Raw genomic sequence first — 111969 nt, 5'->3', positions numbered from 1 at the left:
GATGTGTTCATTTTGCCGTTCTTCTTATGGAAAATGAATTTGAAGGAAAACGAGGCAACGCATCGTCGCGCTTTGTTCACATTCGTCGCAGCCGTGGCCGTATTCTTGTTCAATCTGTCACTCGCTGAGACGGAACGCCCTGAGCTATTGACGCGCTCGTTTGACCGTGAGCTACTCGTAAAAAACATTGGAACATTCAACTTCCATATCTATGACGCCATGCTCCAAACGAAAACGTCTGCTCAAAAAGCGATGGCGGATGAGTCGGAACTCGCGACGATCAAACAATACACGCGTCAAAACTATGCGGCTCCGAACCCGGATTTGTTCGGGAAGTATAAGGGTAAAAACCTCATCGTTGTCTCATTTGAATCAACGCAGAACTTTACTGTGGATATGAAAGCGCCAAATGGTGAATATATCACGCCGAACTTGAATAAGTTGATTAAAGAATCGCACTACTGGCCGAATTACTACCATACGGTCGGTCAAGGGAAAACGTCAGATGCGGAGTTTGCATTAGATAATTCACTCTTCGGGTTACCGCGAGGTGCGGTATACTTCACGAATGCGGATAACGAATATCAAGCATTCCCGGAGATGATTAAAGAAGATAACTACTACTCGGCAGTCTTCCATGCGAACAACAAATCATTCTGGAACCGTGACCAAATGTATAAAAACATTGGTGTCGATCAGTTCTTCGATGAGAAGAGCTATGACCTCGGAAATCCAGAGGATATGACGGAGTGGGGATTACTTGACGACAGTTTCTTCGAGCAATCGATTCCGATGCTTGAAGAGTTGCCGGAACCATTCTATGCGAAGTTCTTAACGTTGACGAACCACTTCCCATACACGATGCCTAGCGAAGATTATGAGTTGGTACCGAAGTTTGAAACAAGCTCGACGACGTTGAATAACTTCCCTCAGGCTCTTGCCTATCAAGACTATGCATTGGGGATTTTCATCGACCAGTTAAAAGAGAATGGTATGTGGGATGATACGATCTTTGTCGTATACGGCGACCACTATGGAATTTCAACAAACCACAATGATGCGATGGCAGAGTTGCTCGGAAAAGATGAGTTGACCCCGTACGATGTGGCGAAATTGCAACAAGTGCCGTTCGCGATTCACTTGCCAGGACAAGATGCGGGTGAAGTGCATGAGACGGTCGGTAGCCATATCGATATGAAGCCGACGCTTCTCCATTTACTTGGAATCGACACGTCTGACATGATCGGGTTCGGGAACGATTTGTTCTCTGAGGACCGGAACAGCCGTGCCATCTTCCGTGACGGTACTGTCGTGACGGATGAATACGTATGGACGCAGTCGACGTGCTATAATGCAGCTTCTGGCGAAGTCGTTGACGATTCATCGCTCTGTGAACCGATTTCTGCGGAAGCGGAGAAAATTCTTCAGATGAACGATGACTTGATTTATTCTGACTTGTTACGTTTCAACGAACAGACAAAACAATAACGAAAAAGCGCTGACCCCGAGTCAGCGCTTTTTATTGTACAAAAAAAGCGGCATTTGCCGCTTTGCTGATGTAGTTGATTAGCTCGGAATTCCACCGTAAATCAACGTTGCAATGCCAAAGAATCCAAATACGAGTGCTGTAAGACCGGCAAAGGCAAGTGGAAAGAATTGGCGGCGTTTGAATGAACGGAGCATTCCCCATACGGCAACGAGTGCGATGATGAATGAGATCCATCCGAACGGTTCATACAAATGCATGACGAGTTCCCCCTTTATTTGTACGTCATGAAATTCATAAAAATTTCACTGAAATATCATTATTATTTTATCCGATATTGCACACGCTGTCGAGCAAAGGTTGACATCGATACAATTTTGCCACAATATTGTTTTGAACAAAAAGGGAGTTGATTCGGATGAATATCAAAAAAATTACGTCTGGCTTGGCACAAGAGAACGGTTATGTCCTGAAAAAAGAAGGAACGGTGCTGATCGTCGACCCTGGGACGGATGATCCGCGATTTTTTGAGACGATCGATCTTCTCGGTGAACCGGCAGCAATTCTGCTGACACATGCCCATTTCGACCATATCGGCGGAATCGATGCCATCCGTGACCGTTACGATATCCCGGTGTATGTCCATCGCTTGGAACGGGACTGGCTGGTTGATGGAGAAAAGAATGGTGCGGCGGCATTCCACTTGCCGCATCCGGAGATGAGACCGGCTGATCGGACATATGAAGGGGAGGCGCTCGAGTTGGGTGCGTTTCAGTTCCGTCTTTATCATACACCGGGTCATTCTCCGGGATCTGTGGTCCTTCATCTTCCAGACGACGGAATCGCATTTTGTGGCGATTTGATCTTCAAACAGTCCATTGGTCGGTCGGACCTTTACGGAGGCAATCAGGCTACGTTGATGGGATCGATCGATTGGATGAAACACGTTCTGCCGAAAGAAACCGTTTTGTATCCGGGGCATGGACCGAAGACGACCATGGAAGATGAAATGCACTCCAATCCGTTTTTCCGGCAATAAAAAAGATTGTCTCGCCTGAGACAATCTTTTTTACATTTGGAAGTTACTCCAGTACGTGAAGACAACGAAGAAAATTGTCAAATACGCACCGAATACGTATACATACGTTTTTTCAGTTAATTTTAAGTAGCCAAGTGCGACGAAGAAAATCGTTTGTGCTAAAAAGACGAGACCCATCACGATGAAGTCACCAGTATGTTCACTGCTGCTCTGATCTCCACCAAGCGCGCCTACGAAAGCAAGTGTCGCAATCAACCCAGTCCAGAAGCCTAGGACACGAAACATTCTTGCCATGTTAATCCCCCCATACGTGCATTATTCCATTACTCATTCACTATTTTACCAACACATTCACAAAAATGCTATGGAAACGTGAGAATTGAGCAAAATAATCGTGAAAAATATGTGAAGTGAGGTTCCAAATAAAAAATTGTACAAAATTTTATAAAAAGTTGTACAAAACATGTACAAACGGGGTATAGAGTTGTATAATCAATTTATAGAATACGTACGGGTGATAAACATGACCGAGGAGGCAAATGAAAATGGCAACAGAATTAATGTTTTATACGTATCCGAGTTGCACGTCGTGCCGGAAAACGAAAGCGTTTTTAAAAGAACAACAGTTGGACGTGAGTGAACGACACATCTTTAGAGATGCCCCAACTGTCGATGAATTGTTGCAATTGCTCGCGATCAGTGAGGACGGGGTTGATTCCTTACTGGCGACACGGAGCCAAGCCTTTAAACAACTTGATGTCGATGTAGAAGACTTGAAACTAAGTGAGTTGCTCAAACTGATGAGTGAAAATCCGAAACTATTGAAGCGACCGATTTTGACTGATGGAAAAGAAGTGATTGTCGGTTATGACAAGGCGTCCATTGAAACGTATGCTAGACGCCACGACCACGCTACCGTTCAAGTATCATAAAACAAGTCCACTTTTTCAAAAGTGGTCTTTTTTTTATGCTTGAAAGGAGGTGGGAGAGATGAAACCAATCATTGAATTGTTGTTGTCAAAGGCGACAGAGGCGGGTGCGAGTGATCTTCATTTTATTCCGAAACAGACGAACATCGATGTACAGGTCCGGTCAAACATGAAATTGGCGTCCATTCAAACGATGTCGTGGGAACAATATGAACGTCTGACCAGCTATATGCGTTATTGGTGCGCGCTGACAGAAGTCGATCAACGGGCGCCGCAATCCGGTATTTTTGAAACGGATGCGTTCGCCATCCGGGTAACGTTTCTTCCTTCCTTTCAACACGTATCGATGTCTTGGCGATTACCGACGCATACCTTTCAGTTGAACCGACTTCTGAAAAGAGAGGACGTCCAACGGCTGCAAGACACGATGTCCAAACAGCGAGGACTCTTCTTGATTGGCGGGGCAACGGGAGCCGGGAAGACGACGATTTTGTATGCGTTACTGGAGAGTCTGAAAGAGAAACGAATCATTACCATCGAGAACCCGCCTGAACAGGAGCTTGAAGGCGTCATTCAATTGGAAGTCAACAACCGGGCAGACCGGGGTTATCGGAGTTTGTTAAAAGAGACGCTTCGGGCTGACCCGGATATCATCGTCATCGGGGAAGTAAGGACAGATGAGGAACTTCGTGTCGCATATGACGCGGCTCTAAGTGGGCATCTCACACTTACGACATTTCATACAGGGTCGGTAGAAGATGGAGAACGGAGGGTGAGGCAATTCCTGTCCGGTGCAGAGATAGAACGGAACTGGTGTGTATTAACCCGTAGTCAGGAGGTTACTTGTGAATGGGCGACAATCAGATGAATGCTTCTCTACAGATCATGCATCGCTTTTTACGACTGCAATCTCGTGGCGTCTCAATCAAGAAAACATTTGAGACGCTTGAACTGCACGAGCGCGGCAAATCAAAGGTGACGGTACAAGCGATGAGGCGGCGCTTGGAGTCCGGAGATTCGTTAGCCTCCGTCTTCTCTTTGCTAATCTCGAACCCCCAGATGTTAGAGTTACTGGAGACCGCGGAGCGGGGAAATCGGTTCATGGATGGGATGGAGCAAGTGTTACAGCTTTCGACGATGCGTTCAAAGTTGGCTGTTGAATTGAAACGGATGGTGCGCTATCCATTGATTATCCTGTTCATTCTGTTACTTCTCGGGGCCATTTATGCCCTCTACATCTTTCCGAAACTGCTGGCGATGGTCGATGTCGAAGCTGCTAGCGGGGTGTCTGCGCTCTTGTTATCCAGATGGTTTTTCCCACTGCTCTTTTTATTCTTTGTGATGACGTTGATCGGTGGGATGGTTGCAGGGAGGAGAGGGGTTCGCCTGCCGATTCGCCTGATCGAACGCGGGAGGAGGTTGTACGTGACCTATCTGTTTGTGAGCGAATTGTCGCTCTTGCAGGAAACCGAAACGACGGTGAGACATGTCATCAGTCGATTGGCACTTGAGACCGGGGAAGTAGCGATGATCGCAAGACGGATTCACGAGCGGATGTCAAACGGTGTAGGGATTGATGCGGCGACGAGGGAAGAACGGTTGATCGATCATGAGGTCGTCAGTTTGTTAGGGGTCGGTTCGGTGAGTGGTGAGCTCGGGAACTTGATGGCACTTCATCGCGATCTCGTCTTTGAAGAGATGGAACGATATAGTAAACGACTTCTTGGTAAAGTGGAGCCGATGATTTACGGTGTGTTGAGTGTCATGGTCGGCACCCTTTTCTATTCCCTTTACTTACCGGTTAAGTTGATTATGGCCCAAATATAAGGAGGAAATCATGATGAAGCGATTGTTCTCAGAACAAAAAGGGTTCACCTTGGTGGAGATGGCTGCTGTATTATTGATCATCTCGGTCTTACTATTGTTGCTCGTCCCGTCATTATCTGACGGGAAATCCCGAGCAGATGAAGTGAGTTGTGACGGGAGTGTGCGAATCGTTGAATCTGAGATTAATTTATACTATGCCGAACATAAATCTTACCCTGCTACATTAGAGATGATTGAACGGGCATCGGACACCGATCCGCTCGTGTATAGCTGTCAATCATCGGCCTATACTTATTCGCCGACCGACGGTTCCCTTCAAAAACAATGAAAGGGTATACGCTCGTAGAGATGACGGCGGTCCTTGTTGTCATATCATTTTTGTTGTTACTCGTCACACCATGTCTCCGTCCGATTGATCGACTGGCGCTGTATGAGTTCACCGACACGTTAGTATCCGATATTCAAGAAGTCGGTCAATATCCGTATATCTCTGAGAGAGAAAGTTGTGTCCCGCGATTGACCTGGTATATGAAAGACCGGACGTATATCATCACATGCGGACGGACATCGATTTCGACCGTGACGGTACCGGATGGGATTATCATGTACTTGCCGACTTCAAAAGACATCACATTTTATAAGCAGTCCGCTACATATGCCGGGCAGTGGAAGTTCGTGAGCGGGACGTCATCCGTGCTGCTCAAATTCAGAATGGGGACCTATGAGCCGGAGGTGTTTATTTATGATGGGGGATGAGCAGGGATTTACCTTATGGGAGGTCTGTCTCAGTTTAATGCTATTCAGTGGATGGTTTATACTGATTAGTCCGTTCATCCTCCATGGAAATGAACGAATCGTACAGTTGGAACAGTCTTTTCAAACGTATGAACGACTGCAGGAGGAGGTGCTTCGTGAGGCGGAACAACCGACGGGGATGCTGGAAGTGTGTGAGGCAAATCTTTGCCTCCCGACATTGTGAACCTGGTTTCACCATGCTTGAGATGACATTCGTCCTCCTCATCCTTCCAATCTTTCTATTTCTTCTGGTTCAAGTTACCGCGTTAGGACAAGCGTTGTATGAACAACCAAAGTTTGCCCACCAGACGACGCCCCAACTCATCGTCCGCAGGATTATTGACAGTCGCGATTGCCGGGTTGAACAGGGACGTCTTCGTGGATCGTTTGTCAAAGAGGATGGCGCGACGTGGGATTGGACGATCAAACAAATCAATGGGAATCTTGTGATGGTCGGGGATGAAGGGGGGAACTTATTATTTTTAAGAGGAGTCGAGGCGTATCACGTCGAAACGGTTGGTATCGGTTATCGGATCACCTGGGACACCGTAAACGCTCGGAAAGAAAAGGTCGTCCTGTGCATGAGAAAGGATTCTTCGTCATCGCTACCCTCGTTGTGATGACATGGATGCTAGGAGCAGTGTTGTTTTGGTATACTGACCTTGAACGGACGACGAGACGTTTGTCCCAAGAAGTGTTGGCGATTCGGTTCGAAGCCCACTTGTTGGTGGCGAAACGAACGTGTGGGGCTGTAGGACTCACTTTGAAAAAGCCGACCGGAACGATTTATTGTCGCCCGCTATCATCGAACCGAACGGAAGTAGAGACGGTGTTAGTGACTGGAGAACGACATAGTGAGGTGATCGTATTCGATGAGTAAGCCGTTTTACATCATCGGTTTTATGGGTACAGGTAAATCAAGTTTAGCCCCTTTTCTAAAGCAAAATGGAAAAGTGGATGACCTTGACGAAATCATTGAGTCTCGAATCAAGATGGACATCGCTACATATTTTAAACAGTCCGGAGAAGAAGCTTTTCGAGACCACGAGTCAAAAGCGTTAAAAGAAACGGATGGTGACTTTATCCTAACTGGCGGCGGGGTCGTTGAACGGAGCGTGAATATGGAGTGGATGCAACGTCACGGAACAGTTGTGCACCTCTCTTTGCCATTCGAAGATTGTTGGGAGCGAATCAAAGATAGCGAACGCCCTCTCGTACGACAAGGAAAAGCGGCCGTCGAGTCACTATATCGGCGTCGCCTGTCGCTCTATGAGCAAGCGGATGTGCGTGTCGACGCCAGCCGGCCGCCACGGGAGGTCGCTCAGTACATTATCCAGTTGAAGGAGGAAGAGCATGGTTTGGATTAACATTGCCATCGTCGTATTGGCTATCATCGGGGTCGGTGTATACGGCTATTTGTTGTTTAAAAATAAAATGAAGCCTGACTTTTCACGGCTGAACCAGGCGAGCGAACGCTTTAAAATACGAGCGGACGTCGTCCAAACGCAAGTCGATGAGATCAAACAACATGTGGATGCGGTCAATCGTTCTGTCACGCAAATCAAGACATACGGTGTTAAGGTGAAAGATGAATCGATCGAGCTGAAAGACTCTGCCGTCGAACTGACGAAAGAAATCAAACGGACTGCTGGAATCGAACGCTCTGACGTTTCCACTGAGACCAAAATATGAAATAATGAGGATGAAAACGTTTTCGTTTTTCATCCTTTTTCTTTTTCGTTTTTTTATCTAGGCAGAACCGTCGAAAATTGATAAAGTGGAATGGAAAACGAAAGATTTCAAAAACAAAAACTTTTTATGTTCGGGATTGGGGGATATTATGGAGAAAGTTACGCTTAAACGTACGCCTTTGTTCGAATTGATTCAACCGAAAGCAAAAATGGTGGATTTTGCAGGGTTTGAAATGCCTATCCTGTTTTCTTCGATTAAAGAAGAACATCGGTCGGTGCGTGAAGATGTGGGGATGTTTGACGTATCGCATATGGGGGAGATTCGCATTGAAGGTCCCGATGCATTGGAGCAAGTGCAGCATCTGGTGACGAATGACGTGTCTAAATTACAAATCGGACAGGCACAATATAATCTATTTTGTCTTCCGGACGGAGGCGTGGTCGATGATTTGCTCGTTTATCGACTGGACGAGGATTCATTTTGGCTCGTCATCAATGCTTCGAACATTGAGAAGGACGAGGCGCATGTTCGCCGCTTCGTGACGGGAGATGTGACGGTCACGAACGAATCGGACCAATATGGTCAAATTGCCATTCAAGGACCGAACGCGGAGAAAGTACTCAGCAAATTGACGGATTTACCGCTCGAAGAGATCAAATTTTTCCGTTTTATGACCGGAGAAGTGGCCGGCGTGACAACCATCGTGTCTCGCAGCGGATATACAGGTGAAGACGGATTTGAGCTATATGCACACGCCGATGCGATTCATCGGATCTGGGAGGCGTTGGAGTCTGAAGGGGTCACACCTTGTGGTTTGGGTTCCCGCGATACACTCCGTTTTGAGGCATGTTTGCCACTTTACGGACATGAGCTCGATGAGACCGTCACGCCGTTCGAGGCGAATTTGAACTTTGCGGTCAAACTGGATACCGACTTTGTTGGAAAAGAGGCGCTCGTTAAACAAAAAGAGAACATTCCGAATCGAATGATCGGGTTGAAGCTTTTGGGCCGCGGTATCGCTCGTCAAGGTGCTACCGTCGAGGTGGACGGTGAAGTCGTCGGTGTCGTCACGACCGGAACGATGCCACCGACCGTGAATGAATCCATCGCATGGGCGCGTGTGGATGCACGTCATGTGGAGCGTGATCAATTTACGATTGATGTCCGTGGTAAAAAAATAGAAGCTGTACGCGTACCGACACCTTTTTATAAACGGAAGAAATGAAACAGGGGGATTCAGAATGAATAGAATGGAATTTCGCTATTTACCGATGACCGAACAAGATGAAAAAGACATGTTGCAGACCATCGGGGTGGAGTCGATTGAAGGGTTGTTAGAAGATATTCCGGAATCGTTGCGTGAGAAGGCGTCACTCGCGGCAATCGGGGCGCCGCTTCCTGAAGTGGACCTCGTGCGTCATATGACGAAACTTGCGGAGAAGAACATTCATACGAAGTCGTATCCGAGTTTCCTTGGAGCGGGGATGTATGACCATTTGTCTCCGAGCGTGATGAACCATATGCTCTTGCGCTCTGAATTTTATACGGCCTATACGCCATATCAGCCTGAGATTTCACAAGGTGAGTTGCAGGCGATGTTTGAATTCCAAACGATGATTTGTGAACTGACTGGAATGGATGTCGCTAACTCTTCCATGTATGACGGCATCACGGCCCTTGCGGAAGCGACGTATTTGGCGAGTGCGCATACGAAGAAGAAACGGGTCATCGTCTCGGGCGCTGTACACCCTGAAGCGAAAGATGTCATCCGTACGTACGCGGACGGACCGGGACTCTCGGTCGAATATACAGACGTGACAGACGGCTTGACGGATGTGGCTGACTTGGATTTGACGGACGCATCGTGTCTCGTCGTACAGTATCCGAACTTCTTTGGTCGAGTCGAGGACTTGGCGACTTTGGCTGAAAAGGCGCATGACGTCGGCGCGCTCTTCGTCGTCTCGAGTAACCCGCTTGCCCTCGGTGTCTTAGAGTCACCAGGTGCACTTGGTGCGGATATTACGGTCGGCGATGCCCAACCGTTCGGTATCCCTCAAAGCTTTGGGGGTCCATCTTGCGGTTATTTCGCCGTGAAAAAATCATTGATGCGTAAAATCCCGGGCCGTCTCGTCGGACAAACGGTCGATGAAGAAGGGAAACGCGGTTTTGTCTTGACGCTCCAAGCACGGGAACAGCATATTCGCCGTGATAAAGCGACGTCCAACATCTGTTCGAACCAGGCGCTCAACGCGTTGGCGGCATCGATCACGATGTCAGCTTTAGGGAAGCATGGAATCCGTGACATGGCCATTCGAAACATTCAAACGGCGCATTATATGAAAGAGGCAATGAAATCAGCGGGCTTCTCGATTGTCGATGAAGGACCGATGTTTAACGAATTCGTCGTTGATTTACAGATCGATGCCGATCAAGTCTCACGCGATTTGTTGAAGCACGGGATGATCGGGGGCCTTCCGCTTGGCACATACGAAGCGGATCGTCAGACACAGATGCTCATCTGTGCGACAGAGTTACGGACGAAAGAAGAGATTGACCGGTTTGTTGATGTGGTTGGGGGGATGAAATAATGCAACACGAACAGACGCTTATTTTTGAAGTATCACGTGAAGGACGAACAGGATATAACTTGCCGACGCCAACCGTGCCAGAAGTGGATCTCGAGAAATTATTGCCACAGTCGATGATCCGGAAAGAAGCGGCCGAATTACCGGAAGTGTCTGAATTGGACGTCGTCCGTCATTATACGGCGCTCTCGACACGAAACCACGGGGTCGACTCAGGGTTTTATCCGCTCGGATCGTGTACGATGAAGTACAATCCAAAAGTGAACGAGGATATGGCGCGCCTTCCTGGCTTTGCCCATATTCATCCGCTTCAGCCGGTTGAAACTGTCCAGGGGGCGTTGGAACTGATGGTCGACCTCCAGGAACAGCTCGCTGAAATCACTGGTATGGATGAAGTGACGCTGCAACCAGCTGCTGGTGCCCACGGGGAGTGGACGGGACTCATGCTCATCAAAGCCTTCCACGAACGGAACGGCGACCAGTCGCGGACGAAAGTACTCGTACCGGATTCGGCTCATGGTACGAACCCGGCTTCGGCAGTCGTTGCCGGATTTGAGACGGTCACGGTCAAGTCGGACGAGCGGGGACTCGTCGATCTCGATGATTTGAAATCAAAAGTCGGAGACGATACGGCAGCCCTTATGTTGACGAACCCGAACACGCTCGGTCTTTTCGAGGCAGATATCCTTGAAATCGCACAAGTGGTTCACGAGGCGGGCGGGAAGCTCTACTATGACGGAGCTAACTCGAATGCCATTCTCGGGATCGCGCGTCCGGGGGACATGGGCTTTGATGTCGTCCACTTGAACTTGCACAAAACGTTCACGGGTCCACACGGTGGTGGCGGTCCGGGTTCTGGTCCGGTCGGGGTCAAACGTGATTTGATGCCGTTCCTACCGACGCCGATTGCGACGAGAACAGAAGAAGGCTTTACGCTCGACTATGACCGTCCGCACTCGATTGGCCGAATCAAACCGTTCTACGGTAACTTCGGAATCAATGTCCGTGCATACAGCTACATCAAGACGATGGGGGCTGAAGGGTTGACGCGCGTCTCACGCGAAGCGGTGCTCAACGCCAACTACATGTTCGCACGCTTGAAAGATGCATTCGACGTGCCGTATGACACGTATTGTAAGCATGAATTCGTCTTATCCGGAAAACGTCAAAAAGCACTCGGTGTCCGGACACTCGACATCGCGAAACGTTTGCTCGATTTCGGCTACCATCCGCCGACAATCTATTTCCCTCTTAACGTGGAAGAATGTATCATGGTCGAACCGACGGAAACCGAGTCGAAAGAGACATTGGACGCGTTCTGTGACGCCATGTTGCAAATCGCTAAAGAGGCAGAGGAGAATCCTGAAATCGTTCAGACGGCACCGCATACAACGGTCGTTAAACGAATGGATGAAACACTTGCCGCGCGTAAGCCTGTGTTGAAGTATGAACGACCTGAACCGTCTTCGGTTAACTCATAAAAAAACTGGCGTCCCAAATCATGGGACGCCAGTTTTGCGTTAGGCCTTTTTAATCTTGCCTTTCCAGTTCTTAAACCCGCCATCAAGCATATAGATATCCTTATATCCATTCTTCATGAGCAGTTTCGCTGCTTGGTTTGAGCGTGAGCTTCCTTGGCAGTAGATGAGGATCGGTTGATCTTTACGGAGTTCCTTCATGCGCATCTTCATCTGACCGACCGGGATGTTCCGTGCACCAACGATGTGACCGCCCTTATATTCGTTCGGCTCCCGCACATCAATCAACTGTCCTTTACGGAGTGAGGCGCGGAATTCTTCTTGTTTCATCTTTTTCAACCCGCGAGCCGGCATGAAGCGCCAAACGACATATGCGATTAGAGCGGCCCAAAGGAGAATGACGAGGATTGTTTCGAGTCCCATGGTTGTTCTTCCTTTCTCAATCAAAGTTACCATTTCTCATTATAATGAATTTAAGGTCATGAGACAATGATTGACTCACGGAATCGTTCCTTCCGCTTTCGATTTCCTTCACATTAGGATAAAATAGAATGTGGAAACCGGAACATAAGGGGAGGTCGTGCCCATGCCGACACCGAGTATGGAAGATTATTTAGAACGTATTTATTTATTGATGTCAGAGAAAGGATATGCGCGCGTCTCTGATATCGCCGAACATTTAGGGGTGCATCCTTCCTCCGTCACGAAAATGGTTCAAAAATTGGACCGGGAAGAATACTTAATATATGAAAAATATCGTGGACTCATGCTGACGAAAAAAGGTCAAAAGGTTGGGAAACGGCTCGTGGAGCGTCATGCGATGCTCGAGTCATTTTTACGTTTGATCGGAGTCGATGAGGCGGACGTGTATGAAGACGTGGAAGGGATTGAACATCACCTCAGTTCGAACACGTTGGACTGCATGACTCAATTCGTGGAATTTTTTGAAGATAAGCCGGAACTCATGGAGCAGTTTCGACAATTTCGTGAACAAGAGCGATTACATGAGGACTGAAGACATCAAATCGTTGACCGGATAACCGGTTGACGATTTTTTTGTGCTTTCTTTTCGTAAAAACCGAACGAAATGCATGAATCATCTACATAATATATATTTTTAAGTGTCATTTGTGATATCATGAATCGTGGAATGAACAAATGGGGGGTGACGGCGAACATTCGCCGGATACATGGAAATTCAAATCAAAGGAAAACTGTTTGACGAAAAGCAGATCAAGCAGCGAGTGAAAGAGTTGGCTCAGGAAATCGAGAAAGATGCTGACGGGACGCCCATCGTATTAGTGGCAGTATTGAAAGGCTCGATGGTATTCGCGTCGGATTTGATGCGTTTTATGACGGGGAACGTCCAGTTAGACACAGTCGCCACGTCTTCTTACGGGAAGAAGACGGTCTCAAGCGGAAGCGTTCAGCTTCGAAAAGATTTGGATTTAGACGTGGAAGGGAAGTATGTAGTCATCGTCGAGGACATCATCGATACAGGACAGACGTTGAAGTTCTTATGTAAGCACATGGAACTGCACCAGCCGCAGGAATTGAAAATCTGTACGTTACTCGATAAACCGGCCCGCCGCCTCGTCACACTGGATGCGGATTATGTCGGGTTTGAGATCCCTGACGAGTTCGTGATCGGTTACGGAATCGATTATGCGGAACAATACCGGAACTTGCCGTATATCGGTTTTGTGGAGACGGAATAAAAAAAGGAGCGCCGCGGCGCTCCTTTTACATGTTTGCTTTCTTTTTCTTTTTCCCTTTTTTCCCTTCAATGACTGTCAAATGAGGGGTGTTCGCACGATTGATGTGTGAGCGCTTGGAGAGTTTCGTCACGTTCGAACCGGGTTTCCCTTTCTTCGCCTTGTTCGGAGACGATTTCATGGGAGCGCCGTTCGTGCGCTGCATCCGCTTTTTAGAAGCTTGTGCTGTTTTGCGATAGCGGACATCTTCCGCCGATATTTTTGGAGCCATGAAGACACGGTAGATCACATAAAAGACTAACCCGAAGATTCCGATGAACAACAGTTGTCTGAATAGGCGACCCGGGTCTGTCGCAAGCATATGACCGACCCCGATGAAGCCTAAGATGAACACGATTGTCGCAGCGGTCGAACCGATTCTTTGTCTAATCATGGTGCTTCCTCCTCTTATCCTTCTCTTTGGACGACCGTTTCTCCTAGTTCAGCCTGTTCCCAAGTTTCGAAAGCTTTGATGGCGACTTCAATCTGTTCATCGTTCGGCTCACGTGTTGTCAACAACTGGAGTGACAAACCGGGCTTGCCGAGGAATGAGAGCAGATGATGGTCGCGGAAACGATTTGTGAACTGGAGGACTTCAAATGAGATGCCGATGACAACTGGCAAGAGCGCGATACGGCTGACGAGACGGAGCCATAACGGATCGATTGGGACGATCATGTAGACGCCGATGCCGACGAAAACGGTGAACAAAATGAAGCTCGATCCGCAGCGGTAATGGAGCCGCGAGCTTGCTCGCACATTCTCTACCGTAATCGGTTGTCCGGACTCATAACAGTTGATGACTTTGTGCTCAGCCCCGTGATATTGGAAGACGCGTTTGATGAGAGGCGTCAACGAAATGAGATAGAGGTAGCTGAGTAGCAGTACTAATTTTATACCCCCTTCGAGGAGGTTTTGAATCACGTGTCCTGAAAATAATGGCACATCTTGAAACAGTGAGGCGAGAAGTGCCGGTGTCACGTTAAAGATTAATTTTCCGAAGAGGTAGGAGACGATCCCGACGATGGCGACAATAGCGATCATCAAAAAGCTTTGTTTCTTTTCTTCTTCCTCAGGCGCTGCATCTTCGCTTGGGTCCACGTCATAACGGTCGCTGGCGAAGTTCATGTGTGCCGACCCGTTCTTGAGCGATTCATATAAAGCGACCACGCCTCGCAGGAATGGAACTTTTTTTAATGATTGAACCCACGGGACGAGGATGCGGGGTTGTTCGAAAGTCTCGATCGAGTCGTCTTTTCGACGGATAGCCGATGCGCTCTCAGTCCGACCCTGGAACATCACGCCTTCGACGAGCGCTTGTCCTCCGACTGGGATGGTTGGTTTTGAATTCATTCGTTTTCCTCGATTCATACGTTAATATAGTTGAATTATACCGTGATTATGCAAAAAAACGAAAGTGTGGGAGGCTCGATTCACGTTCTTGAAAGAAATTTGTTACAATAGATGAGACTTGACGAAAGAGGGGGAAGTAGGTTGCGTATTTTAGTGTTGAATGGTCCGAATTTAAATTTGCTCGGTCGACGCGAACCGGAAGTGTACGGAGACGTGTCACTGAAGGGTTTGGCGGCAGAGTTGATGCTGACCGCCCCAGAGGATGTCGAGCTTACTTTCGAACAATCAAACCACGAGGGGGACTTGATTGATGCGTTGCACAACGCATACGACTTCGAAGGGGTCATTTTGAATGCGGGTGCCTATACGCATACTTCGATCGCAATCCGAGATGCCATTGCGGCCATCGACGCCCCGGTCGTTGAAGTACATATTACGAACGTGCATGCACGTGAGCCATTTCGTCATGAGTCGAAATTGGCTGGCGTCTGCTTAGGTGTCATCAGTGGGTTCGGTCTCACGAGCTACACTCTGGCATTGCATGCATTGGTCGAACATTGGAGGAATCGACATGATTGAACGCGTAAACAAATTACAAGGTCAGTTGGAAGCGAACGGGATTGACGCCATGCTCGTCACGAAACGGGAAAACATCCGCTACTTATCAGGCTTCACGGGTTCGAGCGGTGTCATTGTCGTGACGGCGAAGTCTGCCAGCTTCATCACAGATTTCCGTTATACAGAACAAGCGAACGCGCAAGTGTCTGGTTATGAAATCATCGAACTCGAGACATCACTCATCAAATCGGTAGCTGACGTGGTCGCGCGTGAATCAGTGGCGCGACTTGGGGTTGAACAAGATGCGATGACAGTCGGACAATTCCGTGCCTATGAAAAAGAAGTGGGCGCACAGCTTGTCGAGACGTCTGGTGTTGTTGAAAAACTGCGCTTGATTAAGGATGAATCAGAGATTAAGATTATGAAGGAAGCTGCAGCGATTGCTGACGAGGCGTTCACTCATATCCAAACATTCATCCGCCCGGGGCGTACAGAAAAAGAAGTCGCGAACGAATTGGAGATGTTCATGCGTTCGAAAGGGGCGGACTCTTCATCGTTCGACATGATTGTCGCTTCAGGAACGCGTTCTGCTTTACCACATGGTGTGGCGAGCGATAAGGTCATCGAGTCAGGTGAGTTGGTGACATTGGATTTCGGAGCTTACTACAAAGGGTATTGCTCGGACATCACGCGGACGCTAGCAGTCGGTCCGATCTCGGATGAATTGAAAAAAATCTATGACACGGTCCTTCGTGCCCAATTGGCGGGTGTAGAAGGAACGCGCGCTGGCATCACAGGGATCGAGGCTGATGCATTGACGCGTGACGTCATTAAAGAAGCCGGTTACGGTGAGTACTTCGGACACTCAACGGGACACGGTCTCGGTATGGAAGTACATGAGGCTCCAGGTCTCTCTTTCCGTTCTGAAACGGTACTCGAGCCGGGGATGGTCGTCACGATTGAACCGGGCATCTACATCGCGGGTGTCGGCGGTTGCCGCATCGAGGACGACGTCGTGATCACAGAGGATGGATGCGTCCGTCTCACACAGTCGCCAAAAGAATTAATTACGATTGAGGCGTAAGTCTCGTCTGAATTTAGGAGGAAATCAACATGGTATCAGTAAACGATTTAAAAACAGGATTGACGGTCAAAACGTCAGACGGTTCAATTTGGCAGGTCATCGAGTTCCAACACGTCAAACCAGGTAAAGGTGCGGCATTCGTTCGTACGAAGATGCGTAACTTGCGTAACGGCGCAATTCAAGAAACGACATTCCGTGGTGGGGAGAAAATTGAACGTGCGCATATCGAGCGTAAACGGATGCAATATCTCTATCCGATGGGTGACACGTACGTCTTCATGGACAACGAGTCATACGAGCAACTTGAATTGACGAGCGAACAAGTCAAAGCAGCCCTTCCGTACTTGCTTGAAAACATGGAAGTCAGCATCGCGGACTACGAAGGTGAGATCCTCGGAATCGAGCTCCCGACGAGCGTTGTCTTGACAATCATCGAAGCAGACCCGGGTGTTAAAGGGGATACGGCATCGAACGTGAAGAAAAACGCGACAGTGGAAACTGGACATGTCATCCAAGTGCCGCTTTTCATCGAGCCGGGCGAAAAAGTCACAGTCGATACGCGTACTGGAGAATTTATGGGCCGTTACAACGGATAAGAAATCAGGAGTGTTCATTCAACCGAATGGACGCTCTTTTTTTATCGTTGCATTCAGTGGTCTGACCAGTTATAGTAAAGTAGAGATTAGTACCAGGTATAAACAGGGGGTAAGTTTGATGCAAATCGACCATATCAAAGAGCTCATTCAATTGTTGGACCAGTCATCGGTCCATGAAATGGAGCTTGAAACATCTGATTTTAAACTATCGTTGAAAAAAGAAACACAAACTGTGGTGGGTGCACCGGTCATGCAGGCTCAGGCGATGACGCCGCAAGTCCCGGCACCACAGGAAGAAACGAAGGTTGATGATTCGACACCATCAGAAGCAACTTACCGGACCATCAACTCACCGATGGTCGGGACGTTCTATTCGCGCCCGGCACCGGATAAACCATCATTCGTGAATGCCGGTGACCGCGTCGAAGAAGGTCAGGTCGTCTGTATTCTCGAGGCGATGAAACTGTTCAATGACGTGGAGGCGGAAATTAGTGGCGAAATCGTCGAGATTCTCGTGAACGACGGAGATTTAGTCGAATACGGTCAACCGCTCTTCAGCGTGAAGTGAGGCTATTATGAAATTATTAATTGCCAACCGCGGGGAAATCGCGGTCAGAATCATACGTGCAGCAAAAGAGTTGAATATACCGACGGTCGCCGTCTATTCGCAGGCTGATCGTGAAGCGCTCCATGTCCATCTTGCGGACGAAGCGTATTGCATCGGTCCGAATCCTTCGACGGATTCCTATTTAAACATCCCGAACATCTTGTCGGTCGCCTGTGCGGTCGATGCGACGATGATCCATCCGGGATATGGTTTTTTGGCTGAAAACGCAGAGTTTGCTGAGATGTGCGAGGCGTGTGGGATTCAATTCGTCGGACCGAGCAGCTATGCCATTCGCAAGATGGGAATCAAAGATGAGGCGAAGCGTACGATGATCGCATCGGGAGTACCGGTCGTCCCGGGCTCGAGCGGGGTCGTGACAGATGGTGAAGCAATTGAGCTTGCGCGGGAGATGGGTTATCCCGTGATCATTAAAGCGACAGCTGGCGGTGGTGGCCGCGGGATTCGTGTCGCCCGTGACGAAGCGGAGTTGATCCAGGGGCTTGTTGCGACGCGCAAAGAAGCGAAGCAGGCGTTTGGGAACGGCGACGTTTATTTGGAGAAGTTCATCGAGTCATTCCGACACGTGGAAGTCCAGGTGCTCGCGGATCAGTTCGGGAACGTCATCCATTTGGGAGAACGGGATTGTACGATCCAGCGACGGATGCAAAAACTTGTCGAGGAAGCACCGTCTCCTGCCATCGATGAAGCGACACGTCAGGCGATGGGGGATGCGGCGGTCAAAGCGGCGAAGGCCATTCAATACTCGGGTGCGGGAACGATTGAATTCATCTACGTCCCGGAATCGAACGAGTTCTATTTTATGGAGATGAACACACGGATTCAAGTCGAGCATCCCGTGACAGAGATGATCACAGGATTCGACCTCGTCCAGGCACAACTGGAAGTGGCGCTCGGTCACCCGCTCGCCATCTCACAAGAGGATATCTCATTCTCCGGACACTCGATTGAATGCCGGATCAATGCCGAGGACCCGTTCGCGGACTTCCGGCCGATGGCAGGGAAAATCGATCAATATATCGTCCCTGGCGGCATGGGCGTCCGTGTCGACAGCGGCTTATATGCCGGTGCGATGATTCCTCCATTCTATGACTCGATGGTCGCCAAACTGATCGTTCACGCACCGACGCGGGAAGAAGCCATCGCGAAGATGCTTCGCGCGCTCGATGAGTTTACGGTTTCAGGAATCAAAACGACAATTCCGTTCCATCAACAAGTGATGGCGCACGAACAATTCCGACTCGGGACGTTCGATACGAAATTTGTCGAAAAAGAAATGACGTTATCCAAATGACCAGGACCAGGAAGCCCGAACATTATTTCGGCTTCCTGGTTTTTTGTACTGAATTTATGAGTGCTTTATGCTAAACTATCACAATGAAAGCAAGTAAAAGGAGAGTAACTGAATGAAACGTCACGAAGCACGAGAGAAAGCGATTCAGACGCTTTTTCAAATCGAAGTATCAAAATTAGAGGTGGACGAGGCAATCGAGTTCGCACTTGATGGAGCCGAATCGGATCCGTTCTACGAACAACTCGTCACTGGCACGTTGGAGCATAAGGATGACATCGACGTCCTGCTCGTTGAAAACTTGAAAAACTGGCGTTTAGAGCGCCTCGGTAACGTCGAACGGACGATTTTACGAATGGCAGCTTTTGAATTGCTGTACGTCGAAACGATTCCGGAGAACGTCACAATCAATGAAGCGGTAGAACTCGCGAAATCATTCGCAGATGAAGAAGCAGCGAAGCTTGTGAACGGCGTACTCGGCAACATCATTAAAGAAGACTAAAAAAATATAGAGATAAGACACCACACCAACTACAGAAAACCTAATGATAACGGGGGATGAGAGAGATGGCAGTAGTGATCGACGGGAAGCAAGTAGCAACATCATATCGGCAGACGTTAAAAGAGCGCGTGGCGGAGCTTCGTGCAAGAGGGATTGTACCAAAATTGAAAGTCGTGTTAATCGGTGATGACCCGGCCAGCCACAGTTATGTGCGCGGGAAAGAACGGGCGGCTGAAGAAATCGGGATTGATTCTCAAGTATTGCGGTTTGATGAGACGATTACGGAAAAAGAACTCCTCGACTTGATCGACTTGATGAACACGGACGATGAGGTTCATGGGATTTTGGTCCAACTCCCGCTACCGAAGCATATCGACGAATCACGTGTCATCATGCGGATTTCGCCTGAAAAAGACGTCGACGGGTTCCACCCGGAGAATGTCGGGAAAATGATGCTCGGTCTCGATACGTTGTTACCATGTACGCCACACGGAATCCTGCACCTCGCGAAGACGCAAACGGACCTGGTTGGAAAACATGTGGTCGTTGTCGGTCGCAGCCAAATCGTCGGGAAGCCGGTCGGGATGCTCTTTTTGAATGAATCGGCAACCGTCACATACTGTCACTCGAAGACACGGGATCTTGGAGAGATGACCCGTCAAGCGGACATCCTCATTGTCGCGGTCGGGCGCGCCGGGCTCGTAACAAAAGAAATGGTCAAACCGGGCGCCGTTGTCATCGATGTCGGTGTTAACCGGGTCGAAGGTCGCCTCGTAGGAGATGTCGACTATGACGCCGTCAAAGAAGTTGCCGGTGCAATCACACCAGTGCCAGGCGGAGTCGGTCCGATGACCATCACAATGCTCATGCACAACACGGTCGAGGTTGCGTCACGTGGCTAATCCGATTCCGGTCTCCGAAGTCGTCCGTTATGTTAAACGCCACCTGGACGATGATCCGGTCCTGCAACAAGTTGCCGTCATCGGCGAGATTTCAAACTTTAAGCGCTACTCATCCGGTCATTGTTATTTTACGTTAAAGGATGATGCCTCACGGATGAAGGCCGTCATGTTTTCCCGCGATGCCAAACTGCTCCAATTCGAGCCGAAGGATGGGATGAACGTCATCGCCGTCGCCCGTGTCACCATGTACGAAGCGACCGGAGATGTCCAACTTTACGTGGAATTGATGCGACAAGACGGGATTGGTCTTCTGTTTGAACGCTATGAAGCACGAAAGCGTGAATTGGAGGCGAAAGGGTGGTTTGCCCCTGAACGGAAACGGCCGATTCCGTCCTTTCCGGAACGCGTCGGGATTGTCACCTCACCTAAGGGAGCGGCCTTGCATGACATTGCGACGACGTTACGCCGCCGCGCCCCGCACGTTGCCATCACATTCGCCCCGGTAGCCGTTCAAGGGGAGGCTGCGGCCCCGCAGGTCGCCGCTGCAATCCGTTGGATGAATGAACGGACGGACTGTGATGTGCTCATCGTTGGTCGGGGTGGCGGTTCAATCGAGGAGCTTTGGGCATTCAATGAGGATGTCGTCGTTGAAGCGATTTATGAATCTTCCATTCCAATCATCTCAGCGGTCGGGCACGAAACGGATTATACGCTGTCCGATTTTGTGGCAGACGTCCGAGCGGCGACACCGACGGCTGCTGCAGAACTGGCGACAGCCAAAATCGAGGCACAGCGTAAAGATGTCGAACGACTGGCGCTTCACCTTCATAAAGCAATCTCAAATCAGTTGGAGGAAAGGCGGTCCCGATTGATGCGGGCCGTCGACAGCTACGGGCTAAAATCGCCCCGCTACACGATCACGCAAAAGCGGGAACGTTTTGCCCAGGCAGAGATCCGACTGGAGCAGGGGATGCGAAAACAGTTGACGCACGCGACCTATCGGTTGAATCAATTGAACCAGCAACTCGATGTAAAAGATTTCGCCCAATCGATTCAAAGACGAGGAGAACGAGTGGATCAACTGTCAGAACGATTACATCGGACGAGACCACTCGAACGCTCCATGGAGCGTTTTGCCATACAAGCCGGGCGTCTCCATGCAGTCAGTCCGCTTGCGGTATTGTCTCGTGGCTATACGTTCATCGAACAGGATGGCGCTTTCGTGAAAGACGTCAATCAATTACGCGATGGGGATGTGTCGATCCGCTTCAGGGATGGTCACGCCGTCGCCGAAGTAAAGGAGAGACATGTAGGTGAAGAAACAAGAAGAACAGACATTTGAAGCCGCGCTGGAACGTTTGGAGCAGATTGTCTCAAAACTCGAAACGGGTGATGTGCCGCTTGAAGAAGCGATGACGTTGTACGAAGAAGGGGTTCGCCTGTCAGCCCTTTGTCAAACAAAACTCTCCACTGCTGAGAAGAAGATGGATGAGATTTTGGAGTTGGACGGGACACTTCGTGAAAAAGGTGGGTCTGCATGAACCGTTTGAATGATCTCGAAACCTGGAAAGAGGTCGTCGAACAGGCGATGCATGAATGCATGCAGCAAACAGACATGCCGAGTCGATTACGTGAATCGATGACCTATTCGCTTGAGGCCGGTGGCAAACGGATCCGTCCGGCATTGTTGTATGCTGTCCTCGAAACATACGGCGTCCCCCTCGATCGAGGACGGGAAGCCGCCGTTGCGTTGGAGATGGTGCACACGTATTCACTCATTCACGATGATTTACCCGCGATGGACGATGATGACGTCAGACGCGGACGACCGACGAACCATCGCCGATTTGATGAGGCGACTGCCATTTTAGCCGGGGATGCACTTTTGACGGATGCATTCCGTGTCCTGACAGAAGCCCCGCTCCCTGCAGAACGGATTGTCGAGTTGGTTCGTGCATTCAGCACGGCTGCCGGCAGTCAGGGGATGGTCGGCGGTCAGCTCGATGATATGCTTGCTGAGAATCAACCAGGAGTGACGCAACACGCCCTCCAATCAATTCACGAGCGGAAGACGGGGGCGCTGCTCGTATATGCCCTCGAAGCAGGGGCGATTTTAGCCGAGGCTCCTTTAGCGGACCGCGATTTATTGAAACGCTTTGGTCATCACCTCGGCATCGCCTTCCAAATTCAGGACGATATTCTTGACGTGGAGGGGGACGAGGCGCTCATCGGCAAACGGGTCGGCTCGGATGAAGAAAACGAAAAGACGACGTACCCGAAATTGCTGGGACTCGATGGGGCGAAAAGCGCGCTTGAAGAAGAAGTGGGTGCGGCGACCGCCGCCTTGTCACGACTCTCGGTGAAGGCACCCCGTCTGGAAGAATTGTTGTCGTTTGTTGTAAAACGGAACCATTGAACTCGGTGACACGATGAGCACATCGTGTCACCTTTGTTTTGGGGGAATGTGTGGCATATACCGTCACATTCTTGTAAAATGTAAGGTACGAATCAGTAATAAGTGAGGAGAAAGGATGGTCGTTATGGACTTGACATCCATTCAAGACCCGTCGTTTCTGAAACGGATGTCTGTATCGGAATTAGAAGCGCTCGGTTCAGACATCAGACGGTTTTTGATTGAAAAATTGGCAGTGACGGGAGGGCATTTGGCGCCAAACCTCGGGGTCGTAGAGTTGACGCTTGCCTTGCACCGTGTATTTGACAGTCCGAAAGACCAGCTCGTATGGGACGTCGGTCACCAAGCCTACGTTCATAAGATTTTGACGGGGCGGACGAATCAGTTCGATACACTTCGTCAATACAATGGGTTATGTGGTTTTCCAAAACGCTGTGAGAGTGAACATGATGTGTGGGAAACCGGACATAGTTCGACGTCACTCTCTGCTGCAATGGGGATTGCGATTGCGAATGAATTGAAAGGCCGGTCAGAGGACCGGGCGATTGCGATTATCGGTGATGGGGCTTTGACAGGCGGAATGGCGCTTGAAGCGCTTAACCACATCGGGGCCGAAAAGCAGAACGTCATCGTCATTTTAAACGATAATGAGATGTCGATTGCACCGAACGTCGGCGCCATGCATAACATGCTCGGTCGCATTCGGGCATCACGTAAGTTAAAACATGCTCGTGAAGAAATGGAGTCGATTATCAAGCATATTCCGCTCTTTGGCAGCTCGCTCGAACGAAGCGGTGAGCGCGTCAAGGATATGTTGAAATCAGCCTTGATTCCAGGGACGTTCTTTGAAGAACTCGGTTTCACTTATTTCGGACCGACAGACGGTCACGATTTAAAAGATTTACTCGAGACGCTCGAGTATGCGAAGAAGATCGATGGACCAGTCCTTGTCCACGTCATCACGAAAAAAGGAAAAGGATACCGTCCGGCCGAGCTCGACGGCATCGGCACGTGGCATGGTCTTGGACCTTATAAAATAGAGTCCGGTGAAGTCATCAAAGGGAAGCCGAAAGGCCCGAGCTACTCGAAAGTCGTCGCGGAGACGGTGACGAAAGTGGCAGAGACGGATGAGCGGGTCACGTTGATCACACCGGCGATGAGTGTCGGATCAAAGCTCGATTGTTTCTCCAAACAGTTCCCAGAACGCATGTTTGATGTCGGCATTGCCGAGCAGCATGCGGTCACGCTTGCCGGTGGACAAGCCACGCAAGGGTTGAAGCCGGTCGTGTCGATTTACTCGACCTTCTTCCAGCGGGCCTACGATCAGCTCGTTCATGACATCTGCCGTCAAAACTTGAACGTCCTTTTCACAATTGACCGTTCGGGTCTTGTCGGAGCGGACGGAGAGACGCACCAAGGGGTCTTCGATATCGCCTTCATGCGTCACGTTCCGAACATCCGCATCTTGATGGCGAAGGACGAGGAAGAGTTGCAACAGCTCGTCTATACGGCGCTCCGTTACGATGATGGTCCGATTGCCATCCGCTTCCCTCGAGGGGAAGGAATCGGAGTACCGATGAGTGATACGTTGACAGAACTGTCACTGGATGAATGGGAAGTCGAAGCGGAAGGGACGGATGTTGCCATCTTGACGTTTGGTCCTCAAGTACAAGACGCGCTTGAAGTCCGTTCACTCCTTGAAGGGAAGTTGAGCGTTCGCGTCATCAACTGCCGAACGATCAAACCGCTGGATGATGCGATGCTTGCTGCACTCTACGAGGAAGGAATCCCGCTTGTGACGCTTGAAGAAGCCGCGCTAGCAGGAGGATTCGGCAGCAGCGTGCTCGAGCATGCGAACGAGACCGGCGCGTTTCCGCGTATCCATCGCCTCGGGATTCCGGACCGTTACATTGAACACGGTAGTGTCAACCAACTCCTAGAGGAGATCGGTCTCCGACCAGCCCAAATGGCTGATACGATTGAACGTTTCGTCCAATCGACAAATCGACAGAATGTGTGAGGAATTATGGAAAAAAGAACGAAAACCAGATTAGATGTATTACTCGTTGAACGGGGCCTGGCCGAAACACGGGAAAAAGCAAAACGTGCGGTCATGGCCGGTCTCGTCTTCAGCGGGACGGAGCGTCTCGACAAGGCGGGCGATAAAGTGTTCGACGACATTCCACTCGAAGTAAAAGGGCAAGTGTTGCCATACGTCGGTCGAGGCGGTTTGAAGCTCGAGAAAGCATTACAAGTATTCCCGCTTGATGTGAACGGAATGGTCGGAATCGACATCGGTTCCTCGACCGGTGGTTTCACGGACTGCGCCCTTCAAAATGGTGCGACCCAGATGTATGCCGTCGATGTGGGATACAATCAGCTGGCGTGGAAGCTCCGGAGTGACGACCGTGTCGTCGTCATGGAACGGACGAACTTCCGTCATGCGACGAGCGAACAATTCCCGACACGTCCTGACTTCGCGACGATCGATGTCTCGTTCATCTCGCTTCGCTTGATGATTCCACCGCTCAAAGAGATTTTGAAACCGGACGGGACGGTCATGGCACTTGTGAAACCTCAATTTGAGGCAGGGAAAGCAGATGTCGGCAAAAAAGGCATCGTGCGGGACCGTGCTGTCCACGAACGGGTAGCCAGTGATATGGTCCGTTATTTCGCATCAGAAGGCTTCTATGTCGAAGGGTTGGACTATTCTCCGATCACCGGCGGCGATGGGAACATTGAGTTCTTATTGTTCGCCCGTTTCACCGGGGTCGGTGGAGTCGACCCGTCGCTCGACGTCGACCAGGTCGTCGAGGCGGCGCACGCCAAGTTAAAAGGATAATGTTAGAGCTACAGACGTTTTCGTCTGTAGTTTTTTTTGAGGAAAGCGGTCCGTTTGCTTAATGGAAATCACCTCCAGAAAGCTAGACCTTTTTTCGACAATACTTTAGAATGATAATGTGTATGTGAAACGAAAAATGAGGTGTCAGCGCATATGAACAAAGGACAGCGATTAATTAAGATTCGGGATATCGTAACGAATCAAGAAATTGAAACGCAAGACGAACTGGTAGACGAATTACGTCGATCGGGATATCCGGTGACTCAAGCGACGGTATCGCGAGATATCAAAGAGTTGCATCTCGTTAAAGTGCCGCTCAATGATGGTCGCTATAAGTATAGCCTTCCGGCCGACCAGCGCTTCAACCCATACGGCAAGATGAAACGAATCCTAGGAGACAGCTTCGTCTCGGTCGATTCCGCTCAAAACTTGGTCGTCATGAAAGTGTTACCGGGAAACGCCGATGCGATTGGCGTGTTGATTGATCATCTGTCATGGGATGAGTTGATCGGGACGGTGTGTGGAGACGATACGATTCTCATGATTGCGCGCGACGAAGAGAAGGCGAAGCAAATCATCGAGCGATTACTCGGAATGTTATGAGGTGAATGGAAGTATGTTAGCAGAACTATCAATCAAACAGTTTGCGATTATCGACGAATTGAACATTCCGTTCAACCGTGGCATGACGGTCCTGACAGGTGAAACAGGCGCCGGTAAATCGATCTTGTTGGATGCGATTGGGTTGCTTGTAGGTGGAAGAGGCTCGAGCGAGTTCGTGCGATACGGACAGGACAAAGCTGAAATCGAAGGCTTATTCATGGTCGATGCTGACCATCCCGTCATCGAGGCGGCCGACCAATACGGGATTGAGATTGAGGACGGCACGGTCATCTTGCGCAGAGACTTACATAGCAGTGGAAAAAGTGTCTGTCGCATCAACGGGAAAATGATGCCGCTCTCGACGCTCCGTGAATTCGGGCGCTTGCTCGTCGATATTCATGGACAGCATGAGCATCAACATCTGATGGACCCGGAATTCCACTTGGGGATTCTTGACCATTTCGCAGAAAAAGAGATCGAACCGTTACTGGCTACGTACCGGACGGCCTTTTCTGAGTGGAAACAAATCGCGGATGAACTGAAGCGGCTTAGTCAAAGTGAGCAGGAGCTCGCCCAACGACTGGATTTGCTCTCATTTCAAACAAAAGAGATCGAAGCGGCTGATCTGAAAGCGGGCGAGGAACAGGCATTGACAGAAGAACGCAACGAACTTGCCAACTTCGAGCGGATCCACCAACATATCCGCCTGTCATACGAGGCGGTCGCGGATGAGTCGAACGGACTCGACCAAATCGGGGTCGCAATGCGGGAAATGGAAGAGGCCGCACAGTTATCCTCTTCTCTTTCAGCGATGGCCGAGACAATCTCGAACGCATACTATTTGTTGGAAGATGCAAAGTTTCAACTGCGGGACCAGTTGGACTCCCTTGAGTTCGATCCGAACCGGTTAGACGAAATCGAGACACGTCTAGCGTTGTTCCAGCAACTGAAACGAAAATACGGAACGACCATCGAGGAAGTCATCGCTTACGGAGAACAAATTTCTGAAGAGCTGAAGTCGATGACGAACCGTGAAGAGCACGTGCAGACGTTGACCGATGAGCTTGAACGACTCGAACAGACAGTTCGGGAAGCAGGAGCCGAGCTGACGAAAGCGAGGAAGTCGGCCGCCGAGGACCTCCAACAAGCCATTCATCGTGAGTTGAAAGAGCTTTACATGGAAAAGACGGCGTTCGAGGTGCGTTTCAAGGAAGGGAACCTGAAGCCTGACGGGATGGACGAGGTCGAGTTCTACATGATGACCAATGTGGGCGAACCGTTCAAACCGCTTGCGAAAGTAGCGTCAGGAGGAGAACTCTCCCGGGTCATGTTAGCGTTAAAATCGATCTTTTCCCGCACAGTCGGTGTCGCCTCGATCATTTTTGATGAAGTCGATACGGGTGTATCCGGCCGTGTCGCTCAGGCGATGGGAGAGAAGATTTTCCGGCTTTCAGTCGGGTCCCAAGTACTCTGTATCACTCACCTGGCACAGGTGGCGGCGATGGCGGACCAACATCTATACATCACGAAGACGGAGACGGACGACCGGACGAAGACGAATGTCACGTCACTCGATCATGACAGTCGTGTCGATGAACTCGGACGCATGATTGCAGGAGCTCAAATGACGGATTTGACGAAACAACATGTGGAAGAGTTGCTTGTGATGTCACAGCAGTTAAAACAGAAGTTCATCAAAGGAGTGTCTTAATTGATTACATTATGTATCGCGGACGACAATCGGGAAATCGTCGATTTGCTGAGCCGCCAACTGGAATCCGAGCCTGACTTGCACGTCGTGGGCACCGCTTATGACGGCGAAGCATGCTTGGATGTTGTCAAGACACACCGGCCCGATGTGTTATTGCTCGACATTATTATGCCGCATCTGGACGGTATCGGGGTGTTGGAGAAGCTTCATGAAGAACTCGGGGAAGCCAAACCGGAGGTCATCATGCTCAGCGCATTCGGTAAAGATGAAGTGACAAAGCAAGCGGTTCAGCTCGGTGCGTCGTATTTCCTTGTTAAACCGTTTAACATTCAACAGCTGTTGACGAAAATTCGTGAATTATCGGAAGGGACGAACCGTGAGTTCGAGGCCATGTCTCCTGAAGAGCTTGAAATTTCGTTGCTGTTGCAGCAGTTGGGAATCTCTCCACGAATCAAAGGGTTTAAATACATCCGTCAAGCGGTCCTCTATGTTCGTGAGCGACAAGATCTTTTAGGGTTGATCACAAAAGAGTTGTACCCGATGGTGGCAAAAGAACACGATACGACCGCCTCGCGAGTCGAACGGGCGATGCGTCACGCGATCAAGACGGCCTGGGAGAACGGGATGCAGGACCACGAAATGTTTGATGGACGCCAAGAACGGGACCGGAGCCCGAAAAACTCGGAATTCATCTCTTATTTTGTGACGTATCTATCTGTAAAGAATAATTGATTCAATAAAAGCGGACCTGTTTCACGACGACGTGAGGCGGTCTGCTTTCTTTTATGTATACAAAAAACTGAAAGAATTTTGGACATGAAATCTTCAAAAAAATCTTTTACTTTATGAAAGAAAGCGCTTGCAAAATAGGGGCTCTCTGTTATAATAAAAGTGTACCAAGTTACTTGGACGAGCGTCAGATGAACGCTTTTCAAGCGTGTACCGGAACATGTTTGAAGGAAGAAATCATCTCGGATCGCTATCCGTCAATAGCTCAGAGGTGAGAACGACATCTCAAATCGTCAATGTCCCGACGTGAGGTCGCGACCATTCGCTCATTCGCGAGGCGGTTCTATGGAAGGTTCGAAGCTAGGGACCAACATAGGGAAAAACAGTATCGTTCAGTTGACCAAAAGGAGTGTTGTCAACCGTTGAACAGTTTCTGGCAAGCGTTCGACTTCACAATGGATGGTTGGACATGATCCGATAATAAAAACAGATTAGTAACTCGAATGGTTTTTCTTCCGTTCACGCAAGACGGCAGTTACTAAATTTCTTTCATACTTCTTCATTAAGAAGACGTTGGATCTCATGTCAGTGTAAGACAGGAAATAAGAAAGGAGATCATCCGTAGTGATCACAATTCAATACGAATAAAAAGGTTCCGCACTTGAAATGATGTCAAGTTAGGGAACCTTTTTTTGTGTGGTTATGAATCTATTCGTTGAACTTTTCCTGTCTTTTTGTCGCGGTTGAAGATATAACCGGCAACGAAACCGATTCCGCCCATTGCGAGCAGAAGGCCGAATGTCCCTTGCAACATCGAGGCGGCTGCAACAGAATCAATCCATGTGAAGGGCGCGCTCGTCTTCAGGAAGAAGCTGTCACGCAGGAGTTTGATTCCATAAACACCGAATAATCCAGGAACGATTAAGATTAGAAGCGCGATGACTCGCATGCGATCTCCTCCTTTACCATACATTATTTTAACAGAAATCAAACGCGACCACACTGACTATTTTTGAGCGGCTTGCGAAACATCAGGGGATTCAGTAGCATAAAATAGAGAAGAAAGAGATGGGGGATCAGAGGATGAATAAACGCTTGATGATTGTCGGGGCCGGCAAAGGGGGAACCGAGGTATTAAAGATGCTGTTAGAATCGCCGCTCGTCACCATCGTCGCGGTCGTTGACTCGGATATCTCGGCAGAAGGACTCGTCATTGCCCGGAATCAAGGTGTGGCGACAACGAGTGACTGGAAGGATTACGCTGATGCCAAACTGGACTTTGTGATCGAGACGACGGGACAACCGCAAACGTTTGAAGAGTTGAAGGAACAGTTTTCGGATGCGGTCGTGTTACCAGGGGAGTTCATCCGGATCGTCGTCGAGCGTTTGAAACAAAATCAGCAGATGCTCGAGGCAATCATCGATTGTACGAGCGAAGCCATTTCCGTTGCGGATCATCATGGGAATACGATATTGATCAATCCGTCCTATACGCGTCTGACCGGATTCAAAAAAGAGGATGTTGTCGACAAACCGGCGACTGCCGACATCGGGATGCAGGAAAGCGTCCATTTGAAAGTCCTGTCGACGGGTCAAGGCGTACGAGACATTCGGATGCAAATCGGGGCGACGCGGCGAGATATTCTAGTAAATGCCGAACCAATCATCGTCGAAGGGCAATTGAGAGGTTCGGTCGGTGTCATTCGGGACGTGTCGCAAATCCGTGCCCTGCGTGATGAATTACAGGAGGCGAAGACGCGGATCCGTAATCTCGAAGCGAAATATCAGTTCGCCGATATCATCGCGACCAGTGACGCAATGAAATTTGTAATCGAGCAGGCACGCCTTGCCGCCGTGACACCGGTCACGGTACTCATCCGGGGCGAATCAGGTACCGGAAAAGAGTTGTTCGCCCACGCCATCCATGGGGAGTCACTACGGAAATATAAAAAATTCATTCGCGTGAACTGTGCGGCGATCTCTCCGACGTTGCTCGAGAGTGAGTTGTTCGGGTACGAGGACGGGGCGTTCAGCGGGGCAAAGCGTGGCGGGAAGACCGGTTACTTCGAGGAAGCCGACGGAGGCTCGCTGTTTTTGGATGAGATCGGGGAGCTGCCGCTCGATGTCCAGGTGAAGCTGTTACGTGTGCTGCAGGAGAACGAGGTCGTCCGGGTCGGTGGAACGACAGCCATCCCGATCGACGTCCGGATCATTGCGGCGACCAACGCAGACCTAGAACAAAAAGTCGCAGAAGGTTCGTTCCGGGAAGACTTGTACTATCGGATCAACCGGATGCCGATCCACATTCCGCCTCTTCGCGACCGTTTAGGCGAATTGGATGCGCTCTGTGGAAGGATCATCCGCAAACTGAACCAGGAATACGGTCGCAGTGTCCGTGGGGTCGATGAAGATGCGATGACACTTTTAAAAAGCCAGCACTGGAAAGGGAATGTCCGTGAACTTGAGAATGTCCTCGGTCGCGCCATGATTTATATGGCGAGCGCTGAACAGTGGATTGCGCCCCATCATTTACAGTTGACGAGTCGGTCACCCTCACAAAAGGTGATGGAATCAGGAACGTTTCATGAATCTGTCGCACGCTATGAACGTGACTTGATCGAACGGGCCATCGAAGAGGCAGGAGGAAACAAGTCGGAAGCGGCCAGACGGTTAAAAATATCCATTCGCACCTTGTACAATAAATTAGAAAACACGCAATAAATTGCATGCAATATTATTCTCACCATGCATGTTTTTGCATATCAAGTACCGAAATAAAGCGCTTACAAAATAGGAAACAAACTTGCTTATGGTATAGTGTAGAGAGTAAGGGGGGACAATGATGAATTTTGAACGGATGCTGGCAAACGCCAAACAACTCGAAGGCTGCACCGTTTCGATCGCAGGGGCCGGTGATGAGGAAGTCATCCGTGCCGTAAAATTGGCGACCGATCATGGGTTATCTCGCTTCATCCTGTTCGGAGATGCACGTGAGATCCGAAGATTGTGCGAGCTTCATGCGATTGACGAATCGCACGTTGACATCCTGCATGCGAAAGGGGACACCGAGGTGGCCCGGCGTGCCGCGTTAGCCGTAAAGAATAAAGAGGCGGACGTGTTGATGAAAGGAATGGTGTCGACTTCTACATTTATGAAGGCCGTTCTCAACCGGGAAGCCGGTTTGCGAACGAATAAGACACTCAGTCATATCGCGTTGTTCCAAATCCCGAATCGGGAAAAATTGATCGGGGTCACGGACGCAGCGATTCATATTAAACCGACGCTTGAAGAGAAAGTGGATATTATCCACAATGCGGTGGAGGCGATGCATCATATCGGGTATGCATCACCGAAAGTCGCAGCGATCAGTGCCGTCGAGGTCGTCAATCCACAGATGACAGCAACGTTGGATGCGGCGTTACTCGCTCAGATGAATCGGAGGGGACAAATCAAAGGCTGTGTCGTTGATGGTCCGCTCGCTTTAGATAATGCGGTCGACATGGTGGCCGCGAAACAAAAAGGAATCGACAGCGAAGTGGCTGGACAAGCCGATCTGCTGGTCGTCCCATACATAGAGGTCGGCAACGTCCTTTATAAATCAATCATGTATTTTGCCGAGGCAAGTGTCGCGGCGATTGTTGTCGGTGCTTCCGCCCCTGTCGTGTTGACGAGCCGAGCCGATACGGCTGAGGCGAAATTATATTCACTCGCATTTGCTTTGTTGCATGCCAAAAACTAACCTGACCCACTAGGAGGAGTTATTTATGATGGAAACAAACACAGAACCACGCTTCCGTATTTTTGATGTCTTACAGTCTGAGGATTACGAACAGATTGTCTTTTGCCAAGACCAGGCTTCGGGATTGAAAGCCATAATTGCCATTCACGATACGACGCTCGGACCAGCCCTTGGTGGTCTGCGGATGTGGAACTATGAGTCTGAGCAGGAGGCACTCACTGACGTCTTGCGTCTCGCAAAAGGGATGACGTACAAAAACGCGGCAGCGGGTCTCAACCTCGGAGGCGGTAAAGCCGTCATCATCGGGAATGCGAAGACAGATAAATCAGAAGCGCTCTTCCGTGCGTTTGGTCGTTACGTCCAATCATTGAGCGGTCGATACATCACGGCAGAAGACGTGAACACGACGGTTGCAGACATGGACTTTATCCATATGGAAACAGATTACGTCACTGGGGTCAGCCCGGCATTCGGTTCAAGCGGGAACCCGTCACCTGTCACAGCATACGGCGTCTACCGCGGTATGAAAGCCGCTGCGAAATGGAAGTTCGGGACAGACTCGCTCGCAGGCAAGACGGTTGCCGTGCAAGGGGTCGGTAACGTAGCCTACAACTTATGCCGCCACCTCCACGAAGAAGGCGCACATTTGATTGTGACAGACATCAACGAAGAAGCGCTCAAACGTGCTGAAGCGGACTTCGGTGCGACGGTCGTCAAGCCGGATGAGATTTATGCGGTCGAGTGCGACATTTTTGCACCATGTGCTCTCGGCGCGGTGATCAACGATCAGACGATCCCGCAATTGAAAGCAAAAATCGTTGCCGGTGCGGCAAACAACCAATTGGCAGAAGACCGCCACGGAGACGTTCTCGACGAAAAAGGCATCTTGTATGCGCCGGACTTCGTCATCAATGCAGGTGGCGTCATCAACGTCGCGGACGAGCTCGAAGGATATAACCGTGAGCGTGCGATGAAGAAAGTCGAACTCATCTATGACAACATGATGCGTGTCTTTGAAATCGCAGAGCGTGACGGCGTCCCGACACACGTTGCCGCTGACAAGATGGCAGAAGAGCGCATCCAAATGATGTCACGTTCACGCAGCCAATTCCTAAAAGTTGAAAAAAGCCTTCTAGGGAGACGTTAAGATGACGAAACGGCTAATTCTTGCGATCAACCCGGGGTCGACCTCGACAAAAGTTGGTTTGTTTGATGGGAAAGAAGAAATCATGACACGTACGGTGCGTCATGACATCGATGTCACAGGATTGTCACTTCCTGAACAGCTTCCTCATCGTGAGCAAGAAGTACGGGCCTTATTACAAGAGACTGGCATCGCGGGCGAAGACTTGTCCGCGATCGTCGGTCGCGGTGGCCTGCTTGCCCCGATGACATCCGGGACGTATACGGTGAACGCGTTGATGCGTGAAGATTTGACGAGTGGTCGTTTCGGCATGCATGCCTCGAATCTCGGCGGTCTCATCGCCTCCAAACTAGGGGAAGGCTATGGGGTACCGAGTTTTATCGTGGACCCGGTCGTCGTCGACGAGATGCATGACCTGGCCAGAAAGACAGGAATGCCTGAAATCGATCGCCGGAGTATCTTCCATGCGTTGAACCAGAAGGCGGTCGCCAAACGTTTTGCGGCTGAAAATGGAAGCGATTACAATTCGCTGAACTTGATTGTCGCCCATCTCGGTGGCGGCATCACGGTCGGGGCACACGAGAGAGGGCGCGTCATCGACGTGAACAACGGTCTTGACGGAGATGGACCGTTGGCACCGGAACGTGCCGGCTCAATTCCTGTTGGACAGGTAGTAGAACTATGTTATAGTACCAGGTATAAAGAATCGGAGATGAAAAAGAAAATTGTCGGGCAAGGCGGACTGTTCGCCCACCTCGGAACATTCGACGCGATTGAGATCGAACAGCGCATGGAGTCAGGTGACGAAAAAGCGGCGCTCCTGTACGAGACGATGGCCTATCGTGTCGCCCAAGAGATCACGAAACACGGGGCGACTTTACACGGGAACGTGGATGCCATCCTGTTGACCGGAGGGATTGCTTATTCCGACTGGCTGACTAAAAAAATCAGAGAACGAGTCGAGTTCTTGGCGCCGGTTCATGTCTTCCCGGGTGAAGACGAATTGAAGGCACTTGCTGAAGGCGCACTCCGAGTCGTCCTAAACGAAGAAACTGCAAGAGAATATGAGGGGGATACACATGGCACGAGAATTTGAGGTTGTCGTCATCGGTGGCGGTCCGGGCGGATACGTCGCTGCCATCAAGGCTGCCCAAGCCGGAAAGACGGTCGCGATCGTCGAAGCGAACAAACTCGGTGGCACCTGCTTACATAGAGGCTGCATCCCGACGAAAGCGTTGTTGAAGGCGGCCCACGTTTATCAGACAGCGAAACACGGCGAGGCATACGGTGTCACGACGGGGGAGGTCACGTTCAACCTGGAGCGGGCGCAGACGTATAAGCGGGATCTTGTAGCCGGGCTCGAGAAAGGAATCGAACACTTGATGAAGCAAGGGAAAATCGAGGTGTTCCGTGGGAAGGCCTCAATCCTTGGACCAAGTATTTTCTCCCCACAGCCGGGCACTGTTTCAGTCGAAGACGAGGCGGGAGAGTCTGAGCTCATCTTGCCGAACCAGTTGATCATTGCGACAGGATCCGTTCCACGCGAGCTGCCGGGACTACCGTTCGATCATGAACGGATTTTGAACTCGGACGACCTGCTCAATTTCGAGGCACTCCCGGAGTCGATCGCCATCGTCGGCGGTGGGGTCATCGGTGTCGAATGGGCGTCGATGCTCATCGATTTGGACGTGAACGTGACGCTGATCGAGGTCGGAGATCGTTTGCTTCCGCTTGAGGATAAGGCGGTCTCACGTGAAGTGGAGCGCTTACTCAAAAAACGCGGGGTCCGCGTGAAAAAGAACGTGACCGTGGATGCGGAACGGACGCTCGTCAAAGAGGACGGGGTCGAGCTCGCGGTCGGTGAAGAGACCTTGAACGTGGACTGTGTCCTCGTCTCGGTCGGCCGAGTGGCCAATACCGATGATCTCGGACTTCAAAACACATCGATCGTTGTCGAGAAGGGCATCATTCAAGTTGACGCCCAATACCGAACGAAAGAGCGTCACATCTTCGCAATCGGAGACTGCATCGGAAAACTCCAACTCGCTCACGTCGCCTCGGCAGAAGGGGTCAAAGCCGTCGAAGCCATTCTCGGCCAAGAACCGACGCCACTCGACTACGCCTTGATTCCGCGTTGTGTCTACGGGGTGCCGGAAGTGGCATCGGTCGGCGTGACAGAAGAAGCGGCGAAAGAAGCCGGACATGAAGTGAAGACGGGTACGTACCGCTTCAACGGGCTTGGAAAGGCTCGGATCGAAGGGCAAGCGGACGGATTCGTGAAACTGGTATCGGACGCGGAGACGGACGATTTGTTAGGGGTCCATATCGTTGGACCGAAAGCAACGGAGCTGATTACAGAAGGCGGACTCGCCCTCGTGTTGAATGCAACAGCATGGGAAATGGGACAACTCGTTCATCCGCACCCAGCACTCAGTGAAGCCTTCCAGGAAGCCGCCCTCGCAGTTGACGGACTTCCGATTCACGCCTAAGGAGGAAACAAGATGGAACAGATGACTGTAAACTCATATGAAGAGCTTGGTTTAACAAAAGAAGATTTGCTCGCGATGTACGAGACGATGGTCCGTGCGCGTAAAATCGACGAGCGGATGTGGAAATTGAACCGTGCCGGGAAAATCCCGTTCGTCGTTTCGTGTCAAGGACAAGAAGCGGCCCAGGTCGGTGCCGCATTTGCCCTCGAGAAAGGGATCGATTATGTCCTTCCATACTACCGTGATGTTGCGGTCGTCCTACACTTCGGACAAACGTCTCGTGATTTGATGTTGTCTGCATTCGCAAAAGCAGAGGATCCGAACTCAGGCGGACGTCAGATGCCGGGTCACTTCGGTTCGAAAGAACATCGCATCGTGACCGGTTCCTCTCCGGTAACGACACAAGTCCCGCACGCGGTCGGTGTCGCGCTCGCAGCCAAAATGAAAAAAGAAGAGCTCGTCACGTTCGTTTCATTCGGAGAAGGCTCATCGAACCAAGGGGACTTCCATGAAGGGGCGAACTTCGCCGGTGTCCATAAGCTGCCGGTCATCCTGTTCTGTGAGAACAACAAGTACGCGATCTCTGTGCCACTCACGAAACAGTTGGCGTGTGAACGCGTATCTGACCGTGCGAAAGGCTACGGGATGCCAGGTGTGACCGTTGACGGGACGGACCCGATCGCTGTCTATGCGGTTGTCAAAGAGGCCCGTGAACGTGCACTTCGCGGAGAAGGTCCGACGCTCATCGAAGCAGAGGTCGAACGTCTCGTGCCGCACTCTTCGGATGATGATGACAAGGCATACCGCTCGGCAGAAGAGTTGGCAGGCTTGAAGGAGCGCGACGGGATTCAATTGTTCCGTCAACGCCTTATCGTTGACGGCATCGCGACAGCGGAGACACTTGCTGAAATCGATTCGACGATCGATACAGAAGTGAACGAGGCGACGACATATGCGGACAAGGCCGCTTATGCTTCACCTGAATCAACGTTGAACTACGTGTACGAGGAGGAAAAATGATGAAAACGTTTATCGAAGCGATCAATGAAGCGATTCATGAGGAGATGGAGCGCGACGAGAACGTCTTCGTCGTCGGTGAGGACGTCGGCGTACGTGGCGGTGTGTTCCGTGCAACACAAGGGTTGATTGAAAAATACGGAGAAGAACGTGTCATCGATGCACCGCTCGCTGAGAGTGCGATTGCCGGTGTCGGTGTCGGGGCGGCCATGTATGGGATGCGCCCGATCGCCGAGATGCAGTTCGCTGACTTCATCATGCCCGCGGTCAACCAAATCGTATCGGAAGCGGCCAAGATCCGTTACCGTTCGAACAATGACTGGACATGCCCGATGGTCATCCGTGCGCCGTTCGGAGGCGGGATTCACGGGGCGCTCTACCACTCACAGTCCGTCGAGGCGATGTTCAACTCGACGCCAGGCTTAAAAGTCGTCATCCCGTCTGATCCGGTCGACGCCAAAGGTCTTTTAAAAGCAGCGATCCGTTCGAATGACCCGGTCCTTTTCTTCGAACACAAGCGGGCCTATCGCCTCTTGAAAGCCGATCTTCCGACGGATGAATATACGGTCGAAATCGGCAAGGCGGCTGTCAAACGTGAAGGGGACGACATCACAATCATCACATACGGCCTCTGTGTGCACATGGCACAAGAAGCAGCCAAGACACTCGAGGCGGAAGGAATCAGTACACACATCCTCGACTTGCGTACCATCTATCCACTCGACCAGGAATCGATCATTGAGGCGGTCAAGAAGACAGGCAAGGTGTTGCTTGTGACAGAAGACAATAAAGAGGGGAGCATCATCGGTGAGGTCGCGGCCGTGATTGCGGAGAAAGCACTATTTGAACTCGATGCACCAATCGAACGTCTGGCAGGTCCGGATGTCCCGTCGATGCCTTACGCACCACCGATGGAAAAATACTTCATCGTATCCCCGGAAAAGATTGCCGAGCGGGCACGCCAGCTCGCAGCATTTTAAGGAGGCGTCTCTATGGAACAAACGATTAAAATGCCCCAACTCGGTGAGAGTGTCACAGAAGGAACAATCACGACATACCTTGTGAAGCCTGGTGACCGTGTAGAAGAATATGAACCGCTCGCAGAAGTCATGACAGACAAAGTGACAGCGGAGATCCCGGCGACGTCAGCCGGTGTCATCAAAGAATTCCTTGTACCGGAAGGGGAGACCGTCAGCGTCGGTACGCCTGTTCTCACGATGGAAGTCGAGAGTGCAGAAACGGCGACGGTTCCTGCAAAAGAAGAATCCAAGCAGGAAGCGGTCGCACAGACTGAAAAAGTGGAAGTGGCAGCATCCGCCCCTTCTGCCCCACGTAAACAGAGTGGAAACGGCCGATATTCACCGGCAGTGATTCGGCTCGCGAGCGAGAACGAAATCGATTTGAACGAATTGAGTGGAAGCGGTCTCGGCGGTCGAATCACACGGAAGGATGTTTTGCGCTACTTATCTGAAGGACGTCCGGCACGTGTCCAGGAACCGGCCACGCAAGCACCAGTGCAGGAAACGATGGTTCAAACGAAGCTCGACGTACCAAAAGAAGCGCCACGCCCAGCCGTGGAGCCTTCGAAGCAAATGACAGGGTCAGCCTCTTCGTCTGATCGCTATGAGTCGATTCCGACGGCTGGTGTCCGACAAGCGATCGCGAACAACATGGTCCGTTCGAAACATGAGGCACCGCACGCGTGGCTCATGATTGAAGTCGACGTGACGAACCTCGTCGAGGCACGGGCCAAGTTGAAGGATGAATTCATGAAACGGGAAGGCGTCAAATTGACGTTCATGCCATTCTTCATGAAGGCGGCCATCGAGGCGCTCAAGAAGTACCCGATGATGAATTCGGAATGGGCAGGCGATCATATTAAAGTCCATCAGGACGTCCACCTTTCCGTTGCGGTCGCGGCGAACGATGCCCTTTACGTTCCGGTCATCCGTCAAGCCGATGAGAAGAACATCAAAGGTCTCGCCGTCGCACTTCAAGACGTGGCGACACGCGCCCGCGAAAACCGTTTGAAAGCGGAAGAGATGCGTGGTGGAACCTTTACAATCAACAACACGGGTGCATTCGGATCGATCCAATCGGCCCCGATCCTGAACTATCCGCAAGCGGCCATCCTTTCGGTCGAGTCGATCGTGAAGCGTCCGGTTTGGGTCAATGGCATGTTCGCGGCTCGCGATATGGTCAACCTTTGTATGTCGGTCGACCACCGTGTCCTCGACGGTCTCGTCGCAGGTCAATTCCTGCAAGCAATCAAACAGTCACTCGAGTCGATCGACCCGAATACGTACACGCTTTACTAAGAGCGAGACGTATCCCGTTTGAAAATGAACGATTTGTACGGCAAACACCCGTTTCAAAATGAAACGGGTGTTTTTCTTATATGCAAATGACGGATTATATCGACTGCTCGATCACCGACTCGACATCCTGACGAATCCGTGACGCGGATAACTGCTTCACATCATAGCGCATCCGGTGCGTCGTCTCATCTGTCCCCGTCAAGTCTGCGAACAGGCTGCCGAGGTCATGGACGCTTCGGTCGACCTGAATCAATAACTCGATGGCTTCCGCATCCTGCAAGAGGACGACTTCCAACTCATCTAACTCCCGCCCATACTTGGATCCATTCGCGGAGTACTCGAGTTCTTGTGCGATCGGGAGGCGACCGGAACGATGACGGGCCGGAAGCATCTCTGTGTCTGCCTTCTTCAAACGGAAGCCGAGCTCATCCATCACGTCGAGAATGACTTGTTGTGCATCGTTCGGCGTAACCATGATGGCGTCCTCGTCTTTCGGGTCGACGGCTTGTGCGATGTCGAGCCCGGTCTCGATCCATGACTTGGATTGACTGACCGAGATGGGCGTGTTGTACGGGACGTTGACCGTGAACGGGATTTCTTTCACTTCGCCTGGACCAATCAGGAAAGGTGCCTCGTTCAAAAGAATCTTCTCGATCGTGAACGTCGAGTGGGTCGGTTTATCGTTCACTTCGTGCTTATATAATGTATTGAAGAACAGGTAGATGCGGTCGACCGCCTGCTCGACAGATCCCCCTTCGACATGGACGACGCCATGCAATTCACCACCCGGGACGCAACGGTTTTCCGTTAGCCGGGTATCGACGGTCGCGGCCCCGATCCCGATAGATGACAAAATCTTTTTGAACATTTGTGAGTCCTCCTTTGACGTAAAACAACGAACGTGTAATAGTATGTACGGACAGAAGAAAAATTTAGTTTCAAAATCTCTAAAAAAGGATTGAATCAAGTGGAATATACAGCGTTACAAGAACGATTGCGTGACATCATTCAATCGAATCAACTCGTATCAGCGACAATCAGTCAGCCTCGTCAAAAGTCGAGTGATATACGTCGGATCAAACTGAAGCCCGTCTTACTGAAAAACGCGTATCATATTCAGTTCGAGTACCAATATGAGCGCGTGATGAATCATAAGAATATGACGCCGGACGAAGCGGTCATGGAATTGAATGAATTGCTGGAGTCGTTCCGACAAGGTCAGTTCCAACTGAAGGAGTCGGACCTCCAGTTCCAATTATCGAAAAAGTTCAAGGTGACGTTTAAAGAACGCTCGACGGCGAAAAAAGAGGCAAGTCTCAGCCACAATCGGGAAAAACAATATGTCTTGCCGGTCGATGAGCCGGTGCCGTTCCTCATTCGTCTCGGGATCCAGTCACCGGACGGCAAAGTAAAGCGTCAGAAATATGATAAGTTCAAACAAATCAACCGCTTCCTCGAGTTCATCGAAGACTCATTGAAACATTTGCCGACAGACCGTACCGTCCGCATCTTGGATTTCGGTTCAGGGAAGTCCTATCTCACGTTCGCCCTCTATCACTTCTTACACGAGATGAAAGGATACGATGTACACATCACGGGCCTCGACTTGAAAAAAGAAGTCATTGAAGAGTGCGCGGGCATCGCAAAAGACCTCGGATACGAACGTCTTGAGTTTCTAGTCGGGGATATCAACGAATATGAAGGCGAGTCGGCCGTCGATATGGTCGTGACGTTGCATGCGTGTGATGTTGCGACGGACATGGCGCTAGCACGTGCCGTCCGCTGGGGGGCGAAAGTCATTTTAAGTGTGCCGTGCTGTCAGAAAGAGTTGAATCGTCAACTGAATGCGCCGAGCCTCGAACTCATGTTGCAGCACGGGCTGATCAAAGAGCGGTTTGCCTCGCTTGCGACCGACTCGATCCGCGCGGAATTACTCGGTCTCGTCGGCTACGACACACAATTGCTTGAGTTCATCGACCTTGAGCACACGCCGAAAAATATAATGATTCGCGCGTACTTGACGAACCGTCAAGCGACGGCGGAGGCGAAGGAGCGCTATCTGGCATTCAAACAGCTCCTTCAGGCAGACCCGTTCCTTGAACGGGAATTGAGCGATAGACTTGTCCTCGGGACACAACAAGACGTAAAATAAGAAAGAACAGACGCAAGTCGAAAGGGGAAACAACATGGATTTTCAATTGTATTTTCAAGATGTAGTCGAACAGGCGCGTAACGAGGTGCGCACTGCAGGATACACAGAACTCACGACACCGGAAGAAGTCGACGCGGCTCTCAAAAAAGAAGGCAAGACACTCGTCCTCGTCAACTCGGTATGTGGTTGTGCAGGCGGGATCGCACGTCCGGCAGCCGCTTATGTGAATAAAATGGAAGGCGTGAAACCGGATCACTTCGTGACGGTATTCGCAGGTCAAGACCGTGAGGCGACTGACCGTGCCCGTGAATATTTCGAAGGGTATGCACCGTCCTCACCATCGATCGCGTTGCTCGAAGACGGCAATATTGTGACGATGGTCGAACGCAGCACAATCGAATCTTCTACAGCAGAGGAACTCGTCGATCAGTTGCAAACACTCTTTGACATCTATTTCGCATAATCATTCAAGAGCGCAAAGGCATTGCCTTTGCGCTTTTCTAAAAAGGGGCAGAGTATATGGAACCAGTCATCAAGGTCATGACAGAGGCAGAGTATATGATTGCCCTGTCACGAGGTGAGATCAATGAACCTTCTCTTCAATCGGAAGGGTCGATTCGTTGTTGTACACCGCAGCAAATCGGAAAAATCGTCCGGATGAATTATCCGGGAGAACCGGTCGTCCTCGTGTCATTACACGTCAACCGGCTCGGACAATTGCTCCATTATGAGCTCGATGAAGACGGAGAACGCTATCCGCACGTGTATAGCGCGATCCCGATGTCATCCGTAAAACGAGTCCAACCATATGGCTCTCGGGACAACGGAACGGTCACCTATTTCGCCTATGAACGGATGTGACCGTTCTTTTTTTGAATAAAAATGCATGAATATACTTTACAAGTTATAATTATGTGTATATAGTGGTTGAAGAACAAGTCGGACAACCGATGAGTCGAAGAATAGTTGAGTCAAGTTCACATATATGTCATAATTTTGTTAAAGTTCTGATAATTATTACTCTTGACAGAAAGGAAGATGAAAATGAAAAAAGGTTTTCTAGCATTATGTTTAGCAAGTTTGGCTGCATTTTCGGTCGCGTGTGGGGCGGACGTGAACGAAGGAGGATCGTCATCTGCCGACAGTGAAGACAGCAATGTGATTGTCATGGGTACGAGTGCCGATTACTTCCCATACGAGTTCGTCGATACAGCGAACGGGGATGAAATCGTTGGATTTGATATCGATATCGCCAAACAAGTGGCTGAGAATTTAGGATATGAATTAAAAATTGAAGATATGGACTTCGGGAGCTTGCTCGGGGCCCTCAACGCAGGACGTGTCGACTTCGTCATGGCGGGGATGACACCGACTGAAGAACGTAAAGAGAATGCAGACTTCTCGGATATTTATTTCACAGCGAAAAACTTGATCCTGTCAAAAGACGGCTCGCTTCAATCGCTTGAAGATTTGAAAGGGAAGAAGATTGGCGTTCAGCTCGGTTCGATCCAGGAAGGCATCGCTCAGGATCAAATTCAAGATGCGGAGATCGTATCATTGAACAAAATTCCTGAAATCATCCAAGAAATTAAGACAGGCCGCATCGATGCGATGGTCATCGAGGATACGGTCGCGAAAAAATATCTCGCACAGGACAGCGAGTTGACGACGTTCGAAATCGTCGATGAAGAAGAAGCAGGTTCAGCTGCAGCATTCAAAAAAGACGACGAGCTTCGTGACAAGTTCAACGACGAGTTGAAGAAAATGATGGATAACGGAGATATTGAGAAGTTGGCACAACAATGGTTCGAAGAAGAAGCAGAACCAGCTGAATAATCGATTGTACGGGGCTGACTGAAGATGAATCAGTCAGCCTTTTTTAGGAGGAAACCACTATGGATTTTAGTCGGATTTATGATTCAATCCCGTATATTTTAGAAGGAATTCCAGTCATGTTCCAAGTCGTGATCGTCTCGGCATTAATTGGGATCACGCTCGGAATCGTCGTCGCTACGTTGAAAATCGTCCCGAATCGTTTGATCAACTTTATCGGTCATGCGTACACGGCGGTATTCCGTGGGACACCACTCATCCTGCAACTCGCCATCATCCACTTCGGATTGCCGCAGTTGACAGGATTTATCACGACACCTTATCAGTCTGCCGTCATCGCCTTTTCTCTCAACTCAGGGGCCTACATCTCGGAAATCATCCGGGCCGGGATCCAGGCAGTCGATAAAGGGCAATGGGAGGCTTCAGACGCGCTCGGTGTTCCATATGTGAAGCAGTTGCGCTCCATCATCCTGCCACAGGCGTTCAAAAACATCCTGCCGGCGCTCGTGAACGAAATGATCACCCTCACGAAAGAATCAGCGCTCGTTTCGACGGTCGGGGTACTCGATATCATGCGCCGTGCGCAGATTGTCGGGGGACAGAAGGCAATCTACTTCGAACCGCTTCTTTTTGCCGGTGTGATATACTTTACGATAGTGATGATCTTGACGTATCTTGGACAACGTCTAGAAAAACGGTTAAGAAAGAGTGATGGAAGATGATCGAAGTAAACGATTTATATAAACAGTTTGGTGAGCTAGAAGTATTGAAAGGCATCACGACGACGATTGAACGTGGTGAAGTTGTCGCCGTCATCGGTCCATCCGGTTCGGGAAAATCGACTTTCCTCCGTTGTCTCAACATGCTTGAAGTACCGACGAGCGGGTCGGTGAGCGTAGATGGCTATGAGTTAACGAAAAAAGGGGCGAATGTCGCCAAAGCCCGACAGCATATCGGCATGGTGTTCCAGCAGTTCAACCTGTTCCCGCACATGAGCGTCCTTGACAACTTGACGTATGCGCCAATCAACGTCTTGAAAGTGAGTAAGACGGAGGCCGTGGACCGCGCGAAAAAATTGTTGGAACGTGTCGGTCTGTCTGAAAAAATCGATGCGTATCCGAGCCAACTCTCCGGAGGACAAAAACAGCGTGTCGCGATCGCGCGCGCACTGGCGATGGAGCCGAACGTCATGCTTTTTGACGAGCCGACGTCCGCACTCGACCCGGAGATGGTCAATGAAGTACTCGATGTCATGAAAGGACTTGCGGAGACTGGGATGACGATGGTCGTTGTCACCCACGAAATGGGCTTTGCCCGTGAAGTGGCGGACCGTGTCCTCTTCCTTGACGAGGGGATTTTGATGGAGGAAGGCAAACCGGCCGACCTGTTGTTGAATCCTCAGACGGACCGAGCGAAACGGTTCTTGGAAAAAGTGCTCTAACATACAATCTCACGAAGGAAAGGATGGATAGACATGAAAATCACGTATTACGGACATGCGACGGTCGGACTCGATATTGAAGGGGTTCACGTCTTGATCGACCCGTTTCTGACGAGCAATCCACATACGGATACAGATCCCTCTACGCTTCGCCCGGATTATATTTTATTGACGCACGCCCATTTTGACCATATCGAAGATGTCGAGCTGATCGCCAAAGGGACAGGGGCGACCATCGTCGCCACGCATGAACTTGCGACATATTATGAGAAGAAGGGTTACTCCGTCCATGGGATGAACCTCGGTGGCGGACACGCATTCCCGTTCGGTCGTGTCACGATGACACAGGCATTCCATAGCTCGAGCCTCGATATGGGAGATACGCCGGTCTATATGGGGATGCCGGCCGGTTTTATCATCGAGACGAATGAATTGACGCTCTACCATGCCGGTGACACGGCATTGTTCTCGGATATGAAGATGTACGGGGAACGGTTTGAAATCGATGTGGCGTTCCTGCCGATCGGGGACAATTTCACGATGGGACCGGAGGATGCTCTCGATGCGGCGCAGTGGCTGCAGGCGAAACGCGTCGTCCCGATCCATTTTGACACGTTCCCGCCGATCAAACAGGACGCCCAGGCGTTTTGTGACCAGTTGCATCGTCGTGGGTTGTTGATCGAACCGAACACGACGATCGAAATCTGATGAGTCATGTAATCGAGGCGACGCGTCAATACGTCGCAACGCTCCATGCCGATGATCATACGGGACATGACATGTCACACGTCGAGCGGGTCGTTCGTCTCGCAGAGGTCATCGCCGAAGGAGAAACGGTCGACAACCTGGTCGTCACCCTCGCTGCGCTCCTCCATGACGTCGAAGACCATAAGCTCGGTCGTCCGTCCGGACTTGTGCGCTTTCATCTGGATACTCTTTCCGTTACGGAAAACCAGAAGCGTCATATTCTGACCGTGATCGAGGAGTCGTCCTATTCAAAAGGTGTTCTTCCTTCATCACGTGAGAGTGCGATTTTGCAGGATGCGGACCGGCTCGATGCAATCGGGGCAATCGGGATTGCGAGAACGTTTCAATTCGCCGGATCTCGCGGGACCGCCCTTCACGATGGACCAGGTAGTGCCATCGCCCACTTTGAGGACAAGCTCCTGAAGCTTGCACGTGGCATGCATACTGAAAAAGCGAGACAACTCGCCATGGAACGTCATGCGTTCATGGAGACGTTTTTACATCAGTTCGAGAAAGAATGGAATGGGATATGTAGCTGAAAAGACGACCGGGACCGGTCGTCTTTGTTGTTTAGAACGGGTATTTGTTCAGCCAGTGGCCGCCGTCGAGCGAGATGCATTCGCCGTTCAAATAACGCATCTCATCCGATGCCATCCAAAATGCGAGGTCGGCGATTTCCTCTGGCGTGCCGAATCGACCGAGCGGCACGTTTCGGAGGATGCGTTCGACTTCCTTCACGTGAGACACGAGCTTCTCGGCCCCGCCCGTCCGTTCGATCGGTCCCGGGCTGATTGCATTTACCCGAGCGCCAAATTGATAGCCCCATTCGACGGCGAGGGTGCGCGTCAAGTTGAGGACACCGGCCTTTGCCGCTGCACTCGGTGCTACCCCGGGTCCTGCCTGCCAGGCGTAGGAAGCGACCATGTTGATGATGGTCCCGCCACGGAGTTTCTCTGCCTCCCAATGTTTCCCGAGAACATGGGTACAGTTGAACGTCCCGTTCAAGACGATATCGATGACGCTCGACCAACCGTTCGGAGACAAGTCGAGTGTCGGGCATACAAAGTTGCCGGCCGCGTTGTTGACAAGGGCGTGGACCGGTCCGTACGCAGAAATGATATCGCCGAGTGCCGTGGCGCATCCTTCATAGTCCCGGACGTCGTGCTGAACGCTCATCGCTTTCCCCGCATCAATCGCGTTCAATTCGTCCATCGCTTCCTGCAACCGTTCCTCGTTCCGGCCGCTGATGGCGACATTCCATCCTTCTTGTTTGAATTTGAGCGCCATCGCTTTCCCCATACCGGACGAGCCGCCTGTGATCCAAATTGTCTTCATGCTACTTCCCCCTCTAAAAATGAATAGTCGTTCATTTTAGGTATTCGTCTTGTAGAATGGAAACTCCTGCAAAGAAAATCGAATTCAAAAGGCAAAAGCCAAAACGCAGGAAACCTGTGATACAATGAAATTAGATAATATTGGGAATTACCATAGGGGAGGCGGTGTTGTCTTGAAAAGATGGATGTTGAGAGGACTCTTATTGATCAGTTTGGTGTTAGTTGGGACGGGGATTGCACTTCATGGTTCGAGCGCGGAAGAGGATGCTACCGTGACGCAAGCAAGTTTATCGGAAGCGGAAATCGATGCGTTGATGGGAGAACCGTTGCCCGTGCCGACAGTAGAAGAACTGACACGTCATCTGAATGCTTTTCAGCAGGATGTTGCACCTCGGATTGAAGAGGAGTTCGAGCGAACGCTCGCGATGCGTCAGTTCGTCGAGGCGAAGCTTGCAGGTGACACGGTCGACGTCGATCGCCTAATCGCGAAAGCCCAAGATAGTGCCCGTTTCGAACGGGCGTGGTTAGCTCATGCCGAAACCGAATATGGGATCGTCGCTTCAGAGGAAGAAGTCGACGCATGGATTGAAGCCGGTCCTGACACTTACGTCGTTGACTCTGCTGTCAATCTCGCCGAAGCGCTCGGCGTCTCACTGAATGAGCTGAATCATGTGACATACCGCGACCAATACGTGAAGTGGGTCGTCTGGGAACAGTTGATTCCACGATTGACTGCGAAATATGAACAGGAATCGGCCGGCGTCAAACTGGATAACAATGAATTGATCCGCCGATATGAAGCCGAGGTCAGGACATATATGAACGACTAGCCTGAAACGACAAAGCAACCCATCTCAAGGCGAGGTGGGTTGCTTTTTACTGTATGGCCTTTAAATAACGTAATCCGAGTGTGCGGTCAATCCGGTACATCGTCCCGGCGACTTTCTCCCCCCAATACGGGTCGGAGGCATAAAACATATTGATGCCTTCTTGTTTGTTGCCCGGAAACGCTCCACGGGCGTAAGGACCTTTCACATACTTCGTCGCGAACAGCTCCGCGGCTGCCTGGACGCTCGCTTCGATCGAATCAAACGACGTCGCATTACCGCTCGGGTCATCGTCCGTCGCTTTAAATCCAAACAGGTTCAACTTGTCTTGTGCGATGGCCGAGCTGCCGTATCCGGACTCATGGCCGGCAACAGCGAGCAGGAACAAAGCGTTAATCCCGTACTCCTCTTCCATCTGTTTAAAGGCAGAGCCTTTCCCGGAAAGGGGAGAATCGATTTCGTTTAAAAATGAATCAAAATCCTCTGCGGAATAAGGGGACTTCGAACGGATATTCGCGAACTGGTAAGGCGAGTCAAAGACGTCTTTGACCCGTTCTGTGTAAAACCGCTTTTTTGACTGTTTCTCAGTCGGACCGACGAGGAACTTACCGGCCAGATTCCCATTCGCCTCGACCGAGTGATAGACGTCACCGTCTTTTATCTCATAGAATCCCCGCTTCTTCACGACGGCCTCGGGGAATAGCGACATGTTTTTGGCGGGCACGTAGACGTCAGCACCGGAAATCCGCACTAGCAAATGGTCCTTGCCGCGCGAAAGCAGGGTGAGACGCGTGCCGCCTGCGACGTACGATTGACGTTTCGACAACGCTTTGTCTTCATAAAGATGGGTGATCGTCGAACTTGGCGTGATGGCGATGCCGGTCCCGTTGAAGTCGATCACTTCACCTTCGGGAGAAAAGAGCGTCCGATTCGTCCCACCTTCCATATAGCGACGGGCTTCTGCGAGCGTTTCAAACGTCCGGGTCACATTCGACCCGTCTCGTACTGTCTCGACCGTATAGACTTCTTCACGGGACGTCTGGACCCACAAAAAACCGGCGACGGCGAGACAGAGTGTCCCGATGAGCGGCCAAACCTTTCGTTTCTTTTTACGTTTCAATACAATCACTTCCAAACTTTTGGATTGCCAAATGAAGAAAACTAGTCAACAATTTGATGGAGAAGGGAGGAAGCCGATATGAAAATTGGGACGCGGACCTTGAAGACCGCGGTCGCAGCAGGCATTGCCATGCTGATTTCGGAATCGATTCATCTCGAGTTTTTTGTGTTTGCAGCCATTATTGCCATTTTGAGCATCCAGGAGACGAGAAAAAAATCGATTCGAGCATCTTATGAACGCGTCATGGCCAGTCTCCTCGCTATTGGAGTGGGAGCCGGGATGTTCACGCTACTCGGATATACACCGGTAACGATTATCCTCTATTTTGTCATGTTCATTCCGCTCGTACAACAACTGAAACTGCAGGACGGCTTCATCACGAGTGTCGTCATCCTGACGCATCTGTATACGGAAGGGCAGTTCTCCGTCGAGCTGTTCATCAATGAACTGTTGCTCATCGCCATCGGTGTCGGTGTCGGGCTCCTCGTCAATATGTATATGCCGACGCTTGACCGTGAGATCGAGCGGATCAAAGACAATATCGACCGCTCACTCGCCGTACTGTTTTATGACGTGGCCGCCTGTGTCGAGACGGGTGTTTACAACAACCACTCGATGATGCTGATCAAGACCCGTGACTATTTGAAGCAAGGGAAGGACCTGGCGCTTCGCAGAATGGGTAACTCGATCGGCAAGCGGAACGAGGACATGGATTATCTCTATTTCCGCATGCGGGAGCGGCAGTACGATATTTTAAAACGTGTCGCCGACAACGCCAGGGAGATCACGATGGTCGTCAACGAGGCGAAACCGGTCGCGACGTTCCTGAGACGGGTCGGGGACCACGTCAACGAAGAGGCAGACGCGACGGTATTTCTACGTGAACTTGAAGACATGATCGAGCACTATCGAAAAAACGTACCTCTCCCCACGACGCGTGAGGAATTTGAGGTACGCTCATCCTTACTCAATATTTTATCTGACGTCAAAAGCTATTTGATCTTGAAAGAGCGCTATATCCTGCTCTTAAAAGAACATGGCCATGCTCGAGAGCACAGTGCTGAGCAAAAAGATTGAAATGATGACGACGACGCCGATCTGAATGATCCGTTGTCGTTTTTTCTGTTTCTTCTTCATGTATTTCCTCCAAAGACGTGTTTGCCATTATTGTACAGAACGGAAAAGATTCGTGCAATGCGCACGAGTTTGTTATAATAGTCGAGAAATGTTTGGATGGAGGGATGTTGTTTATGGTAAACGAGACACGCGTGCTCGACACATTTTTAGGATTGGTCGGCATCGACTCAGAAACGAAAGAAGAAGCGGTCATTTGTAAACATTTAAAAGAGGTGTTCACAGACCTCGGCTGTGACGTCTATGAGGACGACGCTTCAACGAAGACGGCCCATTCCGGTAACAACCTGATCATCACGTTGCCTGCGACGAAAGAAAACGTGGACCCGATTTACTTCACGGCCCACATGGACACGGTCACGCCAGGTAAAGGGATCAAGACGAGCATCAAAGACGGCTATGTCGTCACGGACGGCACGACGATCCTCGGTGCGGATGACAAGACAGGTCTCACGGCGATGATCGAACTCGTCCGTGTCTTGAAAGAAAAACAAATTCCACACGGTCAAATCCAGTTCGTCATCACGGTCGGTGAAGAGTCTGGTCTTGTCGGGGCGAAAGTACTCGACTTGTCAAAAATCGATGCGAAGTTCGGATTTGCACTCGACTCGGACGGTCCTGTCGGTGACATCATCGTCGCAGCGCCGACGCAGGCGAAGGTCAATGCGAGAATCTACGGGAAGACGGCCCATGCGGGTGTCGCACCTGAAAAAGGGATCTCGGCGATTCAAATCGCAGCCAAAGCGATTGCGAAAATGCCGCTCGGTCGAATCGATGAGGAGACGACGGCAAACATCGGACGTTTTGAAGGGGGACGTGCGACGAACATCGTCTGTGATTACGTTGAAGTACTCGCCGAAGCCCGCTCCCTCATCCACGAGAAGATGGAGAAGCAAGCTGAGACGATGAAACAAGCATACATCGAAGTCGCCGAGTCGTTCGGTGGACGTGCCGAAGTCGATATCGACATCATGTACCCTGGCTTTAAATTTGAAGAAGGGGACGAGGTCGTCGAGGTCGCGAAGGCAGCAGCTGCCGCAATCGGTCGTCCGACCCGGATCCTGCACTCAGGCGGTGGATCGGATGCCAACGTCATCGCCGGTGGCGGAATCCCGACAGTCAACTTGGCAGTCGGTTATGAAGAGATTCACACGACGAACGAGCGGATGCCGCTTGAAGAGTTGTACAAGCTTGTCGAATACGTCGTGACGATCGTCGAGCAAGTCGCATCATCAGAACAGTAAAAAAGAGCCGACGTTCCGTCGGCTCTTCGTATGTGTTCGTACTCGTTATGCTGCAAACTCCAAAGACTCTAAAATAAGTTCGTCTGTGCAATGAAGTTCTTTCGCTATGTCGTGAATTCGGATTGAGGTGCCTTGTTCTTGTTGGTGTTTGCGATTCATCGAAGTCGCGCGTTCCCGGATGAGCTCGTAAATCGAGTCAGGGTGCTCCGCTCTGTTCATCACAGTTCACATCCTTTTCAACGATTGCCTCTAGTATAGCACGGAACGAGCTTGAAGAAAGGACAAGTTTAGTTATGAAGTTACATTTTTTAGGGACTGGTTCGGGGATGCCATCCAAGCAGCGAAACGTCTCTGGGCTCGCCCTCGTCTTTCCGAAAAAGACGTGGCTCATCGACTGCGGGGAAGGAACCCAGCATCAGATGCTCTATACGTCCGTCAAACCTCGAAAAGTGTCCGCCGTCTGGGTGACGCACCTCCACGGTGACCACGTGTTCGGACTGCCTGGATTTTTGTCGACCCGTTCTGCCCTTGACGGGACTGACCCGCTCACCGTATACGGTCCGAAAGGGTTGAAGAAATGGTTGGAGTTGACGCTTCGTGTGACCGGCTCACACCTCGGGTACGACCTGACCGTGATCGAATATGAAGATGGGGACACATTCGAACAGGACGGACAGATCGTGACCGTGAGACAATTAGAGCATCGCTTCCCGTCTTACGGCTTTCGCATTGTCGGTCCGGAACAGCCCGGTGCGTTACGCGTCGATCGCGTGAAGGCGCTTGGAATCCCGAGCGGACCGATTTACCGTACAATCAAAGAAGAAGAACGCTTCGAGTTTGAAGGGAAATGGTATGACGCTAAAGAATATGTCACTGACCCGGTGCCGGGTCATATCGTGGCGATATTAGGGGATACGACACCTTGTGACAATGCGCGTCTGCTTGCAGAAGGCGCTGACCTGCTCGTTCATGAGGCGACGTTCATGGCGAACGAACAAAAGCTCGCGCGAAAGTACGGTCACTCGACGACACTGGAGGCGACCGAGCTTGCAAAAGCAGCGGGCGTACGTCAATTGATCGTGACCCACATCTCCGCCCGCTATGTCGGGAGAGATGAGGAATTCACGCGTGAACTCGTAGCGGACTTCCCGAATAGTCTCGTCGCGACCGACTTTTTAGAATACACAGTGGGGGATTGACGTGACCATTCAACTATATGTATGGACCGCCTTCTTAGTCGTCAGCGTACTGCTAGGGATCCGGTTGAACCAGCTGAAGGAACCGGAAAAGAACTTCTTTCCGAAATTTTTATTTTACTCGTTGCTCGGGATTGTGTCGTTCCCGATCGGCGGCTTTCATATCCCGATTGGATTTTTGCTCTCATTCTTATTCTTCCCGAAGCAGAACAGTCGTTATAAATGGTACGGTGCGTTGCTCGGGTTTTTCTTCTTCATCGTGTTGTTGTTCGTCCCGCTGTTCGACCAGTCCGGCTTTCGGGCCGAGTCACAGCAAATCGGGATTGTCTCGGTGACCGATGAATCGTTCGACGGGATGACGGCCAAGCTGTTACGTCGGATCAACAGCGACTCGATCAAACTCGACCGTGGAAAGCTGATCATCGATCGGTCCGGGCGTGTCCAGTCAGCCGAGTATTTGCTGATGGTCGAGCGAAGCGAGTCGTTTCAACAGATTCGCATCTCTTATGAATCCAATCAGCTTTCTTACGAGCAGGTCGACGAGCTCCAAAAAGAGTACGGCCAGGCTTTCTTCGAGAAGTTGGTCGATTTTGAGCACATGCTCAACACCGTGCGCGAACCGGACTGGACAGAGTACACGGACAAAGTGAAGGCCCCTTTGATTCAGCTTTCCTATGACGGGCTGTATGATATGTATACGTTCGAGAATGAGTCGATGCTCATGATCAACCGGGAACACGAGCTCGTCAAATTTTGGTTGCAGCGTGAACCGGTGCTCGCCAACAGTATCCAGCTCGTCGGATTGACGCGAGAAGGGCGCGGCTCGGGAGAACGGTATACGATTTTATATAACTATTCGATTCATCGACGAGAGGATTTGACAAAGCAATGAAACGATTATGGATATTCCTGTTGCTCATGTCGTTTCTGGCCGCATGTGGCGGTGAAAAAGAGACGGCGACCTGTGAGGTGAAGCCGACGATTTCAGTGTATAATGCCGCGGCAGAAGAGACGATTTTCCAAGAAAAGAGTGTCTGTTTGAAGGAAGGCGAGACCGTGCTCGATGCGCTCAAGGCGACCGGGCTGTCAATCGAGTCGAGCGGGAACGGTGACATGGCTTACGTGACGGCGATTGAAGGAGTTGCTGAAAAGTCGGAAGGTCAGGCATCGGCATGGGTGTATGCCTTGAACGGCACACCGGGCGATGAAGGGTCAGGCGCCAAAAAAGTAAAATCTACTGACGTCATTCAATGGCGGTTCGAAAAAGATGCGATGGCTTTCTTCGAATGAGGCAGATTGGGAGCGGCGACATCCTGTCACGCTCCTTTTCTTTCTTCTCCTTCACTTATTCATCGTGACGTATAAAGGAGACGATCTCCTTCTCGTGATCGGTCTCTTCTGTTTACTCCTCCTGGAACGACGTCTTCCGTGGATGATCGTCGGTCTCTTACTCGCATTCGGTACGGTCTCGGTGTTCCCGGTCCTCATTGGTTGGGACATCTCCACCTCGGCGATTGGGCATCAGCTGGTGAAGTTGGCCGCTTTTATGTTCGGAATGGTGTGGGTGTCACGCTATCTTCGGCTGGAACGATTATTGCCGCTGTTCACCCGCTGGCCGCGTTCTTCCAAGTTGTTATACGGGGCTTGGGCGCTCATCCCGACGATGGAGCAGGCGATTCGTGTTGCGTTAAGAAGTCATCCGAAACGTGCGTGGAGACAGGCGCTTCAAGTCGGGGTCGAGAGTCAGCAGGACGAGCCGCGGTTTGCCGTCGAGCCGATGCGTCGTTTTCAATGGGAGGATGGACTGCAGCTTTTCCTCCTCTCGGGTTGGTGGTTCGTTGCGATGAACGGACCGCTCGTTATTTGGCTGCTTTATCCATATTTGACGAAAGGGGGGATCCGGGATGCGCTGGTTGTCTTCCGCCGATGGGTCCGTTGATGCATACGTCACCCGACACGCGGCCCAAGTGATTCATCCAAATCAACCGTTTGCGGGAACGGTAGGACAGATTCTTTCTGAAAACGATGCGCTCCGCGGCGCCGAGATTGCCGCCTTGCTTCAAATCGATCACTTGTATAAGAAACAGTTCCATCAATGTTCGAGCGGCGAACAGCAGGTGGTGCGAGTCGCATATGCGGTCCTTGATCGACCGGATGCCATCGTATTGATCGAGCCGTTCCGCCATCTCGACCGATACCGTCGGGAGCATTTGGAATTGCTCCTAGAGCGGCTCACCGCGCTCGGACTCCAAATCGGTTACACCGAACGCGCGAAAGAAACGTATCGTGCGGTCCCGTTTCAGACGAACGAATCGACAGGAACTCCGCGAATCGGGCTGACGAATGTATCGTATCGGCATCCGCTTCAAGGGACGTATGCGGTCGAAGACGTGACCTTTCAAACGGAAGAGCCCGGGTTGACCGTATGTATCGGGACGAACGGGAGCGGGAAGTCGACGCTTCTTGAACTGATGGCGCGGAGCAAACGACCGCTTCACGGGAAAGTGAGGCGGGGAGAGCGGGGGTACTATGTTCCGGCTGAACCGGAATATGGTCCGTTCCCCGAGTCGGCACATCGCCGAGTCGAGCAATTACAGGCCGCGCTCGCAGATGTGTACCCTGTCGTCCTCCTTGACGAACCGACCGTCGATTTGACCGACACCGAACGACAAACGTTCGTTCAGGCGCTACAAAAGAAGGCAGAGACGGCACGGATCGTCTGTGCCACCCATGACGCGTCACTTATCGAGGTCGCAGATGACATGCTTTACATGGCGAGCGGCAAGGTGGTTTATCAGGGACCGCGGTCCACATTCCAGGAACGGAGTACGTTATGGTCACATACCTCATCGCACTCATAGTCGCCCTGTTGGTCATCATCCGATTCGAAAAATCACCGACACCGATTCGTCCGCTCGTTCAACTGCTCGCACTCGCCGTCCTTGGACGATGGGTCTTCATGACGATCCCGAACGTCCAACCGACGACGGCCATCCTCATGCTGACGGCACTGTATATCGGCTGGACGAGTGCGGCGATTTTAGCTTTGTTCGTACCGTTGTTATCGGGTCTGTTGCTCGGGATCGGACCGTTCGTCCTGTATCAGTTTCTCGGTTGGTTGCTCGTCGTCAGCTTGACGTACCTGTTGCGGCCAATGCTTCTCCGTTCGTCGATTCCTTTGCTCGCGGTCGGATTGGTCGGAGGATTTTTATACGGCTGGACGGTCAATGTTTCGTTCATGGAAGTGATCGGCGTGGATTTCATCAAATTGCTTCTTCTCAGTGCTCCGTTCGACCTGGCACACGGGCTATCCAACGTTGTCTTCCTTTTTCTCATTCGACCGCTATTTCGTAGCATACTCGGGAAACAATTAGGGTAAAAAAACAATATCAGACATAGTGAGGTGACCTGCGAATGGGTGAGTACATCAATTTCACAGAAGTCGTGTTGTTTCTACTCGTCGGTCTATTGTTTATTACGCTGAACATTGTCCTGTTGCTACTACGTTACACGAGAGCCCGATACGCGATGCTGAGCATATTGGCTGCGAGCCTTTGGCCGGCACTCATGATCGTCCTCTCCGTCGAACAAATCCATATCTTTGAACAGTTACGTGCCGACACGTTCACCCTCGATCAATTGCTCGCGTGGGCGATCGTGATCTCGACAGCACTCATGACGATGATTCCGGCAGGTGTGTTCATCAATAAAGTCGTCGAAGTGTCCAAATTCCGCCATGAGTAAAGAGCGACCCCGTTCATTCGGGGTCGCTCTTTTCGATTACATTTACGTGGTCTCAGGTGTCGCCGTCTCACCCGGCTTTTGGACCCGGCGCAAGATCTCAAGGCTGAGCGCACGTGGCATCAACTTGGCAAATCCGACGAGGAGCTGGTTGGAAAGACCGGGGACGATGACACGCTTGTTTTGCATCACGCCCTTATATCCGAAGAAGGCGACGAGATGCGACGGCATCTTCGACATCATCAGCTCACTGCCGGCCCGGTTGAAGAAATCGGTGTCAGTCGGACCCGGACAGAGGACGCTCACATGGACGCCGGTTCCTTTCACTTCGGCATGGAGTGCCTCGGTGAGGGATAAAACATACGCTTTCGTCGCATAGTAGACCGCCATATACGGTCCGGGTTGGAATGCGGCGACGGACGCGACATTCAATACATAGCCGTGGTTTCGTGCGACCATCTCCGGTAAATAGGCTTTCGTGAGCTCGGTCAACGCGTTGACGTTGAGACGTACCTCTTCTGCCTCGGTCTCGGCATCCAAATCGGCAAAGGCGCCGGCTGTACCGAAACCGGCGTTATTGATCAAGAAATCGACAGTAAGTCCCGCTTCTTCGATTGCGTGCGTCAAACGTTTGGCGGCACCGTGTTCCGAGAGGTCCATCGCAAACACATGGACCTGGATGCGATACCGTTTCTCCAACACTTTCTTCAGTTCATGTAGTCGGGGTTCATTACGCGAGATGAGGATACAATCATATCCGTCCCGGGCAGCGAGTACGGCAAGGTCTAAACCGATGCCCATCGAGGCGCCGGTGATCAAGGCTGTTTTTGACAAATCGTCCACTCCTTTGTTTGAAAAAAGTCATACATTGTTACTGATTTCTTCACGAGTTGTTAAATTCCTGCTTCGTTTTAATCGTAAAAGCTGTGCTAAAGTATAGCAAGAAAATGTGATTTGACTCACAAGGTAGGGAGAAGAAGCGATATGATGATTCAGCTAATCACTACGGCGCAAAGCGTCGAGCAAGCAGAAGCGTTAATTAAAGCCGGTTCGGACCGACTTTATGTTGGGGGCACGATGTTCGGACTTCGGCAAAAAGGAGACTGGACAATCGATGCTGTGAGGGAAGTCACACAACTTGCACATCGTTACGGGAAAGAAGTGACCGTAGCCGTCAACAACCTGATGCATAACGAGCAAATCGAGCAGTTACCCGAATATTTGCAGGAGTTGAAAAAAATCGGAGTCGATGATGTGACCGCGGGGGACCCTGGGGCGATCCGTCTGATCCGTCAGGCAGGTATCCCATACTGGTATGATGCGCAGACGCTCGTCACGTCGGCAAAACAAATCCAATTCTGGGCGAAGCGCGAGGCAATCGGAGCCGTTGTCGCACGGGAAGTGACACTTGAAGAACTCAGTCTGATCCAGCAACAGGTCGGTTTACCGGTCGAGGTCCAAGTGTACGGACCGACCTGCATCCACCATTCGAAACGTCCGCTCATCACGAACTATTTCAATGAGATCGGTCGTCCTGCGGAAGAAGCGAAGCAGACAGAATTTTATGTGAGTGAGCCGGGAGATGCGTTCAGCCGCTATCCGGTATACGAGGATGAGAACGGGACACACATCTTCTCTGAGGATTTGACGCTCATGGGGCAGTTGCCGACACTCGTCCGTCACGGTCTCCATACGTGGAAGTTAGACGGGTGGCACGCCGGCGAACGATTCGTTGACATCGTCGACCTGTTCAACCGGGCACGGGCGAATTTGTTGAACGGTCAGTTCGATCGTCAAGCCATGGAGACGCGTCTTGCGGAGCTGCAACCGGACACGTTCCGATTGGGTACCGGGTTAATGTTGAGAAAGCCAGATGAGATCAAGTGAGGGATATGCGATGATGAAACGTCCAGAACTATTAGCGCCAGCAGGCAACCTAGAAAAATTGAAAATGGCCATCCATTACGGGGCCGATGCCGTCTATATCGGCGGACAACAGTTCGGTCTCCGTTCGCGTGCCGGTAACTTCAGCTATGACGAGATGACCGAAGGGGTTCACTTCGCCCATGCACGCGGGGCAAAAGTCTACGTCGCGGCCAACATGGTCACACATGAAGGGGATATCGAAGGAGCGGGCGAATTCTTCCGGACACTCCGGGACATCGGCATCGATGCCGTGATCGTCTCCGACCCGGCGATGATCGAGACGTGCCTTGATGAGGCACCGGGCTTGCCGGTCCACCTCTCGACGCAGGCGTCGGCAACGAACTACGAGACGCTTCGCTTCTGGCAGGAGGAAGGGTTGGAGCGGATCGTCCTCGCGCGAGAAGTGTCGATGGATGAGATCTTCGAGATGAAACGTCAGACGGACGTCGAAATCGAGGCGTTCGTTCATGGGGCGATGTGTATCTCCTACTCGGGACGTTGCACACTCTCGAACCATATGACGCTCCGTGACGCCAACCGTGGCGGCTGTGCCCAGTCGTGTCGTTGGAAATACGGCTTCTTTGAAGAAGGAGAACTCCTGACACCGGAGATGGAGGCACGGGACGAGGAACCGTTCTCGATGAGCTCGGTCGACTTGTCGATGGTTCGTCACATTCCGGACCTGGTCGATGCAGGGGTCGACAGCCTGAAAGTGGAGGGACGGATGAAGTCAATCCATTACGTGGCGACCGTCTGTAACGTCTACCGTCAAGTCATCGACGCGTATTGTGAGGACCCGGAGAACTTCGAGTTCGACCCGGCGTGGGAAGAGGAGATTTGGAAAGCCGCGCAGCGTGAGCTGGCGAGCGGATTCTATTACGGTGTCCCGACCGAGAAAGAGCAGCTCTTCGGAAAACCGCGTTCGATCCCGCAATATGCGTTTGCGGCCCGTGTCATCTCATATGATGAAGCGACCGGTGTGGCGACGCTTGAACAGCGTAATCACTTCCGAGTCGGCGAAGAGGTCGAGTTCTTCGGTCCTGGTTTCGTTCGCTTCACCCAAACGGTCGAGGCCATCGAAGATGTGGATGGCCAACCGATCGAGGCGGCAAACCAGGCGATGATGACGGTTCGTGTGAAAGTGGACCAGCCCGTTTCGACCGACTTTATCATGCGGAAACGAAAAGGCAGCCGAGCGGCTGTCACGTCGAACAACTGACACATCCGGCAAGACAACATAGTCGCCCGAAACCTCCAATCCTGCTAACCTAGAAGACATAGAGATGGAGGGATGGAAGGATGAACCAAAATACGGAACAATTGCGGACCGAGCCCATCGGACGTCTCCTGTTCAAGTTGTCCTTGCCGGCAATGATCGGGATGCTCGTGACGGCGCTCTACAATATCATCGACACGATTTTTGTCGCGCGCGGGATCGGAGCATCTGCGGTCGCTGCGATCGGGATCGCCTTTCCGATCCAGATGATTTTGATGGCGGTATCGAGCGCCATCGGACTCGGTGGCGCCTCGATCAGTTCCCGAAAACTCGGAGCGGGCGACGACGCCGGGGCGGCGGTGACATTTCTAAACGTCCTCGTCCTCGTCGGGGTGTTCGCGGCGTTTGCCGTCAGTTCCGCCTTCTTCATGTTGGACGACATCTTGAAGGTGTTCGGGGCGACGTCTGAGATCATGGGACTCAGCCGCCAGTACTTATCCGTGACGCTGATCAGTTCGCCATTCTTCATGTTCACCCTCGCCTCGAGTGCGATGGTGCGCGCAGAAGGCCAGGCGCCGTATCAAATGAAGGTCATGCTGACGACGGTCCTCGTCAACTTGGTGACGACCCCGCTGTTCATCTTCACGTTTGGATGGGGCATCTACGGGGCGGCGACTTCGACCGCGCTCTCTCAAGTCGTCGGATCGATCCTCATGCTCCGCTTCTTCTTCGCCCGAAAACCAAAAACGGAACTTCGCTTTAAATGGCGTCAGTTCCGGATTCGTTTCGGTGAGATCAAAGAAATCATGGCGATTGGTTCGTCCTCGTTCATCATGATGGTGTCGCAGTCGATTTTATTCGTCGGGGTCAACAACATGCTTGGGACGTATGGGGGGACCGAAGAGCTGGCGATTTTCGCCATCATCAACAAGTTCATGGCTCTCGTCGGGATGCCGATCATGGGCATCGTCCAAGGGATGCAGCCGATCGTCGGCTACAACTACGGCGCACAGCTGTTTGACCGGATGCGCGAGACGATTTGGACGGCGATGCGTGCCGGCGTCGTAATCGCCATCCTCATCTGGCTGACGCTACAGCTCTTCCCGCACACGCTGATGAGTTGGTTCTCTTCGGATGAGGCACTCATCGCGGGTGGGGTGACGGCCATCCACATTTTGTTCGCCGTCTCGTTCCTGCCAAGTGTGCAGATGCTCGTCAACGGAATCTACCAATCCCTCGGCAAGGCCCGTGTCGCGATGTTCCTGTCGCTTTCCCGGCAGACGTTGTATACAATCCCGCTCGTCTTCATCCTCCCGACATTCCTCGGAGTGTTCGGTGTCTGGCTCGCGTTCCCGATTGCGGACGCGCTGACATTTTTGACGGCGGTCGGTCTCGCGTTTTGGGACCGTAACCTGTTATTCCGACCGTCCGCAGAAGAGGCGGAGGCAAAAGCAACCAATTTATGAAGAGGCGTCCGCTCGGGTCGAGCGGGCGTCTTCTTTTAGGAAGAGATAGATCCCGCCAAGCAAGACGATCGCCCCGACCCATTGAAACGGACCGAGTCGCTCGCCGAAGAAGGCGTAGCCGAACACCATGCCCCACAGTGCCTCACCGAGGATGGTGATGCTGACTACCGTCGCGCTCACACGGGCGAGGGCGTAGTTGAACAGGTTGTGCCCGAGAATCGTCGGGAAGAAAGCGAGGGCGAGGAAGTACCACCAGTTGACCGTCTCGAAATCGACGAACGTCGTGCCCCGGACGAGGAGCATGAAGCAAAGGACTACCGTCGCGACGAGATAGACGCTGAACGAGTACGTGTTCGTCTTCATCTCGGTACGGACGTGCTGGCCGACGAGCCAATAGCCGGCTATGAGGAGCGCGGCAATCAAGGCGAGTAAATCTCCATACAAGGCATCCCGACCGATCTGGACGTCACCTGCAGCGACGAGCATCCCACCGAGGACTGCGATGAGCGCATAGGTGAGTCCTTTTTTTGTCGGATGTTTTTTAAAGATGACGGCATTGCCGATCAATACGAAAATCGGGCTTGAGGTGACGAACAGCGTCGAGCTCGCGACCGTCGTGTAGTCGAGTGAAGAAAACCAGAGCCAGAAGTGAAACGCGAGCAACGTCCCGCTTAAAAGTAGCGCATAACGCGTCATGAGGCGCGTCCGGGCAAGGGCCTTGAAGTCCACCCACGGCAGCAGCATGAGACAGGTGAACAAGAGACGATAAAAGGCCGCAGTCTCAGCCGGGGCTGACGTCCATTTGACGAATAAGACGCTCGTCGACAGGAAGAAGACGGCGGCGAACAGAATAAGGTACGACATGGCGACACTCCTTCGATATGTACTTCTCAGTCTAATGATAGCGGAAAACAAGTGAGTTTCAATGAAATCCTGGGACCGATAACAAAATACTGAAGAAATCATTCAATCTGCGCTCAGCCAGGCGACGATTTACTATAATGAGAATGACTTGGTGAAGAAAATCATCACACCGCGCGCTGAAGAGTTCCAGTTCTCCTATTCGGTTTCTGAGATAATCAAAAAAATCAGAGGACCGCGATTGACTCACGAGATGAATTATGGTCCGAATGAGAAGATGACCCAAATTCAGACGAGTAAGAAGGACACTGAGACGGTCATTTTCTCTGAAACGTATGCCTATACGAAGGAAGGGTTCTTACAATCTGTCACTCGAGGGAGCGGCACGACACATTATACGTATGACCTGAACGGAAACTTGTTAAAATCAGAAGACCATTCCGGCAAACTTCTCTCTGAGAATAAATACCTACAAGGAAACCGTATCTCTGCTTCGATTCAGTACGATCAAGAGACGGACACGTATCGACAAATCAGCTATGAATTTAGAGAAAACGGTTCATTGGCAAAAGAGACGATTCGTAAACCGGCGAGCACATCCAGTGGCGCGGAACAGGCAGCAGTCGACGTCGTGAAAGAGTATCAATACTCCTCGTTCAACCTGTTGATGAGCATCACGACGAAGCAAGAAAGCACAGTGCTCGAACGGATCGAGTATATGTACGACAGCGAGGATAAACGTTCTTCGAAGAAAGTGACGAACGCTGAAGGTGAGCGTTTTGAGTTCTACTATTACGATTCGAACGGGGATCTCGTTTCTGTATCACGTAAAGTAGGCCTTGATCCAGTCGAAAACACGATGAACTTCTATCGAGACGCGAGTGGCAATCTCCTTAACTTCGAGTATAAAAACAAGCTTTACGACTACGTCTTTAACCAACGAGGAGACGTTGTCGCCATCACGGATGACGTACAGGAAGTGATTGCCCGCTACAGTTATGACGAGTGGGGGAATTTGATTGCGCTTGAGGGTCTGACTCCTCTCGGTCAAGAGGTGGCAGTAGAAAATCCACATCGGTATGTTGGTCGGTATGGTGTACGATACGATTCAACGAACGATTTCTACTACATGGGCTGGCGTGACTACAACGCCAAGATCGGACGCTTCATCGTCGCCGACGAGTATAAGGGGAATGATCGACACTCGATTTCCTTCAATGCGTATCTGTACGCCGAAGCGGACCCAGTCAATAACATTGACGCTATGGGGTATAAATCAACTTGGATAGGTGATATATGGGAAGGTACGAAAAAAGGTGTGGTTGCTTCCTACAACTTCCTGGCAGGCGACGATATATCCACCATCATGGATGATGACGCGACCTTATATTAAAAAGGCATCGCCGCAGCTTCGCTCATCTCGTATGTCGTCCCGATTCCAGGATTAGGTGTGGCATTCAAAGGTGGAGTGACCGCATTAAAAGTTGGAGGCCATGCCGCAGCCAGCACAGCAGCTCATGCCGCGACCAGCACGGCAGCTCATGCCGCGACTAGTTCCGCAATCCATGGGACGGCGAACGGAACCGCCCATGTCGCGCTGAACTCATCGGCGAAAAAGGTCACAGCGGCGGTGGGCAAAAAGAAACCAGCTCTCGGTAAACCCTCGATCCAGCAATCGAAGAAATCAGGGGCGTCCGGCAAGGGGGCCGCGCAAAAATTCTCACCTCCGCCCTCCAGCCCGTCCAAGTCAGTGGGTACGGGCAAACGAGGTGCACAGGCGAAGCCCCGGGGGATCAAGAACGCTGAGGAAGTCAAACCCGACATTCCGTCGACTCCTAAGGGTACGGTTAAAGGTGAGGAAGTAGTAGATTTGTACAGAGCAGTTAGTCCAGCAGAATATGATGACATAATGAAAAATAAAGCATTTAGACCTGGACCGAGAAGTTATGAAGCTAAACAATTTGGGTTAGCTTTCGATGAAATATTAAAGCTAAGCGACTTTTTCCCAGATTCAGCAGCTATTATTAGAGCAAGAGTACCAAAATCAGTGTTTGATAAGTTAGATCATACACCTGTTGATAAACATATTTTAAAGAGTGGAAATGTGACTGTCACACCTGATAAATATGACATCTTTAATAAATCAATAATTGAAATTAAACATGAATTTTAAAAAGGAGGATAATTTGTTAACCGTATTAGCGCAAATATACTTTTATACTGAAGAAGAAGGTGGTAGGTCCCAAGATGCATTTTCAGGGTATATGCCTTCGATAAGTGTTGATGGAGAGTTAATAATGTGTAGAGTATTGTCTGATTTAGAGATATTGTGTAGGGGGAGTGAACATCAAGTTAAAATTGAATTACCATACGGAGAAATATTTAAAGAACATTTTTTCACCGGGTATAGTTTCACTTTAAACGAGGGTGGTTGGATTATTGGTAAAGGAATAATATTAAAAGTTATAGGAGATAATTAAAGTTATTCCACTAGAAACATCTTGCCCATGATGGATTATAGATAATAAAACACAAGATGAAGTAGAGAAAGTACGTAAAACTACATTTTTTAAATAAAACCTTGAACGGACAGTCTAATGAAAGTACCTCGTTCTTTATGCGGCGACAGGAAGAAAATGTACCCGACCTATACGGCTTGCGTCCTGATTTCGACAGGACACAGGCCGTTTTTTGTTCCTAATATCTTTTCTACAGAAGGTTATGTACCGAGACGTAGAATCATTGCTAAAGTAGAGAGGCGACGACCTACAAGCTTGCGAGTAAGTCTTACAAGGCGGTCGGGAAGGTCACGACGAATGCAAAACGGGTAGCGGGCCGGGCCCTGCATGTGACGAAGACGGTAGGGGTGAAATCGTACCGGACCACGAAGAAGATAGCCGGTACCGTGAAAACCAAGGTCCAGCAACGCTTCACGAGAAAGAGCACTGCGAAGACTCCCGGTAGTTCGAGCGTCAGTCAGCGGAACGCGAAAACAGAGGCGCGATATGTGAAGAATGAGCGGAAGACCGAATCGACGACACAAGGTGCGGATGAGACAGCGGCGACGTCGGAGTTGGGTGCTAAGGGTGCGGGTAAAAATGATATCATTGATACTCCAAGAATCGGAAGTGCTCTAAAGAATGATAATGTAAAACCAATAATAAAAAAGGGGAGATTGTAAAATAATTTCCAAATAAAGCGTAAGCGCATGGTTTTCCTAATATAATTGATAATTATGCTGGATACTCATCGATATTTAAACTAGATGATGGCGCAGACTTATATCAACTTGGAGGGTCATATAACGGTGTATCAGGTCGATTTGAATGGATAATTGATAAAGGGAGTGTAACTCAAAGAATGTTTATTCAAAATGGAAGTATTAATGGGGTGCCAATTAAACCGTGAATTACTTACAATTATTTAATGACAATAGTATTCCGATTACATGGACCAGTATATTAATCGGTATTGAAGGTCCTGGAAAGTTCAACCGCCTTTTAGAATGGGAGGAAATCATTCAATACGCTATAGGTGAAGTAAATAAACAACAAGAATGTTCAGAACTAGTCAATGAAATAGCTTTCTCATACAGTAGTGAGGGTGATTTGATTTATAGGCTAGTAGCAAAACTTTCTAATAGTGAGAATATAGATAGAGAGGTAGAATTAAAAAAGTGGATTGTTATTATTTTGAGCGAAAAATTGAAAAATACCCCTCAGAGTCCATTATACGGCATGTTGTATTTTACAGAGTTTTGGGAAAAGTTTGATTACCCAGAATATAGCCCCCACTTGGTTCAGGGTATGGGGAATGAAATTAAACCAGAAGAATATTACTCAAAGGGATACTATGAAAAGTGTGCCTTAGAACACAAACAATGGATATTACATGAATTAAAAAAAATTCAAGAATAGCGTTCCAACAATCACCTCTAAAAAGATATTTATATAAGGAATTTGCCAATTTTATAATTAGCCTCGATGAAGTGACCCCTAAAAGTTAGACGCGGTTATTTCATCTTGGCAGTGTGAACGAACTGGGTCCGGTATTGCACCGGAATCAGTTTTAATTTTGCCTTGATTCGTCGTGTGTTGTAATAGTCTATGTAGTTACCGAGCTCGATTTTGAAGTGATCGATACTCTCAAAACGCTTAAGATAAAGGAATTCGGATTTCATGATTCCGAAGAAATTCTCCATCACTGCGTTGTCATAACAGTTCCCCTTGCGAGATATACTCTGCACGACACCTTTCTCTTTAAGGGTATGTCGGAACTGCTTCATTTGGTAATGCCATCCCTGATTTGAATGGATCAGGAGCTGATGCTCCTCAGGCAATTTGAACAAAGCGTTCTCCAACATCTCTGAGACCAGTGAGTACGTCGGTCTTGAGCCGATGGTGTAGGTATTGATTTCTCCGTTGAACAGGTCTAGGACAGGGGATAGGTAGAGCTTCTCCCCGATTTGACGTTTCTTCAGGCGCACGAGACATTTCAACCACAGTACTTTCACGAGGCGTTGAACCCTCTTGTGGTTCACTTTCTGCCCCCGATTCTGGAGTTCGTCACGAATGCGGCGATAACCGTATCGACCCTCATGTTCATCATAAATCGCTTGGATTTCTGCCTTCAGACCCGTGTCCGGGTCCGGTCTCCCGATTTTTTTCACCAGCACGTAATAGGTACTACGTTTGATTCCCGCGTATTCAACGAGCGCCTTCACCGGATATTTTTGCCTTAATTCATAGATGACCTTCACTTTGTCTTCTTTGGTGACGTTCCCTTGGATCGAACTAAGGCGTTCAACTTTTTTAGATACTCATTCTCCATTCGCAGACGGTCGATTTCCGCCTGGAGCGCTTCTGAAGACCCTTCTGCCGGGACTCGACGCTGTTTATTGCCTGTCTTCTTATCTTTCATCGGTGGCCGCCCTTTCTTCTTAGGAATGAGCGCGCACGGCCCTCCGGTCCTCAGTTGCCTCTCCCATTTCCGGACTGAGGAGGGAGAGGGGATATTGAAGATCGCGGCCGCTTCGTTTACCGACACGCCATTCTCTTTCATGTATTGAAGTACGTCCAGTTTAAACTGTGCGGGGTAAGATGTATAGGGTTTGGAAAAGGCCATCGACCCATGATGGTCGAACTGCTTGACCCAGTTGCGCACCAAGGTCGGGTCTGCCCCTAGAGATTTCGCGATGCCGTTCATACTATCTGACCCTTCTTGATAGGCCGTGACGGCGTTTAACTTTTGATGAGTAGTAAATTTAGTCATGAAAAAACTGCACCTCCGATTGTTAGATGTGTCTAACAATTGGGGTGCAGTTCACATCATTGTGTTGAATGAAGTTACCACACCACATTAAACTGGTCCCTATTTTTCGGATAGTTTAATTAAATGTACCTCCTTCTCTATGCAGGAACCGAAAGAGAATGAAAACGAGCTAAACGGCTTGTGTCTTGAATCAATCAGGACAGAGGCCGTTTTCTCATCCTAATTCGTATTACAGGAAAATTTGTGTACCAATCGATGGCGCCATTGTTAAACTAGAGAGGCGACGAGTGAGCGCTTTTTTTAGAAGGGCTTGATCTGAAATACGAAGAAGTTTGCCCGTACCGTGAAAGCCAAGGCCCAGCAACGCTTCAAGAGAAAGAGCACTGCGAAAACTTCCGATAGCGCCATCGCCAGTCAGCGGAACGCGAAAACAGAGACGCGGCTCCAGTCGAATGAGGTTGCCGAAAAGAAAGAATACCCATTAAAACTCGACCTTCAATTTTTTGCTGGTAAGGGTACGAGTAATCGCCCGCCTAATCTAACACCAGCAGGAGCAGGTCGCAATGGAGCATTTAGAGAGGCGAAGAGAAATAGTGGTATACCTGTTTCACAACAGCCGAAAAAAGTGTCCCCTGCAGTTGATAGACGTGGAAATAGAATTCCAGGTAAAGATTATGACTTTGGAGACGGGAAAATTATTAGAGATCACTCCGGCGGACATAAGTTCCCAGATGATCCGAGACAAAATAGGGGACCTCACTTTAATGATGTTGCCGGTGAGCATTATGATTACTAAAGAAACGGAGGAAGTAATATGAAATATTGGACGGAATTCACAAACGATGCTTTCTCGTGTTTCGAATGGTTTTCCAAAGATGAAGCTAATAAAAATATCGGATACATACCTAATTTAAGTGTATTCAGTATTATAGGTACAATGATACTTTCTACCGATGATAGAGAGTTATTTCTAAGTTTATGTAGCAGATTGGTAACGGGGTCAACCGTAGATAAAGCGGTTTTCAATGAACACAGGTTCTATTTGTTTGGAGTGGTTGAAACAGACAATCTAAATTCAAAAATTTTTAAGTACCAAAAATTATGGGGAAAATTAAAAAGGGAGTACAACCTCGATAATCTTACTCTAGGACCAGAAGTTGAATATATAGTGGATGAAAGGTTATGTTATGCAAGTATTGCAGAATTCAATGTAGCAGACATTTATAAGGTGATTCAGATAATCAGTAGCAATCCACAAAAATATACTATTATCGGGAGTAAAGGGCAGGATTATAAAACGGAAAGATTCATTAAAACACTTTTAGAAAAGGTGTACATTGATGGAGATAAAGAAGGGGAGATTGATTACTTTAAACTTTCACTTGTTTCGTGTCCTAAAGGAGACCTTGTCTTTAGGTGGGGAAGTTCCTCTGAGGAATATGAACTAGATATATTCACCCTAGAGGAAAATAAAAGATTGTTTGATGATATTTCTTTTAAATCGTAATACACTAAACCTTAATGGGCAATCTGAACTGAACCCTGTTATACGGACAATCTAATAAATGTACCTCGTTCTCTTAGCGGGAATCGGAAGAGAATGAAACCGACCTAGACGGCTTGTGTCTTGAATCAATCAGGACACGAGCCGTTTTCTCATCCTAATTCGTATTACGGGGAAATTTGTGTACCGATCGATGGCGCCATTGTTAAACTAGAGAGGTGATGAGTTAGCGTTTTTTTAGAATGGCTTGATCCGGACCACGAAGAAGTTAGCCCGTACCGTGAAAGCCAAGGTCCAGCAATTCTTCACGAGAAAGAGCACTGCGAAGACTCCCGGTAGCTCGAGCGTCAGTCAGCGGAACGCGAAAACAGAGACGCGGAATGTGCAGAATGAGGTTGCCGAAAAGAAAGAATACCCATTAAAACTCGACCTTCTATTTTTTGCTGGTAAGGGTAAGGGTATAGCAAAAGAACCATTTGTACCTGATGAATATTGGAGGAAGAAAGCACCACAAAACGCTACTCCAGGTTCGAAAATTGACCATTACAGGGATTATAAGGGCAAAAAAGAAAAATCAACTGTAATTTATGATCAGTACGGTAGACAAAAATATCGGATTGACCATTCAGACCATAGTATGCCAAAAAACCATTCAGTTCCACACTTACATGAATATAAATATGGGCCTGGATATCATCCATAAAAAGGGATGGAATATAGATGTGATTTTTGGAGGGATAAGTAATGATGAAAGAGTGGTATGAAGGAACAGAATTGCAAGAAAAAATTCCTGATTTCAATTCAACAAATGTCAAGTATATTACAGATTTCCATTATTATATCGGTTACAACTCTTATTATGATCAAGTGTCGTTCTTAGAAATAGACTTTCTATTAGAGGTGGGCAATAGAAAATTTACTTTGAAAATGAAGTTCAATGATGTTTCTTCTCTTGATTTACTAGGATTCGGAAACAATTACAATCAATTAATGGGTTTTATAATTAATAATTTAAGTGAGAGTGGCTTTGAAAAAAATAAGAAATATTTAGTAGAAGATTATGAGAGCAATATTATTAAGTTTTACTGTGCAGATTTAGAAGTGTTGACACTAGATGAAACAGAATAAAGAAATTAACTAGTGGATGTAGGATTTGGTCCCCTGACCTTGAACTGATCCCTGTTCTTCGGCCCGTTGATAAGTGCCACGACTTTTATACGAGAACAAGAGAAGAATGAACTCGAGTTGGGCGGCTTATGTCTTGAAACCAACAAGACATAGGCCGTTTTCTCTTTCTAATGCGTATTCCAGGGAGGTTTGTGTACCGAGTCGTGGCTTCGCTGTTAAACTAAAAATACGACGACCTCAAGACGATCAGGCGCAAGAACACCCGCTGGTACCAGAAGCCGGGTGCCGCGGCGATGATTGCGTCGAACTTCGTGCCGGGGCTGAACGTGGTCGGGAAGGCGGCCAAGGCGGTCGGGAAGGTCACGACGAATGCGAAACGGGTAGCGGGCCGGGCCCTGCATGTGACGAAGACGGTAGGGGTGAAATCGTACCGGAACACGAAGAAGATAGTCGGTACCGTGAAAACCAAGGTCCAGCAACGCTTAACGAGAAAGAGCACTGCGAAGACTTCCGGTAGCTCGAGCGTCAGTCAGCGGAACGCGAAAAAAGAGACGCGGTATGTGGAGAATGAGCGGAAGACCGAATCGACGACACAAGGTGCGGATGAGGTAGCGGCGACGTCGGAGTTGGGTGCTAAGGGTAAGGGTGACTTTGCTAATAGGAATTTTGCTTCTAGAGATTTACTAGAGTCTCATTTCGAAAAACATGCAGTTAAAAACAATGAATTCTTTGGTGCTTATAAAAATGCAGATGAATATTTGCAAGGTGCTAGAGATATTATGAGCAGTGGCACAAAAGTAGGATATCAATATAAAGGCGAAACTCGGACAGGTTACGTGAAGTTTATGGGTAACTCTCGTATGGGGGAAGCAAAATTTGAGTTTGTAGGAACTAATGCCATTGGTAATGTTACAACGTATCATGTAAAACGCGGTGAGGATTTATGGAAATTGTTAAATAACAATAAACGGGATAAGATAATTAACCCTATGGAATAAGGAGGTAACCTTTTATGCAATATACGGCAAAAATAATTGAATTTAGTCCTTTAATTGAAGAAGAAGCTGTACTTGAAATTAATGGGCGAAGATTAGTTGTTTTTATCAATCACTGTCCTTTTAAGATAAATCAAGGTGGGCAGTACCAAGTTGAAATAAACTTGGCTATACTTGATGATTTCGTAATTTCTAAGAATGATTCAGATACAAAAGGTATTGAACAGATAGGGGATAGTTTTTCGTATTATATTATAGGTACCTTGAACATTGATAATGGTACTATAGACACAGGTATATTGTTTGAGATAGATGGTGAATTTCTTTTTGACTACGGATATCTTCATAATCAAAACGTACGGATTCGGGTGGATAGATTAAGCGTTAATTTTATTGGGTGATATGTTTAACCTTGATTGGCTCTTGCCCTTCAAGGTTTTCTTTTTGGGCTATCCAGTGGCGAAAAGAGCATTTTTAATAGAGAACATGAGTAATGCCTGTATGTCTTTATCATACTTTTACGAATTATATAAGTACGTAACGCCTTCAAAATGTATGCCTATCACTGATAGACTAAAAAGGTGTGACTGCTAAACTAAAAAGGCAACTGGCGTGACTACGACGCCAAGATCGGACGCTTCATCGTCGCTGACGAGTATGAGGGGGACGAGACGGACCCGATCTCGTTCAACACGTATCTGTATGCCGAGGCGGACCTGGTCAACAACATCGACCCGGACGGCCACTTCGCGAAATGGATCAAAAAGCTACGCAAGGGCGTCAAGAAAGGGAGTGTCGGGGTCTATGACTTCCTGATCGGCGACGACCTCAAGACGATCACGAGCAAGAACACCCGCTGGTACCAGAAGCTGGGTGCCGCGGCGATGATCGCGTCGAACTTCGTGCCGGCGCTCAACGTGGTCGGGAAGGCGGCCAAGGCGGCGCGCGCGACCTACAAAGCGGTCAAAACAGTGCGAGCCACCTACACAGTGGCTAAGGCCGTGGTGAAGACGAGTTCGAAACGGGTAGCGGGCCGGGCCCTGCATGCGCCGAAGACGGTAGGGGTGAAATCGTACCGGACCACGAAGAAGATAGCCGGTACCGTGAAAACCAAGGTCCAGCAACGCTTCACTAGAAAGAGCACTGCGAAAACATCTAGCAGCTCGAGCGTCAGTCAGCGGAACAAGAAAACAGAGACGCGGTCTCAATTGAATGAAAATGCCAAGAAGTTAAATGGACCATTAGAACTCGACCTTCAGTTTTTTGCGGGTAAGGGTACGGTTAATAATACTCTAAACCCTAAAGACATCCGTTATATGCAAAGTTCTATTAAAAATAAAACCGGTGATTATACAGTAACAGGAAATGCAAATGCATTAAAAGCAGGTACTCTATCACCTACCGATTTAAAACAATTAATGTTTGGAAAGATGATGCATGAAAAATATGGACTTTAGACCATCGAAGGTTAGCTGCATTTAGAATGGCAGAGATTGAAGAAATACCAGTCAATTGGGCTTCAAAAGAGATAGTTAACAGTCAGATGTGGAAAATGACTACTAAATCAGGTGGAACTTCAATTAGATTAAAGCTTGAAGATGGAACGAGTAATATCATTAAATAGGAGGTAAACATGGAATTATATAAAGAGTTAGAAAAAGTAAGTGATAAGGAACAATTTACAAAGTTTATTTCTTCGTTAGCAAATGATCTTAAGTTAAAGCCTGATGAATGGGAGAATAGTGATATAGAGAGCTTTCTTCAAGGAGTAAAATCGTGGGTAGAAGATATGGAGGGTTATTATGAAAATAATAACCTCCCAATCCCCAACGATATAAACTGGAATTTTATTGCAACTATTTTTTATGTAGGTAAACTATATGAGTAATTAATTTGGAAAACCTTGATAGGATTTTAGCTTCTCAAGGTTTTTTATGTTTGATGAATTATAAAATTAAGTGCAACACCCAACGTGAATAAAAAAAGCTCATGACGCTTTCCTTGTGTAGAATGAAGTCACCACAACAGTCCCGCAATCCATGGGACGGCGAACGGGACCGCCCATGTCGCGCTGAACTCATCGGCGAAAAAGGTCACAGCGGCGGTGGTCAAAAAGAAATCATCTCTCGGTAAACCCTCGATCCAGCAATCGAAGAGATTAGGGGCGTCCGGCAAGGGGGCCGCGAAAAAATTCTCACATCCGCCCTCCAGCCCGGCCAAGTCAGTGGGTACGGGCAAACGAGGTGCACTGAGGAAGCCTCGTGGGATCAAGAACGCCGAGGAAGTCAAACCCGACATTCCGACGACTCCTAAGGGTACTAGTAATCTAAGTAGAAAGGCTGCATTTAATAGTGCTAAAAGAGATGCTGGTATTCCAAGAGCGCAACAACCAGAATCTGTGAATCGTGTACCAATGCGTTCTGCAGCTCATGAAGGTGGGCACGTAATAAAGGATTCAAAAGGGAGCGTAATTTATACAAGAGAATATAAGTTTACAAATAGATATAATCAAAAAATTATTATTCAAGACCATAGTGCAGGTCATTTAAAAGGTGGGCAAGGTCCTCATTTCAATGTTAGACCGTTTGAAAATACTAGAACAGGAAGTGTTCCTGTAACTTTGGACCATTATCCTTTTATAAAATAAAGGTGGTGAAATAACTTGTGGTATTTAAACGTTGATAAAAATCAATTTCTGATAAGCTTATATGATAGGGTTCCTGAAATAAAAAATACACGTATTTCTGAGGTATCCATTCATGATGAAGGGCAAATAGTTACAATATCTTTTGATATGCCATATTTCGCCGATAAACCTCCTGAAAAATGGAATAAATTTGGATATAACAATGTTCATGTTAGATTAGATTTTTCAGCGGTCCATGAATTGAATATACTCTCTAATTCTCATGACTATAAAGGCAGTATTGATATAACAAAAGATGATTCAGAAATGATTATCGTTAAAATAACGGGGACAATAAACGCCTTAATAAAAGCTGAATCAGGCTTAATTCAAAGTATTTCTGGTTATATTGGGTAGAAAGTGAAAAAGGTGAGAGGATAGTTAAATGAATAAAGGAGAACCTTGATTGGCTTTTGCCTTTCAAGGTTTTTTTAGCAAACGATGAATTAGAAAATTAAGACAACACCCGAACGTAAACGCAAAAAAGACCTTAGCGACATCATCGTGTAGAATGAAGTTACCGCACCATATTAAATTGAGCTCTGTTATACGAACAATCCAATAAATATACCTCGTCCTCTAGGCAGGAACCCGAAGAGAATGAAACGGAGCTAGGAGGCTTGTGTCTTGAATTAATCAGGACACAGGCCGTTTTTTTGATCCTAAGATCTTTTCTACAGAAGGTTATGTACCGAGACGTAGAATTATTGCTAAAGTAGAGAGGCGACGACCTCAAGACGATCAGGCGCAAGAACACCCGCTGGTACCAGAAGCTGGGTGCCGCGGCGATGATCGCGTCGAACTTCGTGCCGGGACTCAACTTGGTCGGGAAGGCGGCCAAGGCGGCGCGCGCGACCTACAAAGCGGTCAAAACAGTGCGAGCCACCTACATAGTGGCTAAGGCCGTGGTGAAGACGAGTTCGAAACGGATAGCGGGCCGGGCCCTGCATGCGACGAAGACGGTAGGGGTAAAATCGTACCGGAACACGAAGAAGTTAGCGGGTACCGTGAAAGCCAAGGCCCAGCCAACGCTTCACGAGAAAGAGCACTGTGAAGACTTCCAGTAGCTCGAGCGTCAGTCAACGGAACGCGAAAACAGAGACGCGATATGTGAAGAATGAGCGGAAGACCGAATCGGCGATACAAGGTGCGGATGAGGTAGCGGCGACTTCGGAGATTGGTGCTAAGGGTGCGAGTAAAGGTGTTAGTGATTACAGGGAAACATTTTTTACTCATTATCCTGAAACAAGAGGAAAAGTAGTTGTACATCATGCTATTGAACAACAAGTTCTAAAAAGGTATCCAAATCTAATTACAAAAGCTGAAATGCATTCAATTGGAAATTTAAGAGGAATTCCTAAAGAATTAAACAGTGATATTCACTTATCGAAAATTAGAAAGGATTGGAACAAATTCTATAGAGAGAATCCAAATGCAACAAGGGAAGAATTGGATTTGATGAGAGATCAAATAGACAAAAAATATGGTGGTCAGTTCAATCCACCAATAAAATAAACGAAGGAGGGAAAAAACTTGGAATTATATCTTCTCGAACCTGAGGTCGCAGGAGGACTCGGAGAGAATACAGTATTTGGTACAGATGAAGAAATAAGAAAAGAGGGGGGGGCGTCGAGGGTGCAATATTTGCACTACAAATTTGATGGCTGGTTAGGAGACGCATTACTAGAATGTACTCCATGCTTCATTATAACTAAAGAATTAAATAATCAGTTAATGGCTAATGGCTTAAATGATTATTCAACACAAAACTGTGATATTACAACATCTGAGGAATTTGAAGAACTATATCCAAATAAGAAGTTGCCTGAATTTATTAGACTGATACCACTTGGTACAGTCCACGTGGAGAAAAAATCTTATTCAGATTGGACAGGAAAACATTTTAGTCTCTCACAAAGAAGTGAACTGGTTGTAACAAAAGAAATATTGTCAATACTCGAATCGTATATTAAATATAGTGATATAACTCCTTTGAAGAAGTTATAAAAAGTAATTAGTTTTGGACAAACTTGACAATCAAATGATTGTCAAGTTGAACTGAGCTCTATTTCACGAACAGTCTAATAAAAGTACCTCGTTCTTTATGCGGGAACCGGAAGAGAATGAAAACGAGCTAAACGGCTTGTGTTTTGAATCAAACAAGACACAGGTCGTTTTATTGTCTCTGAAATTTTGTCTACTGGAGGTTATGTCTCGAGTGGTGAAGTTGTTGTTAAACTAGATGGTGACGAGTTAGCGCTATTTTTTAGAAGGGCTTGATCCGAAATACGAAGAAGTTTGTCACCACCGTGAAAACCAAGGTCCAGCAACGCTTCACGAGAAAGAGCACTGCGAAGACTTCCGATAGCTCGAGCGTCAGTCAGCGGAACGCGAAAACAGAGACGTGATATGTGAAGAATGAGCGGAAGACCGAATCGACGACACAGGGTGCGGATGAGATAGCGGCGACGTCGGAGTTGGGTGCTAAGGGTACAGGTAATACAGGAAAAGGATTATCAAAAATTGATAATCCTGTTGACTTAACAGATTTCAGAAAAGACCATATCCTTAACAGGCACAGAGCTGGTGCTGGTAAAGGAAAGGATGAGTGCCCTGCAAATTGGAGTGATGAACGTATTCTTCATAATATCTCAGATATAGCAACAGACCCTAAGGCAGTAACAGGAATTGGAAAGTGGAACTCACCATATGCAATAGGTGTACGTGATGGAGTTAAAATAAGGGTTGATTTTTACCCACCGACTCACCCTCATCATGCAGGAAAGATTTCAACGGCGTACCCACCAAGATTAAAATAGACTGGAGGGGCAATATGGATAGGAAACATAATGAGAAATTAGCAAGTTTTATATTAGCTTCAGAAGAAAAAATTCCTAATGACGGTTTAGAAGAAGTTCGGCATTATTACGAGCATGGAGAATATGAAATGTCATTCGAGGGGTTAGTAATTGAATTGATGAGTGTCCGAAAATACCCTGATAATTTTGATTTTAATGATTGGAAAGAACTTGCTATTTATTACGGATTAGATAGAGAGTCAGTTTTTGAGGGGGATTTCTGGATGGAATTTTTACAATGGGGGGGAGAACTTTAAAGAAATTAGAAAATAGAATTAGAATTAATTTTAAAACCTTGATTGACTATATGCCTTTCAAGGTTTTATTAATGAAAAAAACCATCTATTAAAATCCCTTAAGCATTCACCAACCTTATCCCTGCACACTCAAATGCTCCGCTCCACCTGTACTCATCCTTCGCCTGATATAGTAAAATAAGAGCAGGTTTGATTTTGATTGCACGTACCGCTTTAAAAGTTCAAGGCGGATTAAGGAGTTATTATGAGACTAATTATCGCGGAAAAGCCATCACAAGCTCAGAAGCTGGCTGCGCCGTATCCATCTAAAAAGAAAAAAGACGAAATTGAAATTGCTCCATGTACCCGGTTCCCGGAAGGGGCGATCGTCGTCTGGGCGGTCGGTCATTTATGCGAGCTCCAGGAGCCCTCACACTACCGGCCGGAATGGAAATCATGGAAGTATGAAGCCTTACCAATCGTCCCCGAGAGGTTTGACTACCGAATCTCGAAAGGGAAGTCGAAACCGTTCTATGCCATCAAAAAATGGCTCCATGACCGCTCGATCACCGATGTCATCATCGCATCCGATGCCGAGCGGGAAGGGGAGGCGATCGTCCGTCTCATCCTACGTCTCGCCGGTAACAAAAAGCCGTTGGCCCGACTTTGGATCTCGAGTTTGACCGAGCAAGCGGTCGACCGCGGCTTCGCCCAACTGTTGCCCGGGGAGCAGACGATTCCTTATTACCACGAGGCGATGAGCCGGGCCTGTGCGGACTGGCTCGTCGGCATGAACGCCTCAAGGGCCTACACGACGCTGTTAAAGACGATCGGTATCGAGGACGTCTTCTCGCTCGGTCGCGTTCAGACACCGACCCTTGCCTTGATCGTCAACCGGGAGCGCGAGATCAAGCAGTTCGTCCCCGAACCGTATTTCGAAGTCGAGGCGACGCTCCAACAAGGACGCGGCACGTTCAAGGCGAAATATACGCTCGGCAAGACGACGAAGCTGAAGTCACGTGAGGAGGCCGACGCCGTCGTGAAACGCGCCTCCGGGACAGCGACCGTGAAGGCGATTGACAAAGAAGAGAAGATCGAACAGCCGCCGTTTTGGTTCAGTTTGTCCGGTCTTCAGGCAGAGGCCGGCAAACGGTTTGGATTCGGTGCGAAAAAGACGCTCGACATCGCCCAAAAGCTCTATACGAAAGGGTGGATCAGTTATCCCCGGACCGACTCCGGATTCGTCACGCCGGACGAGGCGACACTCTTCCCGCAGACGAAGGCGCGCCTGCTGAAGTCGGCGGCCTATGCCGGACTGAAGGACGTGTTGACCGAGGACCCGTCCAAAAATCGCCGTTATGTCAACGCGAAGAAGGTCAGTGACCACTACGCGATCATCCCGACGGAGGCGTGCGGGGACGTGACACGTCTCGGCGGGGACGAGGCCAAGCTGTACGATTTGATCAATCGCCGTTTCCTGGCGGCGTTCGCCCCGGCGGCGAAGCTGGAGAAGACGACACTCGACCTGTTGGACGGGGATGATTTGTACCGGGCGAAAGGGACGGTCGTCGTCAGCCCCGGCTATCGTCAAGTCGTCGAGATGAAATCAAAAGACGTCGAGCTCCCGGCGCTCGCAGTCGGCGATACGGTGAAAGAGAAGAAGGTCGAGGTCTTATCCAAACAGACCGAGCCTCCGAAACGGTATACCGAAGGGGCACTCATCATGGCGATGAAAGTCGCCGGGAAGCAGCTCGATGACGAAGAGTTGATTCATATTATGAAAGAGGTCGAAGGACTCGGCACCGAGGCGACCCGGGCGAACATTATCGACGGCTTGAAAAAGCGCGGATACGTCCAACTGCAGAAAAAAGAGCTCGTCCCGACCGACAAGGGCAGACTGTTGATCGACGTCCTCGGTGACAGCATCCTCGCCTCTCCGGTCATGACGGCGAAGTGGGAGAAGCGTCTCCATGAGATCGGCCAGGCGTCCGCTTCTGCCGCCGAATTTATCGAGCAGGCGAAGAAGATGTCGATCCACCTCGTCGAGGAGGCGAGGTCGCGCGTCGAGGCGGCGAATCCGGAAGGGTATACGATCGAGCCGAAGCGATACGGCAAAAAAACGGCTCGTCCTAAGGCGTCATTCGGGGTTTGCCCGAGCTGCGGGAAAGGGCTTGTCGAACACCCGAAATTTATCGGCTGCAGCGGATTCCGGGAAGGCTGTCGCTTCACCGTCTCAAAGCAAGTGCTCGGTGTCGGACTTGCCAAGGACGAGTTGCTGCAAATGATCAATGGCGGACAGTCGAACGTCCATACGTTCAAAAAAGGGGAGAAGACGTTCAACGCCTCCCTCTACTTGGAGAAAGGCACGCTCCGCTTCGAGTTCAAATAAAAACAAGGGTCGCCATTTATACTGGCGGCCCTTGTGGTTTGTCCTTCTCTTCCTGTTCGGACTCGATGCGACGGTTGATTTCATCATAATCGAGCACGATATCATCTTTGTTGTCTTTATAGGCGTATCCTTTTTGGATGACGACGATGGATGCGACTAGGACGAGCAAAATGATCAAGCCGCTGACGGCGAATAACCAAGCCATATGATCCCCCTCTTTCTACCTTCTTAGTATGCCAAATTTTGTCCGGTCTCTTCAACAACGAGAGATTGGAGGGAAATCGTTATGATTTTGAAAACATATGATACAATATTAAAAGGTTAATACGTAGAGAAGGAAGGGATATCCATGGCGATTTTGATTGTAGACGACGAACCGGTCAATACACTCGTTCTCGAGCAATTGCTGCACAAGCACGACTATGAGACGGTATCGGTCGCAAGCGGGGAAGAGGCGCTCGATTTGCTGATGTCTCCACAAGCCCCATCGCTGTATGATCTCGTCCTGTTAGATGTCGAGATGCCCGGGATCTCCGGAATCGAGACGTGCAAACGGATTCGCCAGATGCCAGAATATGATGAACTGCCGGTCATCATGGTATCCGGTCGTACAGAAGAGAAACAAATTGCCGAAGGGCTCGACGCCGAGGCGTCCGACTATACGACGAAGCCGATCAAAGTGACGGAGCTCCTCGCCCGTATCCGTTCCGCACTTCGCTATAAGGCGGCGGTCGATGAACGGAAGATGTATGAAGCGCGACTTCAATACGACCTCGACCTCGCGCAAAAGATTCAACAAAGTGCCCTCACCCCACCGATCAGCAATGAAGAGATCGATCTGCGCGCCCTTTACTTGCCATCGAAAAAACTGGCGGGGGATATGTATGCCTGGTTCCAGGTCGCACCGGACCGCTACGGGGTCATCATCTTCGACGTCATGGGGCACGGGGTCTCGTCGGCACTTATCACGATGGGGATCCGGTCGATCCTTCCGGGTCTCGTCGGCAACGTTCAATATCCGGTCGACGTCATGACGGAGCTGAACCGCCAGATGACGTTCTTGTTCTCGGGAGATGACATGCACAGCTACTTCACCGCCGTGTACTGTTATATCGACACGACGAAGCGCCGTATCGAGTATGTCAATGCCGGTCATCCGCCGGTCATCGTCTCGTCACCGGACGGGAACTGTCGATTGGAGACGACAGGCGTGCCGGTCGGGATGTTCGAAGAACCGAATTATGAGTCGAAAGAGATTGCGATCACGCCTGACATGACCCTCCATATGTATACGGACGGTTTGATGGAATGCTACAGCAAAGACATCGACGACGGGATTCGTTGGCTCGAGAAAGACATCGACACGTACGGCCTGGACTACAGTCGACATGTGGCCGAAGAACTCGTACCTAAAATTGAGATCGATGACGACCTTTGTCTCGTCACGGTCAAGATCACATAAAAACGTCCTGGCGCAATCCATTGCGCCAGGACGTTTTGTCTAGAAGTATCGTTTCCGCCATAAAATATAAAAGGCGAGTCCTGAGAACCCGATCATCATGGTGATGGCCATGATGAAACCGAACGGTTGCCCTTCCCAAGGCACCTGGACGTTCATCCCGAATATCCCCGATATCATGGTCGGGATACTGAGGACGATTGTGATCGATGCCAGGAATTTCATGACGAAGTTGACGTTGTTCGAGATGATCGAGCCGAATGCCTCCATCTTGATGCTGATGATGTCGTTGTAAATCGACGCCATTTCCATCGCCTGTCGGTGTTCGACGAATACGTCCTCGAGGAGTTCCTCGTCCTCTTCATGTTTCTCTAAACTTGGCGTTTTGACGATGCGGTCGAGGACGCTGTCGTTCGCCTTCAAGGACGTCATGAAGTAGACGAGGGATTTCTGCAGGTTCATCAACTGAAAGATTTCCTGGTTTCGCATCGAGCGTTGTAATTCCTGCTCGAGCTCGTCCATGCGCCGGTCAATCTGGCGCAAGAAGCGCAAGTACGTCATACTCACGCGATGTAAAATCTGAAAAACGAAGCGGCTCCGGTAATTCGTGCGGAACAGCCGCGCCTTCCCGTTGACGAACAGATTCAACACGTCCAGTTCACGGGAACAGACGGTAATGAAATGGCGGCCCGTCACGATAATACCGAGCGGGATCGTATTGTAGGCGCGTCCTGTGTCGTCTTCTTCGACATACGGGACGTCGATGATCATCAAGAGCCCTTCATCATCTTTTTCAAAACGCGGTTTCTCTTCAATATCGAGTGGGTCATAAATGAAGTCTTCCGGGATGCCGGAGGCCTCGATGACTTGATCGGCCTCATCTTTTGTCGGATTTACGAGGTGAATCCAACTCCCTTTATCAAAGTCTTCGATTTCGTCCACACGGCCTGATGCGTCAGTACGGTAAATCGTCAGCATGCATCTTCCTCCTACCTTAACTCAATCTTATTATAGGTAGCCGATTCATAGAGTGCAATCCATAGCAGGAGTTTTTTTGTTTTCTCTCGAAAACATGTTACAGTTGGGTGGAACGTGATTGGAATCGTGGATTGAGGAGGGATTGGGTTGACGAAAATGCCCGAAGACGCTCTGTTTAACGAAGAAAAGTTGGCGGAGCTCCATCAAATCGCAAACGGGAACATGGAGTTTCTAAATAAAATCGCACAAACATATATTCAGCAGTTCGAGGCAAAATACCCTGAACTGAAAGAGGCGGTGGACAAGACCGACGCCGAGCGTGTCGAGCAATTGGCCCACTTGTTAAAAGGTGCCTCCTACTCGGTCGGGCTTGAACAGACGGCCACCCTGTTCCATGAACTGGAGTTGGCAGGGGAGAAGGAAGCACTCGACGGGGCGGATTCGCTCTTACTTGAAATCGAGACGCAGGTGGAACGGTTCCTGATTGAATGGAATACGCACTTCGAACAATTGACGTAATGTAAAAGAGGTTCCGCGACACAAGTCGTGGAACCTCTTTTTTGATTAACCGACGAATTCATCAAGCGTCGCGATCAGGATCCCGATTTCTGGTTTCGTGATCTGAGCGTTCGCCCCGACGGCTTCCCCTTTGTGCTTCAAGTCATCCGAGATGAGTGAAGAGAAGATGATGATCGGGAGTGAGGCATAACGGTCCATCTCACGGAGACGTTTCGTCAAGTGGAGACCATCCATTTGCGGCATCTCGATATCCGTGATGAGAAGGTCGCATTCTGCTCCTTCTGCCTCGAACGCCTCGAGTGCCTCTTTCCCGTTGTTGAAGATTGTCGTGTTGAAGTACCCCGCATCATCCAACGTATCGAGGATGAGGGTCCGCAACATTTCCGAGTCTTCCGCGATCCAAATGTTTTTGTTCGAACGCTCCCGCGCACCGAGTCGTTTGACTGACTCGCGTGCCATGATGTCTTTGCGGGAAAGCTCAAGGGCGATCCGCTCGTAGTCAAGGAGGATGATCATCTGGTCACCAGTTTTGACGACACCGTTCGTGATTCCTTGTACACCTCGCGCAAGGTCTGAAGGCGTATCGATTTGTTCCCATGAGATGCGTTTGATTTCCGTCACCTGGTCGACACGGAGAACCGATTTCTCACCGTTGAACTCGCAGACGATCAAACGGTCGTCGCTTCCGACTTCACGTGGATGGCTGATGACCATCGGTAAATCGATGACGGTCATGACCTCGCCGCGTAACTCGATGAGTCCCATGATGGCTTCGGGTGTACCCGGGAGTGGTGTCAGTGGAAGCATCGTGATGATCTCACGCACTTTCATGACGTTGATGCCGAACAAGAACGGTCCGGCTTGGAAAATGACGATCTCTAATTCATTCGTCCCAGCTTCAAGTAAGATGTTATGGTCCATGCTCAATGGTTGTCCCTCCTAATTCACGTACTCTCTACCTTACTATCGGTTTCCTTTGAACAAATCTATAGTATAAAAGTGTCAAAGTCGGGTCGGAATTCACAAAAAGTTTTGGAGAAACCGTTTACATTACATAAACTGAATCTTTATAGTTGTTCCGGTCGAACAATTTTGCATACAATGGGGTTGGCAACGAGATATTACAGCTTACTCAGGAGGCAGATAGAGATGATGAGTATGAACACATATCCATATTTAATTAACGGACAATGGCAGGAATCTTCATCGAAGGAAACGATTGAACTCGTTTCACCATACACGGATGAAGTGGTCGGTCGTGTCCAGGCAATGTCACGCGACGAAGTCGATGAGGCAATCCATGGCGCAAAACGTGCACAACAGGAATGGGCGGCGCTTCCGGTCAACAAGCGTGCCGAACTGTTATACGCATGGGCTGAAAAGCTTGAAGAACGCGTCGATGAGATTGGTCAGATCATCATGCAGGAAGTCGGAAAGAACTTGAACGATGCGAAGAAAGAAGTCGTTCGTACCGCTGAAATCATCCGCTACACGGCTGAGGAAGGCATCCGCTTCAACGGCGGGTTCATGCAAGGGGATTCGTTCCCTGGCGGCTCAAAAAACAAGATGGCGATCATCAAGAAAGAGGCACTCGGTGTCGTACTCGCGATCTCACCATTCAACTATCCGGTAAACTTGGCGGCTGCCAAGATCGCACCGGCACTCATCACTGGGAATGCCGTCGTCTTTAAACCGGCGACACAAGGCGCAATCAGTGGTGTCAAAATGATCGAAGCACTTCAAGATGCCGGTCTACCAGCTGGGCTTTTGAACCTCGTCACAGGTCGCGGTTCGGTCATCGGTGACTATTTGACGTCACACCCGGGCATCGACATGATCACGTTCACTGGCGGGACAGGCACAGGTCAACACTTGTCTCAACAAGCCTCGATGGTACCGGTCGTGCTCGAGCTCGGCGGAAAAGACCCGGCACTCGTGCTCGAAGATGCGGACATGAAGCTGGCGGCTGACCAGATCGTCAACGGGGCATTCTCGTACTCGGGTCAACGCTGTACGGCAATCAAACGTGTCTTCGTCCTCGAAGAACAAGCTGACGAGTTGGTCGACTTGTTGAAAGCACGTGTCGAAAAACTCTCGGTCGGCTCACCGGCTGAAAACAGCTTCATCGTCCCGCTCATCGATCAAAAGTCGGCTGACTATGTTCAGGGCTTGATCGACGATGCGGTCAACAAAAAAGCGACGGTTGTCCACGGCAACAAGCGTGAAGGGAACCTCCTTCACCCGACATTGCTCGACCATGTCACAAGTGACATGCGCGTCGCTTGGGAAGAGCCTTTCGGACCGGTCCTTCCGATCATCCGTGTGAAGTCGGTCGACGAGATGATCGAACTCACGAACGAATCGGAATTCGGTCTTCAAGCGAGCGTCTTCACGCAAAACATCAACAACGCCTTCACGGTCGCGGATAAATTGGAAGTCGGTACGGTCCAGGTGAACGGACGTACGGAACGTGGTCCTGACCACTTCCCATTCATCGGCGTGAAGCAGTCCGGCCTTGGTGTACAGGGAATCGGGCGCAGCCTTGAAACGATGACACGCGATAAAGTGACGGTCATCAACTTATAATCATTTTTTGAGGGGAGAAATCCCCTCTTTTTTTGTTTCATTGAAAACAAATCTTTCAGACGGGTATAATGATTAAAGATAGGTAGAAAGGGTGGTGAAGACGTGGCGGACTGGATTTCTAGCCAACTGGCAAGGCTCGACATTCCGACACCGTTTGAGGTCGGGAACGTGAACGTATATATCGTCGAGCATATGAACCGTTTTTTCATGGTGGACTGTGGACCGGATACGGAAGAGGCGTGGACTTCACTGAACCGCCAACTCGAGGAGCTCGAACTGTCGTTAACAGACATCGACTTTTTATTTTTGACGCATCACCATGCCGATCATGCGGGTCAAGCATGGCGACTGCGCGATGCCTCGATCCCGGTATACGGGCACGAGAAGCTCGTCAGATACTTAGAACAAACCCCTAACTTTTTAAAGCGGGGCAATGCCTTTTTACATGAATTGGCGCTCTCATTTGGCGCGCCGGAACCGCTCGTCGAAAAGTTGCCGGACTATCGGGAGGCCCTTCGTTGGATCGGACCGACGACCTTGACGATGACCTTCACGGACGGTCAGGCCATCACAGCGGACGGGGCGTGGCGTACGATTCACCTCCCGGGTCATGCGAGCGACCAACTCGGCCTGATCGGACCGGGCGGGGTATTGATTGCTGGTGACCACTTGATCGATACGGTCGAGCCGAACCCGCTCATCGAGCAACCGTATGATGATGAAGGATTTGCCTCACCGGTCATCCTCTATATCGATTCGCTCAAAAAACTGCAGACCATCGAATTGAAGCTCGTCGTCAGTGGCCACGGGGAACCGATTCACCATCCGGCGTCCTTGATCGAGGACCGGATCGAGCAACGGTATATGCGAAGCGAACAGCTGTTGACGGATTGGGAGGACGGACTGAGCGTCTTCGACTGGTCGATGAAGCTGTACGGTCGAAAAATGCGACGCGGCATGCCGCTCGTCTTTAGTGAAGTCTTCGCCCGTCTCAGTCTGCTCGAAGAACGTGGGGACGTCGAACGGCAACGGGTCGACGAAAAATGGATCTATGTGAAAAAGGAAGCGATACAGTGAACAAAGTAGTCATCACAGGTGCGTCAAGCGGATTCGGTGCCGCATTGGCGCATTCTTTTTATGAACGAGGGTATAACGTGTTATTGATTGGCCGGAACGAGGAACGGTTAAAGCGGCTCGCCGCAGAGTTGTCCGGCGAATGGCTCGTGGCGGATGTGACCAAGACGTACGCATCGCTCGTCGAAGACGTGATCCGGACGCACGGGCATTTTGACGTCTGGGTGAACAATGCGGGGGTCGCCGAGTTTGATCTTGTCACGGATCAAACGACGGACGTCATCGAGGAGACGATGCATGTGAATGCGGTCGCACCGATGATCCTGTCCCGTGATTGCGCTAGACTGATGGAACCGGGCGGGGCCATCATCAACGTCTGCTCACAAGCCGCCAAAGTCCCGACTCCGAAGTCTGCCGTCTATGCAGGGTCGAAAGCGGCATTTCTCCAGTTTTCCAATGCGCTGCGACTCGAGTTGAAACCAAACGGGATCCACGTGTTGACCGTAAACCCGGGACCGATTGCCACGCCGTTCTTTGAGCGGGCTGACAAGAGCGGGAAGTATGCGGCGAGTGTCAAACGAATCATGCTCGACCCAAAGCGTCTCGCGGACCGGGTGGTTCACGCTTTGAAGAAGCGAAAGCGTGAAGTCAATGCGCCGTGGTGGATGAACCTTGGTGCGAATGTGTACGCAATCTGTCCATCCTTGTTCGAACTGCTGGCAAAACGGGGATTTGACAAAAAGTAAAAGGGGGAGACCGATGAAAACATGGGGAATGGGGTTACTGCTTAGCTTGTTCGTTTGGTCACTCGCCGGTTGCGGATCGGAGTCGAGCGTCTCGTTTTCCGACTCGTTCGAGGATGCGGTGAGCGCTTCCGAGCAAACGACCGTCAATTTCTATTTATGGGGTGGGGATGAAGGAATCAACCGTTATCTCGACGACTTTGTCGCTCCGCGCCTTCAAGAGCGCTATGGTATTGAACTGAACCGGGTACCGATGGACACCGCGGAGTTCATCCGGCAACTGTCTCTCGACAAGAAAGCAGACCGCAAGCAAGGGAGTATCGACCTCGTTTGGATTAACGGAGACAATTTCCGAAACGCCCGGGAAGCAGGCTTACTGCGAGATGAACTCCCGAAACGTGTACCGAACGCCGATTTGTTGAACGAGACGGCACAGCAGTCAGATGCCGGCACCCCGACTGACGGACTCGAGCTCGCCTGGGGAAACGTCCAGTTCGTCCTTCATTACGACGCGGCGAAAGTAGCGGAGCCGCCTTCAACTTTTGAAGAATTACGGCGCTGGACCGAAGACAATCCAGGCCGCTTCACGTATCCTGAAGTGACCGACTTCACCGGGAACGCCTTCATCCGTCATCTGCTCGTAGCGCGGTATGGGACCGGACTGTCTGACGGGACTGAAATCGAGGATACGTTCTGGGATGAGTTGACGTCATGGGGACCGTATTTGTGGAAGGAGGGGCGGACGTACCCACCGACACTCGAACAGCTCGACCAGCTGTACGCTTCAGGAGACATCTGGATGACGATGGGCTTCAATGAGCGCCGTGCCGAGGCGGAGGTGAGGGAAGGCGTCTTCCCGAAAGAAACCAAGGCGCTCGTCCTTGATCACTCCATCGCCTCGACCCACTTTTTAGCAATCCCGTACAATGCCCCAAATCCGGACGGGGCGCTCGTCGTCATGAATGAGCTTCTGTCACCGGAGGCACAACGCGTCAAGCAGAGTGCCGAGTACTGGGGAGACGGGACGTCACTTGACTTGTCGAAGCTGAATGACCGGGAGCAGGCTGAATTTGAAGCGCTGGAGGCGGGGACGACGTACCCAGACCCGGACCTGCTTCGTGAGCGTGCGGTCCCGGACTATGGTCCGGCGATCATCGACGCAGTCCGTGAGGAGTGGCCACGTGTTGTCCGCTAGCGTCCTCCTGACAATTGCCGTGTCTCTACTATCCGTCGTCTCGCTGTTGTTCCTCGCGCAAGGGGCGAGGGGGACGGATTGGATGACGTTATGGATGGATGAAACGTGGCGGGATAGTTTGGGCATCACCTTGTACGTCGTCCTCGCGTCGACGTGCATGTCACTCCTGATCGGGACGTGGCTCGCGCGGACCGTGTCGTTTAGGCAGTGGCCATTCGTCTCCCGGGTCCTGCGTCTCCCGATGTTCGTCCCGCACATCGCTGCGGCCTATTTGTTTTTGATCTTATTTTCAGGACAATCTGGCGGCGGGTGGTTTGATGCGAATGAGCCGCACTATGTGACGGTCATCCTGACGTATGTGTGGAAAGAAGTCCCGTTCGTCTTTTTGATGATGGGGGTCACTTATGAGCAGGTCAATCAGGGCTATCGTGATATGGCGAGAACGCTTCAACTCTCACCTGTCCAGCAATTCAGGCATGCCGAACTCCCTTTTTTGATCAAGCCGCTCCTCGATACGTTCTGGATCTTGACGGCGTTTATCTCGTTTGCGTACGAGGTCCCGTCCCTTCTCGGCGTGACCTATCCGAAGTTGCTCGGAGTTCTCGCATATGACCGCCTCTCGACAGGACTCTATTTGGAGTCGAGTGAGCCATACGCCGTCGCGCTCGTATGGACGGTCTTTGTTACAGGCGGAGTGGTAGTCTCCTACATGGCGACGCACAGACTCCGGCGCCGAATCGAGAGAGGGGTGAGAAGATGATCCGTCAATTCTTCATCGTCTGCCTTGTCCTCTTTCCATTCATCGGATTGTTTCGGGCGTCACCTGATTTTCAGGCAAGCAGTCAAGAGACGATGTTACAGACAATCGGTTTGATTTTCGTCTTGGCGCTCGTGAACGTCTGGCTTGCCTTCACCTTAGCGTGGTGGCTCATGTGGACGGAGTCCCGCCTGAAGCCATGGGTCGAATGGCTCGTCTTCTTGCCGCTCTTCATCCCGCTCTTGGCGAGCTTGTTCGGGATGTATCTCGTCTTTGCGGAAGTCGGACTCATCGGCTCACGCATCGGGGTCGGGCTCGCCTTGTTGATGGCGACGCTCCCGTACTCGATCCGCTTGGCATACAATGGGATGTACGTCATCGGTAGACCGATGCTCGAACAATCACTCGGGTTACCACCCTTCAAACGCATCTTGTATGTACTGATCCCGCTCTTCTCGGGGTCGATTCGCACGATTATCCTGTTCACGACGGTCATTCTGCTCAGTCAGTTCGCACTCGTCCAATTGATCGGGGCAGGGCTGGTTTCGACCGTGACGACGGATTTTTATCAAACCTACGCCGGGAATGATCGTTCCCGCGCGCTGACGAATACGTGGATGTTGATTCTTTTGCCCTTGATCCTTTACATAGGGCTTGGTGGATTGAGCACGTGGTTCGTACGTCGATTGAAAGGACGATTATCATGACGCTTCGCTTGGTGCAACTGCATAAACGATTCGGCAAAACGGACGTCCTCGATGGTGTAGACCTGGTTGTCGAACCGAACGAGATCCATGCCGTGATCGGGGTGAGCGGGTCGGGGAAGTCGACCCTCTTACGCATCATCTCCGGGCTCACCGCAGCTGACCGCGGCGACGTCTATTGGCGAGACGTTCCGCTCGGAAATCTTCCGGCCCATAAACGAAACATCACCATCCTCTCACAGTCGACCCTGTTGTTCCCGCACTTGACCGCGGGCGAGAACGTCGCACTCGCCTGTCCCCGGAAAAACCGGGAAGAGGCGGAACGATGGCTGGAGACGGTGCATCTGAAAGACCGTTACGATGCAGAGGTGCATGAACTGTCGGGTGGGGAGCAGCAACGCGTCAGTCTGGCCCGCGCCTTGGCAGCCCGGCCGGAGGTGCTTTTGCTCGATGAGCCGTTCACCAACCTCGACCCGAGACTGAAATATGAACTACAACGTTTCATTCGGGATCTGGTGAAGGAGCTGAACTTAACGACCATCCTCGTTACGCATGACCGCGAGGAGGCGATGCTCATGGCCGACCGTTTGTCCTTGTTGAAAGACGGTAAGGTGAGTCAGACCGGGACGACGGACCAGTTGTACGAGACCTCGTCTGATTTCGGGGAATTTGTCACGGTGAAGGGGCGTTCGCTCCCGGCAACTCGTGTGATTGTCAACGAAACGTCCGGTGACCCGGTCGTGCTAAAACGGAAGCTGTTCCGGTTCGGACAGCTGTTTGGCGAATATCAGGACGCGGACGGCACGTATTTGATTTTACCGAGTCTCGAACGCTATGAAGTCGACGAGACCTACTATATAAAGAAGAAGGAGGAGTAACATGCTAGACACGTATGGGAGTCGGTGGGTTCAGCCTGTCATCGAACGGGGAGCCGACCGGCTGTTGAAATGGAAATTCACCCCGAACGAGGTGAGCCTGCTCGGAGGGATCATCGGTATCTCTGTCGGGCTGTTCATCTATAATGATATGCACTGGACGGCGGTCGCCCTGTTGTGGCTTTCCGGGCTGTTCGATGTATTGGATGGCACGATGGCTCGGCGCTCCCGGACGAGCGGATTTGGGACGGTGCTCGACCTCGTCCTCGACCGGTTTGTTGAGTTGTCGGTCGTGATCGCGCTGGCACTCCGCTATCCGGAATTCATGCCGATCTTCTTACTGCTTGTCGGTTCGTTCGTCGTGGCGATGACGTTGTTCCTCGCAGTCGGGGCAAGCAGTTCCCGTCGTTCCGAGAAGACGTTTTATTATCAGCCCGGGATCATCGAGCGAACGGAATGCTTCATCTTATTCACGCTCATGATCCTCTTCCCGAACTGGGTCGGCGGGATTGCGCTCTTGTTCCTCTTGCTGGAGGTCGTGACGATCACACAACGCTTCATTGAAGCGAAGAGGATCTTACGATGAAGCCGCGTCTCGTGCTCGCAGGGCTCGGACACGGGCAACTCGAACTGTTGGACCGGCTCGATGCACTCCAAGAGCGTTATGAGGTCGTGTTCATCGGTTCGATGACGACGATTTATACCGGTGCCTTTCCGCAAGTGCTGGCCGGGCTCATGAATTCTGCGACCGTGCCCTTACCGAACGTGTCACCGGTGGCGAATCGGGTACTGTCGATCGACCCTGACGCAAAGCGGGTTATGACCGAAATCGGACCGGTTCCTTATGACAAGCTCGTCCTGTCGACAGGTGCGCAAAGTAGGGGGACCGGGCTGCGGTTAAAACCGATGACGTCCGAGTTGATCGAATTGATTCAAGCGAGCGAACGATTGAGCATACTCGGAGGCGGAAAGGCCGGGGTTGAACTTGCCTTCGTCTGTGTCCGCTCGAAGGCGGTCACGCTCTATGCCCCTGAGATTTTGCCCGAATTGCCAACTCGTTCACGGAAGCAAATCGAACGCCAACTCGTCGCTTCCGGTGTGAACGTCATCAAACAGAAACGGGTCCATGTCGAAGATGAGCTCGTACTTGATGCGACCGGAATCGTGCCGGTCGAGTGGTGGGCAGAATCGGGACTGGCCGACAGCGGCGCATTCATCCCGACGGATGCGTATTTACGGCAGATCGATTATCCTGAGATCTTTGTGACGGGTGACATGGCAGAAGTCTTGAACGGGGGCGTCGATGCGGTCCGGTCCGGGAAATATGTTGCCGCCCAGTTATTGGGGGAGACTCACCGGCCCTTCAGGCAAAGGCAATCGATGAATATTTTATTGACGACGCCGGGAAAAGCATTGCTCACATTCGATTCGTTCACTTGGCATGGGCGCCTGCCGTATGTGTTGAAACGGTTCATCGACAGGAATTATATAAGACGGTTCAAGCGATCTGAATCGCTGATTGGATAAAGAAAAAAGACCACATCGTTGTGGTCGAAGTGAACATTCATCTTTACGGCGCAAAGCGAGCGCTCACCTTAGGAAGAACGCTCTTTTTACGTTCATTCACTTGGCATAAGTCCGATCACGTCATACGATACCGGAGCGATCAGGACCTGAGGGGTCTCGAGGACCCGGTTCTCATCCATCGGGAACGTGACGAGCCAGGCTTCTTGGCCGAGATACCCCTCATCAAGGAGGGCATACCGGTCATCCACAACGGTGGATTCAACGGTCGCTTGCTCGAGGTCGCCGTCCATTATGGTCACCCCATCCAGTGTATTCACGTATTCGAAGGCGGCACGTGTGATTTCATATACCTCTGGAGAAGGTTGGGTCTGATCGACGGGCTGTTCTTCGGTACATCCGGTCAAGAATGAAGCGGTAAAGAAGAGAGCGAAAAGCGAATTACGAAGACGTTTCATTCGGGATCAACCTCTTTTCTGTTCATGTCAGTGATTAGATTTTGATTTCAGTATAAAGGAATGGATGGGGCATTGGTAAAAAATCACAAAAAAACCTGTAGCGGGCTACAGGTTTTGGTCTTATGCTTGAATCGTATCGAGGAACGAGCGGATTTGCATCTCCGTCTTGGCGTTTGCCGAGTGGAGGTGCTCTTGTTTTTCACCGTCTTTATAGAAGAGAAGTGACGGGATGCCACGGACTTCTTGTGAGTCGGACAGTTCCGGCAGTTCGTCGCGGTCGACGACGTGCCAGTTGAACTGCGGGTAATCTTTGACGAGCTCATCGACATACATGGCGAGACGTTTGCAGTCCGGGCACCAGGATGTCGTGAAGATCACCATCCCTTGCTCTTTCGTCGCCTCTTCAAATTGTTGAGCTGATTGAATCGGTTGCATGGGCAACTCTCCTTTCTTCTATCTATTTTGTCGGGTTTTAAACGTGTCGTCAACAGGTTGACATTCCCGAATGTTTCGTAGATTATGATACACTAGTGAAAATAGTATGATAAGGAAAAGGTGATGGAAATGGCGTTACGTCACGCACTGCTCGGATTATTGACCCATCAGCCTGCGACCGGTTACGCGTTGAACGCGACGTTTAAGGCGCAAATGATTCACTTTTGGCACGCTCACCATACACAGATTTACCGCGAACTGTTGAAGATGGAGGAAGAGGAGCTCGTCTCGGCGGAGCATGTCTCGCAACAGGAGTTGCCGGACAAAAAGATTTATTCGATCACAGACCACGGTCGTGAAGAACTGATCAACTGGCTGCGTCAACCGACCTCTTTCCAACCTAAAATGAAAGATGAGAACTTGCTCCGTGTCAGTCTGTTGCAGCTGCTGCCGCTCGATGAGGCGATTCGGTACATCGAGGAGACGAAAATCCACCACGAACAAGTCGCGCAACAGATTCGCCTCTTCCAGGAAGAGCATCAAGCGGACGAAGATACGCTCGGCTACTTGTTGACGAGCGAGTATGCGATCCGCATGATGGAGAATTATGCCGGATGGGCCGATTGGGCCATCGAACAGATGAAAGCACGAAATCAAAAACACGTGACCTGATTCATTCAGGTCACGTGTTTTTTATATGGATGAACCGGAAGCCGGGCAAGTAGACGGTCAAGCTGGGCTTCATCGATTTCAGTGCGATCAGCGGCAATCGTCTCTTCAAGCTGCTGGACCGAGGAGGCACCGGGCAAGACGACGTCACAGAACCGACGGGCCGCGGCCAAAGCATACGCTTGAATCGGTCGCGGCATCAGTGCCAGCTCACCTGCTAGCTCATCCGCATGCCACGCCTCAAAACCACGGTCGCTCAACCGTTGCTCCCATTCATCCGTCAGTAACCCCTTGGCGAGGACACCACGCCCGACTACGGGGATCTTTCGATCGAGCGTCTCGGCACGACGGTCGAGGAGAGAATACGGGGTCATCCAAACGTCTAATTCCCCATGCTTGAGCCAATACCGGATGACGTTCGGTCGAATCGAAGACAGGCCGATCTGTCGGATGAGTCCCTGCCGCTTCTGTTCCCGCATGAATTCGATCGTCGCATCGAGGTCATCCTCAAGCGTCCCTCCGTGGATATAGTATAAGTCCAGGTAATCGGTCTTCAGTCGCTCAAGTGAGCCGTGTAGCGCTCGTTCGAGATAATCAGGGGACGGGTTCCAGCGCATGCCGTCTTCTGTCAATTCATTCCCGCCCTTACTGGCGAGGAACAGGTCGCCGCGGTGGGACGGGATGACCTCCCCGATGATCCGTTCGACGTCATGACGCGCATACACGTCCGCGGTGTCAATATGACGGATGCCTGAAGAAATGGCGGTCTCGAGAATACGACGGGCTTCGTCCTCCCCGTGTTTTAAAATCGTCATCGTTCCTAGTCCAAGTTCACTCATGTTTTTTCCTCCTTGTTCGGGAAAGATGTTTGTCTCATAATCAGAGTATATCGAAAAGTGAGGGGAACGCATATGGAAGAGAAAACAATTGAACGGGAAGTCATCTATCAAGGAAAAATCTTTGACGTCGAAAAACACGTCGTCTCCCTTCCGAACGGAGGGACGTCTGTCCGTGAACTCGTCTACCATAACGGGGCTGTCGCAGTCCTCGTCGTGGATGAGTCGGACCGGATCGTGCTCGTCGAACAATACCGGAAAGCGTTCGAGTCGATGTCACTCGAGATTCCGGCTGGGAAACTGGAAAAAGGCGAGGAGCCGCTCGCAAGTGCGCGCCGCGAGTTAGAAGAAGAGACGGGCTATTCGGCCGAGTCGCTTGAGAAAATCTTTTCTTTCTACGGGGCTCCAGGATTTTGTAGTGAACGGGTCGACGTCTTTGTCGCGAAAGGATTATCAGCCGGCGAGATGAATCTGGATGAGGACGAATTTTTAAACGTGAAGCGCTATGCGTTTGAAGAGGCGGCGTCCTTGCTTGAGACCGGTCAGATCACGGATGCGAAGACGATCATGGCGATTCAATGGTGGCAATTATCCAGATTAAAATAATTCTAATCTAGGTGGGGATGTGATACACTTACATAGGAATGATTTTAAATTGAAAAAATGATCAAACTTCGGTATGATTTCAGTAGCGAACTATGTTAAGAGGGGGCGCCTTATGGAAACGCGGATTGAACGAATTAAACAGCAATTGAGCGCCAAAGGATATAAACTGACACCACAACGTGAATCGACAGTCCGGATTCTATTAGAAAACGAGAGCGATCACTTGAGCGCGGAGAACGTGTTCATGCTCGTCAAAGGCATTGCGCCTGAGATCGGGCTGGCGACCGTTTACCGGACGCTTGAGCTTCTGACTGAACTCGGGGTCGTGGATAAAGTCAACTTCGGCGACGGTGTCGCACGCTTTGACCTTCGTCCGGAAGGGGCGAACCATTCACACCATCACCTCGTCTGCGTCGAGTGTGGTTCGGTCGAAGAAATCATGGAGGACCTACTCGTCGACGTTGAGAAAAAAGTCGAAAGCAAATATGAATTTTTAATCAAAGACCATCGCTTGACGTTCCATGGCATCTGTAAAGTATGTCAGGCAAAAGGCGTCACGCTCGAAGGTCATAAAGCAGTCATCAACGGGTAAACACCATCAAACCGCTTCTCGAATGAGGAGCGGTTTTTTATTTTTTCGAGATCTGTGAAAACGTCACCATAAATTGTCACAAAAACCTTATAAAAAAATGAGGTCAGACATCTTCACAACAGTTTACATAAGTGATATGCTGTAAGCGTATTCAGGTGTTACGAGGAAGGAGGAGGGTAAAATGCGTTCGCAGGTCGAGTCATTTCTGCAATATATGACAGTAGAAAAACGGATGTCCGCCAACACGAGACAGGCATATGCGAGCGATTTGACCCAATACGTTTCGACATTGACACAACTCGGGGTCGAAGATTGGAACGACGTGACGCGGTCCCATATCGTCAAGCATATCGAAGAACTGTCACAAGCCGGTCGAGCGGCCTCGTCGTTACGGCGTGCTGTTAGCTCGATTCGCATGTTCCATCATCATTTGAAGATGACGGGCGTCACGACGACCGATCCGTCACTTTATCTGGAATCCCCGAAGGCCGAGCGGCATCTCCCTGACACATGGTCGCAGGAAGAAGTCGAGCGTCTGCTCGACAGCGTGCCGACATCAGACCCGCTCGCACTCAGGGACCGGGCGATGCTTGAGCTGCTGTACGGGACCGGGATGCGTGTCAGTGAACTTTTGGGTCTCGATTTGGATGATTTGCAGTTCGAATTGGGGTATTTACAGTGTGAAGGCAAAGGAGAGAGCGCCCGGATCATCCCGGTATCTTCTGTCGCCCAAGGCTTCGTCGAGCGGTACATCCAACAAGCCCGAAACGGTCTTGGTGGACGTGAAACCGATGCACTCTTCTTGAATGGAAGAGGCGGCAGACTGAGCCGTCAAGGATTTTGGAAGATGATCAAACGACGTGCGAAAGAAGCCGGAATCGAGAAGGAAATCACCCCTCACGTGCTCCGCCATTCCTTTGCGACGCACCTGCTCGAGAACGGGGCCGACTTACGTGCCATCCAACAAATGCTCGGGCACGCCGATTTGGCAACCACTCAAATCTACACGCACGTCAACAAGTCGCGTCTGCATGATGTCTATCGAAAACATCACCCTCGCGCCTAGACACCTTAAAGGAGGAATTTTTTGTGAAGAAGTTTAAACGTATTTTCTTGGTCGTCATGGACTCGGTCGGTATCGGCGAAGCGCCGGATGCTGCAGAGTTTGGTGACACAGGTTCAGACACGCTCGGACATATCGCGCGTGAACATAACGGTTTGAACATGCCGAACATGGGTAAACTCGGACTGTCTAACATCAAGCCGCTCCAAGGAATCGACGTTTCGGATGCACCGAGTGCATACGGACGTATGGAAGAAATCTCTGCCGGAAAAGACACGATGACAGGCCACTGGGAGATCATGGGTCTCCATATCGAGACGCCGTTCCGCGTGTTCGAAGAATTCCCGGATGATTTGATCCATCGTCTCGAAGAGTTCAGCGGCCGCAAAATAATCGGGAACAAGCCGGCTTCTGGAACAGCGATCTTAGACGAACTCGGTGCCGAACATGTCGAAACAGGAGCGCTCATCGTCTATACATCAGCTGACTCGGTTCTTCAAATCGCAGCGCACGAAGACGTCGTCCCTGTCGAAGAATTGTATCGCATTTGCGAATACGCCCGTGAGATCACACGCGAAGACCCGTACATGCTCGGCCGCATCATCGCACGTCCGTTCATCGGCGAGCCGGGAGCATGGGTACGTACGTCAAACCGTCATGACTATGCGCTCAAGCCGTTCGGCAAGACGGTTATGAACACACTCGAGGAAGCAGGAAAAGATGTCATCGCCCTCGGGAAAATCAGCGACATCTACGACGGAGAAGGGGTCACGAAAGCGATCCGTACGAAGTCGAACATGGACGGGATGGACAAACTCGTCGACTCGCTCGAGGAAGACTTCGAAGGTCTTTGCTTCTTGAACTTGGTCGACTTTGACGCATTGTTCGGTCACCGTCGTGACCCGGAAGGATATGCGATCGCGCTTGAAGAGTATGATGCGCGTCTCCCTGAAGTGATGGAGCGTCTGCGTGAAGACGATCTCTTGATCATCACGGCCGACCACGGGAACGACCCGGTTCACACCGGAACGGACCATACGCGTGAGTACGTACCGCTCATCGTCCATCACAAGGGCGCAAAACCGGTCGACCTCGGTATTCGCGGCACATTCGCAGATATCGGTGCGACAGTCGCTGAAAACTTTGACGTCAAAGCACCATCAAACGGAAAGAGTTTCTTAAACGAAATTTGAGGAGGCAACATTCATGGTAAATTGGAACGAAACAAAAGCGTTTTTGCAGGAGCGTATGAACGGCACACCGGAGATCGGCTTGATTCTTGGGTCAGGTCTTGGTGTACTCGCGGATGAGATCGAAAACCCGGTCGCCATCCCTTATGAAGAGATTCCGCATTTCCCGGTATCGACAGTAGAAGGACATGCCGGACAACTCGTCTTCGGTGACCTCGAAGGAAAGCGCGTCGTCGCGATGCAAGGACGGTTCCACTTCTATGAAGGATACTCGATGGAACAGGTAACGTTCCCGGTACGTGTCCTCAAATTGATCGGTGTCGAGACACTCATCGTCACGAACGCAGCAGGTGCTTGTAACGAGAACTTCAATCCGGGCGACTTGATGATCATCACGGACCACATCAACTTCTTCGGGACGAGCCCGCTCATCGGGAAAAACGCGAGTGAGTTCGGAACACGCTTCCCGGATATGTCAGAGGCGTACGATAAAGAACTCGTCAAGCTCACAGAACGTGTAGCAGGCGAGCTCGGTCTTGCGGTTCAAAAAGGGGTGTACTTCGGAAATACAGGTCCAACGTATGAAACACCTGCTGAAGTCAAGATGGCACGTCTTCTCGGTGGGGACGTCGTCGGGATGTCGACAGTTCCTGAAGTCATCGTGGCACGTCATTCAGACATGCGTGTCCTCGGTATTTCTTGTGTGTCAAACATGGCGGCAGGTATTCTAGACCAACCGCTCAACCACGAAGAAGTCATTGAGACGACAGAGCGCGTCCGCCAAGACTTCCTTTCACTCGTACGTGGCACGATCCGCAGCATGTAATCAAACAATATTTCCTATTAGGAGGACGAGACTTATGCGTATGGTCGATTTGATTTTGAAAAAACGAAACGGTGGAGAATTGAACGAGGAAGAAATTCGTTTCATCATTGAAGGATACACGAACGAGACAATCCCGGACTATCAGATGGCGGCATTGTCGATGGCGATTTACTTCAACGGCATGACAGAGCAAGAGACAGCGGCCCTCACAATGGAGATGGTCAAGTCAGGTGACACGATCGACCTTTCAAACATCGAAGGGAAGAAAGTCGATAAGCACTCGACTGGCGGAGTCGGTGATAAGATCAGCTTGATCGTGGCGCCACTCGTCGCTTCAATCGGGATCCCGGTCGCGAAAATGAGCGGTCGCGGACTCGGTCATACAGGTGGAACAATCGACAAACTCGAATCATTCCCTGGGTTTGACGTCGAGTTGACAGAAGAACAGTTCACGAAGCAAGTAAATGATATTAAAATGTCGATCATCGGTCAGACGGGTAACCTGACACCGGCCGACAAACGCCTTTATGCACTTCGTGACGTGACGGCAACGGTCGAGTCAATCCCGCTCATCGCAAGTTCGATCATGTCGAAGAAAATCGCAGCCGGCGCCGACAGCATCGTCCTTGATGTAAAAACGGGCTCAGGTGCGTTCATGCGAACGTTTGACGACGCAAAAGCACTTGCAGAAGAGATGGTAGCCATCGGGAAAAACGTCGGCCGTAAAACGATCGCGGTCATCACAGACATGGATCAGCCGCTCGGATTTGAAATCGGAAACGCGAACGAGGTCAAAGAAGCGATCGAGGTCTTGTCTGGTAAAGACGTCAAAGACTTGAAGACGATTGCCCTTACGATCGCAGGTCACATGGCGGTGCTCGGCGACTTCTACGACACGTTCGAAGAGGCCTACGCAGACCTTGAGAAGCGGATCGCGGACGGCCATGCGCTTGACGTATTCCGTAAGTTCGTCGAAGCACAGGGCGGAGACGCATCACTCGTGGATGACTTGACGAAATTGCCGCAAGCTTCATACGAGACGACGTTCGTCGCGAAAGAGTCGGGTTACGTCCAGTCGATCATCGCGGATGAAGTCGGTGTCGCAGCGATGCTCCTCGGTGCAGGCCGTGCGACGAAAGAAGATAAAATCGACTTCGCAGCAGGTATCACACTCGAGAAGAAAGTCGGCGACCGTGTCGAAGCGGGCGATGTGATCGCGGTGCTTCGTTCGAACATCGAAGACATGTCTTCAGCGGTCGAGCGTTTGGATCATGCTTACACAATCGGTTCAACACAACCGGAAGCACGTCCACTCGTTCACGCGGTCATTCAATAATTCAGAACGCCTGTTTCCACAAAACAGTGGAGACAGGTGTGTTTTTTTGATAGAATGGGCAATGTGAGTATATTTTGTACGATACATATTGAATAAAAGGGGTTGCTTGAAGATGAAAAAAGGCTCTATGAAACTTGAAAACGGCGAAATGATTGAATTTGATTTGTTCCACAACGAGGCGCCAATCACGGTCGAAAACTTTGAAAAACTAGCGAACAGCGGGTTCTACAACGGATTGACGTTCCACCGTGTCATCCCTGGTTTCGTCAGCCAAGGCGGATGCCCGCAAGGCACAGGAATGGGTGGCGCAGGCTACACAATCCCATGTGAGACATCGACTTCATTCCCACACAAACACGAAGCCGGTTCACTCTCGATGGCACATGCGGGTCGCAACACGGGATCGTCACAATTCTTTATCGTTCACGAGCCGCAACCACACCTTGACGGCGTACACACAGTGTTCGGGAAAGTGACGTCTGGCCTTGAACATGCGGTCAAACTTCGTCAAGGCACGAAGATGGCAGAAGTGAAGGTCTGGGACGAGAATTGATTTTTGCCTGAACGTTATGGCACAATGGACCCTGTCTGTCACGTCTTCACTTCGTGAAACTTGAATGACTAAAGGTGGTGAACCCAGCAATGCTGGTAAAATATAAACGTTCTTATGAAAAGACGGCGATGGGCTTGCTCGCATTTTCCTGCAGCGACAAATCGCCACTCAGCTTGCTTGAACTCGTAAGGTCTTACGAGGAAGATGAGTCGAGGTTCCTCTACTTGTGGAAAGTCGACGAGGACTTTGTCGGCGTCATCGGGATGGAACAGCAAGGAACGATCATGGTCATCGACCATATCGCCTTGTCACCTTCTTTCCGTGGCGAGAAGCGTTCGTATGAACTGCTCGATGAAGTGAGAACCGTTCTTCCGCTCGACCTGACACTCGTCGGAAAAGGGAAGACCGGAGATTTGCTCGATAAATGGAACCAGTTGGTCGTGTGACCAAAGACCGCAGTCACAATCGTGGCTGCGGTTTTTTTGTCTTACTCAGGGCGGTTCGGAATATCGTGACGAAACGAAGAAGGCGAAATCAACTGACAAGAAGAACCAGAATAATTGTTGAAGAATAGGTTGAATCAAATGAGGTGTAACGATTTTTGAGGGGAGGGCATGAATCGAATGACGCTTGATGAATTGATCAGAAGGTTGGACCTGGTCATCAGCCGAAAGCTGTCACGGGAAGCGCTATCCGACTGGGCGTACGAGCAGATGATGGTATTGGAACAAAAGGACGGGTTCGATTGGTCGCTCTACGACCAAAAGGTATGGGAGTGCTTGACCACGTTGTATGGAATGGACCTACTGGAGACGCCGACCGAATACTTGCATGATGATCGCGACCTTGAGGAATGGATGCGATCTTTTGAAGAAATGAACAGAACGTGAGACGTTTCCTGTAGAGAATGAAAAAACGAGCCAGTCAACGCCTGCCTCGTTGTCGTTCCGCTAGCGCGAGTTCACGCTCGGTGATGACATCGGTCCGGTCGCGGAGGAGATGGCGATGGACGAGCTCTTCGAACGTCAGCTCGGTGTCCGGGAACGTGGTTTTGAGTGCATCGACTTGTGCCCGAACGTCTGAGGTCAGGGGGAGTCTAGCCTGAAGTGGCCATTCGTCGAGATGGGCTCTGAACGAATCGACGTCGATCCCGAGCGCCTCAAGGTGCGGGGTCGCCACGTCGATTTTTTGTTTGAGACGGGAGAGGCTCTTCTTTGCCCCGACGACATTTTCACGTCGGAGATGATAGTGGATGACGGCATACTGAATGAGGGCGGCGTAGCCGTGGTGCTCACGGTTTCCGGCCTGCCATGCCTCTTCTAACACTTCATGACATTCAAAATAATCGGCATGACATTCAAAAAGCAACGTATAATGAATAAAAGGGGTCATCATCTATTTTCTCCTTTCGTGGTCACTGTACTACAAAACATGTTATACTAAAGCGCAAAAATGTAAAATGGCAGGTGTCTCTATGGAAGCCTATAACGTCAAAATCGATACGTTCGAAGGTCCACTCGACCTGTTGCTCCATTTGATCGGTAAAATGGAGATTGATATTGTCGACATTTCCGTGGCTGAAGTCACTGACCAGTATGTCGGCTTTATTCGCACGATGCAAAAATTTGAACTCGACGTGGCCAGTGAGTATTTGGTCATGGCGGCGACGCTGCTTCAGTTGAAGAGTAAGCAACTCTTACCGCCGGTCCCGGTCGAGGATGACGAAATACCTGACTTTATCGAAGAACCGACGCGTGAGGGCCTCATTCGTCAATTGATCGAATATAAAGCGTACAAGGAAGCGGTCGTCTTCATGCGGGAGCAGGAAGAGAACCGGTTAGAGCTGTACACTCGCCCTGGTGAGGATTTGACGAAGTATATGACCGAGGAAGTGTCTAAATACGACGGACCGCTCAACTTCTCGGACCTCTTGCATGCCTACTCAAAAATGATTGAACGGAAGCGCTGGAAAGAACGGCGCAAAAAAACCATTCAACGTGAAGAGCGGACGGTCGAGGAACAGATGACGCGGCTGCATGAGCATGTGTCTGTCAACCAAGAAACGTCATTCTTTTCATTCTTCCAGGAACGACCGAACGTCACCGACCTCGTGGTCACGTTCATGGCGTTGCTTGAGTTGATCAAACTACGTGTCGTGGAGACGAAACAGCTCGACCAGGATATTCATATCTCATTCGTCGAGACGGCAAAGAAGGGGGATGAAGCGGTTGTTGTCTTATGAAACGATTATTGAAGGCCTGCTCTTCGTCGTCGGAGAGGAAGGGATGGAAGTCCGTGCGCTCGCGGAGACGCTCGATATCTCCGAAGCTGCCGCAAGAGAGCAGTTGACGAAACTCGAGGCCTCATTCAAAGACTCGGGTCGCCCGTTCCAATTGATCGAATCGGCTGGCGTCTATAAACTCGTGACGGCGCCCGATGTCTCACCGTATATTCAAAAATACGTCGGAACGATGGCGGAACAGGCACTGTCCCGTGCCGCGATGGAGACACTTGTGATCATTGCCTACAAGCAACCGGTGACACGTGCCGATATCGAAGAAGTACGAGGCGTCAAGGTTGAACGGGTCATCCATACGCTGCTTTCGAAAGGGTTGATCGAGTCGGCGGGTCGCACGAAGTCGATCGGTCGTGCCAAGCTGTACCGGACGACGGAACACTTCCTCGACCATTTCGGATTCAACTCGCTCGATGAGCTGCCACCGTTAACATTTGAGGATGAACTATCTGACGAAGGCGATTTGTTCTTCGGACAGGAAGCACCGAAGCAAGAAGAAAGATTGGAGAAGGATTAATTATATGGAACGTTTGCAAAAAGTAATCGCACAAGCTGGCGTCGCCTCGCGACGGAAAGCAGAAGAAATGATTTTGGACGGCCGCGTCCGCGTCAACGGAAAAGTTGTCCGTGAACTCGGAACAAAAGTCGGTCCTAAGTCAGAAATTGAGGTCGACGGCGTTAAAATCGAGCAGGAAGAGCATGTCTACTACTTGCTTTATAAGCCGAGCGGCTACGTGTCGACGGTAGAAGACGACAAAGGCCGTAAAGTCATCACGGACTTGGTACCGCCTGGCGCACGTGTCTTCCCGGTCGGTCGTCTGGACTACAACACGACGGGCCTCATCATCTTGACGAACGATGGCGAGTTCTCAAACATGATGACGCATCCGAAATACAAGATTCAAAAACGCTATGTGGCGAAAGTGAAGAACATTCCGTCATACTTGGCCATCAAACAGCTCGAGTCAGGTGTCGAGCTCGATGACGGATTCAAAACGGGAAGCGCGAAAGTGAAGATGAAGTCGGTCGACCAGAAGAAGAACACGGCCATCCTCGAAATCGTCATCTCGGAAGGACATAACCGTCAAATCCGCCGTATGGTTGAAGCCATCGGGTCTGAGGTCATCAAACTGAAGCGTGAACAGTTCGGTTTCTTGACGCTCGACGGCTTGAACACGGGTGACTGGCGCGAATTGTCTCACAAAGAAGTGAGCAAGTTGCGTGAACTCGCCAACCCGACGGTACCGCCGAAACCGCGTGGCAAGAAAAAGAAAAAATAACAATCAAAAAATCGTCCTGAACGGGATGATTTTTTTGATTGTGGAGATTGTGTGACAAAAAGATGAAAAAAGTCTGTTAATGTGCGTTTTTAATGTTTTTTCAGTACAATAGCAACTGAAGGATGGTGTGTAAACGATGACAAAAGACACAAACAAAGGGGACCGCATGAATCAAGCGGTGGCCCATAAGAAAAAACGTTCGTTTTGGCGACTCATGGTGATGACAATCGTACTCTTTGCGGGAGCCGTTGTCGTCATGCAGTTGATCGAACAGGCCGGGAACGACGGCCGGGTTGAAGCTGGTGACAAAGCGCCGAACTTCAAACTCGTCACGCTCGACGGCACGACCCTCCACGAACGTGCGAACTATCAAGGGGAAGGGATGCTTCTAAATTTCTGGGGCACGTTCTGTACACCTTGTAAGAAAGAAATGCCGATCGTCCAAGAAAACTATGCGGCCCTACAAGACATGGGTGTCGATTTTTGGGCAGTCAACGTCGGCGAAACGCCACTTCGTGTCGATAACTTCCTGAACGGACTCGGCGTCAAACTCGACTATCCGATTTTAATGGATACGAAAAGTGAAGTAGAGAAGGCGTACGGGATTTACAACCTGCCCGTCACCTTCGTGATCGATAAAGAAGGAAACATCATTGAGAAGTATGAAGGTGAACTCACAAAAGAGAAGTTGATGGAGCTCGCCGAGAAGTCATTGTAAGCGAACGGGGGACGCACACATGCTAGATATGAAATACGACGGCGCGGATATACGGTCGAAGCGTCGTCCGAAGTCTTGGATTGACCGCGTCTGGAGCTTTTTCGCTTCAGTCAAGGTCGGGTTATGGTTGATTGGTCTCATCATCGTCGGTTCGGCGATTGGGACGATATTCCCTCAAGAGATGTACATTCCACAACAATTGCCACCGAGCCAGTATTACGCACAGGAGTATGGGACGCCAGGAACGATCTACTATTCGCTCGGCTTCCACAATCTTTATACTTCCTGGTGGTACATCACGTTGATCGTCATGCTGACGCTATCGCTCATCGTCGCCTCGATTGACCGTTTGGTGCCACTTTATAAGGCGCTCAAGCATCAGCCGGTCCGCCGCACGGAGCGGTTCATGAAAGGACAACGGTTGATCGGACAAGGTCCCGGCACGGAAGCGCAGATCGATGAGCTTGAGTCTGCGCTGAAGAAGAAACGCTATCGCGTGACGCGTGACGGTGATGCCCTCTTGGCTGAGAAACACCGGTTTGGCCGTTGGGGCCCTTACGTCAACCACCTCGGTCTCGTCATCTTCTTCATCGGGGCGATGCTCCGCGTCTTCCCGGCTTTCCATACGGACACGCTTGAATGGGTCCGTGAAGGAGACACCGTGTCTCTTGAAGCGACGGACGGTGAGTATTATCTCCGGAACGACCAGTTCATCCTCGAGATGTATGACCCGGAGAACAACGAAGAGGATGCGAAGTTCGCCGCCGCGATTGAAAAAGCGGGGGCAGTCCCGAAAAACTATGAGACGGAGTTGACCCTCTTTAAGAAAGTCGGAACGAACGAGGACGGGTCGCCACAGCTTGAACAGGTCACGAGCGGTTCGACGAAAGTGAACCATCCGTTCACGTTCGACAAGTACGAGGTCTATCAGGAACAATATTCGAGTCGCCCGGAATTCTTAGCGATGTCGTTCACTATCGCCGACCAGGAGTCAGGCGATACGTACGGTCCGTTCACCGTCGATTTGGAGAACCCGGAGACCACGTATGACTTAGACGGCGTCGAAGTGACGCTCAAGGACTTGTATCCGGACTTTCAGGTGAAAGACGGACAACCGGACACGAAATCGCCGCGGGCGTTGAACCCGGCGTTCTTCTTCAACGTCACATCACCGGAAGGCGAGACCGAATCGAATTTGATCGGTATCCGACTCAATGTCGCTGACGAGGACAACCGCTACAAGGTGCAGTTTGCGGGGACCGAGATGGCGAGCACGAGCGGTTTACGGGTCAAGAGTGATTCGACGTATCCGATCTTGATCATCGGTGGGACGATTTTCATGATTGGCATCATCATGGGCATGTATTGGCCACACCGCCGCGTCTGGGTTCGTAAAGGAGAAGGAACAGACGTACTCGTTTCCGGTTTCACGAATAAAAATCCATCGTCACTCCGACGAGAAGTGTCGCCGTTACTAGAAAAAACAGGTCTCCCGATCTGGGAAGACCAGGCGAAATTCGAATCGAAGCCGGACGATGACACACAACATGAAAGAGGGGAATCTTGATGGAATGGATTGATTGGAGCAGTCGCATGCTCTTCATCGCGTTCATCTTCTATGCAGTCTCGACCGTGCTCTTCACGATCGCGGTCAGCGGGATGCGTAAGGACGGGAACGTCAACCGCGTCGCCTACGGCAAATATGCCTATCTCTTGGCGATCATCGGTTTCGCGTCACAATTGACATATTTCTTTATGCGCTGGGCAGGGGTCGGCTATGCGCCGGTCTCCAACTTGTATGAGTACACGACATTCTTTGGGATGATGATGGTCGTCGGTTTCCTCGTCGTCTACGGTATTTACAAAAACGATGTACTCGGCTTGTTCGCGATGCCGGTGGCGCTGTTAGTCATCGCCTTCGCGTCGATGTTCTCAAGCGAGGTCGCGCCACTCATCCCGGCACTCAACAGTGTCTGGCTCAAGATCCACGTCACGACGGCGGCACTCGGTCAAGGGATTTTGGCGATCAGCTTCGCATCCGGACTCATCTTCCTCTTAAACGAGACGTCGATGAAAGAGCAGTCCAAATCCCGGACGTGGCTCGAGGTGACGATGTTTACACTCATGTGTGTCCTCGGATTTATCCTCGTGTCGATGCTCTTCAAAGGAATCGGTTCGGGCGGGGTCGTGGAGTTCACGAATGACCGGGGTCAGACGGAATCGTATGAGTACCTCATGCCGATCTTATTCGTACCTGAAGGGGCTCAGCTCTTATCAGGGGCGAGTGGCTTGTCGCTCGAACTGCCGAACTGGATCAACACGTTGAAACTGAACACGCTCGTCTGGTCGATCATCGGCGGCGCGGTCATCTATGTGTTGCTTCGTTTCGTCATCTTACGGAAACGGGTTGCCGAAGCGCTCCAGCCGCTTGCGAAAAAAGTCGACCTTGATCTCGCGGATGAGATCAGCTATCGTTCGGTCGCGATTGGCTTACCGGTATTCATCCTCGGCGGATTGATTTTCGCGATGATCTGGGCTCAAATCGCCTGGAACCGTTTCTGGGGCTGGGACCCGAAAGAAGTGTGGGCGTTGATCACGATGCTCACGTATGTCTATTACCTTCATATGCGGATCCAACGCGGTTGGACGGGCACGCGTGCGGCTTGGCTCTGTGTCGGCGGGTTTGGCATCATCATGTTCAACCTCGTCTTCGTCAACCTGGTCATCGCCGGTCTCCATTCGTATGCATAAGCGGAAGAAGTCACGATTGTGACTTCTTTTTCTTTTCGTGTGCCAAATCATCGTTGTGAAGCGAAATAATAGAGTGGTATAGTTATGACAGGGAGCGAAATGTTCACAATTGCGCAACATTCGCTACAACTTGTTATGGGTCTTTAGGAGGGTTTTGTTAATGGCTGAGAAAACGAAAATTTTAGTGGTCGACGATGAGGAAAGAATTCGCCGACTTTTGAAAATGTACTTAGAGCGTGAACAGTACGTGATCGAAGAAGCAGTGAACGGAGAAGAGGCGCTTGAACTCGCACTCGAGAACGAATACGATGTCATCCTGCTCGATTTGATGATGCCGAAGATGGATGGGGTGGAAGTCTGTACCGAACTCCGTAAATCGAAAGCGACGCCTGTCATCATGCTCACAGCAAAAGGGGAAGAGATTGACCGCGTGCAAGGCTTCGAGGTCGGAGCGGACGATTATATCGTCAAGCCGTTCAGTCCGCGCGAAGTCGTGCTTCGTGTGAAGGCGCTCTTACGCCGTTCGGGGACGACGAAGTTCATGCATACGAACGAAAAATCAAAAGATTTGATTGTCTTCCCGCATCTCACGATCGACAACGACGCCCACCGCGTCACGGTCGACGGAGAAGAAATCGCACTTACACCAAAAGAGTATGAGCTCTTATTCTTCCTCGCGAAGCAGGTCGACAAAGTGTTCTCACGCGAACAGTTGTTAAAAGAAGTTTGGAACTATGAATTCTTCGGAGACCTTCGGACCGTCGATACGCACGTGAAACGACTTCGTGAAAAGTTGAACCGTGTCTCACCGGATGCGGCGCAGATGATCACGACCGTGTGGGGAGTCGGGTACAAGTTCGAAGCAGCTAGTGAATGATGGTTCGTCGGAACAGTATTGTCACGAAGCTGTGGTTGACGATTTTAGTACTGGTCAGTGTGATTTTGTTCATTGTCTCGGTGTTGATGCTCGAGTTCTTTAACTCGTTCCATATCGACCAGGAACGCGGACACCTGGCCAAACTCGGCGGACAAGTCCAATCGGTGCTCCTGCAAGAAGGAGAGACGACGGATACGGTCGACCAGATCATCGAGGTGTACGGGGCGAACTATATTTTAGAGAACGGTTCTGCCCGCTCGAACTTCGGGAGTCAGCTCGACGACTGGATGGTCGAACTGAATCGACAGGATTGGGAGACGTATCAGGCAGCCGGTGAGACGGCCATCGGGAACTTCTCATCATTTGACGGCCAGGCCGCCTTGGCGTATCGGACGACGTTCACATTGCCGACAGGCGATTATACGTTGTACTTGATCGAACCGCTCGATGCGATTTCAAGTGCGAACGCCGGTGCCCGTACGATTATCCTGTGGACGGTCGCTTCGGCGATCATCGTCACGACCGTGTTCGCTTTCTTTTTATCGACGCGGATTACAGCTCCACTTCGTGAAATGCGCGATGCGGTCAATAAGACCGGGGAAGGACAGTTCGACTTGCGCCTCGAGACGAAGACGCGGGATGAGATCGGAGAGCTTGCGGCTTCGTTCAATGCGATGAGCAGCCAACTGGCGAAATATGTTTTCGCTCTGGACCACGAACGGCTTCAACTCGCCTCGATCTTACGTTCGATGGCCGATGGGGTCATCACGCTCGACCGTCATGCGAACGTCATCGTCACGAACCCGCAGGCGAGCCCGCTGTTGACGGATGGGCAACCGCATGAGGTCGTCCTCTCGCTCTACGAGGAAGTGGTCGAAGGCGCTTCTGAAAAAACGATCGAAGTGAAAGAGGATGACCGTTATTATACGTTGACGGTCACACCACTCATCGGAGAGGAAGACTTCGAAGGGGCGGTCGTCGTCATTCGGGATACGACCGAGAGTCACCGGCTCGACAAGATGCGGACCGACTTCGTGGCGAACGTCAGCCACGAGCTCCGGACCCCGCTCGTGACATTACAAGGTTACTCGGAAGCAATCATCGACGGGATGACGGAGAGTGATGACGCCACAAAAGAATTCGCCTCCATCATTTACGACGAGTCACTACGACTCGCGCGTCTCGTCAACGACCTGCTCGACCTGGCACGGATCGAATCCGGAAAAGAGACGATGCAGTTCGCCGAGTTCGACCTGGGCGAGTTCCTGCCGCGGGTCATGCGCAAGTTCAACCAGATGGCGGGCGAGAAAGGGATCACGCTTGAGACAGATGTCCCGAGCCACTTGATTCAAGCGGATGGTGACCGTCTCGAGCAAGTCTTCACGAATCTGCTAGGAAACGCGATCGCCCATACCGCTTCCGGTACCATCCGGATCGAGGCGACTGAAGAACCGGAAGGATTCAGGATCCGTCTGACGGACACAGGACACGGGATCCCGAAAGAAGACCTCCCGTTCGTGTTCGAACGTTTCTATAAAGCCGACAAAGCGCGGACGAGCGGTTCGAAGACCGGAACCGGGATCGGACTTGCCATCGTCAAAAACGTCATCGACGCCCATCACGGGACGGTCGACGTGACGAGCCATGTCGGGGAAGGAACGACTTTCCATATTTATTTACCTTACAAACAACCAGACCTCACATGATGGTGGCTCAATCGAGTCACCTTTTGTGGCATTTTAAGGAGGTAGCCGATGAAGCGATATACACGTACCGGAGATGCCGGGGAGACGTCTTTGATTGGGGGACGGGTCGGGAAAAATCATCCGCACATCGAGGCGATGGGGCTTCTTGACGAGCTGAACAGCCAGATTGGACTCGCCCTTTCCCACCAGACGGACGAGACGCTCCGCCAGCAGTTGACCAAGATCCAGCACGATCTGTTCGACCTCGGTTCCGAGCTCATGTATGCGGACGAACCGCCGAAGACCGTCGACCTGTCCATCGTCAAAGAACTCGAGGAATGGATGGATGATTTCGAGACGTCCTGTCCGGAGCTCGTGCGCTTCATTTTGCCGGGTGGGAGTATCCCCGCGGCGAGCCTTCACGTCGCCCGCTCTGTCTGCCGTCGTGTCGAACGCGATTTGACGACGCTAAAGGTCGCAAAGCGACAGCTGCCTTACTTTAATCGTCTGAGTGATTACTTGTTTACCGCCGCCCGTTACGCGAACGTCATCGCGGGGGTGGCTGACCAGGAATACGAGCGGGGAGCCGCCGTGTTTCAACCAAAACGAAAAAAGGAGTGATCGGTCGATGAAAGGGATTGAACAGTTCCAGCACCAATTGAACTACTCGGTCTATCCGACAAAAAAATTCAAGACGACGACATGCCTCGTCTCCTTCGCGGCCCCGTTGTCTGCGGAGACGATTGCGGACCGGGCATTGTTGCCGTTTATCATGGAGAAATCGACGGCGACCTATCCGTCGATGGAGTTATTTCACACACCGCTAGAAGAATTGTATGATGCGAGCCTGTACGCAGGCGCATCGAAAATCGGAAAAGAACACGTCATCCAATTCCAACTCGAGGTCGTGAACGACCATCTCGTTGGAGAAGATGTCCTGAGCCAAGCGATCAAACTGCTCGAAGACGTCTTGTTACGTCCGAATGTCTACGACGGTTCGTTCCAGCCGCTCATCGTCGAACAGGAGCTGCGCCTTCAACGTCAACGGATTGAATCCGTGTACGATGACAAGATGCGATTCGCCCAGCAACGATTGCAGGACATGCTCGGAGGGGAGCTCGCGATTCCCTCACTCGGAACACTCGAGCAACTCAAGGATGTGACACCCCGATCATTGTATGAGGCGTATGACGCGATGATCAAAAATGACCGGGTCGATATATATGTCGTCGGTGACGTCAACCGTGAGCAAGTCGAAACGGCGTTCGAACCGCTGGAGTCATTAGGCTCTAAGCTTGTCCGGGAGTTGCCGGTGCCGAAAGTGGGCGAATTCCAGCGTCTCGAGGAGCAGCAGGACGTCAAACAAAGCAAGCTCCATCTCGCATATGCGATCGATGTGGATCCCCGGACCGAGGATGCGATTCGGATGCAAGTGGTCAACGGCCTGTTCGGCGGGTTTCCGCATTCGAAGCTTTTCATGAATGTCCGTGAAAAAGAGAGCTTGGCTTATTACGCCGCTTCCCAGTACAGCGCGCTCAGCCGGAAGTTGTTTGTGTATGCTGGAATCGACGGGGCAAATCAGCAAAAGACCGAAGATATCATCGCTGAACAGCTCGATGCCCTTCAAAACGGTGACTTCGAAGAAGAGACGCTTCAGCAGACGAAAGAGATGTTGTTCCATCAGCGTCGTCAACTCGGGGACAATCCGCGTCAATTGATCGCCTGGATGAGCGGGGCCGATGTCCGTCCATTCTCACTCGATGAGGAATTGGCTATTATCGAACAGACGACCGGCGAGCATGTCGTTGAACTCGCTCGGAACATTAAGTTACAGGCTGTCTATTGTCTGAAAGGAGGAGAAGCATGAAACTCGATTTTCCTAACGTAGGAGAGACGCTCCATCACCATGTGCTCGACAACGGCCTCTCCGTCTATTTGCTGAAAAAAACCGGCTATGAGAAGACGTACGCGACGTTCACAACAAAATACGGTTCCATCGACCGCCGTTTCAAACTCGACGACTGGGTCGAGGTGCCGGATGGGATCGCCCACTTCCTCGAGCATAAGATGTTTGAAAAAGAGGATGGGGACGTCTTCCAGCAGTTCGGCCGGCAAGGGGCTTCGGCGAACGCCTTCACCTCTTTCACCCGTACGGCCTATTTATTCGGTGCGACATCGAACGTGCGGGAGAACGTGAAGACGCTCCTCGACTTCGTACAGTATCCTTATTTCACGAAAGAATCTGTCGAAAAAGAGAAAGGCATCATCGGTCAAGAGATTCAGATGTATCAGGACAACCCGGGCTGGAGACTCTATTTCGGCCTGATCGATGCGATGTATGTGCAACACCCGGTCAAGATTGACATCGCCGGTACGATCGAGTCTATATCGGCCATCACCGCCGAGGATTTATACTTGTGTCATCGCGCCTTCTACCATCCGAGCAATATGGCATTGTTCGTCGTCGGAAACATCGAACCGGAGGAGATGCTCGATTTGATTCGGGACAACCAGTCGGCCAAGTCGTTTGAGGACCCGCTCCTGTCGGCCCGCGAAACGGTTGAGGAGCCGACGTCCG

Annotated in this window: 134 protein-coding genes (2 of these 134 only partly in view); 114 read left to right on the top strand and 20 right to left on the bottom strand. The window is 50.4% G+C overall.

Translation table 11 applies throughout. The features are described from left to right. Window positions 1–1488 carry the 3' portion of an LTA synthase family protein gene (locus tag KNP03_RS01785; RefSeq protein ID WP_214824342.1) on the top strand. It extends 429 nt beyond the left edge of the window, so 1488 of the gene's 1917 nt are visible here — the last part of the coding sequence; its start codon lies beyond the left edge, outside the window; it ends in the stop codon at window positions 1486–1488. Window positions 1489–1566: 78 nt separating this feature from the next. Here KNP03_RS01785 and KNP03_RS01780 read toward each other — a convergent pair whose 3' ends face one another. Next, window positions 1567–1746, bottom strand: coding sequence for a DUF2759 domain-containing protein (locus tag KNP03_RS01780; RefSeq protein ID WP_214824341.1), 180 nt, complete (start codon window positions 1744–1746; stop codon window positions 1567–1569). A gap of 158 nt (window positions 1747–1904) precedes the next feature. Between KNP03_RS01780 and KNP03_RS01775 the strand changes: the two genes are divergently transcribed. Beyond that, entirely contained in the window at window positions 1905–2525 is a 621-nt protein-coding gene (locus KNP03_RS01775; protein WP_214824339.1) for an MBL fold metallo-hydrolase, read from the top strand. A gap of 30 nt (window positions 2526–2555) precedes the next feature. Here the strand turns inward: KNP03_RS01775 and KNP03_RS01770 are convergent, their stop codons facing one another. Beyond that, window positions 2556–2819 carry a DUF2626 domain-containing protein gene (locus tag KNP03_RS01770; protein ID WP_214824338.1) on the bottom strand — a complete coding sequence of 88 codons (264 nt, stop codon included), beginning with the start codon at window positions 2817–2819 and terminating at the stop codon, window positions 2556–2558. A gap of 251 nt (window positions 2820–3070) precedes the next feature. Here KNP03_RS01770 and KNP03_RS01765 point away from each other — a divergent pair, with 251 nt between their 5' ends. From KNP03_RS01765 to gcvPB, 13 genes are all read left to right on the top strand, one after another. Next, entirely contained in the window at window positions 3071–3457 is a 387-nt protein-coding gene (locus KNP03_RS01765; RefSeq protein ID WP_214824337.1) for a Spx/MgsR family RNA polymerase-binding regulatory protein, read from the top strand. Window positions 3458–3515: 58 nt separating this feature from the next. Then, window positions 3516–4322, top strand: coding sequence for an ATPase, T2SS/T4P/T4SS family (locus KNP03_RS01760; protein ID WP_214824336.1), 807 nt, complete (start codon window positions 3516–3518; stop codon window positions 4320–4322). Then, the gene (locus tag KNP03_RS01755; RefSeq protein WP_214824334.1) at window positions 4304–5281 is read left to right on the top strand and encodes a type II secretion system F family protein; all 978 of its coding nucleotides are present in this window, start codon (window positions 4304–4306) and stop codon (window positions 5279–5281) included. Before KNP03_RS01760 ends, KNP03_RS01755 begins: the two co-directional genes overlap by 19 nt. Before the next feature lie 13 nt (window positions 5282–5294). Then, on the top strand, window positions 5295–5609 hold the full coding sequence (locus KNP03_RS01750; protein WP_214824332.1) for a prepilin-type N-terminal cleavage/methylation domain-containing protein: 315 nt from the start codon (window positions 5295–5297) through the stop codon (window positions 5607–5609). Beyond that, window positions 5606–6037, top strand: a complete 432-nt coding sequence (locus KNP03_RS01745) for a prepilin-type N-terminal cleavage/methylation domain-containing protein (protein ID WP_214824327.1) — start codon at window positions 5606–5608, stop codon at window positions 6035–6037. Before KNP03_RS01750 ends, KNP03_RS01745 begins: the two co-directional genes overlap by 4 nt. Then, window positions 6027–6260 (top strand): hypothetical protein, encoded by a 234-nt coding sequence (locus tag KNP03_RS01740; RefSeq protein ID WP_240544408.1) that lies wholly within the window; start codon window positions 6027–6029, stop codon window positions 6258–6260. The genes KNP03_RS01745 and KNP03_RS01740 overlap by 11 nt, the downstream gene beginning before the upstream one ends. A 13-nt stretch (window positions 6261–6273) precedes the next feature. After that, on the top strand, window positions 6274–6696 hold the full coding sequence (locus KNP03_RS01735; protein WP_214824323.1) for a hypothetical protein: 423 nt from the start codon (window positions 6274–6276) through the stop codon (window positions 6694–6696). Between the two features lie 23 nt (window positions 6697–6719). Continuing rightward, complete coding sequence (locus tag KNP03_RS01730) at window positions 6720–6956, top strand: hypothetical protein (RefSeq protein ID WP_214824321.1); 237 nt, start codon at window positions 6720–6722, stop codon at window positions 6954–6956. Beyond that, window positions 6949–7443 carry a shikimate kinase gene (locus KNP03_RS01725; protein ID WP_240544407.1) on the top strand — a complete coding sequence of 165 codons (495 nt, stop codon included), beginning with the start codon at window positions 6949–6951 and terminating at the stop codon, window positions 7441–7443. Before KNP03_RS01730 ends, KNP03_RS01725 begins: the two co-directional genes overlap by 8 nt. Further along, window positions 7430–7768 (top strand): hypothetical protein, encoded by a 339-nt coding sequence (locus tag KNP03_RS01720; RefSeq protein WP_214824319.1) that lies wholly within the window; start codon window positions 7430–7432, stop codon window positions 7766–7768. The genes KNP03_RS01725 and KNP03_RS01720 overlap by 14 nt, the downstream gene beginning before the upstream one ends. A 148-nt stretch (window positions 7769–7916) precedes the next feature. After that, window positions 7917–8993: a glycine cleavage system aminomethyltransferase GcvT gene (gene gcvT / locus KNP03_RS01715; protein WP_214824316.1), complete on the top strand. Its 1077-nt coding sequence runs from the start codon at window positions 7917–7919 to the stop codon at window positions 8991–8993. A 25-nt stretch (window positions 8994–9018) separates the two neighbouring features. Continuing rightward, window positions 9019–10356, top strand: coding sequence for an aminomethyl-transferring glycine dehydrogenase subunit GcvPA (gene gcvPA, locus KNP03_RS01710; protein ID WP_214826162.1), 1338 nt, complete (start codon window positions 9019–9021; stop codon window positions 10354–10356). Next, a complete protein-coding gene (gene gcvPB, locus KNP03_RS01705; protein WP_214824313.1) occupies window positions 10356–11834 on the top strand; it encodes an aminomethyl-transferring glycine dehydrogenase subunit GcvPB in 1479 nt (492 codons plus the stop codon). Before gcvPA ends, gcvPB begins: the two co-directional genes overlap by 1 nt. Window positions 11835–11873: 39 nt before the next feature. On the opposite strand, the gene KNP03_RS01700 is transcribed toward gcvPB, so the two are convergent. After that, window positions 11874–12254, bottom strand: a complete 381-nt coding sequence (locus tag KNP03_RS01700) for a rhodanese-like domain-containing protein (protein WP_214824311.1) — start codon at window positions 12252–12254, stop codon at window positions 11874–11876. Window positions 12255–12417: 163 nt separating this feature from the next. Between KNP03_RS01700 and mntR the strand changes: the two genes are divergently transcribed. Further along, window positions 12418–12846, top strand: coding sequence for a transcriptional regulator MntR (mntR, locus tag KNP03_RS01695; protein ID WP_214824308.1), 429 nt, complete (start codon window positions 12418–12420; stop codon window positions 12844–12846). A 175-nt stretch (window positions 12847–13021) separates the two neighbouring features. Continuing rightward, entirely contained in the window at window positions 13022–13549 is a 528-nt protein-coding gene (gene hpt / locus KNP03_RS01690; protein ID WP_214824305.1) for a hypoxanthine phosphoribosyltransferase, read from the top strand. Window positions 13550–13574: 25 nt separating this feature from the next. Here the strand turns inward: hpt and KNP03_RS01685 are convergent, their stop codons facing one another. Both KNP03_RS01685 and KNP03_RS01680 read right to left on the bottom strand, forming a co-directional pair. Further along, complete coding sequence (locus KNP03_RS01685) at window positions 13575–13979, bottom strand: SA1362 family protein (RefSeq protein ID WP_214824302.1); 405 nt, start codon at window positions 13977–13979, stop codon at window positions 13575–13577. 14 nt (window positions 13980–13993) lie between these two features. Beyond that, window positions 13994–14938, bottom strand: a complete 945-nt coding sequence (locus KNP03_RS01680; protein ID WP_214824300.1) for a DUF1385 domain-containing protein — start codon at window positions 14936–14938, stop codon at window positions 13994–13996. Window positions 14939–15079: 141 nt separating this feature from the next. Between KNP03_RS01680 and aroQ the strand changes: the two genes are divergently transcribed. The 15 genes from aroQ to spo0A all read left to right on the top strand — a co-directional run bounded on the left by aroQ (window position 15080) and on the right by spo0A (window position 28797). Then, window positions 15080–15517: a type II 3-dehydroquinate dehydratase gene (aroQ, locus tag KNP03_RS01675; protein ID WP_214824297.1), complete on the top strand. Its 438-nt coding sequence runs from the start codon at window positions 15080–15082 to the stop codon at window positions 15515–15517. After that, entirely contained in the window at window positions 15510–16580 is a 1071-nt protein-coding gene (locus KNP03_RS01670) for a M24 family metallopeptidase (RefSeq protein ID WP_214824295.1), read from the top strand. The genes aroQ and KNP03_RS01670 overlap by 8 nt, the downstream gene beginning before the upstream one ends. A 29-nt stretch (window positions 16581–16609) precedes the next feature. Then, window positions 16610–17176, top strand: coding sequence for an elongation factor P (gene efp, locus KNP03_RS01665; protein ID WP_214824292.1), 567 nt, complete (start codon window positions 16610–16612; stop codon window positions 17174–17176). Window positions 17177–17294: 118 nt separating this feature from the next. Continuing rightward, window positions 17295–17744, top strand: coding sequence for an acetyl-CoA carboxylase biotin carboxyl carrier protein (gene accB / locus KNP03_RS01660; RefSeq protein ID WP_214824288.1), 450 nt, complete (start codon window positions 17295–17297; stop codon window positions 17742–17744). Between the two features lie 7 nt (window positions 17745–17751). Further along, window positions 17752–19095, top strand: coding sequence for an acetyl-CoA carboxylase biotin carboxylase subunit (accC, locus tag KNP03_RS01655; protein WP_214824285.1), 1344 nt, complete (start codon window positions 17752–17754; stop codon window positions 19093–19095). A 112-nt stretch (window positions 19096–19207) separates the two neighbouring features. Next, window positions 19208–19594 carry a transcription antitermination factor NusB gene (gene nusB / locus KNP03_RS01650; protein WP_214824281.1) on the top strand — a complete coding sequence of 129 codons (387 nt, stop codon included), beginning with the start codon at window positions 19208–19210 and terminating at the stop codon, window positions 19592–19594. Between the two features lie 65 nt (window positions 19595–19659). Continuing rightward, entirely contained in the window at window positions 19660–20496 is an 837-nt protein-coding gene (locus KNP03_RS01645; protein ID WP_214824278.1) for a bifunctional 5,10-methylenetetrahydrofolate dehydrogenase/5,10-methenyltetrahydrofolate cyclohydrolase, read from the top strand. Next, the gene (gene xseA, locus KNP03_RS01640) at window positions 20489–21838 is read left to right on the top strand and encodes an exodeoxyribonuclease VII large subunit (RefSeq protein ID WP_214824276.1); all 1350 of its coding nucleotides are present in this window, start codon (window positions 20489–20491) and stop codon (window positions 21836–21838) included. The genes KNP03_RS01645 and xseA overlap by 8 nt, the downstream gene beginning before the upstream one ends. Beyond that, window positions 21810–22037: an exodeoxyribonuclease VII small subunit gene (gene xseB / locus KNP03_RS01635; RefSeq protein WP_214824274.1), complete on the top strand. Its 228-nt coding sequence runs from the start codon at window positions 21810–21812 to the stop codon at window positions 22035–22037. The genes xseA and xseB overlap by 29 nt, the downstream gene beginning before the upstream one ends. Beyond that, complete coding sequence (locus KNP03_RS01630) at window positions 22034–22912, top strand: polyprenyl synthetase family protein (protein WP_214824272.1); 879 nt, start codon at window positions 22034–22036, stop codon at window positions 22910–22912. Before xseB ends, KNP03_RS01630 begins: the two co-directional genes overlap by 4 nt. Window positions 22913–23036: 124 nt before the next feature. After that, window positions 23037–24929 (top strand): 1-deoxy-D-xylulose-5-phosphate synthase, encoded by a 1893-nt coding sequence (gene dxs / locus KNP03_RS01625; RefSeq protein WP_214824270.1) that lies wholly within the window; start codon window positions 23037–23039, stop codon window positions 24927–24929. 6 nt (window positions 24930–24935) lie between these two features. Beyond that, window positions 24936–25751, top strand: a complete 816-nt coding sequence (locus KNP03_RS01620) for a TlyA family RNA methyltransferase (protein WP_214824268.1) — start codon at window positions 24936–24938, stop codon at window positions 25749–25751. A gap of 153 nt (window positions 25752–25904) precedes the next feature. Next, window positions 25905–26354 (top strand): transcriptional regulator AhrC/ArgR, encoded by a 450-nt coding sequence (gene ahrC / locus KNP03_RS01615; RefSeq protein ID WP_214824266.1) that lies wholly within the window; start codon window positions 25905–25907, stop codon window positions 26352–26354. Between the two features lie 13 nt (window positions 26355–26367). Beyond that, complete coding sequence (recN, locus tag KNP03_RS01610; protein WP_214824264.1) at window positions 26368–28065, top strand: DNA repair protein RecN; 1698 nt, start codon at window positions 26368–26370, stop codon at window positions 28063–28065. After that, window positions 28066–28797 carry a sporulation transcription factor Spo0A gene (gene spo0A, locus KNP03_RS01605; protein ID WP_214824262.1) on the top strand — a complete coding sequence of 244 codons (732 nt, stop codon included), beginning with the start codon at window positions 28066–28068 and terminating at the stop codon, window positions 28795–28797. 697 nt (window positions 28798–29494) lie between these two features. On the opposite strand, the gene KNP03_RS01600 is transcribed toward spo0A, so the two are convergent. Further along, window positions 29495–29743 (bottom strand): DUF2627 family protein, encoded by a 249-nt coding sequence (locus tag KNP03_RS01600; protein WP_214824260.1) that lies wholly within the window; start codon window positions 29741–29743, stop codon window positions 29495–29497. A gap of 134 nt (window positions 29744–29877) precedes the next feature. Here KNP03_RS01600 and KNP03_RS01595 point away from each other — a divergent pair, with 134 nt between their 5' ends. The 8 genes from KNP03_RS01595 (at window position 29878) to KNP03_RS01560 (ending at window position 39501) form a co-directional block, all read left to right on the top strand. Next, complete coding sequence (locus KNP03_RS01595) at window positions 29878–31515, top strand: sigma 54-interacting transcriptional regulator (RefSeq protein WP_214824257.1); 1638 nt, start codon at window positions 29878–29880, stop codon at window positions 31513–31515. 121 nt (window positions 31516–31636) lie between these two features. Continuing rightward, the gene (yqiS, locus tag KNP03_RS01590) at window positions 31637–32533 is read left to right on the top strand and encodes a phosphate butyryltransferase (RefSeq protein ID WP_214824254.1); all 897 of its coding nucleotides are present in this window, start codon (window positions 31637–31639) and stop codon (window positions 32531–32533) included. A gap of 25 nt (window positions 32534–32558) precedes the next feature. After that, window positions 32559–33680, top strand: coding sequence for a Glu/Leu/Phe/Val family dehydrogenase (locus KNP03_RS01585; protein WP_214824251.1), 1122 nt, complete (start codon window positions 32559–32561; stop codon window positions 33678–33680). A 1-nt stretch (window position 33681) separates the two neighbouring features. Then, complete coding sequence (gene buk, locus KNP03_RS01580; protein ID WP_214824248.1) at window positions 33682–34773, top strand: butyrate kinase; 1092 nt, start codon at window positions 33682–33684, stop codon at window positions 34771–34773. After that, window positions 34757–36166: a dihydrolipoyl dehydrogenase gene (gene lpdA, locus KNP03_RS01575; protein ID WP_214824246.1), complete on the top strand. Its 1410-nt coding sequence runs from the start codon at window positions 34757–34759 to the stop codon at window positions 36164–36166. The genes buk and lpdA overlap by 17 nt, the downstream gene beginning before the upstream one ends. Window positions 36167–36178: 12 nt before the next feature. Further along, window positions 36179–37186, top strand: a complete 1008-nt coding sequence (locus tag KNP03_RS01570; protein ID WP_420827873.1) for a thiamine pyrophosphate-dependent dehydrogenase E1 component subunit alpha — start codon at window positions 36179–36181, stop codon at window positions 37184–37186. Continuing rightward, the gene (locus KNP03_RS01565) at window positions 37186–38163 is read left to right on the top strand and encodes an alpha-ketoacid dehydrogenase subunit beta (protein WP_214824244.1); all 978 of its coding nucleotides are present in this window, start codon (window positions 37186–37188) and stop codon (window positions 38161–38163) included. The genes KNP03_RS01570 and KNP03_RS01565 overlap by 1 nt, the downstream gene beginning before the upstream one ends. Window positions 38164–38175: 12 nt before the next feature. After that, window positions 38176–39501 carry a dihydrolipoamide acetyltransferase family protein gene (locus tag KNP03_RS01560; RefSeq protein ID WP_214824242.1) on the top strand — a complete coding sequence of 442 codons (1326 nt, stop codon included), beginning with the start codon at window positions 38176–38178 and terminating at the stop codon, window positions 39499–39501. Window positions 39502–39595: 94 nt separating this feature from the next. On the opposite strand, the gene KNP03_RS01555 is transcribed toward KNP03_RS01560, so the two are convergent. After that, window positions 39596–40369 carry a sporulation protein gene (locus tag KNP03_RS01555; RefSeq protein WP_214824240.1) on the bottom strand — a complete coding sequence of 258 codons (774 nt, stop codon included), beginning with the start codon at window positions 40367–40369 and terminating at the stop codon, window positions 39596–39598. A gap of 99 nt (window positions 40370–40468) precedes the next feature. On the opposite strand from KNP03_RS01555, the gene KNP03_RS01550 reads away from it, so the two are divergent. The 8 genes from KNP03_RS01550 (at window position 40469) to KNP03_RS01515 (ending at window position 46213) form a co-directional block, all read left to right on the top strand. After that, window positions 40469–41653: a class I SAM-dependent methyltransferase gene (locus tag KNP03_RS01550; RefSeq protein ID WP_214824238.1), complete on the top strand. Its 1185-nt coding sequence runs from the start codon at window positions 40469–40471 to the stop codon at window positions 41651–41653. Window positions 41654–41687: 34 nt separating this feature from the next. Then, window positions 41688–42116 carry a BrxA/BrxB family bacilliredoxin gene (locus KNP03_RS01545; RefSeq protein ID WP_214824236.1) on the top strand — a complete coding sequence of 143 codons (429 nt, stop codon included), beginning with the start codon at window positions 41688–41690 and terminating at the stop codon, window positions 42114–42116. 56 nt (window positions 42117–42172) lie between these two features. After that, window positions 42173–42514 (top strand): DUF952 domain-containing protein, encoded by a 342-nt coding sequence (locus KNP03_RS01540; RefSeq protein WP_214824233.1) that lies wholly within the window; start codon window positions 42173–42175, stop codon window positions 42512–42514. Window positions 42515–42697: 183 nt separating this feature from the next. After that, a complete protein-coding gene (locus tag KNP03_RS01535) occupies window positions 42698–43489 on the top strand; it encodes a transporter substrate-binding domain-containing protein (protein WP_214824230.1) in 792 nt (263 codons plus the stop codon). 59 nt (window positions 43490–43548) lie between these two features. Beyond that, entirely contained in the window at window positions 43549–44208 is a 660-nt protein-coding gene (locus tag KNP03_RS01530) for an amino acid ABC transporter permease (RefSeq protein WP_214824228.1), read from the top strand. Further along, the gene (locus tag KNP03_RS01525; RefSeq protein WP_214824224.1) at window positions 44205–44927 is read left to right on the top strand and encodes an amino acid ABC transporter ATP-binding protein; all 723 of its coding nucleotides are present in this window, start codon (window positions 44205–44207) and stop codon (window positions 44925–44927) included. Before KNP03_RS01530 ends, KNP03_RS01525 begins: the two co-directional genes overlap by 4 nt. Window positions 44928–44960: 33 nt before the next feature. After that, the gene (locus KNP03_RS01520) at window positions 44961–45635 is read left to right on the top strand and encodes a metal-dependent hydrolase (RefSeq protein ID WP_214824221.1); all 675 of its coding nucleotides are present in this window, start codon (window positions 44961–44963) and stop codon (window positions 45633–45635) included. After that, entirely contained in the window at window positions 45635–46213 is a 579-nt protein-coding gene (locus tag KNP03_RS01515; RefSeq protein ID WP_214824218.1) for an HD domain-containing protein, read from the top strand. The genes KNP03_RS01520 and KNP03_RS01515 overlap by 1 nt, the downstream gene beginning before the upstream one ends. Before the next feature lie 31 nt (window positions 46214–46244). Here the strand turns inward: KNP03_RS01515 and fadH are convergent, their stop codons facing one another. Then, window positions 46245–47009 carry a 2,4-dienoyl-CoA reductase gene (gene fadH, locus KNP03_RS01510; protein ID WP_214824216.1) on the bottom strand — a complete coding sequence of 255 codons (765 nt, stop codon included), beginning with the start codon at window positions 47007–47009 and terminating at the stop codon, window positions 46245–46247. A gap of 172 nt (window positions 47010–47181) precedes the next feature. Between fadH and KNP03_RS01505 the strand changes: the two genes are divergently transcribed. Then, window positions 47182–47838: a hypothetical protein gene (locus tag KNP03_RS01505; RefSeq protein ID WP_214824213.1), complete on the top strand. Its 657-nt coding sequence runs from the start codon at window positions 47182–47184 to the stop codon at window positions 47836–47838. A 46-nt stretch (window positions 47839–47884) separates the two neighbouring features. Here KNP03_RS01505 and KNP03_RS01500 read toward each other — a convergent pair whose 3' ends face one another. Then, the gene (locus KNP03_RS01500; RefSeq protein ID WP_338082697.1) at window positions 47885–48964 is read right to left on the bottom strand and encodes an N-acetylglucosaminidase; all 1080 of its coding nucleotides are present in this window, start codon (window positions 48962–48964) and stop codon (window positions 47885–47887) included. 69 nt (window positions 48965–49033) lie between these two features. Between KNP03_RS01500 and KNP03_RS01495 the strand changes: the two genes are divergently transcribed. Further along, the gene (locus tag KNP03_RS01495; protein ID WP_214824206.1) at window positions 49034–50032 is read left to right on the top strand and encodes an aromatic acid exporter family protein; all 999 of its coding nucleotides are present in this window, start codon (window positions 49034–49036) and stop codon (window positions 50030–50032) included. A gap of 173 nt (window positions 50033–50205) precedes the next feature. Next, the gene (locus tag KNP03_RS01490; RefSeq protein ID WP_214824203.1) at window positions 50206–51333 is read left to right on the top strand and encodes a M20/M25/M40 family metallo-hydrolase; all 1128 of its coding nucleotides are present in this window, start codon (window positions 50206–50208) and stop codon (window positions 51331–51333) included. Window positions 51334–51378: 45 nt separating this feature from the next. Here the strand turns inward: KNP03_RS01490 and KNP03_RS01485 are convergent, their stop codons facing one another. Further along, complete coding sequence (locus KNP03_RS01485; RefSeq protein ID WP_214824200.1) at window positions 51379–51552, bottom strand: hypothetical protein; 174 nt, start codon at window positions 51550–51552, stop codon at window positions 51379–51381. Window positions 51553–51626: 74 nt separating this feature from the next. Here KNP03_RS01485 and rnz point away from each other — a divergent pair, with 74 nt between their 5' ends. From rnz to KNP03_RS01450, 7 genes are read left to right on the top strand one after another with little or no spacing between them, the layout of a single operon-like run. After that, window positions 51627–52532, top strand: coding sequence for a ribonuclease Z (rnz, locus tag KNP03_RS01480; protein WP_214824197.1), 906 nt, complete (start codon window positions 51627–51629; stop codon window positions 52530–52532). 1 nt (window position 52533) lies between these two features. Continuing rightward, window positions 52534–53421 (top strand): hypothetical protein, encoded by an 888-nt coding sequence (locus tag KNP03_RS01475; protein ID WP_214824195.1) that lies wholly within the window; start codon window positions 52534–52536, stop codon window positions 53419–53421. Continuing rightward, window positions 53418–53819, top strand: a complete 402-nt coding sequence (locus tag KNP03_RS01470) for a DUF4430 domain-containing protein (protein WP_214824193.1) — start codon at window positions 53418–53420, stop codon at window positions 53817–53819. Before KNP03_RS01475 ends, KNP03_RS01470 begins: the two co-directional genes overlap by 4 nt. Continuing rightward, a complete protein-coding gene (locus KNP03_RS01465) occupies window positions 53797–54468 on the top strand; it encodes a cornichon family protein (protein ID WP_214824191.1) in 672 nt (223 codons plus the stop codon). The genes KNP03_RS01470 and KNP03_RS01465 overlap by 23 nt, the downstream gene beginning before the upstream one ends. After that, entirely contained in the window at window positions 54434–55390 is a 957-nt protein-coding gene (locus tag KNP03_RS01460; protein WP_214824189.1) for an ATP-binding cassette domain-containing protein, read from the top strand. The genes KNP03_RS01465 and KNP03_RS01460 overlap by 35 nt, the downstream gene beginning before the upstream one ends. Beyond that, entirely contained in the window at window positions 55363–55908 is a 546-nt protein-coding gene (locus KNP03_RS01455; RefSeq protein ID WP_214824187.1) for a hypothetical protein, read from the top strand. Before KNP03_RS01460 ends, KNP03_RS01455 begins: the two co-directional genes overlap by 28 nt. Before the next feature lie 35 nt (window positions 55909–55943). Beyond that, window positions 55944–56273, top strand: coding sequence for a hypothetical protein (locus KNP03_RS01450; RefSeq protein ID WP_214824185.1), 330 nt, complete (start codon window positions 55944–55946; stop codon window positions 56271–56273). A 42-nt stretch (window positions 56274–56315) separates the two neighbouring features. Here KNP03_RS01450 and KNP03_RS01445 read toward each other — a convergent pair whose 3' ends face one another. After that, on the bottom strand, window positions 56316–57113 hold the full coding sequence (locus tag KNP03_RS01445) for an SDR family NAD(P)-dependent oxidoreductase (RefSeq protein WP_420827872.1): 798 nt from the start codon (window positions 57111–57113) through the stop codon (window positions 56316–56318). 141 nt (window positions 57114–57254) lie between these two features. Between KNP03_RS01445 and KNP03_RS01440 the strand changes: the two genes are divergently transcribed. The 3 genes from KNP03_RS01440 (at window position 57255) to KNP03_RS01430 (ending at window position 60878) form a co-directional block, all read left to right on the top strand. After that, the gene (locus KNP03_RS01440; protein WP_214824168.1) at window positions 57255–58157 is read left to right on the top strand and encodes a peptidase U32 family protein; all 903 of its coding nucleotides are present in this window, start codon (window positions 57255–57257) and stop codon (window positions 58155–58157) included. 10 nt (window positions 58158–58167) lie between these two features. Next, window positions 58168–59415 (top strand): peptidase U32 family protein, encoded by a 1248-nt coding sequence (locus KNP03_RS01435; RefSeq protein ID WP_214824165.1) that lies wholly within the window; start codon window positions 58168–58170, stop codon window positions 59413–59415. Window positions 59416–59495: 80 nt separating this feature from the next. Next, the gene (locus KNP03_RS01430; RefSeq protein ID WP_214824162.1) at window positions 59496–60878 is read left to right on the top strand and encodes an MATE family efflux transporter; all 1383 of its coding nucleotides are present in this window, start codon (window positions 59496–59498) and stop codon (window positions 60876–60878) included. Here KNP03_RS01430 and KNP03_RS01425 read toward each other — a convergent pair. Next, a complete protein-coding gene (locus tag KNP03_RS01425) occupies window positions 60873–61742 on the bottom strand; it encodes a DMT family transporter (protein ID WP_214824159.1) in 870 nt (289 codons plus the stop codon). The genes KNP03_RS01430 and KNP03_RS01425 overlap by 6 nt on opposite strands. A gap of 151 nt (window positions 61743–61893) precedes the next feature. Between KNP03_RS01425 and KNP03_RS13590 the strand changes: the two genes are divergently transcribed. The 5 genes from KNP03_RS13590 to KNP03_RS01400 all read left to right on the top strand — a co-directional run bounded on the left by KNP03_RS13590 (window position 61894) and on the right by KNP03_RS01400 (window position 65656). Further along, the gene (locus KNP03_RS13590; protein WP_214824155.1) at window positions 61894–63132 is read left to right on the top strand and encodes an RHS repeat domain-containing protein; all 1239 of its coding nucleotides are present in this window, start codon (window positions 61894–61896) and stop codon (window positions 63130–63132) included. 57 nt (window positions 63133–63189) lie between these two features. Next, entirely contained in the window at window positions 63190–63912 is a 723-nt protein-coding gene (locus KNP03_RS01415; protein ID WP_214824152.1) for a hypothetical protein, read from the top strand. Between the two features lie 13 nt (window positions 63913–63925). Next, on the top strand, window positions 63926–64219 hold the full coding sequence (locus KNP03_RS01410) for a hypothetical protein (RefSeq protein WP_214824150.1): 294 nt from the start codon (window positions 63926–63928) through the stop codon (window positions 64217–64219). 368 nt (window positions 64220–64587) lie between these two features. Continuing rightward, window positions 64588–64920, top strand: a complete 333-nt coding sequence (locus tag KNP03_RS01405; protein ID WP_214824147.1) for a hypothetical protein — start codon at window positions 64588–64590, stop codon at window positions 64918–64920. 223 nt (window positions 64921–65143) lie between these two features. Then, complete coding sequence (locus tag KNP03_RS01400; protein WP_214824144.1) at window positions 65144–65656, top strand: DUF2247 family protein; 513 nt, start codon at window positions 65144–65146, stop codon at window positions 65654–65656. 95 nt (window positions 65657–65751) lie between these two features. Here the strand turns inward: KNP03_RS01400 and KNP03_RS01395 are convergent. Continuing rightward, window positions 65752–67010, bottom strand: a protein-coding gene (locus KNP03_RS01395; protein WP_214824141.1) for an IS3 family transposase whose coding sequence is annotated in 2 segments (ribosomal slippage) — window positions 65752–66554 and window positions 66554–67010 — 1260 coding nt in all. Because the reading frame shifts where the segments join, the coding sequence is not laid out codon by codon here. 343 nt (window positions 67011–67353) lie between these two features. Between KNP03_RS01395 and KNP03_RS13585 the strand changes: the two genes are divergently transcribed. From KNP03_RS13585 to KNP03_RS01315, 16 genes are all read left to right on the top strand, one after another. Further along, on the top strand, window positions 67354–67806 hold the full coding sequence (locus tag KNP03_RS13585; RefSeq protein ID WP_214824137.1) for an HNH/endonuclease VII fold putative polymorphic toxin: 453 nt from the start codon (window positions 67354–67356) through the stop codon (window positions 67804–67806). An 18-nt stretch (window positions 67807–67824) separates the two neighbouring features. Next, complete coding sequence (locus KNP03_RS01385; RefSeq protein ID WP_214824134.1) at window positions 67825–68517, top strand: hypothetical protein; 693 nt, start codon at window positions 67825–67827, stop codon at window positions 68515–68517. Between the two features lie 379 nt (window positions 68518–68896). Continuing rightward, window positions 68897–69217, top strand: a complete 321-nt coding sequence (locus tag KNP03_RS01380) for a hypothetical protein (RefSeq protein WP_214824131.1) — start codon at window positions 68897–68899, stop codon at window positions 69215–69217. A 41-nt stretch (window positions 69218–69258) separates the two neighbouring features. Further along, window positions 69259–69642: a hypothetical protein gene (locus KNP03_RS01375; protein WP_214824128.1), complete on the top strand. Its 384-nt coding sequence runs from the start codon at window positions 69259–69261 to the stop codon at window positions 69640–69642. Window positions 69643–69935: 293 nt separating this feature from the next. After that, the gene (locus KNP03_RS01370) at window positions 69936–70640 is read left to right on the top strand and encodes a hypothetical protein (RefSeq protein ID WP_214824125.1); all 705 of its coding nucleotides are present in this window, start codon (window positions 69936–69938) and stop codon (window positions 70638–70640) included. Between the two features lie 14 nt (window positions 70641–70654). Next, complete coding sequence (locus KNP03_RS01365; protein ID WP_214824122.1) at window positions 70655–71038, top strand: hypothetical protein; 384 nt, start codon at window positions 70655–70657, stop codon at window positions 71036–71038. A gap of 483 nt (window positions 71039–71521) precedes the next feature. Beyond that, window positions 71522–72094 carry a hypothetical protein gene (locus KNP03_RS01360; protein ID WP_214824120.1) on the top strand — a complete coding sequence of 191 codons (573 nt, stop codon included), beginning with the start codon at window positions 71522–71524 and terminating at the stop codon, window positions 72092–72094. A 176-nt stretch (window positions 72095–72270) separates the two neighbouring features. Then, on the top strand, window positions 72271–72525 hold the full coding sequence (locus tag KNP03_RS01355; RefSeq protein ID WP_214824118.1) for a DUF7660 family protein: 255 nt from the start codon (window positions 72271–72273) through the stop codon (window positions 72523–72525). A 216-nt stretch (window positions 72526–72741) separates the two neighbouring features. Next, a complete protein-coding gene (locus tag KNP03_RS13580; RefSeq protein ID WP_338082696.1) occupies window positions 72742–73284 on the top strand; it encodes an HNH/endonuclease VII fold putative polymorphic toxin in 543 nt (180 codons plus the stop codon). Window positions 73285–73299: 15 nt separating this feature from the next. Further along, window positions 73300–73680: an Imm50 family immunity protein gene (locus KNP03_RS01345; RefSeq protein WP_214824115.1), complete on the top strand. Its 381-nt coding sequence runs from the start codon at window positions 73300–73302 to the stop codon at window positions 73678–73680. Between the two features lie 431 nt (window positions 73681–74111). Next, window positions 74112–74390, top strand: a complete 279-nt coding sequence (locus KNP03_RS01340) for a hypothetical protein (protein ID WP_214824113.1) — start codon at window positions 74112–74114, stop codon at window positions 74388–74390. A gap of 43 nt (window positions 74391–74433) precedes the next feature. Then, window positions 74434–74838, top strand: a complete 405-nt coding sequence (locus KNP03_RS01335) for a hypothetical protein (protein WP_214824111.1) — start codon at window positions 74434–74436, stop codon at window positions 74836–74838. Window positions 74839–74856: 18 nt separating this feature from the next. Next, complete coding sequence (locus KNP03_RS01330) at window positions 74857–75330, top strand: hypothetical protein (RefSeq protein WP_214824110.1); 474 nt, start codon at window positions 74857–74859, stop codon at window positions 75328–75330. Window positions 75331–75734: 404 nt separating this feature from the next. Further along, window positions 75735–76142, top strand: coding sequence for an EndoU domain-containing protein (locus tag KNP03_RS01325; protein ID WP_214824108.1), 408 nt, complete (start codon window positions 75735–75737; stop codon window positions 76140–76142). Between the two features lie 14 nt (window positions 76143–76156). Continuing rightward, entirely contained in the window at window positions 76157–76438 is a 282-nt protein-coding gene (locus KNP03_RS01320; RefSeq protein ID WP_214824105.1) for a hypothetical protein, read from the top strand. Window positions 76439–76682: 244 nt separating this feature from the next. Further along, complete coding sequence (locus KNP03_RS01315) at window positions 76683–78806, top strand: DNA topoisomerase III (protein ID WP_214824102.1); 2124 nt, start codon at window positions 76683–76685, stop codon at window positions 78804–78806. 16 nt (window positions 78807–78822) lie between these two features. Here the strand turns inward: KNP03_RS01315 and ytzI are convergent, their stop codons facing one another. After that, complete coding sequence (gene ytzI, locus KNP03_RS01310; protein WP_214824099.1) at window positions 78823–79011, bottom strand: YtzI protein; 189 nt, start codon at window positions 79009–79011, stop codon at window positions 78823–78825. Between the two features lie 144 nt (window positions 79012–79155). Between ytzI and KNP03_RS01305 the strand changes: the two genes are divergently transcribed. Then, a complete protein-coding gene (locus KNP03_RS01305) occupies window positions 79156–80268 on the top strand; it encodes a PP2C family protein-serine/threonine phosphatase (protein ID WP_214824097.1) in 1113 nt (370 codons plus the stop codon). Window positions 80269–80307: 39 nt separating this feature from the next. Here KNP03_RS01305 and KNP03_RS01300 read toward each other — a convergent pair whose 3' ends face one another. After that, window positions 80308–81243: a magnesium transporter CorA family protein gene (locus KNP03_RS01300; RefSeq protein ID WP_214824095.1), complete on the bottom strand. Its 936-nt coding sequence runs from the start codon at window positions 81241–81243 to the stop codon at window positions 80308–80310. A gap of 156 nt (window positions 81244–81399) precedes the next feature. Here KNP03_RS01300 and KNP03_RS01295 point away from each other — a divergent pair, with 156 nt between their 5' ends. Further along, on the top strand, window positions 81400–81762 hold the full coding sequence (locus KNP03_RS01295) for an Hpt domain-containing protein (RefSeq protein ID WP_214826156.1): 363 nt from the start codon (window positions 81400–81402) through the stop codon (window positions 81760–81762). Between the two features lie 45 nt (window positions 81763–81807). Here the strand turns inward: KNP03_RS01295 and KNP03_RS01290 are convergent, their stop codons facing one another. Further along, a complete protein-coding gene (locus tag KNP03_RS01290; RefSeq protein WP_214826154.1) occupies window positions 81808–82683 on the bottom strand; it encodes a chemotaxis protein CheV in 876 nt (291 codons plus the stop codon). Between the two features lie 228 nt (window positions 82684–82911). Here KNP03_RS01290 and KNP03_RS01285 point away from each other — a divergent pair, with 228 nt between their 5' ends. The 9 genes from KNP03_RS01285 to KNP03_RS01245 all read left to right on the top strand — a co-directional run bounded on the left by KNP03_RS01285 (window position 82912) and on the right by KNP03_RS01245 (window position 91223). After that, a complete protein-coding gene (locus KNP03_RS01285) occupies window positions 82912–84348 on the top strand; it encodes an NADP-dependent glyceraldehyde-3-phosphate dehydrogenase (protein ID WP_214824093.1) in 1437 nt (478 codons plus the stop codon). 102 nt (window positions 84349–84450) lie between these two features. Further along, window positions 84451–85425, top strand: a complete 975-nt coding sequence (locus KNP03_RS01280; RefSeq protein WP_214824091.1) for an MBL fold metallo-hydrolase — start codon at window positions 84451–84453, stop codon at window positions 85423–85425. Further along, window positions 85422–86168: an SDR family NAD(P)-dependent oxidoreductase gene (locus KNP03_RS01275; protein ID WP_214824089.1), complete on the top strand. Its 747-nt coding sequence runs from the start codon at window positions 85422–85424 to the stop codon at window positions 86166–86168. Before KNP03_RS01280 ends, KNP03_RS01275 begins: the two co-directional genes overlap by 4 nt. A 13-nt stretch (window positions 86169–86181) precedes the next feature. Then, window positions 86182–87360, top strand: a complete 1179-nt coding sequence (locus KNP03_RS01270) for an ABC transporter substrate-binding protein (RefSeq protein WP_214824085.1) — start codon at window positions 86182–86184, stop codon at window positions 87358–87360. Then, on the top strand, window positions 87347–88120 hold the full coding sequence (locus tag KNP03_RS01265) for an ABC transporter permease (RefSeq protein ID WP_214824082.1): 774 nt from the start codon (window positions 87347–87349) through the stop codon (window positions 88118–88120). The genes KNP03_RS01270 and KNP03_RS01265 overlap by 14 nt, the downstream gene beginning before the upstream one ends. Further along, window positions 88117–88824, top strand: a complete 708-nt coding sequence (locus tag KNP03_RS01260) for an ABC transporter permease subunit (RefSeq protein ID WP_214824079.1) — start codon at window positions 88117–88119, stop codon at window positions 88822–88824. The genes KNP03_RS01265 and KNP03_RS01260 overlap by 4 nt, the downstream gene beginning before the upstream one ends. Continuing rightward, the gene (locus KNP03_RS01255) at window positions 88821–89699 is read left to right on the top strand and encodes an ABC transporter ATP-binding protein (protein WP_214824076.1); all 879 of its coding nucleotides are present in this window, start codon (window positions 88821–88823) and stop codon (window positions 89697–89699) included. The genes KNP03_RS01260 and KNP03_RS01255 overlap by 4 nt, the downstream gene beginning before the upstream one ends. 1 nt (window position 89700) lies before the next feature. Continuing rightward, on the top strand, window positions 89701–90282 hold the full coding sequence (locus tag KNP03_RS01250; RefSeq protein ID WP_214824073.1) for a CDP-alcohol phosphatidyltransferase family protein: 582 nt from the start codon (window positions 89701–89703) through the stop codon (window positions 90280–90282). Next, window positions 90279–91223 carry an NAD(P)/FAD-dependent oxidoreductase gene (locus KNP03_RS01245; RefSeq protein WP_214824069.1) on the top strand — a complete coding sequence of 315 codons (945 nt, stop codon included), beginning with the start codon at window positions 90279–90281 and terminating at the stop codon, window positions 91221–91223. Before KNP03_RS01250 ends, KNP03_RS01245 begins: the two co-directional genes overlap by 4 nt. A 92-nt stretch (window positions 91224–91315) precedes the next feature. Here the strand turns inward: KNP03_RS01245 and KNP03_RS01240 are convergent, their stop codons facing one another. After that, entirely contained in the window at window positions 91316–91678 is a 363-nt protein-coding gene (locus tag KNP03_RS01240; protein ID WP_214824067.1) for a hypothetical protein, read from the bottom strand. 120 nt (window positions 91679–91798) lie between these two features. Further along, window positions 91799–92113 carry a thioredoxin family protein gene (locus KNP03_RS01235; protein ID WP_214824065.1) on the bottom strand — a complete coding sequence of 105 codons (315 nt, stop codon included), beginning with the start codon at window positions 92111–92113 and terminating at the stop codon, window positions 91799–91801. Between the two features lie 123 nt (window positions 92114–92236). Between KNP03_RS01235 and KNP03_RS01230 the strand changes: the two genes are divergently transcribed. Beyond that, window positions 92237–92785 carry a PadR family transcriptional regulator gene (locus tag KNP03_RS01230; protein WP_240544404.1) on the top strand — a complete coding sequence of 183 codons (549 nt, stop codon included), beginning with the start codon at window positions 92237–92239 and terminating at the stop codon, window positions 92783–92785. Window positions 92786–92790: 5 nt separating this feature from the next. Here KNP03_RS01230 and KNP03_RS01225 read toward each other — a convergent pair whose 3' ends face one another. Continuing rightward, window positions 92791–93621, bottom strand: coding sequence for an aldo/keto reductase (locus tag KNP03_RS01225; RefSeq protein ID WP_214824064.1), 831 nt, complete (start codon window positions 93619–93621; stop codon window positions 92791–92793). Window positions 93622–93693: 72 nt separating this feature from the next. Here KNP03_RS01225 and KNP03_RS01220 point away from each other — a divergent pair, with 72 nt between their 5' ends. The 9 genes from KNP03_RS01220 to KNP03_RS01180 all read left to right on the top strand — a co-directional run bounded on the left by KNP03_RS01220 (window position 93694) and on the right by KNP03_RS01180 (window position 100674). Continuing rightward, window positions 93694–94224 carry an NUDIX hydrolase gene (locus KNP03_RS01220; RefSeq protein ID WP_214824063.1) on the top strand — a complete coding sequence of 177 codons (531 nt, stop codon included), beginning with the start codon at window positions 93694–93696 and terminating at the stop codon, window positions 94222–94224. A gap of 112 nt (window positions 94225–94336) precedes the next feature. After that, window positions 94337–94816, top strand: a complete 480-nt coding sequence (fur, locus tag KNP03_RS01215) for a ferric iron uptake transcriptional regulator (protein ID WP_214824061.1) — start codon at window positions 94337–94339, stop codon at window positions 94814–94816. A gap of 181 nt (window positions 94817–94997) precedes the next feature. Next, window positions 94998–95882 (top strand): site-specific tyrosine recombinase XerD, encoded by an 885-nt coding sequence (gene xerD / locus KNP03_RS01210; RefSeq protein ID WP_214824059.1) that lies wholly within the window; start codon window positions 94998–95000, stop codon window positions 95880–95882. Between the two features lie 23 nt (window positions 95883–95905). Further along, complete coding sequence (gene deoB / locus KNP03_RS01205; RefSeq protein ID WP_214824057.1) at window positions 95906–97072, top strand: phosphopentomutase; 1167 nt, start codon at window positions 95906–95908, stop codon at window positions 97070–97072. Between the two features lie 13 nt (window positions 97073–97085). After that, the gene (locus tag KNP03_RS01200; RefSeq protein WP_214824055.1) at window positions 97086–97895 is read left to right on the top strand and encodes a purine-nucleoside phosphorylase; all 810 of its coding nucleotides are present in this window, start codon (window positions 97086–97088) and stop codon (window positions 97893–97895) included. A 34-nt stretch (window positions 97896–97929) separates the two neighbouring features. Beyond that, the gene (locus tag KNP03_RS01195) at window positions 97930–99231 is read left to right on the top strand and encodes a pyrimidine-nucleoside phosphorylase (protein ID WP_214824054.1); all 1302 of its coding nucleotides are present in this window, start codon (window positions 97930–97932) and stop codon (window positions 99229–99231) included. Between the two features lie 112 nt (window positions 99232–99343). Next, the gene (locus KNP03_RS01190; protein ID WP_214787641.1) at window positions 99344–99784 is read left to right on the top strand and encodes a peptidylprolyl isomerase; all 441 of its coding nucleotides are present in this window, start codon (window positions 99344–99346) and stop codon (window positions 99782–99784) included. 89 nt (window positions 99785–99873) lie between these two features. Beyond that, window positions 99874–100230 carry a GNAT family N-acetyltransferase gene (locus KNP03_RS01185; RefSeq protein ID WP_214824052.1) on the top strand — a complete coding sequence of 119 codons (357 nt, stop codon included), beginning with the start codon at window positions 99874–99876 and terminating at the stop codon, window positions 100228–100230. Window positions 100231–100398: 168 nt separating this feature from the next. Then, window positions 100399–100674 (top strand): hypothetical protein, encoded by a 276-nt coding sequence (locus tag KNP03_RS01180; RefSeq protein ID WP_214824050.1) that lies wholly within the window; start codon window positions 100399–100401, stop codon window positions 100672–100674. Between the two features lie 34 nt (window positions 100675–100708). Here KNP03_RS01180 and KNP03_RS01175 read toward each other — a convergent pair whose 3' ends face one another. Next, complete coding sequence (locus KNP03_RS01175; protein WP_240544403.1) at window positions 100709–101179, bottom strand: DUF309 domain-containing protein; 471 nt, start codon at window positions 101177–101179, stop codon at window positions 100709–100711. Between the two features lie 79 nt (window positions 101180–101258). Here KNP03_RS01175 and KNP03_RS01170 point away from each other — a divergent pair, with 79 nt between their 5' ends. The 11 genes from KNP03_RS01170 to yfmH form a co-directional block, all read left to right on the top strand. Continuing rightward, on the top strand, window positions 101259–102026 hold the full coding sequence (locus KNP03_RS01170; protein WP_214824048.1) for a segregation and condensation protein A: 768 nt from the start codon (window positions 101259–101261) through the stop codon (window positions 102024–102026). Continuing rightward, window positions 102004–102597, top strand: coding sequence for an SMC-Scp complex subunit ScpB (gene scpB / locus KNP03_RS01165; protein ID WP_214824044.1), 594 nt, complete (start codon window positions 102004–102006; stop codon window positions 102595–102597). Before KNP03_RS01170 ends, scpB begins: the two co-directional genes overlap by 23 nt. Window positions 102598–102601: 4 nt before the next feature. Further along, a complete protein-coding gene (locus tag KNP03_RS01160) occupies window positions 102602–103360 on the top strand; it encodes a pseudouridine synthase (RefSeq protein ID WP_214824042.1) in 759 nt (252 codons plus the stop codon). A gap of 136 nt (window positions 103361–103496) precedes the next feature. After that, on the top strand, window positions 103497–104078 hold the full coding sequence (locus tag KNP03_RS01155; RefSeq protein WP_240544402.1) for a redoxin domain-containing protein: 582 nt from the start codon (window positions 103497–103499) through the stop codon (window positions 104076–104078). 19 nt (window positions 104079–104097) lie between these two features. Beyond that, complete coding sequence (resB, locus tag KNP03_RS01150; protein WP_214824041.1) at window positions 104098–105645, top strand: cytochrome c biogenesis protein ResB; 1548 nt, start codon at window positions 104098–104100, stop codon at window positions 105643–105645. Beyond that, window positions 105645–106829 (top strand): c-type cytochrome biogenesis protein CcsB, encoded by a 1185-nt coding sequence (gene ccsB, locus KNP03_RS01145; RefSeq protein ID WP_214824039.1) that lies wholly within the window; start codon window positions 105645–105647, stop codon window positions 106827–106829. The genes resB and ccsB overlap by 1 nt, the downstream gene beginning before the upstream one ends. 160 nt (window positions 106830–106989) lie before the next feature. Next, window positions 106990–107706, top strand: coding sequence for a response regulator transcription factor (locus KNP03_RS01140; RefSeq protein WP_214824037.1), 717 nt, complete (start codon window positions 106990–106992; stop codon window positions 107704–107706). Beyond that, window positions 107706–109412 (top strand): sensor histidine kinase, encoded by a 1707-nt coding sequence (locus tag KNP03_RS01135; RefSeq protein WP_240544401.1) that lies wholly within the window; start codon window positions 107706–107708, stop codon window positions 109410–109412. Before KNP03_RS01140 ends, KNP03_RS01135 begins: the two co-directional genes overlap by 1 nt. 48 nt (window positions 109413–109460) lie before the next feature. Further along, window positions 109461–110012, top strand: a complete 552-nt coding sequence (locus tag KNP03_RS01130; protein WP_214824033.1) for a cob(I)yrinic acid a,c-diamide adenosyltransferase — start codon at window positions 109461–109463, stop codon at window positions 110010–110012. Between the two features lie 7 nt (window positions 110013–110019). Beyond that, window positions 110020–111258 carry an EF-P 5-aminopentanol modification-associated protein YfmF gene (gene yfmF, locus KNP03_RS01125; protein ID WP_214824032.1) on the top strand — a complete coding sequence of 413 codons (1239 nt, stop codon included), beginning with the start codon at window positions 110020–110022 and terminating at the stop codon, window positions 111256–111258. Beyond that, window positions 111255–111969, top strand: partial view of an EF-P 5-aminopentanol modification-associated protein YfmH gene (yfmH, locus tag KNP03_RS01120; protein WP_214824030.1) — the 5' portion only. Its footprint extends 545 nt past the window's final position; only the first 715 of its 1260 coding nucleotides appear in the window; the start codon lies at window positions 111255–111257; the stop codon falls past the right edge of the window. The genes yfmF and yfmH overlap by 4 nt, the downstream gene beginning before the upstream one ends.

Source organism: Exiguobacterium algae (genome assembly GCF_018617875.1).
In the GTDB taxonomy this organism is placed as follows: Bacteria; Bacillota; Bacilli; order Exiguobacteriales; family Exiguobacteriaceae; genus Exiguobacterium; species Exiguobacterium algae.
The sequence above is the reverse complement of the archived record's forward strand: the minus strand, read 5'-3'. Positions and strand labels throughout refer to the sequence as shown.

Bases quoted from the DNA above. Each gene is read 5' to 3' on its own strand.
- KNP03_RS01135 (WP_240544401.1), top strand. From the start codon at position 107,706: ATGGTTCGTCGGAACAGTATTGTCACGAAGCTGTGGTTGACGATTTTA.
- KNP03_RS01555 (WP_214824240.1), bottom strand. From the start codon at position 40,369: ATGTTCAAAAAGATTTTGTCATCTATCGGGATCGGGGCCGCGACCGTC.
- KNP03_RS01515 (WP_214824218.1), top strand. From the start codon at position 45,635: ATGAGTCATGTAATCGAGGCGACGCGTCAATACGTCGCAACGCTCCAT.
- KNP03_RS01185 (WP_214824052.1), top strand. From the start codon at position 99,874: ATGCTGGTAAAATATAAACGTTCTTATGAAAAGACGGCGATGGGCTTG.
- KNP03_RS01455 (WP_214824187.1), top strand. From the start codon at position 55,363: ATGGTCACATACCTCATCGCACTCATAGTCGCCCTGTTGGTCATCATC.
- KNP03_RS01385 (WP_214824134.1), top strand. From the start codon at position 67,825: ATGAAATATTGGACGGAATTCACAAACGATGCTTTCTCGTGTTTCGAA.
- KNP03_RS01530 (WP_214824228.1), top strand. From the start codon at position 43,549: ATGGATTTTAGTCGGATTTATGATTCAATCCCGTATATTTTAGAAGGA.
- KNP03_RS01190 (WP_214787641.1), top strand. From the start codon at position 99,344: ATGAAAAAAGGCTCTATGAAACTTGAAAACGGCGAAATGATTGAATTT.
- gcvPA (WP_214826162.1), top strand. From the start codon at position 9,019: ATGGAATTTCGCTATTTACCGATGACCGAACAAGATGAAAAAGACATG.
- KNP03_RS01750 (WP_214824332.1), top strand. From the start codon at position 5,295: ATGAAGCGATTGTTCTCAGAACAAAAAGGGTTCACCTTGGTGGAGATG.
- KNP03_RS01645 (WP_214824278.1), top strand. From the start codon at position 19,660: ATGGCAGTAGTGATCGACGGGAAGCAAGTAGCAACATCATATCGGCAG.
- KNP03_RS01560 (WP_214824242.1), top strand. From the start codon at position 38,176: ATGGAACAAACGATTAAAATGCCCCAACTCGGTGAGAGTGTCACAGAA.
- KNP03_RS01770 (WP_214824338.1), bottom strand. From the start codon at position 2,819: ATGGCAAGAATGTTTCGTGTCCTAGGCTTCTGGACTGGGTTGATTGCG.
- lpdA (WP_214824246.1), top strand. From the start codon at position 34,757: ATGGCACGAGAATTTGAGGTTGTCGTCATCGGTGGCGGTCCGGGCGGA.
- KNP03_RS01460 (WP_214824189.1), top strand. From the start codon at position 54,434: ATGCGCTGGTTGTCTTCCGCCGATGGGTCCGTTGATGCATACGTCACC.
- fur (WP_214824061.1), top strand. From the start codon at position 94,337: ATGGAAACGCGGATTGAACGAATTAAACAGCAATTGAGCGCCAAAGGA.
- KNP03_RS01600 (WP_214824260.1), bottom strand. From the start codon at position 29,743: ATGCGAGTCATCGCGCTTCTAATCTTAATCGTTCCTGGATTATTCGGT.
- KNP03_RS01230 (WP_240544404.1), top strand. From the start codon at position 92,237: ATGGAAATGGCGTTACGTCACGCACTGCTCGGATTATTGACCCATCAG.
- ytzI (WP_214824099.1), bottom strand. From the start codon at position 79,011: ATGGCTTGGTTATTCGCCGTCAGCGGCTTGATCATTTTGCTCGTCCTA.
- KNP03_RS01295 (WP_214826156.1), top strand. From the start codon at position 81,400: ATGCCCGAAGACGCTCTGTTTAACGAAGAAAAGTTGGCGGAGCTCCAT.
- KNP03_RS01175 (WP_240544403.1), bottom strand. From the start codon at position 101,179: ATGATGACCCCTTTTATTCATTATACGTTGCTTTTTGAATGTCATGCC.
- KNP03_RS01595 (WP_214824257.1), top strand. From the start codon at position 29,878: ATGAATAAACGCTTGATGATTGTCGGGGCCGGCAAAGGGGGAACCGAG.
- efp (WP_214824292.1), top strand. From the start codon at position 16,610: ATGGTATCAGTAAACGATTTAAAAACAGGATTGACGGTCAAAACGTCA.
- KNP03_RS01320 (WP_214824105.1), top strand. From the start codon at position 76,157: ATGGATAGGAAACATAATGAGAAATTAGCAAGTTTTATATTAGCTTCA.
- KNP03_RS01315 (WP_214824102.1), top strand. From the start codon at position 76,683: ATGAGACTAATTATCGCGGAAAAGCCATCACAAGCTCAGAAGCTGGCT.
- KNP03_RS01260 (WP_214824079.1), top strand. From the start codon at position 88,117: ATGATCCGTCAATTCTTCATCGTCTGCCTTGTCCTCTTTCCATTCATC.
- KNP03_RS01670 (WP_214824295.1), top strand. From the start codon at position 15,510: ATGATTGAACGCGTAAACAAATTACAAGGTCAGTTGGAAGCGAACGGG.
- KNP03_RS01240 (WP_214824067.1), bottom strand. From the start codon at position 91,678: ATGAAACGTCTTCGTAATTCGCTTTTCGCTCTCTTCTTTACCGCTTCA.
- recN (WP_214824264.1), top strand. From the start codon at position 26,368: ATGTTAGCAGAACTATCAATCAAACAGTTTGCGATTATCGACGAATTG.
- KNP03_RS01520 (WP_214824221.1), top strand. From the start codon at position 44,961: ATGAAAATCACGTATTACGGACATGCGACGGTCGGACTCGATATTGAA.
- KNP03_RS01585 (WP_214824251.1), top strand. From the start codon at position 32,559: ATGATGGAAACAAACACAGAACCACGCTTCCGTATTTTTGATGTCTTA.
- KNP03_RS01570 (WP_420827873.1), top strand. From the start codon at position 36,179: ATGGAACAGATGACTGTAAACTCATATGAAGAGCTTGGTTTAACAAAA.
- KNP03_RS01490 (WP_214824203.1), top strand. From the start codon at position 50,206: ATGGTAAACGAGACACGCGTGCTCGACACATTTTTAGGATTGGTCGGC.
- KNP03_RS01285 (WP_214824093.1), top strand. From the start codon at position 82,912: ATGATGAGTATGAACACATATCCATATTTAATTAACGGACAATGGCAG.
- KNP03_RS01250 (WP_214824073.1), top strand. From the start codon at position 89,701: ATGCTAGACACGTATGGGAGTCGGTGGGTTCAGCCTGTCATCGAACGG.
- ahrC (WP_214824266.1), top strand. From the start codon at position 25,905: ATGAACAAAGGACAGCGATTAATTAAGATTCGGGATATCGTAACGAAT.
- KNP03_RS01680 (WP_214824300.1), bottom strand. From the start codon at position 14,938: ATGAATTCAAAACCAACCATCCCAGTCGGAGGACAAGCGCTCGTCGAA.
- KNP03_RS01245 (WP_214824069.1), top strand. From the start codon at position 90,279: ATGAAGCCGCGTCTCGTGCTCGCAGGGCTCGGACACGGGCAACTCGAA.
- KNP03_RS01225 (WP_214824064.1), bottom strand. From the start codon at position 93,621: ATGAGTGAACTTGGACTAGGAACGATGACGATTTTAAAACACGGGGAG.
- nusB (WP_214824281.1), top strand. From the start codon at position 19,208: ATGAAACGTCACGAAGCACGAGAGAAAGCGATTCAGACGCTTTTTCAA.
- KNP03_RS01300 (WP_214824095.1), bottom strand. From the start codon at position 81,243: ATGCTGACGATTTACCGTACTGACGCATCAGGCCGTGTGGACGAAATC.
- KNP03_RS01375 (WP_214824128.1), top strand. From the start codon at position 69,259: ATGATGAAAGAGTGGTATGAAGGAACAGAATTGCAAGAAAAAATTCCT.
- KNP03_RS01720 (WP_214824319.1), top strand. From the start codon at position 7,430: ATGGTTTGGATTAACATTGCCATCGTCGTATTGGCTATCATCGGGGTC.
- KNP03_RS01220 (WP_214824063.1), top strand. From the start codon at position 93,694: ATGGAAGAGAAAACAATTGAACGGGAAGTCATCTATCAAGGAAAAATC.
- KNP03_RS01155 (WP_240544402.1), top strand. From the start codon at position 103,497: ATGACAAAAGACACAAACAAAGGGGACCGCATGAATCAAGCGGTGGCC.
- dxs (WP_214824270.1), top strand. From the start codon at position 23,037: ATGGACTTGACATCCATTCAAGACCCGTCGTTTCTGAAACGGATGTCT.
- KNP03_RS01255 (WP_214824076.1), top strand. From the start codon at position 88,821: ATGACGCTTCGCTTGGTGCAACTGCATAAACGATTCGGCAAAACGGAC.
- scpB (WP_214824044.1), top strand. From the start codon at position 102,004: ATGAAGCGGTTGTTGTCTTATGAAACGATTATTGAAGGCCTGCTCTTC.
- resB (WP_214824041.1), top strand. From the start codon at position 104,098: ATGCTAGATATGAAATACGACGGCGCGGATATACGGTCGAAGCGTCGT.
- KNP03_RS01195 (WP_214824054.1), top strand. From the start codon at position 97,930: ATGCGTATGGTCGATTTGATTTTGAAAAAACGAAACGGTGGAGAATTG.
- KNP03_RS01430 (WP_214824162.1), top strand. From the start codon at position 59,496: ATGAACCAAAATACGGAACAATTGCGGACCGAGCCCATCGGACGTCTC.
- KNP03_RS01565 (WP_214824244.1), top strand. From the start codon at position 37,186: ATGAAAACGTTTATCGAAGCGATCAATGAAGCGATTCATGAGGAGATG.
- KNP03_RS01340 (WP_214824113.1), top strand. From the start codon at position 74,112: ATGATCGCGTCGAACTTCGTGCCGGGACTCAACTTGGTCGGGAAGGCG.
- KNP03_RS01485 (WP_214824200.1), bottom strand. From the start codon at position 51,552: ATGAACAGAGCGGAGCACCCTGACTCGATTTACGAGCTCATCCGGGAA.
- KNP03_RS01270 (WP_214824085.1), top strand. From the start codon at position 86,182: ATGAAAACATGGGGAATGGGGTTACTGCTTAGCTTGTTCGTTTGGTCA.
- accB (WP_214824288.1), top strand. From the start codon at position 17,295: ATGCAAATCGACCATATCAAAGAGCTCATTCAATTGTTGGACCAGTCA.
- gcvPB (WP_214824313.1), top strand. From the start codon at position 10,356: ATGCAACACGAACAGACGCTTATTTTTGAAGTATCACGTGAAGGACGA.
- KNP03_RS01365 (WP_214824122.1), top strand. From the start codon at position 70,655: ATGCAATATACGGCAAAAATAATTGAATTTAGTCCTTTAATTGAAGAA.
- fadH (WP_214824216.1), bottom strand. From the start codon at position 47,009: ATGAAGACAATTTGGATCACAGGCGGCTCGTCCGGTATGGGGAAAGCG.
- xerD (WP_214824059.1), top strand. From the start codon at position 94,998: ATGCGTTCGCAGGTCGAGTCATTTCTGCAATATATGACAGTAGAAAAA.
- KNP03_RS01725 (WP_240544407.1), top strand. From the start codon at position 6,949: ATGAGTAAGCCGTTTTACATCATCGGTTTTATGGGTACAGGTAAATCA.
- KNP03_RS01545 (WP_214824236.1), top strand. From the start codon at position 41,688: ATGGATTTTCAATTGTATTTTCAAGATGTAGTCGAACAGGCGCGTAAC.
- KNP03_RS01355 (WP_214824118.1), top strand. From the start codon at position 72,271: ATGGAATTATATAAAGAGTTAGAAAAAGTAAGTGATAAGGAACAATTT.
- KNP03_RS01235 (WP_214824065.1), bottom strand. From the start codon at position 92,113: ATGCAACCGATTCAATCAGCTCAACAATTTGAAGAGGCGACGAAAGAG.
- KNP03_RS01740 (WP_240544408.1), top strand. From the start codon at position 6,027: ATGGGGGATGAGCAGGGATTTACCTTATGGGAGGTCTGTCTCAGTTTA.
- KNP03_RS01465 (WP_214824191.1), top strand. From the start codon at position 53,797: ATGCGATGGCTTTCTTCGAATGAGGCAGATTGGGAGCGGCGACATCCT.
- KNP03_RS01305 (WP_214824097.1), top strand. From the start codon at position 79,156: ATGGCGATTTTGATTGTAGACGACGAACCGGTCAATACACTCGTTCTC.
- yqiS (WP_214824254.1), top strand. From the start codon at position 31,637: ATGAATTTTGAACGGATGCTGGCAAACGCCAAACAACTCGAAGGCTGC.
- KNP03_RS01470 (WP_214824193.1), top strand. From the start codon at position 53,418: ATGAAACGATTATGGATATTCCTGTTGCTCATGTCGTTTCTGGCCGCA.
- KNP03_RS01290 (WP_214826154.1), bottom strand. From the start codon at position 82,683: ATGGACCATAACATCTTACTTGAAGCTGGGACGAATGAATTAGAGATC.
- KNP03_RS01180 (WP_214824050.1), top strand. From the start codon at position 100,399: ATGAATCGAATGACGCTTGATGAATTGATCAGAAGGTTGGACCTGGTC.
- KNP03_RS01780 (WP_214824341.1), bottom strand. From the start codon at position 1,746: ATGCATTTGTATGAACCGTTCGGATGGATCTCATTCATCATCGCACTC.
- KNP03_RS01140 (WP_214824037.1), top strand. From the start codon at position 106,990: ATGGCTGAGAAAACGAAAATTTTAGTGGTCGACGATGAGGAAAGAATT.
- accC (WP_214824285.1), top strand. From the start codon at position 17,752: ATGAAATTATTAATTGCCAACCGCGGGGAAATCGCGGTCAGAATCATA.
- KNP03_RS01360 (WP_214824120.1), top strand. From the start codon at position 71,522: ATGATCGCGTCGAACTTCGTGCCGGCGCTCAACGTGGTCGGGAAGGCG.
- KNP03_RS01525 (WP_214824224.1), top strand. From the start codon at position 44,205: ATGATCGAAGTAAACGATTTATATAAACAGTTTGGTGAGCTAGAAGTA.
- KNP03_RS01630 (WP_214824272.1), top strand. From the start codon at position 22,034: ATGAACCGTTTGAATGATCTCGAAACCTGGAAAGAGGTCGTCGAACAG.
- hpt (WP_214824305.1), top strand. From the start codon at position 13,022: ATGGAAATTCAAATCAAAGGAAAACTGTTTGACGAAAAGCAGATCAAG.
- KNP03_RS01620 (WP_214824268.1), top strand. From the start codon at position 24,936: ATGGAAAAAAGAACGAAAACCAGATTAGATGTATTACTCGTTGAACGG.
- KNP03_RS01450 (WP_214824185.1), top strand. From the start codon at position 55,944: ATGGGTGAGTACATCAATTTCACAGAAGTCGTGTTGTTTCTACTCGTC.
- KNP03_RS01685 (WP_214824302.1), bottom strand. From the start codon at position 13,979: ATGATTAGACAAAGAATCGGTTCGACCGCTGCGACAATCGTGTTCATC.
- KNP03_RS01370 (WP_214824125.1), top strand. From the start codon at position 69,936: ATGATTGCGTCGAACTTCGTGCCGGGGCTGAACGTGGTCGGGAAGGCG.
- ccsB (WP_214824039.1), top strand. From the start codon at position 105,645: ATGGAATGGATTGATTGGAGCAGTCGCATGCTCTTCATCGCGTTCATC.
- KNP03_RS01425 (WP_214824159.1), bottom strand. From the start codon at position 61,742: ATGTCGTACCTTATTCTGTTCGCCGCCGTCTTCTTCCTGTCGACGAGC.
- KNP03_RS01735 (WP_214824323.1), top strand. From the start codon at position 6,274: ATGCTTGAGATGACATTCGTCCTCCTCATCCTTCCAATCTTTCTATTT.
- KNP03_RS01755 (WP_214824334.1), top strand. From the start codon at position 4,304: ATGGGCGACAATCAGATGAATGCTTCTCTACAGATCATGCATCGCTTT.
- KNP03_RS01495 (WP_214824206.1), top strand. From the start codon at position 49,034: ATGAAAATTGGGACGCGGACCTTGAAGACCGCGGTCGCAGCAGGCATT.
- buk (WP_214824248.1), top strand. From the start codon at position 33,682: ATGACGAAACGGCTAATTCTTGCGATCAACCCGGGGTCGACCTCGACA.
- KNP03_RS01765 (WP_214824337.1), top strand. From the start codon at position 3,071: ATGGCAACAGAATTAATGTTTTATACGTATCCGAGTTGCACGTCGTGC.
- KNP03_RS01775 (WP_214824339.1), top strand. From the start codon at position 1,905: ATGAATATCAAAAAAATTACGTCTGGCTTGGCACAAGAGAACGGTTAT.
- KNP03_RS01170 (WP_214824048.1), top strand. From the start codon at position 101,259: ATGGAAGCCTATAACGTCAAAATCGATACGTTCGAAGGTCCACTCGAC.
- mntR (WP_214824308.1), top strand. From the start codon at position 12,418: ATGCCGACACCGAGTATGGAAGATTATTTAGAACGTATTTATTTATTG.
- KNP03_RS01760 (WP_214824336.1), top strand. From the start codon at position 3,516: ATGAAACCAATCATTGAATTGTTGTTGTCAAAGGCGACAGAGGCGGGT.
- KNP03_RS01130 (WP_214824033.1), top strand. From the start codon at position 109,461: ATGAAGCGATATACACGTACCGGAGATGCCGGGGAGACGTCTTTGATT.
- KNP03_RS01160 (WP_214824042.1), top strand. From the start codon at position 102,602: ATGGAACGTTTGCAAAAAGTAATCGCACAAGCTGGCGTCGCCTCGCGA.
- KNP03_RS01440 (WP_214824168.1), top strand. From the start codon at position 57,255: ATGATGATTCAGCTAATCACTACGGCGCAAAGCGTCGAGCAAGCAGAA.
- KNP03_RS01435 (WP_214824165.1), top strand. From the start codon at position 58,168: ATGATGAAACGTCCAGAACTATTAGCGCCAGCAGGCAACCTAGAAAAA.
- yfmF (WP_214824032.1), top strand. From the start codon at position 110,020: ATGAAAGGGATTGAACAGTTCCAGCACCAATTGAACTACTCGGTCTAT.
- KNP03_RS01540 (WP_214824233.1), top strand. From the start codon at position 42,173: ATGGAACCAGTCATCAAGGTCATGACAGAGGCAGAGTATATGATTGCC.
- KNP03_RS01700 (WP_214824311.1), bottom strand. From the start codon at position 12,254: ATGGGACTCGAAACAATCCTCGTCATTCTCCTTTGGGCCGCTCTAATC.
- KNP03_RS01535 (WP_214824230.1), top strand. From the start codon at position 42,698: ATGAAAAAAGGTTTTCTAGCATTATGTTTAGCAAGTTTGGCTGCATTT.
- rnz (WP_214824197.1), top strand. From the start codon at position 51,627: ATGAAGTTACATTTTTTAGGGACTGGTTCGGGGATGCCATCCAAGCAG.
- gcvT (WP_214824316.1), top strand. From the start codon at position 7,917: ATGGAGAAAGTTACGCTTAAACGTACGCCTTTGTTCGAATTGATTCAA.
- KNP03_RS01200 (WP_214824055.1), top strand. From the start codon at position 97,086: ATGGTAAATTGGAACGAAACAAAAGCGTTTTTGCAGGAGCGTATGAAC.
- KNP03_RS01745 (WP_214824327.1), top strand. From the start codon at position 5,606: ATGAAAGGGTATACGCTCGTAGAGATGACGGCGGTCCTTGTTGTCATA.